The 114773-nt window shown below is 59.9% G+C and carries 108 protein-coding genes, 1 tRNA gene, 1 rRNA gene and 1 pseudogene (1 of these 111 running past the window's edge); 47 read left to right on the top strand and 64 right to left on the bottom strand.

Annotation, left to right across the window (positions count from 1 at the left end; genetic code table 11):
- Together ABH15_RS05325 and ABH15_RS05320 are read right to left on the bottom strand one after the other, a co-directional pair.
- Positions 1–401, bottom strand: the 5' portion of a protein-coding gene (locus ABH15_RS05325) for a VOC family protein (protein ID WP_206633423.1). The gene continues 19 nt to the left of window position 1, outside the view; only the first 401 of its 420 coding nucleotides appear in the window; its start codon is at positions 399–401; its stop codon lies off the left edge, out of view.
- Between the two features lie 126 nt (positions 402–527).
- Positions 528–1082: a YqhA family protein gene (locus ABH15_RS05320; protein WP_128693344.1), complete on the bottom strand. Its 555-nt coding sequence runs from the start codon at positions 1080–1082 to the stop codon at positions 528–530.
- Positions 1083–1305: 223 nt separating this feature from the next.
- Between ABH15_RS05320 and ABH15_RS05315 the strand changes: the two genes are divergently transcribed.
- The gene (locus ABH15_RS05315; RefSeq protein WP_128693343.1) at positions 1306–2253 is read left to right on the top strand and encodes a prenyltransferase; all 948 of its coding nucleotides are present in this window, start codon (positions 1306–1308) and stop codon (positions 2251–2253) included.
- 104 nt (positions 2254–2357) lie between these two features.
- The gene (locus tag ABH15_RS05310) at positions 2358–2840 is read left to right on the top strand and encodes a YkgJ family cysteine cluster protein (protein ID WP_128693342.1); all 483 of its coding nucleotides are present in this window, start codon (positions 2358–2360) and stop codon (positions 2838–2840) included.
- Positions 2841–2870: 30 nt separating this feature from the next.
- Here ABH15_RS05310 and ABH15_RS05305 read toward each other — a convergent pair whose 3' ends face one another.
- Both ABH15_RS05305 and ABH15_RS05300 read right to left on the bottom strand, forming a co-directional pair.
- Complete coding sequence (locus tag ABH15_RS05305) at positions 2871–3335, bottom strand: LEA type 2 family protein (RefSeq protein WP_128693341.1); 465 nt, start codon at positions 3333–3335, stop codon at positions 2871–2873.
- A 108-nt stretch (positions 3336–3443) separates the two neighbouring features.
- On the bottom strand, positions 3444–3995 hold the full coding sequence (locus ABH15_RS05300) for a fasciclin domain-containing protein (protein ID WP_174719416.1): 552 nt from the start codon (positions 3993–3995) through the stop codon (positions 3444–3446).
- A gap of 218 nt (positions 3996–4213) precedes the next feature.
- Between ABH15_RS05300 and ABH15_RS05295 the strand changes: the two genes are divergently transcribed.
- The 3 genes from ABH15_RS05295 to ABH15_RS05285 all read left to right on the top strand — a co-directional run bounded on the left by ABH15_RS05295 (position 4214) and on the right by ABH15_RS05285 (position 7185).
- Entirely contained in the window at positions 4214–4993 is a 780-nt protein-coding gene (locus ABH15_RS05295) for a hypothetical protein (protein WP_174719415.1), read from the top strand.
- Positions 4994–5029: 36 nt separating this feature from the next.
- Positions 5030–6253 (top strand): BaiN/RdsA family NAD(P)/FAD-dependent oxidoreductase, encoded by a 1224-nt coding sequence (locus tag ABH15_RS05290; protein ID WP_128693340.1) that lies wholly within the window; start codon positions 5030–5032, stop codon positions 6251–6253.
- Between the two features lie 395 nt (positions 6254–6648).
- On the top strand, positions 6649–7185 hold the full coding sequence (locus ABH15_RS05285; protein WP_241648026.1) for a transglutaminase-like domain-containing protein: 537 nt from the start codon (positions 6649–6651) through the stop codon (positions 7183–7185).
- Between the two features lie 15 nt (positions 7186–7200).
- Here ABH15_RS05285 and ABH15_RS05280 read toward each other — a convergent pair whose 3' ends face one another.
- Positions 7201–7674, bottom strand: a complete 474-nt coding sequence (locus tag ABH15_RS05280; RefSeq protein WP_128693338.1) for a flavodoxin family protein — start codon at positions 7672–7674, stop codon at positions 7201–7203.
- Positions 7675–7777: 103 nt separating this feature from the next.
- On the bottom strand, positions 7778–8470 hold the full coding sequence (locus ABH15_RS05275; protein ID WP_128693337.1) for an endonuclease III domain-containing protein: 693 nt from the start codon (positions 8468–8470) through the stop codon (positions 7778–7780).
- Positions 8471–8717: 247 nt separating this feature from the next.
- Between ABH15_RS05275 and eif1A the strand changes: the two genes are divergently transcribed.
- Positions 8718–9044 carry a translation initiation factor eIF-1A gene (gene eif1A, locus ABH15_RS05270; protein WP_128694296.1) on the top strand — a complete coding sequence of 109 codons (327 nt, stop codon included), beginning with the start codon at positions 8718–8720 and terminating at the stop codon, positions 9042–9044.
- Between the two features lie 97 nt (positions 9045–9141).
- Here eif1A and ABH15_RS05265 read toward each other — a convergent pair whose 3' ends face one another.
- The 7 genes from ABH15_RS05265 to ABH15_RS05235 form a co-directional block, all read right to left on the bottom strand.
- Positions 9142–9903 carry a DUF7289 family protein gene (locus ABH15_RS05265; protein WP_128693336.1) on the bottom strand — a complete coding sequence of 254 codons (762 nt, stop codon included), beginning with the start codon at positions 9901–9903 and terminating at the stop codon, positions 9142–9144.
- A 21-nt stretch (positions 9904–9924) separates the two neighbouring features.
- Complete coding sequence (locus ABH15_RS05260; protein ID WP_164913644.1) at positions 9925–10362, bottom strand: hypothetical protein; 438 nt, start codon at positions 10360–10362, stop codon at positions 9925–9927.
- Positions 10340–10735, bottom strand: a complete 396-nt coding sequence (locus tag ABH15_RS05255; RefSeq protein ID WP_128693335.1) for a hypothetical protein — start codon at positions 10733–10735, stop codon at positions 10340–10342. The genes ABH15_RS05260 and ABH15_RS05255 overlap by 23 nt, the downstream gene beginning before the upstream one ends.
- Positions 10723–11232 carry a DUF7288 family protein gene (locus ABH15_RS05250; RefSeq protein ID WP_128693334.1) on the bottom strand — a complete coding sequence of 170 codons (510 nt, stop codon included), beginning with the start codon at positions 11230–11232 and terminating at the stop codon, positions 10723–10725. Before ABH15_RS05250 ends, ABH15_RS05255 begins: the two co-directional genes overlap by 13 nt.
- Entirely contained in the window at positions 11226–12242 is a 1017-nt protein-coding gene (locus tag ABH15_RS05245; protein ID WP_241648025.1) for a hypothetical protein, read from the bottom strand. The genes ABH15_RS05250 and ABH15_RS05245 overlap by 7 nt, the downstream gene beginning before the upstream one ends.
- A complete protein-coding gene (locus tag ABH15_RS05240; RefSeq protein ID WP_128693333.1) occupies positions 12239–12823 on the bottom strand; it encodes a hypothetical protein in 585 nt (194 codons plus the stop codon). Before ABH15_RS05240 ends, ABH15_RS05245 begins: the two co-directional genes overlap by 4 nt.
- 265 nt (positions 12824–13088) lie before the next feature.
- Positions 13089–14348: a DUF1015 domain-containing protein gene (locus tag ABH15_RS05235; RefSeq protein ID WP_128693332.1), complete on the bottom strand. Its 1260-nt coding sequence runs from the start codon at positions 14346–14348 to the stop codon at positions 13089–13091.
- Between the two features lie 97 nt (positions 14349–14445).
- On the opposite strand from ABH15_RS05235, the gene rimI reads away from it, so the two are divergent.
- Positions 14446–14910 carry a ribosomal protein S18-alanine N-acetyltransferase gene (gene rimI, locus ABH15_RS05230; RefSeq protein ID WP_128693331.1) on the top strand — a complete coding sequence of 155 codons (465 nt, stop codon included), beginning with the start codon at positions 14446–14448 and terminating at the stop codon, positions 14908–14910.
- Between the two features lie 10 nt (positions 14911–14920).
- Here rimI and hmgA read toward each other — a convergent pair whose 3' ends face one another.
- Positions 14921–16129 (bottom strand): hydroxymethylglutaryl-CoA reductase (NADPH), encoded by a 1209-nt coding sequence (hmgA, locus tag ABH15_RS05225; protein ID WP_128693330.1) that lies wholly within the window; start codon positions 16127–16129, stop codon positions 14921–14923.
- Positions 16130–16199: 70 nt separating this feature from the next.
- Here hmgA and ABH15_RS05220 point away from each other — a divergent pair, with 70 nt between their 5' ends.
- Positions 16200–17093, top strand: a complete 894-nt coding sequence (locus tag ABH15_RS05220; protein ID WP_277749822.1) for a class I SAM-dependent methyltransferase — start codon at positions 16200–16202, stop codon at positions 17091–17093.
- Positions 17094–17097: 4 nt separating this feature from the next.
- On the opposite strand, the gene ABH15_RS05215 is transcribed toward ABH15_RS05220, so the two are convergent.
- Genes ABH15_RS05215 through ABH15_RS05200 form a run of 4 tightly spaced genes read right to left on the bottom strand, consistent with a single transcriptional unit; the run spans position 17098 to position 20408 of the window.
- On the bottom strand, positions 17098–17490 hold the full coding sequence (locus ABH15_RS05215) for a Zn-ribbon domain-containing OB-fold protein (RefSeq protein ID WP_128693329.1): 393 nt from the start codon (positions 17488–17490) through the stop codon (positions 17098–17100).
- A gap of 1 nt (position 17491) precedes the next feature.
- On the bottom strand, positions 17492–18655 hold the full coding sequence (locus tag ABH15_RS05210) for a thiolase domain-containing protein (protein ID WP_128693328.1): 1164 nt from the start codon (positions 18653–18655) through the stop codon (positions 17492–17494).
- Positions 18652–19704, bottom strand: a complete 1053-nt coding sequence (locus tag ABH15_RS05205) for a hydroxymethylglutaryl-CoA synthase (protein ID WP_128693327.1) — start codon at positions 19702–19704, stop codon at positions 18652–18654. Before ABH15_RS05205 ends, ABH15_RS05210 begins: the two co-directional genes overlap by 4 nt.
- A complete protein-coding gene (locus ABH15_RS05200; RefSeq protein WP_128693326.1) occupies positions 19698–20408 on the bottom strand; it encodes a helix-turn-helix domain-containing protein in 711 nt (236 codons plus the stop codon). Before ABH15_RS05200 ends, ABH15_RS05205 begins: the two co-directional genes overlap by 7 nt.
- Before the next feature lie 135 nt (positions 20409–20543).
- Here ABH15_RS05200 and ABH15_RS05195 point away from each other — a divergent pair, with 135 nt between their 5' ends.
- From ABH15_RS05195 to ABH15_RS05185, 3 genes are all read left to right on the top strand, one after another.
- A complete protein-coding gene (locus ABH15_RS05195) occupies positions 20544–21215 on the top strand; it encodes a DUF120 domain-containing protein (RefSeq protein WP_128693325.1) in 672 nt (223 codons plus the stop codon).
- Positions 21205–21870 (top strand): 3,4-dihydroxy-2-butanone-4-phosphate synthase, encoded by a 666-nt coding sequence (gene ribB / locus ABH15_RS05190; protein WP_128693324.1) that lies wholly within the window; start codon positions 21205–21207, stop codon positions 21868–21870. Before ABH15_RS05195 ends, ribB begins: the two co-directional genes overlap by 11 nt.
- A gap of 133 nt (positions 21871–22003) precedes the next feature.
- Complete coding sequence (locus ABH15_RS05185; protein ID WP_128693323.1) at positions 22004–22657, top strand: recombinase family protein; 654 nt, start codon at positions 22004–22006, stop codon at positions 22655–22657.
- A gap of 87 nt (positions 22658–22744) precedes the next feature.
- Here the strand turns inward: ABH15_RS05185 and ABH15_RS05180 are convergent, their stop codons facing one another.
- Together ABH15_RS05180 and ABH15_RS05175 are read right to left on the bottom strand one after the other, a co-directional pair.
- Complete coding sequence (locus ABH15_RS05180; RefSeq protein WP_128693322.1) at positions 22745–23314, bottom strand: RPA family protein; 570 nt, start codon at positions 23312–23314, stop codon at positions 22745–22747.
- On the bottom strand, positions 23311–24537 hold the full coding sequence (locus tag ABH15_RS05175) for a nucleotide-binding protein (protein ID WP_128693321.1): 1227 nt from the start codon (positions 24535–24537) through the stop codon (positions 23311–23313). The genes ABH15_RS05180 and ABH15_RS05175 overlap by 4 nt, the downstream gene beginning before the upstream one ends.
- Before the next feature lie 212 nt (positions 24538–24749).
- On the opposite strand from ABH15_RS05175, the gene ABH15_RS05170 reads away from it, so the two are divergent.
- Positions 24750–24944: a DUF1858 domain-containing protein gene (locus tag ABH15_RS05170; RefSeq protein ID WP_128693320.1), complete on the top strand. Its 195-nt coding sequence runs from the start codon at positions 24750–24752 to the stop codon at positions 24942–24944.
- 6 nt (positions 24945–24950) lie between these two features.
- Here ABH15_RS05170 and ABH15_RS05165 read toward each other — a convergent pair whose 3' ends face one another.
- The 4 genes from ABH15_RS05165 to ABH15_RS05150 all read right to left on the bottom strand — a co-directional run bounded on the left by ABH15_RS05165 (position 24951) and on the right by ABH15_RS05150 (position 27889).
- Positions 24951–25829: an adenosylcobinamide amidohydrolase gene (locus ABH15_RS05165; protein ID WP_128693319.1), complete on the bottom strand. Its 879-nt coding sequence runs from the start codon at positions 25827–25829 to the stop codon at positions 24951–24953.
- Positions 25826–26188, bottom strand: coding sequence for an anaerobic ribonucleoside-triphosphate reductase (gene nrdD / locus ABH15_RS05160; protein WP_128693318.1), 363 nt, complete (start codon positions 26186–26188; stop codon positions 25826–25828). The genes ABH15_RS05165 and nrdD overlap by 4 nt, the downstream gene beginning before the upstream one ends.
- A 130-nt stretch (positions 26189–26318) precedes the next feature.
- Positions 26319–26957, bottom strand: coding sequence for an orotidine-5'-phosphate decarboxylase (gene pyrF, locus ABH15_RS05155; protein ID WP_128693317.1), 639 nt, complete (start codon positions 26955–26957; stop codon positions 26319–26321).
- Positions 26954–27889: a deoxyhypusine synthase gene (locus ABH15_RS05150; protein ID WP_128693316.1), complete on the bottom strand. Its 936-nt coding sequence runs from the start codon at positions 27887–27889 to the stop codon at positions 26954–26956. The genes pyrF and ABH15_RS05150 overlap by 4 nt, the downstream gene beginning before the upstream one ends.
- Before the next feature lie 308 nt (positions 27890–28197).
- On the opposite strand from ABH15_RS05150, the gene ABH15_RS05145 reads away from it, so the two are divergent.
- Positions 28198–28680 (top strand): GNAT family N-acetyltransferase, encoded by a 483-nt coding sequence (locus ABH15_RS05145; RefSeq protein WP_164913643.1) that lies wholly within the window; start codon positions 28198–28200, stop codon positions 28678–28680.
- A 540-nt stretch (positions 28681–29220) separates the two neighbouring features.
- Here ABH15_RS05145 and ABH15_RS05140 read toward each other — a convergent pair.
- Entirely contained in the window at positions 29221–30453 is a 1233-nt protein-coding gene (locus ABH15_RS05140; RefSeq protein ID WP_128693314.1) for a tRNA(Ile)(2)-agmatinylcytidine synthase, read from the bottom strand.
- A 48-nt stretch (positions 30454–30501) separates the two neighbouring features.
- Here ABH15_RS05140 and ABH15_RS05135 point away from each other — a divergent pair, with 48 nt between their 5' ends.
- From ABH15_RS05135 to ABH15_RS05115, 5 genes are all read left to right on the top strand, one after another.
- Complete coding sequence (locus ABH15_RS05135) at positions 30502–31413, top strand: transcriptional regulator (protein WP_128693313.1); 912 nt, start codon at positions 30502–30504, stop codon at positions 31411–31413.
- Positions 31414–31470: 57 nt separating this feature from the next.
- Entirely contained in the window at positions 31471–33135 is a 1665-nt protein-coding gene (gene thsA, locus ABH15_RS05130) for a thermosome subunit alpha (RefSeq protein ID WP_128693312.1), read from the top strand.
- A 279-nt stretch (positions 33136–33414) separates the two neighbouring features.
- Complete coding sequence (locus ABH15_RS05125; RefSeq protein WP_241648024.1) at positions 33415–35337, top strand: sensor histidine kinase; 1923 nt, start codon at positions 33415–33417, stop codon at positions 35335–35337.
- Entirely contained in the window at positions 35334–37226 is a 1893-nt protein-coding gene (locus ABH15_RS05120; protein WP_241648023.1) for a sensor histidine kinase, read from the top strand. Before ABH15_RS05125 ends, ABH15_RS05120 begins: the two co-directional genes overlap by 4 nt.
- 235 nt (positions 37227–37461) lie before the next feature.
- Positions 37462–39351, top strand: coding sequence for a sensor histidine kinase (locus ABH15_RS05115; RefSeq protein WP_128693311.1), 1890 nt, complete (start codon positions 37462–37464; stop codon positions 39349–39351).
- 221 nt (positions 39352–39572) lie between these two features.
- Here ABH15_RS05115 and ABH15_RS05110 read toward each other — a convergent pair whose 3' ends face one another.
- From ABH15_RS05110 to ABH15_RS05100, 3 genes are all read right to left on the bottom strand, one after another.
- Positions 39573–39737: a YwbE family protein gene (locus tag ABH15_RS05110; protein WP_241648022.1), complete on the bottom strand. Its 165-nt coding sequence runs from the start codon at positions 39735–39737 to the stop codon at positions 39573–39575.
- Between the two features lie 16 nt (positions 39738–39753).
- Entirely contained in the window at positions 39754–41310 is a 1557-nt protein-coding gene (gene lysS / locus ABH15_RS05105) for a lysine--tRNA ligase (RefSeq protein WP_128693309.1), read from the bottom strand.
- A 181-nt stretch (positions 41311–41491) separates the two neighbouring features.
- The gene (locus ABH15_RS05100; RefSeq protein ID WP_128694290.1) at positions 41492–42073 is read right to left on the bottom strand and encodes a phosphoribosylanthranilate isomerase; all 582 of its coding nucleotides are present in this window, start codon (positions 42071–42073) and stop codon (positions 41492–41494) included.
- Positions 42074–42174: 101 nt separating this feature from the next.
- Between ABH15_RS05100 and udg the strand changes: the two genes are divergently transcribed.
- Complete coding sequence (gene udg / locus ABH15_RS05095) at positions 42175–42801, top strand: type-4 uracil-DNA glycosylase (protein WP_241648021.1); 627 nt, start codon at positions 42175–42177, stop codon at positions 42799–42801.
- A 12-nt stretch (positions 42802–42813) separates the two neighbouring features.
- Positions 42814–43242: a bis(5'-nucleosyl)-tetraphosphatase gene (locus tag ABH15_RS05090; RefSeq protein WP_128693308.1), complete on the top strand. Its 429-nt coding sequence runs from the start codon at positions 42814–42816 to the stop codon at positions 43240–43242.
- Between the two features lie 6 nt (positions 43243–43248).
- Here the strand turns inward: ABH15_RS05090 and ABH15_RS05085 are convergent, their stop codons facing one another.
- Positions 43249–44508, bottom strand: coding sequence for a cation diffusion facilitator family transporter (locus ABH15_RS05085; RefSeq protein WP_128693307.1), 1260 nt, complete (start codon positions 44506–44508; stop codon positions 43249–43251).
- A 159-nt stretch (positions 44509–44667) separates the two neighbouring features.
- On the opposite strand from ABH15_RS05085, the gene ABH15_RS05080 reads away from it, so the two are divergent.
- The 4 genes from ABH15_RS05080 to ABH15_RS05065 all read left to right on the top strand — a co-directional run bounded on the left by ABH15_RS05080 (position 44668) and on the right by ABH15_RS05065 (position 50111).
- Positions 44668–45000 (top strand): DUF1622 domain-containing protein, encoded by a 333-nt coding sequence (locus ABH15_RS05080; RefSeq protein WP_128693306.1) that lies wholly within the window; start codon positions 44668–44670, stop codon positions 44998–45000.
- A 194-nt stretch (positions 45001–45194) separates the two neighbouring features.
- Positions 45195–46379, top strand: coding sequence for an MFS transporter (locus tag ABH15_RS05075; RefSeq protein ID WP_128693305.1), 1185 nt, complete (start codon positions 45195–45197; stop codon positions 46377–46379).
- Positions 46380–46567: 188 nt separating this feature from the next.
- Positions 46568–48676 (top strand): acetate--CoA ligase family protein, encoded by a 2109-nt coding sequence (locus tag ABH15_RS05070; RefSeq protein ID WP_338323520.1) that lies wholly within the window; start codon positions 46568–46570, stop codon positions 48674–48676.
- Positions 48677–48740: 64 nt separating this feature from the next.
- On the top strand, positions 48741–50111 hold the full coding sequence (locus ABH15_RS05065) for an MBL fold metallo-hydrolase (protein ID WP_128693303.1): 1371 nt from the start codon (positions 48741–48743) through the stop codon (positions 50109–50111).
- A 25-nt stretch (positions 50112–50136) separates the two neighbouring features.
- On the opposite strand, the gene ABH15_RS05060 is transcribed toward ABH15_RS05065, so the two are convergent.
- From ABH15_RS05060 to ABH15_RS05050, 3 genes are all read right to left on the bottom strand, one after another.
- The gene (locus ABH15_RS05060) at positions 50137–50670 is read right to left on the bottom strand and encodes an OsmC family protein (protein ID WP_241648020.1); all 534 of its coding nucleotides are present in this window, start codon (positions 50668–50670) and stop codon (positions 50137–50139) included.
- 74 nt (positions 50671–50744) lie between these two features.
- The gene (locus ABH15_RS05055) at positions 50745–52904 is read right to left on the bottom strand and encodes a thioredoxin domain-containing protein (RefSeq protein ID WP_128694287.1); all 2160 of its coding nucleotides are present in this window, start codon (positions 52902–52904) and stop codon (positions 50745–50747) included.
- 103 nt (positions 52905–53007) lie between these two features.
- Positions 53008–53307, bottom strand: a complete 300-nt coding sequence (locus ABH15_RS05050; RefSeq protein WP_128693302.1) for an Hsp20/alpha crystallin family protein — start codon at positions 53305–53307, stop codon at positions 53008–53010.
- 205 nt (positions 53308–53512) lie between these two features.
- Between ABH15_RS05050 and ABH15_RS05045 the strand changes: the two genes are divergently transcribed.
- Complete coding sequence (locus ABH15_RS05045) at positions 53513–53893, top strand: hypothetical protein (RefSeq protein WP_128693301.1); 381 nt, start codon at positions 53513–53515, stop codon at positions 53891–53893.
- Here ABH15_RS05045 and ABH15_RS05040 read toward each other — a convergent pair.
- The 4 genes from ABH15_RS05040 to ABH15_RS05025 are packed head-to-tail and all read right to left on the bottom strand — an operon-like array spanning position 53890 to position 56639.
- Positions 53890–54135 (bottom strand): 4Fe-4S binding protein, encoded by a 246-nt coding sequence (locus tag ABH15_RS05040; protein WP_128693300.1) that lies wholly within the window; start codon positions 54133–54135, stop codon positions 53890–53892. The two genes, ABH15_RS05045 and ABH15_RS05040, sit on opposite strands and share 4 nt — an antisense overlap.
- Positions 54132–54659, bottom strand: coding sequence for a 2-oxoacid:acceptor oxidoreductase family protein (locus ABH15_RS05035; protein ID WP_128693299.1), 528 nt, complete (start codon positions 54657–54659; stop codon positions 54132–54134). Before ABH15_RS05035 ends, ABH15_RS05040 begins: the two co-directional genes overlap by 4 nt.
- The gene (locus ABH15_RS05030; protein ID WP_128693298.1) at positions 54652–55764 is read right to left on the bottom strand and encodes a transketolase C-terminal domain-containing protein; all 1113 of its coding nucleotides are present in this window, start codon (positions 55762–55764) and stop codon (positions 54652–54654) included. The genes ABH15_RS05035 and ABH15_RS05030 overlap by 8 nt, the downstream gene beginning before the upstream one ends.
- Entirely contained in the window at positions 55758–56639 is an 882-nt protein-coding gene (locus ABH15_RS05025) for a thiamine pyrophosphate-dependent enzyme (RefSeq protein ID WP_128693297.1), read from the bottom strand. Before ABH15_RS05025 ends, ABH15_RS05030 begins: the two co-directional genes overlap by 7 nt.
- A 157-nt stretch (positions 56640–56796) precedes the next feature.
- Between ABH15_RS05025 and ABH15_RS05020 the strand changes: the two genes are divergently transcribed.
- The 3 genes from ABH15_RS05020 to ABH15_RS05010 all read left to right on the top strand — a co-directional run bounded on the left by ABH15_RS05020 (position 56797) and on the right by ABH15_RS05010 (position 59415).
- On the top strand, positions 56797–57465 hold the full coding sequence (locus ABH15_RS05020) for a hypothetical protein (protein WP_128693296.1): 669 nt from the start codon (positions 56797–56799) through the stop codon (positions 57463–57465).
- 124 nt (positions 57466–57589) lie between these two features.
- Positions 57590–57856: a hypothetical protein gene (locus ABH15_RS05015; RefSeq protein WP_128693295.1), complete on the top strand. Its 267-nt coding sequence runs from the start codon at positions 57590–57592 to the stop codon at positions 57854–57856.
- A gap of 191 nt (positions 57857–58047) precedes the next feature.
- Positions 58048–59415 (top strand): nucleotide sugar dehydrogenase, encoded by a 1368-nt coding sequence (locus ABH15_RS05010; protein WP_128693294.1) that lies wholly within the window; start codon positions 58048–58050, stop codon positions 59413–59415.
- 136 nt (positions 59416–59551) lie between these two features.
- Here ABH15_RS05010 and ABH15_RS05005 read toward each other — a convergent pair whose 3' ends face one another.
- The 4 genes from ABH15_RS05005 to ABH15_RS04990 form a co-directional block, all read right to left on the bottom strand.
- Positions 59552–62428: a hypothetical protein gene (locus ABH15_RS05005; protein ID WP_128693293.1), complete on the bottom strand. Its 2877-nt coding sequence runs from the start codon at positions 62426–62428 to the stop codon at positions 59552–59554.
- Positions 62429–62993: 565 nt separating this feature from the next.
- Positions 62994–64493, bottom strand: coding sequence for a right-handed parallel beta-helix repeat-containing protein (locus ABH15_RS05000; RefSeq protein WP_241648078.1), 1500 nt, complete (start codon positions 64491–64493; stop codon positions 62994–62996).
- Positions 64494–64887: 394 nt separating this feature from the next.
- Positions 64888–66330 (bottom strand): right-handed parallel beta-helix repeat-containing protein, encoded by a 1443-nt coding sequence (locus ABH15_RS04995; RefSeq protein ID WP_128693291.1) that lies wholly within the window; start codon positions 66328–66330, stop codon positions 64888–64890.
- Positions 66331–66727: 397 nt separating this feature from the next.
- On the bottom strand, positions 66728–68362 hold the full coding sequence (locus ABH15_RS04990; RefSeq protein WP_164913642.1) for a PGF-CTERM sorting domain-containing protein: 1635 nt from the start codon (positions 68360–68362) through the stop codon (positions 66728–66730).
- Positions 68363–68999: 637 nt separating this feature from the next.
- Between ABH15_RS04990 and ABH15_RS04985 the strand changes: the two genes are divergently transcribed.
- Positions 69000–70241 (top strand): lipopolysaccharide biosynthesis protein, encoded by a 1242-nt coding sequence (locus tag ABH15_RS04985; RefSeq protein ID WP_128693289.1) that lies wholly within the window; start codon positions 69000–69002, stop codon positions 70239–70241.
- A gap of 192 nt (positions 70242–70433) precedes the next feature.
- Here ABH15_RS04985 and ABH15_RS04980 read toward each other — a convergent pair whose 3' ends face one another.
- The 7 genes from ABH15_RS04980 to ABH15_RS04950 all read right to left on the bottom strand — a co-directional run bounded on the left by ABH15_RS04980 (position 70434) and on the right by ABH15_RS04950 (position 79718).
- A complete protein-coding gene (locus ABH15_RS04980; protein ID WP_128693288.1) occupies positions 70434–72269 on the bottom strand; it encodes a hypothetical protein in 1836 nt (611 codons plus the stop codon).
- Complete coding sequence (locus ABH15_RS04975) at positions 72269–73402, bottom strand: glycosyltransferase family 4 protein (RefSeq protein WP_128693287.1); 1134 nt, start codon at positions 73400–73402, stop codon at positions 72269–72271. Before ABH15_RS04975 ends, ABH15_RS04980 begins: the two co-directional genes overlap by 1 nt.
- Positions 73399–74583, bottom strand: a complete 1185-nt coding sequence (locus ABH15_RS04970; RefSeq protein WP_164913641.1) for a glycosyltransferase — start codon at positions 74581–74583, stop codon at positions 73399–73401. Before ABH15_RS04970 ends, ABH15_RS04975 begins: the two co-directional genes overlap by 4 nt.
- Positions 74580–76409, bottom strand: coding sequence for an asparagine synthase-related protein (locus ABH15_RS04965; RefSeq protein WP_164913640.1), 1830 nt, complete (start codon positions 76407–76409; stop codon positions 74580–74582). The genes ABH15_RS04970 and ABH15_RS04965 overlap by 4 nt, the downstream gene beginning before the upstream one ends.
- 527 nt (positions 76410–76936) lie before the next feature.
- A complete protein-coding gene (locus ABH15_RS04960; protein ID WP_128693284.1) occupies positions 76937–78010 on the bottom strand; it encodes a CapA family protein in 1074 nt (357 codons plus the stop codon).
- 8 nt (positions 78011–78018) lie between these two features.
- Complete coding sequence (locus ABH15_RS04955; protein WP_241648019.1) at positions 78019–79383, bottom strand: phenylacetate--CoA ligase family protein; 1365 nt, start codon at positions 79381–79383, stop codon at positions 78019–78021.
- Positions 79384–79532: 149 nt separating this feature from the next.
- Positions 79533–79718: a hypothetical protein gene (locus ABH15_RS04950; protein WP_128693282.1), complete on the bottom strand. Its 186-nt coding sequence runs from the start codon at positions 79716–79718 to the stop codon at positions 79533–79535.
- Positions 79719–80089: 371 nt separating this feature from the next.
- Between ABH15_RS04950 and ABH15_RS04945 the strand changes: the two genes are divergently transcribed.
- Entirely contained in the window at positions 80090–81106 is a 1017-nt protein-coding gene (locus tag ABH15_RS04945; protein ID WP_128693281.1) for a GNAT family N-acetyltransferase, read from the top strand.
- Between the two features lie 278 nt (positions 81107–81384).
- Positions 81385–82416: a GNAT family N-acetyltransferase gene (locus ABH15_RS04940; protein WP_128693280.1), complete on the top strand. Its 1032-nt coding sequence runs from the start codon at positions 81385–81387 to the stop codon at positions 82414–82416.
- Between the two features lie 112 nt (positions 82417–82528).
- Here ABH15_RS04940 and ABH15_RS04935 read toward each other — a convergent pair whose 3' ends face one another.
- A complete protein-coding gene (locus ABH15_RS04935; protein WP_128693279.1) occupies positions 82529–83935 on the bottom strand; it encodes a phenylacetate--CoA ligase family protein in 1407 nt (468 codons plus the stop codon).
- Between the two features lie 766 nt (positions 83936–84701).
- On the opposite strand from ABH15_RS04935, the gene ABH15_RS04930 reads away from it, so the two are divergent.
- Positions 84702–85847: an archaeosine biosynthesis radical SAM protein RaSEA gene (locus ABH15_RS04930; protein ID WP_164913639.1), complete on the top strand. Its 1146-nt coding sequence runs from the start codon at positions 84702–84704 to the stop codon at positions 85845–85847.
- Between the two features lie 66 nt (positions 85848–85913).
- Here ABH15_RS04930 and ABH15_RS04925 read toward each other — a convergent pair whose 3' ends face one another.
- The 8 genes from ABH15_RS04925 to ABH15_RS04890 all read right to left on the bottom strand — a co-directional run bounded on the left by ABH15_RS04925 (position 85914) and on the right by ABH15_RS04890 (position 96152).
- Positions 85914–88067 carry a bi-domain-containing oxidoreductase gene (locus ABH15_RS04925; protein ID WP_128693277.1) on the bottom strand — a complete coding sequence of 718 codons (2154 nt, stop codon included), beginning with the start codon at positions 88065–88067 and terminating at the stop codon, positions 85914–85916.
- Positions 88048–89253 carry a hypothetical protein gene (locus ABH15_RS04920; RefSeq protein ID WP_128693276.1) on the bottom strand — a complete coding sequence of 402 codons (1206 nt, stop codon included), beginning with the start codon at positions 89251–89253 and terminating at the stop codon, positions 88048–88050. Before ABH15_RS04920 ends, ABH15_RS04925 begins: the two co-directional genes overlap by 20 nt.
- Positions 89238–90446, bottom strand: a complete 1209-nt coding sequence (locus tag ABH15_RS04915) for a glycosyltransferase family 4 protein (protein WP_128693275.1) — start codon at positions 90444–90446, stop codon at positions 89238–89240. Before ABH15_RS04915 ends, ABH15_RS04920 begins: the two co-directional genes overlap by 16 nt.
- Before the next feature lie 22 nt (positions 90447–90468).
- Positions 90469–91839 (bottom strand): nucleotide sugar dehydrogenase, encoded by a 1371-nt coding sequence (locus tag ABH15_RS04910; protein ID WP_128693274.1) that lies wholly within the window; start codon positions 91837–91839, stop codon positions 90469–90471.
- 20 nt (positions 91840–91859) lie between these two features.
- Complete coding sequence (gene wecB, locus ABH15_RS04905; RefSeq protein ID WP_128693273.1) at positions 91860–92939, bottom strand: non-hydrolyzing UDP-N-acetylglucosamine 2-epimerase; 1080 nt, start codon at positions 92937–92939, stop codon at positions 91860–91862.
- 40 nt (positions 92940–92979) lie between these two features.
- Complete coding sequence (locus ABH15_RS04900; RefSeq protein WP_128693272.1) at positions 92980–94134, bottom strand: glycosyltransferase family 2 protein; 1155 nt, start codon at positions 94132–94134, stop codon at positions 92980–92982.
- A 558-nt stretch (positions 94135–94692) separates the two neighbouring features.
- The gene (gene truA, locus ABH15_RS04895; RefSeq protein WP_128693271.1) at positions 94693–95490 is read right to left on the bottom strand and encodes a tRNA pseudouridine(38-40) synthase TruA; all 798 of its coding nucleotides are present in this window, start codon (positions 95488–95490) and stop codon (positions 94693–94695) included.
- Positions 95487–96152: a CehA/McbA family metallohydrolase gene (locus tag ABH15_RS04890; protein ID WP_128693270.1), complete on the bottom strand. Its 666-nt coding sequence runs from the start codon at positions 96150–96152 to the stop codon at positions 95487–95489. The genes truA and ABH15_RS04890 overlap by 4 nt, the downstream gene beginning before the upstream one ends.
- A gap of 44 nt (positions 96153–96196) precedes the next feature.
- Here ABH15_RS04890 and ABH15_RS04885 point away from each other — a divergent pair, with 44 nt between their 5' ends.
- The 7 genes from ABH15_RS04885 (at position 96197) to ABH15_RS04855 (ending at position 102293) form a co-directional block, all read left to right on the top strand.
- Positions 96197–97621, top strand: coding sequence for a dihydropteroate synthase-like protein (locus ABH15_RS04885; RefSeq protein WP_128693269.1), 1425 nt, complete (start codon positions 96197–96199; stop codon positions 97619–97621).
- A gap of 62 nt (positions 97622–97683) precedes the next feature.
- Positions 97684–99057, top strand: coding sequence for a PQQ-dependent sugar dehydrogenase (locus ABH15_RS04880; RefSeq protein WP_128694286.1), 1374 nt, complete (start codon positions 97684–97686; stop codon positions 99055–99057).
- A gap of 193 nt (positions 99058–99250) precedes the next feature.
- Positions 99251–100165 (top strand): fasciclin domain-containing protein, encoded by a 915-nt coding sequence (locus ABH15_RS04875; RefSeq protein ID WP_164913638.1) that lies wholly within the window; start codon positions 99251–99253, stop codon positions 100163–100165.
- A gap of 104 nt (positions 100166–100269) precedes the next feature.
- A complete protein-coding gene (locus tag ABH15_RS04870; protein WP_128693267.1) occupies positions 100270–100641 on the top strand; it encodes a Mov34/MPN/PAD-1 family protein in 372 nt (123 codons plus the stop codon).
- Positions 100638–101066, top strand: coding sequence for an adenylyltransferase/cytidyltransferase family protein (locus ABH15_RS04865; protein WP_128693266.1), 429 nt, complete (start codon positions 100638–100640; stop codon positions 101064–101066). Before ABH15_RS04870 ends, ABH15_RS04865 begins: the two co-directional genes overlap by 4 nt.
- Before the next feature lie 25 nt (positions 101067–101091).
- The gene (locus tag ABH15_RS04860) at positions 101092–101781 is read left to right on the top strand and encodes a small multi-drug export protein (protein ID WP_128693265.1); all 690 of its coding nucleotides are present in this window, start codon (positions 101092–101094) and stop codon (positions 101779–101781) included.
- Between the two features lie 56 nt (positions 101782–101837).
- Positions 101838–102293, top strand: a complete 456-nt coding sequence (locus ABH15_RS04855) for a ribonuclease III domain-containing protein (protein ID WP_128693264.1) — start codon at positions 101838–101840, stop codon at positions 102291–102293.
- Here ABH15_RS04855 and ABH15_RS04850 read toward each other — a convergent pair.
- The gene (locus tag ABH15_RS04850; protein ID WP_241648018.1) at positions 102290–102970 is read right to left on the bottom strand and encodes a M48 family metallopeptidase; all 681 of its coding nucleotides are present in this window, start codon (positions 102968–102970) and stop codon (positions 102290–102292) included. The two genes, ABH15_RS04855 and ABH15_RS04850, sit on opposite strands and share 4 nt — an antisense overlap.
- Before the next feature lie 156 nt (positions 102971–103126).
- On the opposite strand from ABH15_RS04850, the gene ABH15_RS04845 reads away from it, so the two are divergent.
- Positions 103127–103705, top strand: a complete 579-nt coding sequence (locus ABH15_RS04845) for a MerR family transcriptional regulator (protein WP_128693262.1) — start codon at positions 103127–103129, stop codon at positions 103703–103705.
- Positions 103706–103736: 31 nt separating this feature from the next.
- On the opposite strand, the gene ABH15_RS13860 is transcribed toward ABH15_RS04845, so the two are convergent.
- Both ABH15_RS13860 and ABH15_RS04840 read right to left on the bottom strand, forming a co-directional pair.
- Positions 103737–103907: a hypothetical protein gene (locus ABH15_RS13860; RefSeq protein ID WP_206633421.1), complete on the bottom strand. Its 171-nt coding sequence runs from the start codon at positions 103905–103907 to the stop codon at positions 103737–103739.
- Between the two features lie 123 nt (positions 103908–104030).
- On the bottom strand, positions 104031–105326 hold the full coding sequence (locus tag ABH15_RS04840; protein ID WP_128693261.1) for a hypothetical protein: 1296 nt from the start codon (positions 105324–105326) through the stop codon (positions 104031–104033).
- A 194-nt stretch (positions 105327–105520) separates the two neighbouring features.
- Between ABH15_RS04840 and ABH15_RS04835 the strand changes: the two genes are divergently transcribed.
- The 6 genes and pseudogenes from ABH15_RS04835 to ABH15_RS04810 all read left to right on the top strand — a co-directional run bounded on the left by ABH15_RS04835 (position 105521) and on the right by ABH15_RS04810 (position 109764).
- Positions 105521–105775, top strand: coding sequence for a hypothetical protein (locus tag ABH15_RS04835; RefSeq protein WP_128693260.1), 255 nt, complete (start codon positions 105521–105523; stop codon positions 105773–105775).
- 95 nt (positions 105776–105870) lie between these two features.
- A complete protein-coding gene (locus ABH15_RS04830) occupies positions 105871–106899 on the top strand; it encodes a M28 family metallopeptidase (RefSeq protein ID WP_128693259.1) in 1029 nt (342 codons plus the stop codon).
- Complete coding sequence (locus tag ABH15_RS04825) at positions 106896–107894, top strand: M28 family metallopeptidase (protein ID WP_128693258.1); 999 nt, start codon at positions 106896–106898, stop codon at positions 107892–107894. The genes ABH15_RS04830 and ABH15_RS04825 overlap by 4 nt, the downstream gene beginning before the upstream one ends.
- A 4-nt stretch (positions 107895–107898) precedes the next feature.
- Positions 107899–108762, top strand: a pseudogene (locus ABH15_RS04820) (SDR family NAD(P)-dependent oxidoreductase).
- A gap of 156 nt (positions 108763–108918) precedes the next feature.
- Positions 108919–109227: a hypothetical protein gene (locus ABH15_RS04815; RefSeq protein ID WP_128693257.1), complete on the top strand. Its 309-nt coding sequence runs from the start codon at positions 108919–108921 to the stop codon at positions 109225–109227.
- A gap of 84 nt (positions 109228–109311) precedes the next feature.
- On the top strand, positions 109312–109764 hold the full coding sequence (locus ABH15_RS04810; protein WP_128693256.1) for a GNAT family N-acetyltransferase: 453 nt from the start codon (positions 109312–109314) through the stop codon (positions 109762–109764).
- A gap of 7 nt (positions 109765–109771) precedes the next feature.
- On the opposite strand, the gene ABH15_RS04805 is transcribed toward ABH15_RS04810, so the two are convergent.
- The 3 genes from ABH15_RS04805 to ABH15_RS04795 all read right to left on the bottom strand — a co-directional run bounded on the left by ABH15_RS04805 (position 109772) and on the right by ABH15_RS04795 (position 113519).
- The gene (locus ABH15_RS04805; RefSeq protein WP_128693255.1) at positions 109772–110911 is read right to left on the bottom strand and encodes a TIGR04083 family peptide-modifying radical SAM enzyme; all 1140 of its coding nucleotides are present in this window, start codon (positions 110909–110911) and stop codon (positions 109772–109774) included.
- Positions 110912–110989: 78 nt separating this feature from the next.
- Positions 110990–111967: a cache domain-containing protein gene (locus ABH15_RS04800; RefSeq protein ID WP_128693254.1), complete on the bottom strand. Its 978-nt coding sequence runs from the start codon at positions 111965–111967 to the stop codon at positions 110990–110992.
- A gap of 85 nt (positions 111968–112052) precedes the next feature.
- The gene (locus ABH15_RS04795; protein ID WP_128693253.1) at positions 112053–113519 is read right to left on the bottom strand and encodes an RNB domain-containing ribonuclease; all 1467 of its coding nucleotides are present in this window, start codon (positions 113517–113519) and stop codon (positions 112053–112055) included.
- Between the two features lie 140 nt (positions 113520–113659).
- Here ABH15_RS04795 and ABH15_RS04790 point away from each other — a divergent pair, with 140 nt between their 5' ends.
- Complete coding sequence (locus ABH15_RS04790; RefSeq protein ID WP_128693252.1) at positions 113660–114349, top strand: lactate utilization protein; 690 nt, start codon at positions 113660–113662, stop codon at positions 114347–114349.
- A gap of 130 nt (positions 114350–114479) precedes the next feature.
- Here the strand turns inward: ABH15_RS04790 and rrf are convergent.
- Positions 114480–114601: ribosomal RNA gene (gene rrf / locus ABH15_RS04785) — 5S ribosomal RNA — on the bottom strand.
- Positions 114602–114606: 5 nt separating this feature from the next.
- A tRNA-Cys gene (locus ABH15_RS04780) sits at positions 114607–114678 on the bottom strand.
- Between the last annotated feature and the right edge of the window lie 95 nt (positions 114679–114773).

The following is a 114773-nucleotide window of genomic DNA, read 5'->3' as shown; positions in this document are numbered from 1 at the left end:
GTCGTCTGCCCGACCTCAATCAGGTGCCCGTCCGGGTCGCGGATGTAGCACCGAATCTCGACACCACGGTCGATAGGCGGCGTTAAGAAGTCGGCGCCCCGCCTCCGCCACTCACCGTAGACTGCGTGAATATCAGCCACCCTGATATTCAACGCACTGGCGGTAAGGTTCGGGTCTCGTGGCGGTGCCATCGTCACCTCCGGCTTATCCTCGGTCGGCCCTCCTCCCACATTGATGATGAGCCAGCTGTTCAGAAAACGCATGACGCACGGGTCACGCTCACGCACCACCGTCGCCCCCAGCACATCCCGGTAAAACGTGCGCGAACGATCGATATCCTCGACGATGAGCAGCACCGTGAGCAGCATACCCTCTTCCGGTGCAGGAAAATCCTCATTCACAAAAGATCCCTCCGTCTCCCGACAGGACTGCATCCATCGTAAAGTTATTGCCTCCCCGCCCTACGCGGTGCCGCCAGGCACGAGCAAAGGGGCGGCTTTGAAGTTGAAAAAGACCTTTAAAAAAGGTTAGACATGGTGGCGCCCCAGGAAATAGACGCCGATACAGATGACGCCGATCGAGATCGCCATGGCCAGCATATCCATCGACGTGGTGAACTGCATGGTGAGAATACGCTGGAAGAAACTGACGATCAGCACCATGATGATCACCTTGATGATCTTGTTCTTCAGGTCGTCGAGACTGGAGACTTCAAGGATGCTCCCGAACGAATCATCCTTCCGTGCGATATCTATCTCCGAGATGAAGAGCTCGTAAATGCCGAAACTGAAGATGAGCAGCACGAGACCGATCAGGTAGAAGTCAACCGCCCCGATGATTGCGATCAGGATATCCTCGTGGGTCAGGTGGCTATCCGTTACGATATACTCCGTGAGTATGTTGAAAACTTCCAGAGAACCGGCAATGAAGAGAACAATTGCACTGAGCGCTCCGAAGATCACGCCGAGCAGAACGATAAACCGTGAATTCCAGAGAATTCGCTCGAAGATGCTCTCTATTACGCTCTGGTTCCGCTGCTGGACGAGAGGTGCCGGACTATCCGGTATCTTGACTTTCTCCATAATCTGTCCCTTGGTATGGGTAGTACATCTGTCGGTGATAGATTAACAACTTTTCAGGATAATCCGGATCGGCATATAAAAATCAGCCATGCTCCTGCCGGTGCAGACAACCGTTCGGAACCGAACCGGTTTTCCGGCCGGAAAGACGGTCATCCGTTCTCCAGAACGGCCAGATCCTGCGTCCGGAAAAAGTATATATTCAGGTTCATCCTGACCTGCTGCCGTGTACAGGCAGGAAGTCGACAGGAGGACGCTTCAGACCTTCGTGCAATTCATCCGGCTCGGGCGATATCCCTTCCTTCTCTCGGGATTTATCCCGTTCCTCGGAGGAGCACTCTTTGCACTGCTCATGGGGGCTGATTTCTCCTTCGCCCAGTTCCTCCTCGGCTACACCGCAATGGCCGCAGCCCATCTCTCGGTACATTACAGCAACGACTACTTTGATGCCGATGCCGACCTGTTCGGCGAACCGACCGGCATCTCCGGCGGGAGCGGGGTTCTTGCAGAGAATCCCGCACTCAGGCCGTACGCGAAGTGGGCGGCCGTTGCACTGATGGGTCTTTCCATCCTGCTCGGGTACGTCTTCCTGACCATCTACGAATTTCCCTCGTACTTCCTCCTATTCGCCATTGGTGGAAATCTCCTCGGCTGGTTCTACACCGCGCCTCCCCTGAGACTCGCATACAACGGCCTCGGAGAGATAACCAATATGATCACCTTCGGCCTCCTCATGCCGGGAGCGGGATACTTTGTGGCGATGGGAACGCTTGATCCTGCCTTTTTTGCATACAGCGTGCCGTTCTTCCTCTACGGACTCGTCTTTATCACCAGTGTCGAGATCCCCGATATGGAAGGGGATATCGCAGGGGGGAAACCGACAATGATCGTCAGAAGAGGGAGAGCGTATGGTTTTCGGATCATCGCTCTCGCGGCAATCTCCGCAACGCTGGTTATCACCCTGTATGCGGCCACGGGTCTCTTCGCACCGATAAACTTCTGGCCGCTCGCCGCGATATCGGCTATTCCGCTCGCTGCCGCCCTCCGGGGGTATGCCGCCCGGTGCACCGAACGATCAACCGCCATACGCTATGCAACCACGAATATCATGGCATATTTTCTCTTCACCGGACTGGTTGCGCTGTATTTCCTCCTGGTTGCAATCGGCATCTGAAGGGCATTCATGCTCCGGTGCGGCACGGAGCAATGCATGTATATCGATCCCGGGAGAGGTACCATGCAGGCAGATACGCTATCGTATCGAGGGAGGAGAAGAACGTGGGTTTCGAATGCATCCAGTGCGGCGAGTGCTGCAGTCACCTCGGGCAGGTGCACGTCATTGCAGAAGAGTACGGCGGGTACCGGTTCCTGATCCGGAACGTGTATACCGGGGAGAAGACGCCGGTCTGCATCGATGCCGATAAAATACACCTCTACCCGGAGAAGGGCATCTTCAAAGAGCGCCCGGAAGCCTGCCCGTTTCTCCGGAAAGATCCCGAAAACCGGAGAGTCTGCTGCATCGTCCACGCCACCCGTCCCGAGATCTGCAGGGACTTTTCGTGCTGGCGCCTGCTGATCGTCGACGGCACCGGAACGCGGGCGGGGAGGATTATGGGTTCGCGGCATCTCGCCGCCGACGACCCCGTCCTCGCAGAAGTCTGGGAGAAGGAAGTTCGGACGATGCACGAGCCTGAAGATGCGGCCTGGGAAGCGGAGATGATCAGGATTGTAAGGCGGGCGGGATACTCGGTGCGCCGGTAGAGAGAGGGGGGTCGTCCCACCTCCGCCGGGCTACAGCCGCACCTCGACGGTGCGGTCGAACGGGACGTCAAACGAGGTGATATAGAAATCGAGCGTGCCCGAACCGCTCACCCGGAAGGTGACCGCGCCGTCCTCGAGGAGCCGGAGGAGAGCCGTCACGAGCCGGATGTTGTCGACGGTCACGGGAACGGCGACGGTTGTGTCGCCATCAGGTCGGATCGTAAAGCCCCCCTGCTCTCCATGCGCGAGGAACCGCTGCCGATCGCCCTCCAGAAAGTAGATATCGAACGAGAGATTCTCAAGCGTAGCGCCTACCGGATTCGGGTTCGTAATGGTGAGCCGGAGCACGAGATTGATACGTGAAAGCGAAACATTTTCGACGGCGATCCCGTCGACTGCAATGTCCGGCTGTTCGTACACGGGTGGCGCCGTGCAGCCTGCCGCAGCAATGGCGGCAATGGAGATGAGAAGAAGAAAAACCGCCCGCCCCATCATGCAGGTCACAGGGATGCGAAACACGAAAAAGATGTCGGAGATACGGAGCGGGTGGTCGCCGGATCGCTCCGCTCCGTCGTACCGGCAGAGACCTGATGCCGGTCTGCTTCAGCACTGCATATCGTCCGGCGTCACCGGCGGGATCAGCACACCGTCGATGACATGGACGACGCCGTTGGACGCATCAATGTTCGCATCAATGACCATTGCATCGTTGATCATAACACCGTCGTCAGTGGTGGAGATCCTGATCTCGTCACCCTGAACCGTCGTGAGGGTGTCGATATCCGCAAGATCCGAGGCGCAGTAGATGCCTTCCACCACATGGTAGGTGAGGACGCCCGCCAGTTCGTCGGGATTAGCAAGGAGGTCCTCTAAAACCCCATCCGGGAGCTCATCAAACGCCTCGTTCGTCGGGGCAAAGACCGTGTACGGCCCTTCGGCACTGAGCGTCTCCACGAGGTCGGCAGCCTGAACCGCCGTCACCAGCGTGGAGAGATCATCCACACCGGAAGCCAGTTCGACGATATTTCCGGTTGTCTGCGCAGGTTCTGCCCCGGCCTGTTCCGGACAGGCGGTGCAGGCGGGTGCTGCCATACAGATGGCCAGAATAGCCACAAGAGCAAGAAGGCACCATCTTGTCGTCTTTAATCGATTCATTACAATCCCTCCGGAGGGCGCCGGGCAATATATTTAATACTATTTAATTATTAGGATGAAATTGCAGGCTGCGCATGTATTGCCGTTGCAGCACGAAACGCACCGGAAAGCCTTCAGGTATAGCGCTCGTCCTGCCGAAGAGGTTAAGTTAAAATAATTAATATAAAAAAAGAGTAAAATGCAAACATTGGTGACGGAGCACTGCCACACTACACAGTATGGCTGATGCATTCATGGTGTACCCGATTGCAGTCAACGATACACTCACGGCGATCAGGGAAGGCCTCGTGCACCGGTACACTGCATGGTATCTGCCCGGATGCCGCCGGACAAAAAGAAGAACGCGAAGGCTGAGACGCATAAAAGCGTGGATCAGAGAGATAGATCACCTGCAGTCACAGATCGAGAACGTAAACCGGAGAATCATCCCTGCTATCGAGACGGATCTTGGGTATACCTTCAAAGATACGAATCCCCTCATACGGATCCTTGTGGATACCACTACGAAACGCCTTTTCCTCGGCATCCTCAATACACTGCCGGAAGCCGACCTGCCGGTGCCTGCACGGGATATCTTCATGCTCGCAAAGATGCCGGGCGATGCAAGTGCGCTCGCCCTCATCGGCGACGTCACGCTGCGGCTCCGGGTGGTGCCGGGAGCGATCAAAGGCGCTTTTACCTCCCCCGGAGAATCCGATACGCGACTCGATGCATCTGCACTGTTTGAAAGCCACCTTGCACTCTGTGACCACTGGAAACTATTCGAGAATGCCATCGGTCTCGGGTACCGCCCTCGTTCGACCGGAGAGGAACGTGCGCGAGAGAGGGCAACCCTCGTCCAGGCAGTCTTCGGTGCCCTCTACCTGGAAGGAGGGCGCGATGCCCTTGAAGCGGCAGTGCCGCTGCTCCGTGACAGGGCGTGGGATACCTCCGGCGGTCGGCCGGAGAGGAGCGTGACGGCTACTGCTATGAGGACCGGGCACGAACGGTTAGTATGAATCACGGCGGGAAACCGGCGGCGTGAGGCGAGCGGCATGACGGGAGATACCACTATTATCATCGGAGGCGGCCCTGCCGGACTCTTTTGCGCCCTGCAGGCAGCAGGAGACGGGCGAAGGGTGATCGTGCTTGAGAAGAAACGCTCCTGCGGCAGAAAACTCCTTCTCGCCGGATCGGGACAGTGCAACCTCACCCACGACGGCGAGATAACCGACTTTTTTTCACATTACGGGGAGCATGGAGCGTTCCTCCGGCCTGCACTCCTGAACTTCACGAACCGGAATCTCATCGCATTCTTCGAAGAGCACGGGCTCGGGATGCGGGCAGAACCCGGCGGGAAAGTCTTCCCGGCATCACGGAGATCCTCGGATATCCTTGCCGTCCTCCAGAGAGAATGCGAGCGGCAGGGAGTCGGGATCCGCTGTAGCGAACCCGTGCACCACGTCGCACGCGAGGACGGGGATTTCATCGTTCAGTCCGATGCGAACACGATGCGTGCGGATACCCTCGTTATCGCAACCGGAGGCGCCTCCTACCCGATCACCGGTTCATCCGGAGATGGGTACACCCTTGCAGGGCAGCTCAGGCATACAATCACGGAGATTGCTCCCGCCCTCGCGGCAGTATATATCAGGGAGTACCCGTTCACCGATCTTGCGGGCATATCGTTCAGCGACCTATCAATAGCACTCTTCAGGGGCGGGAAAAAGATCCGCCAGCATACGGGCGACCTCCTGTTGACGCATACGGGTCTATCAGGTCCCGGTATCCTCGATCTCTCGCGGTACATCCGTCCCGGTGATCAGCTGAAGGTAGCATTTCTCCCGGGGATGAATCAGGACGCGATCAGGAGTACCGTGACCGCAACCATTGCGGCAAACGGTAACCGCCTCGTGAAGACCGCTCTTGCCGAGCTCCCCCTGCCCGAACGGTTCGCAAAAAAACTGGTCGAACTCGCCGAAATCCCGCCTGACCTGAACGGTGCCAACCTCTCGAAGAAGGCACGGAGTACACTCATAACATCAGTCGCGGAATACCCGTTCACCGTGGAGAACCTTGCCGGCTTCGATGAGGCCATGGTCACGCGGGGAGGGGTTTCCCTCGCCGAGATCAATCCAAAGACCATGGAGTCGAGACTGGTACCGCATCTCTACTGCATCGGCGAAGTCCTTGACATCGACGGCGATACGGGGGGCTATAATCTGCAGGCGGCATTCTCCACAGCAGCCCTTGCCGCACGCCGGATATCCGGACGATAGGAGAGACGTCACCCGTACCAGCAGGAGAATACCGCACAGAGGATCCGTCACTCGTCCCACACAACGCGCAGGATTGGAAAAATATGATATCATGCCATTTTTCCCTGCAGAGGCGACTTCCTTTCCGAAATCTCCATTATAAAACATCAGACACTACCTCGCATTACGCCACCAATTTTCACCGCATTTCTGAATTGACCTTCAGAAACCCCCGGAGCACCCTTCAGGCACCGTATCAGTCACGATACAAGAGCCATCCAGATCCAAGAGAGCATAGGGGCAAAATAGGCAGATTTCGAGTAATTATTAAAATATAGCAGGAAATTTCTGAAAAATAAAATAATAACTTTTTAATACATTCATAGATATTAAAATACCTGAGCAGTACCGTGATCGTGAGCCTTCTGTCAGCAATCCTCCTCATCTCACTCATCACTCCGCAGGGAGTGCTCATCTGTCCGAGTATCGGCCTAGAGAATGCAGGCAGCCCCCCCGATGCCACCGTTCCGACAGCCATTGCTGCCGTAGCAACCCCGGGAGCTCCCCCCGACGAGATCATACGGAGGGTCGAGACCGAAACCCGCCGCTACATCGACGGGCGACCGCGACTCTTCCCGGTCGGTATCGATACGACCCTGAAGAACCGGATCGGCGACTGCACGGATCTCGCCCTGCTTCGCGTGGAGATACTTAACGAGAACGGCGTCAAAGCCAGGCCCGTTCACGGGATCATGATCTGGGATACAAAGCGATTCAAGAGCGCCGCTCTCCACCTTGAGTTCCGCGAAACCGCCGTCGCCATTCACGACTGGGTCGAGATCGACGGCGGCCGGACGCTCGGCGCATACGAAGGGAGAGATGAGATCCGGTGCGTGAAGATCGGCGACGGGGTCTGCCTGCAGCCCATATTCCAGCTCATAGGATACCTCTGACAACCGTTGCTTCCATCACTGCAGGATCGCTTTCGCAAACTCCTCGATCTTCCGGCCGTAGGTTCCGGCATCCACCTCATCCTCGAGGGTAACGGCGGAGGAGACAAAACGCATCCCTTTCTTCGTAAGCCGGTCTCTGACCGCACGAATGGCGCTCTCCGCCCCCGAACCCTTCATCTCCACGAGCACCGAGAACGGTTTTCCGGAGCAGTTCACAAGCCCGGCGAGATACTCGTTGACGTAGGGCGGAACTTTCTGCGCCCAGACAGGCGTTGCAACGATGAGATGATCGACATCGCCGAGACTGGCATCGAGCGGCCGTATCGCCGCCCTCATCCCGAGCATGGCTCTCATTGCTTTCCCAAACATGCCCGACTCGGAGACGGCCTCTATCCTCTGCAGTTCCGCACCAAGCAGCTCTGCCAGCGCCGTCGCTACCGTCCTCGTATGCCCCTGCCAGGAGTAGTATACGATCCGTATCCTCACCATGATCTCTCCGTTCGCAGTATGCCCGCTTAGAGGTATAAAGCGCTCCTGCCCGTGAGTAACAATACGCAGCAAAGACAGGAGAGCCGGAAATCCGGGATTTCTGCTACCGGCATGCAAGAAGCGGACAGGCACGGCGATCGGCGCCTTTCCGATAGTAGCGCTTCGCGTGTTCGACGAGGAGGGCGTGGTACTCCTGGTAAACGGGAAGAGCAGGCGGGAGGTTCTCTTCGACGAGATCCCGGATCCGATCGTACCCGACCTTCTCCTCGATGAGCCCGAGATTTCCGAATATGCGCCGGGTGTAGGCATCGACCACGAATATCGGGACGTGAAAGGCATAGAGGAGCATCGAGTCCGCCGTCTCCCGCCCGATCCCACGGATCTCGAGGAGTTCTTCCCGGGCAGGAGCCTTCGTGCCGAGCGAGAGGAAAAAGTCTGCAAACTCCCGCAAGTATCGCGATTTCTGGTTGTAGTATCCCGCCGATCTCACGGCTTCTTTCAGAGTCGCATCATCGAGTCTGACGAGCCGTAGCGGATCGAGAGCGCCGAGGCTCCGGAGATCCAGAAGCGCCCGCTCTACATTCATCCAGTTCGTATTCTGCGTCAGGATTGCCCCGGCACAGACCTCGAAGGTCTGCGTCCGGGTCTCCGGCAGGTCGTAGCGGAGCGGGTGATAGCCCCGCCGGCTTCCGGTCTTCGCAGGCTCTCTCTCCCCCCCATAGTCGAGAAGCGGCCACCATCCCTGCGGTCCGTAGCGCCCGTAGAGTTCGTGATAGATCCACTCAACGCAATGCATGGGAATAACCACGTACACTCTTCTTCTGCAGCCGAAAAACCCATCGTCCGGACGGGTGCCGGCAGGACGTAGCCTCCGGAGCCGAACGATCGGGAGTGGCGGGAAAGAACTGCAGGAGGGCGTGCAAACCAGGTTCCCTGCTCGCCTACCGAACGAATATATATCCATTGAAGACACACGAGTACGTTTGACGAGCCTGAACGCTTGCACAAAATCTGCGGCTCTACACTATCAGGGAGTGGATGTCCTGACCGAGAACGAGAGGAAGAAACCCGCTGCCGGGGCAGGGGGAGAAGGGGAAGAGATCATTCGTGTACGGCTCCCGAACAAGCGAAACAGGGAGACGTTCGGAAGCGCAGAGTTGATGCTCGGTGCGAACCACATCAAAGTGCGCTGCTTCGACGGCGTCACGCGAACGGGGAGGATCAAAGGCAAGATCAAAAAGAAAGTCTGGATTCGGGAAGGAGACGTCCTCATTGTCGTACCCTGGAGTTTTCAGGACGAGAAGTGTGATATCATCTACCGATACACCAAACCGCAGATCGAGTGGCTCCGCAAAAACAGGTATCTCTGACGATACCCAACAAATCCTTCGATTTTAATTCTTTTTTGAAGAGATACACAGCGACACAGCCGGGCAGAGGCCACCGCCGGTAGAAAAAGAGTATCGTCTAGATACCGTACACAGTGACGGCGTAGGATTTCACGATGAGCGTTCTGACATCCGGGAGCGTATAGATGTTCGATCCTGGTGCGGTCTCGGCCATCCCCAGGGTTCCCGTCAGGTAATTCTTCCAGCCGGTCGAGTAATCATCGTCAGGATCGGGCGTGTATACCACGCTGACCGTCGTCGATGCCCCGACACTCGTGTTTACGTCGGTTGCCGGAGACGAAGCGAGACCCATCCTGACGGTGCTCATGCCGCTCGTCGAGATCGCCTCACCTGCATCAAGCTCTATCACGAAGACAACCAGTGTCTTCGTCTGATCGTCGTAGAACCACCTTGGTTCGGCAAGGATGGTCGAACCGGCCTGCCCGTCCTGGCGGGTCAGAACGGCACCATTCTCAAGGACAATCACTTCAGAACCACGATCTGAGTAATACGTAAGCTTCCCGAGAGGCATATCTCCGGTAGAGTAACCATCCAGAGTACTGATACTGAAGGATGACGGCGACGCACCCGCATCCACCACCGATAGTGTCCCGCCGCTCACCTGCAGCGTCGTCTCCTCGTACGGGACGGTCTTGTAGCAGAGGCTCTTGACATCGTTCTGAAGGATAATCATCCCCCGTTCCATGTTCCGGACATCCGTATTGCTCTGCTCTTTGAGGAGCAACGGGTATCCGTAGAGGGTCACCAGGGCGATGCTGCTGACCATCACACCGAGGATCAGGATAAATCCGATCGCCTCGGAGACCGCTCTATCGTTCATTTCCTTCACAGCGTATTCCTCCTAAAACCCTTTCCAGTCATACTCGATGATGTTCCACCCGGCTCCGGTCGTATTCCCGGTCACGCCCATCGTCGCCCCGATACCGGCGACCGAGATGCGGCTCCGGATATCACCGCTGCTCACCAGGATCTGCTGATCGGATCCCGAGAGAGTCGCTTCCACCAGGTAGTCCCGCCCCGCAACATCGTCGGGGATATCGAAACGGGTGGAGATGCTTCCGTTGGCAGGGGCAATGACGTACATGTCCACGATACGGGTACTGATGCCGTTGCCGATATCTACGAAGGCGTGATACTGCAGGGTATCGGCCGGCCCCTCCATGAAGACGGCGTTGACGGTGATCATGACCACCACCAGCAGGATGAGGAGAACACCCGAAAAGGTCAGGTACTCCATCAAATTCGTGACGCCGTCGTCAGAAGTATGCGGTCTCGTCATACGCGGTCACCCCGTTGTTGTAGTGAAATTCTGTCCGGTAGTACAGCACCCCTGCGACATCCTCGGGGCCTGTTAGCGAGAAATCGACGACGGCATTTTTACGAGCGAGAGAAAGGGCGCTAATGTCGTCCCTGACAACATTCAGGACAGTGCTTTGAGTTCCGGAAGAGAGGGGTCTCAATACCCCGACCAGGTCGTCCATCTCGCTGCGCAGGTCGCGGATATCGCTCTTCGGGAACTCAAGGACGCTCTCGGCCGTCGTCTGCCCGACGAGTGCCGACTGGTTGATGATCAACGCGAGGAAGAACATCCCAATGGCAACAAGCAGCCCCATGAGCACGATCCACTGCCCCTCTTCGTTCAGCCCCGCCATACGAGCACCTCCACGAGAAGTACAGGGTACTGGTTGCTCACCGTACCCGGTGCACCAGATGGGCGTGTATTCAGCTGCACCCATCGGCTCACACGGACGGCGGATTCTCTCCCGGTCGCGACGTCGGACAGCCCGAACGAGTAACTCTTGATCTCGTCGTGGGATCGGTCACAATAGAAGATGGTAGCATTCATGTGCAGATTGTCGTCGATGCCTCCTGCCCGCAGCTTACAGCAATCGAGGAACATCGTCCGAAATCCGGCTCCGTCATTCAAACGGACGAACGAATGCAACGGACTCTCGGCACCTTCAGCCTCCGGCGTATCCATCATCGCAAGCGCGTCGCTCGCGAGCTGTTCAAGCTGCATATCGGTGATGTGGGTATCGCCCGGCGTGTAGATGCTCGTCGTGTTCAGGACGAAGTACGCGGTTATGATCATAACAAGCCCTGCCGCGACGCCTTCCATCGTATAGAGTTGTCCAGAATCGTTTACCATACCGCCACCTCCAGGGCGCCTCGGGCGAGCACCGGTCGGGTCGTGTTGTCATAGTCATAGAGGTGTGTGCCCGAAAGCAGTGTCCGCGGAGGCGAATCGTCGAACGTATAGGTGACACCGAGGATGCTGTTCTGATCGAGGGGGAGCGTCGCCAGCCACGCAGGTTCGAGGCGCAGATCGATGCTCCCTGTGACCGGCAGCCCCGGAGTGAGGTTGACCGGAGCTCCATCAACGGAGAGCTGATACTTCGCGGGATCCAGAACCGTGTAATCGGGCAGATTGAGCGTCACGCCGTTCTTGGAGAGGCGCACCTTCCGGAGCGTCGGGTCGGGACTGGTGCCGTTCAGAGAGGCGCCGAAGTTCGTGATACTAACGATAACCGGCTCAGCTCGCGGATCGATCTGGTACGCAGAGCCGATCGTCGGATCGAGCAACTCTGAGTAGTCCAGCTGCACCGTGAAGGTCTGTGTTGCCTCTGAAGGGTTCGCCAGATAATCCGGATTCATACAGTTGACCGTCAGATTGGCTGGCTCCTTGATCATGACGACACGGCGGATGTAGCCGTACCCGGACGGCCGCTCCGCCCCGACGAACTGCGGCACCGACCCATCCGACCTCGTCAGCGAGATGTTGAAGGAGTAGGGATAGTCACCGAAGATGACCCGGCCGTGGTAGTCGTCCGGATAGGAGAAGAGACCGGCGTCGAATAAAGCATTTACTTTTTCGGATAAGAGGATATTCGGCGTCTCACGGGATACCGCAAGCCCGATCCGTTCGATCTTATCCTTATCCGCCGCGCCGTACTGTTCCCATGCCGGATAGAGCGGCCAACCCGGATCTTCGACCAGAATGACGCCCGTCCGGTATGCGACGGCATCGTAGTCGATGCCGCTGCTCTGCAGGCCGACCAGAAGGCCGGGAACAAGGCTGACCACGATGATCAGCGCGAGCATGAAGATGGTAAACCCGGCCAGGAAGTCAAGCGACATCGAGCCGTCATCACCGTTCATACCGATGGTATCGCCTCCCCGGTCGCCGCCCGGAAGACCAGCGTTTCAAACTCCGCACCGGAGCGGATTGTCAGCACGTACTCCCCTGCCGTAAGGGCAAGATCAGCGGTGTCGGTTCCGTGCCGCCTGAGAGTATCATCTATTACCATCCGGTTTTGCTCGTACAGACCTTCGGGCATCACCACATCCGGAAAGGCGATCTCTTCCGCAGGCAGCGGAGCGGATAAGGAGATCTTCTGTATTCCCTCCCGACCGTAGGCGAGCCAGCGCGGTGTATCCCCCTGCCTGACCCCGAGCACCCAGCCGCGCGCCCGGCCGTCGGTCTCGACACCGGCACCCAGAACCTGGTATACGGCGGCGACGGAGTCGCCAGGCGGAAGATCGGCCTGCCATGCATCGAGCGCTGCGAGTGCCTCATCGAGCCTCACCTTCGTATCCGGGCCATCGGAGGTGATATCGGTAACACCCCCCTCAACGCCCGACGGCAGCGATACCGCCGCCTGAGAGTCGGTACACCCGGAGGTGCAGCAAATAATGACGATAACTGCCGTGAGAAACGGGATGGCCCCTCTAACGTTCATCTACAGTCAGTTCATTGTATAGAGGTAATATAAATAACCAGATCATTGGATAGTCGCAGATTAAGGCTCATTGGGAAAAAGAAAGATTATTTACCGATATCGGGGGACGAACCATAGGATATACGGTTTTTCCGGGATGCGCGAAAGATTCAACACTCAGCCCTCCGGCTCGGGCGGTGCCGATCTGATCAAAGCTCTGCCGGGTGAACCGGCGCGTCGTGCGGGACGGCGGTATCGCCGCAGAAAAAAGAGCGATGAGGGTATATCAGTCGAGGGAGTGGATGACGAGCCCGCTCAGGAGCTTCGGCTCAAACCAGGTAGATTTGGGCGGCATTACCCCGTCCCTGTCGGCGATGGCAAGGACGGTCTCGATCTTCACCGGCTGCATGGCGACAGCGAAGGCGAACTGGCCCGAGTCTACCATCTCCGCAAGTGCGGAGAGCGGCTTTGCTCCCCCCATGTAGTGGAGGCGGGAATCGGCGCGCGGGTCGCTGATACCGAGAAGGGCTTCCATGACATCGCTCTGCAGAACGCTCACGTCGAGCGAGCCGATCAGGTCTTCAGGTGCCCTGACCGGGCGTGCGAGCTCGTACCACGTTCCGTCAAGGTACAGGTGCATGACGTGCATCGGCACGTCCGCCGACGTCTTCGGCGGAATCTGGTAGGCCGAGCCGTCGATTGCACCGTAGGGGGTGATCTCCCACGACTCAGCGAGTTTCCCGAGGAACTCTTCCGGAGTATTCCCGGCAAGATCGGTGACGAGGCGGCTGTATCCATGGATGTCGACGCGGTTATGTGCGAAGAGCACGACCATGAACCGCTCCGACTCCTCCGTGAACCGCCCCTCGGCACGACGCCGTTCCACCACGTTCACCGCAGACTTTGCACGGTGGTGGCCGTCGGCGATGTAAAGTTCGGAGATACCGGCGAAGAGATCTTCAAGCCGGGTGAGGGAGGCCTCGTCACTGATCCGGTAGATCTCGTGCAACACCCCCTGATCGGTCATCGTGCTACCGTCGGGTTCGATCTCCGGGATCAGCGACGTGATATAGGGGAATATCTCGCCGGTATCCCGATAGAGCAGAAATACAAGACCCGTGTTCGCGTTGACTGCGTCGATATGCCGGGTACGATCCTCCTCCTTGTCGTACCGCGTCAGTTCATGCCTGCGGATACTCCGGTTCTCGTAATCTGCGGTCGAGACACAGCAGACGAGACCGATGAACTCCTCACCCTCCTGCACGGCCCGGTAGACATAGAGACCCGGCTCCGAATCACGCACGAAAAGCCCGTCCGCATTCATCCGGCCGAAGATCTCGGCCGCCCGCTGGTAGACGCGATCGTCGTTCGCCGGGATGCCGGGGAGCTCGGCATCGGGCCTGCTTACCCGCAGAAAACTCAGTGGGTTCTTCTCAATACACGCTCTTGCCTCTTCCGCCGTCACGACATCGTAGGGCACCGCCGGGATGCTGGCTGAAAATTCCTGTTCCGGATGAACTCCGGCAAATCGATAGATCCTTACCATGAAGACCGCCACTCGTTCCGTGCCTACTATTTTGTTCTCTGACACTATAGTATATCGGATATCCAAAGCAGGAGAGGGGGAGAAGACGCCACCATCCATGCCATCACAAGAACACACCATTCGCAGGGCACGGCCTGCCGACATCGATGAGATCGTAGCGATCGAGCGGGAAGCCTTTCCCGACCCCTGGGATGAACGGACACTGCACGAGGCGCTTGCCATCTATCCCGGGGCGTTCTTCGTCGCAGGGGAAAACGGCCAGGTGACCGGATTCATAGCCGGCGGCCTTGAAGATACCGGCGAGGAACTCTACGGGCATATCATGAACCTTGCCGTCACTCCTGCGTGCAGAGGGCAGGGTATCGGAGCCCTGCTCGTCAGGAGGCTTGAGCAGCAGTTCGCACTCGAAGGCGCGACCGGCGTGCAGCTCGAAGTCAGGGTCTCGAACACCGGCGCACAGCAGTTTTACCGGCGGCTCGGGTACCAGGAGGTCTTTACCGTCGCCAATTACTACGGAAACGGCGAAGATGCCCTGGTCATGATGAAGTGGTTCCGGTTTTAAAAGAGAGAGGTTATCCCCGGCCGAGTTCCTGGTGAGCGCGGGCGAGGTGCTGGGCCGCAAGGGCACCGAGCAGGGAGAGTTCGCCGGCAAGAACTCCTGCCGCCACGATCTCGGCAAACGTCCGTGCGTTGGCGCCTGCCGGGGTGCCGCCGCCGTGGACGCCCAGAAGCTCGAGGCACTCGCGCTGGGTCGCAAGACCCGTCCCGCCGCCGACCGTGCCGACCGGGAGCGACGGCAGGGTCACTGCGACGTACGCTCCCCCGTCCATCTTCTCGACCGTCGTGATGCAGGTACTCCCCTCAACGACGTGCGCGGCGTCCTGCCCGCAGGCGATGAAGACGGCCGCGACGACGTTGGCCGCCTGGGCGTTGAACCCGAGCGAGGCCGCGCGGGCGGAACCGACGAGGTTTTTGCGGTAGTTGACGGCTGCAAGCGTCTCGGCATCGGTCTTGAGGAGAGTTGCGATGAGATCGTCGGAGAGTTTCACCCCCGCAACGACCGTCTTGCCCCGCCCTTTGACCACGTTGATCGCTGCAGGTTTTTTATCGGTGCACATATTGCCGGAGAGGGCGACGAGACGGGCGCCGGTCTCCCGCTCGACGAGCTCGCCGACCTTTGCCGAGGCTATCGTAACCATATTCATCCCCATGGCGTCCTTGGTGTCGAACTCCATCCGGAGAAAGACACTGGTTCCGGCGACGTAGGGGACGATATCGAAGAGTTTGCCGTGCGAGGTCGTGCTCTCGGCCGCCTCCCGTATCTCACTCACATGCTCCTCCACCCAGGTGACGATCTCCCGGGCGTGGATGATGTCGCGAGCGGCAAAGACCGGCGCCCGGGTCATGCCGTCGCGCATGATCCGCACGTCCGCCCCGCCTGCACGGGTGATAAGCGAACATCCCCGGTTCACCGACGCCACGAGCGCTCCCTCGGTCGTCGCCAGGGGAAGGTAGTACGACGACTTTGCATACTCGCCGTGAACGGCGAGCGGCCCTGCGACGCCGACCGGCACCTGCACCGCACCGATCATATTCTCGATATTTTTTCTGACCGCCTGGTCGATCGGGATCGTGAACGAACCGAGCGCCGCGAGGTCTGCCCCGCTCTCGGATTCGATATACTCCCGACGTACCCGGACAGCCTCGTCGGCACCGAGTTCTTTCTCCAGGGCATAGAGTTTCAGGGAACCACTCCTGATGCGCTCGAGATAATCATCCATGAATACCATTAGGTCTCAAAGATAAAGAGGACTGGTGGTTCGTATCGGAAGGACGCAATGGTGTATCGCCGTGGCGAGAGGAGATGCCGAAGCGGCGCGACGCCGCCTGGCCGGAGACGGCATGCTGGATCGGACGCTGAAACCGAGGATGGAAGGGGAACTCCTCCTCCTGCCCGTCGTCGAGCCCTGCGAGGGAGCCCGGGAGTGCGAGTTCGAGGCGTTCCCGGAACGGGTCGAACTCCCGCGGCATGAACTCATCGGCGGTATCGCGATTATGCAGGAGGAAGACCCCGCCGGTGCAGAGCGGCTGCTCGCATCGCGGCCGTCGCTCCACACCGTCCTTCTTCCCGAGAGCGCGGTCGAAGGGGAATACCGGACGCGCCGCTATACCGTTCTTGCAGGCACTCCCACCACGAAGACCCGCTATACGGAGTACGGCCTCCGGTTCGACCTCGATCTCGGCCTCGCCTACTTCTCGGCACGCCTCTCCACCGAGCGGCAGCGGCTGCTCTCGCTTGTGCAGGAGGGCGAGTGCATCCTTGATATGTTCGCCGGCGTCGGGCCGTTTGCGATCACCCTAGCGCGACGGGCGCGGGTCGTCTTCGCCGCCGACTTAAACCCCGATGCCGTCCATCTGATGATCCGAAACCTCGCTCTCAACCGCACCGGGAACGTGATACCCATCCTCGCAGATGCGGGACACCTCGACCGTATCGGCATGCCGCCCCTGGACCGGATCATCATGAACCTGCCCCTCGCAGCACCGCAGTTCCTCACGGCAGCGGCGAACCTCTGCCGGGACGGCGGGTGGATCCATCTCTACGCCCTGCAGGAGCAGCCCGGCGAGTTCCTGCCGCTGATCGATGCTCTGCCGGTCGGTGACGTCCGCGAGCAGGAGGTCAGGACGTATTCGCCCGGGAAATGGCATGCGGTCTACGATATCCGCATCGAAAAAGAAGAATGAGGAGTTATTCTGCCGGGACGAACTTCGTCCCGTAGTGAATGACGCCGCTCTCGCCGTCGGCGGCGATACGGCGGAAGACGCTTTTCACCCGCATCCCGATATGCGCCTCGTCGGGGGTGCATACGATCTGTGCGGTGAGGTTCGGCCCCTCGTCGAGTTTGACAATGGCAAGGACATAGGGGGTGGCGCTGTCGAACTGGTCGCTCGCCGTCCGGATGACCGTGTAGGTGACGACCTCGCCGTCTCCCTTGAACTGGTGGTCGATGATCTTCCCGCCGCGGCGGCAGTCGGGACAGAGCGACCGGGGCGGGTAGAAGTGCCGCCCACAGGTGGTGCAGACCGTTCCGATGAGGTTATACCGCTGCGGAATCTTTCTCCAGAACCGTGATACCGACATTCTAGCACCCTCCGAGGATGTGGACGACAACCGTAGCACCGGTGCCGCCGACGTTATGCGCCATACCGATATTCGCGTCCACCTGCCGTCCTCCGGCTTCACCGCGGATCTGCTGGACAATCTCGTAGATCTGCTTGATCCCGGTCGCCCCGACGGGGTGGCCGCAGGCCTTCAGACCGCCGCTCGTATTCACCGGGAGCGCCCCGCCGAGAGCCGTGACACCCTCTTCGGTGAGTTTCCCGGCCTCGCCCTTGGCGCAGAACCCGAGATCCTCGATGGCGCAGATCTCTGCGATGGTGAAGCAGTCGTGCACCTCGACCAGATCGATGTCGCTGTGTTTCAGCTTCGCCTGCGCAAACGCGCGGCGGCCGGCGGCGACCGTAGCATCGAGCGTCGAGATGTCGCGACGGTCGTGGAGCGCGATCGTATCGCTCGCCTGGGCGCTCGCGAGCACCCGCACCGGGGAGTCGGTGAACTCGCGGGCGCGTTCGAGCGGCACCACGACGACCGCCGCAGCACCGTCCGTGATCGGCGAACAGTCAAAGAGGCGGAGCGGGTCGGCAACGAGCGACGAGTTCAGCACGGTATCAATCGTGATCCGCTGCCGGAACTGGGCAATCGGATTGTGGACGCCGTTGTCGTGGTTCTTCACCGCTACCTGTGCAAGCTGCTCCCGGGTGAGGGAGTAGCGGTGCATGTAGTTGTTCGCGATCATGGCATAGAGGCCGGGGAACGTCGCACCGGCGAACCCTTCCCACTCACGGTCCGCTGCACCGGCGAGCGTATCGACGCTCGCACCCGTCCCGACGTCCGTCATCTTCTCGACGCCGGCCGCGACAACGATATCCTCCATCCCGCTCGCGACAGCGGTAACAGCCTGCCGGAACGCAAGGCCGCCCGAGGCACACGCAGCCTCGACACGTGTCGAAGCGGCATGGTTGCTGGCAAGACCCGCGTAGTCGGCAATGAGTGCTCCGATATGCTCCTGCTCGACGAACCTGCCGGCGCTCATGTTTCCAACGTAGAGCGCGTCAATCTGCTCGCCCGTTACGCCGGCATCCTCAAGCGCCAGCGCTCCGGCCTCCACGAAGAGGTTTCGGAACGATGTGCTCCAGTGTTCGCCGAACTCCGTACATCCGACCCCGATTACTGCTACGTCTCTCATCGCTGCATCACGATCTTTCCTTTGTGCTTGGCATACAGTGCATAGTCGACATACGTGGGATTTGCGAGGAGTTTCTCGACGGAAGGAGCGCAATCCCGGTCGAACGAGTCCGATGCGATGGCGTCGGTCACCTCGATATCAAAAGCGTCGCTCCCGGCACCCGACCCGAACGAGGTCACGAAGATCCGGTCACCCGGTTCTGCGATATCGAGCGTCGCCGCAAGGCCTACCATGGACGCACCGCTGTAGGTGTTGCCGAGCCGCGGGACGACGAGCCCCGGCTTGATCTGCTCTCCGGTAAACCCAAGCATCTTCGCCACGCGCTGCGGGAACTTCGCATTCGGCTGATGGAAAACCGCATAGTCGTAGTCGGAAGGTTCTTTTCCCATCTGCTCGAGCATCAGGCGTGCAGCCCCCTGGACGTGCTTGAAGTATCCGGGATCGCCGGTGAACCGCCCGCCGTGCCGGGGGAAGTTCTGCCCTTCACGCCGCCAGAAGTCCGGCGTATCGGTGGTGAACGAACAGGTGTGGTTGATGACGGCTATTGGGTCGTTCTCTCCGAGCACGAATGCAGCTCCGCCGGCCGCGGCGGTGTACTCGAGCGCGTCGCCGGGTGCCCCCTGGGCAACGTCAGCACCAACGGCCATCCCGAAGGTCACCATCCCGCTCTTGACAAGACCCATACAGGTCTGAATCGCGGCGGTTCCGGCCTTGCAGGCAAACTCGTAGTCGGCAGCGGTCATGTACGGCGTCGCGCCTATCGCCTCGCCGACCGTGCAGGCAGTGGGTTTGACGGCGTACGGGTGCGATTCGCTCCCGACGTAGATCGCACCGATCTTCGCTGGATCAATCTTTCTCCGCCGCATTGCCGCCCGTGACGCCTCGACGGCGATCGTGGCGGTGTCCTCGTCCATATCGGGGACGGACTTTTCAAAGACGCCGAGCCCTTTTGTAATGTCGTCTGCGTTGGCGCCCCACACCCGCGCGATCTCGGGGATCTTAATCCTGAATCGCGGGATGTAGACACCGTATGAATATATGCCTACCATAACTCTCCTCGTAAGGAACTGATGATCGTCTCGACATCCATTCGTGTGCACAGCACGGTAATCCTGTCCTTCTCTGCAAGCCTCGGTATCAGCGGATGCACCAGTTCGGAGGTTATCCCCTGCAGGATGACGCAGCGGGGTTTGAACGGCGTGACCCGGATCGCCACCATCGGAGATTTTCCGTTGGAGACGTCGGTGAATATCAGCGCCCGTTCGGTACTCCATCCATAGATCCGGTTGAACTCGCTTGACGAGAGTTGCAGGATTGCATTCAGGCTGTTGATGATCGTATACCCGAAGATCGTCTGATCCATCGAACCGCAGAGACAGGTGCAGTCGATGGCCTTTGAAAAATCTTCGAGGGCAACGGGTGATGCATACTCGTGGATGTCGTAGATGACGTCTTCGTCAAATTCACTGTACAGAATTTTTGCAAATTTGTTGATGTACTTGCTGCCGTTGTCCTCGTCGATATTCAGGATGGTATCGACGATCTTTCCGACAATGGCCGTTCCGGGACTCTTTCGACGTCCACTTTCATAGTCGCTGATAACTGAAGGAGAGACTCCGAGGCGATCTGCCAGTATTCCCTGAGGAATATTGAAACTCATCCGCCATTTCTTCAAAGCCTTCCCGGGAGAGTCCGAAAGCGTAATCTCACCCGCCATTTTCTCGGCAAGCTGATGACGCAATCCGGATTTCATGCCATCTAGGTTGGCACCGATACTTAAAAAATTAGCGTATGGCATATCGACATTTCACGAAAGGGATCCGCCGGACGTGCCGGGGCAGGCAGAGATGACAACCCATATATAGTATGCATCTCAATTTTGATACATATGGTCGTGGCAGAAGATCTGCAGTGCCTCAAAGCGATCGCCCTGCTTGGCGGATGCAGCGGGCCGATATGGATGTCATCCCAGACATTCGGGAAATCGCTGGATATCAGCCCCCAGACCGCCTCCCGCCGCCTCATCTCACTCGAACGCCAGAATCTGATCACGAGGTCGCTTCGACCGGACGGCCAGTACGTCGCCGTCACGCCGCAAGGTGAGAGCGAGCTCAAGCGGGAGTACACCGAGTATGCACGGATATTCAGCCGGAAGAAAGAACGCCATACTCTTGCGGGCACTGTAATAAGCGGCCTTGGAGAAGGACGCTACTACATGAGCATACCCCATTACCGCGAACAGTTTGCAGAGAAACTCGGGTTCGAACCATACCCCGGCACCCTGAATATACGGCTCAACCCACTCAGCATTCAGGTGCGAAAAGAACTCGACACGCGGCACTGGATAGATATCGACGGTTTTACCGCCGACAACAGAACTTTCGGCGGCGCATATGCCCTACCATGCCGGATAGGAGGGCACCCCTGTGCGATCGTCGTCCCGACACGAACACACTACCCTGAAGATATCATCGAGGTTATCGCCGGATGCGAGCTTAGGAAGGAGCTTTCGCTCACCGATAACGATACCGTCGAGGTGGAGATTACCTATGATGCATGAAGCACTACGAGCACTGGCAAACGGCGAATTCATTCTGCTGTATGATTTTGACGATCGGGAACGGGAGACTGACCTTACGATTCTGGCGGATGCGGTGACTCCCGCCCATGTGCGGCAGATGCGGAAGGATGCAGGCGGCCTGATCTGCACCGCCGTCCACCCCGAGGCAGCGAAGAGACTCGGACTCCCGTTTGCGAGGGAGATCCTCGGGTCAGGCAACCTCGTCGAGAGAGACGGAGATATTCCCTACGATCCGAAGAGTCACTCCTCCTTCTCTCTCTGGGTCAACCACCGGGAGACGTTCACCGGCATAACCGACAACGATCGTTCGCTTACAATACGGGCCGTCGCCGAACAGGTGAAGCGTTCCCTCAACGGCGGCGGCACGAACTTCGGCGCTTCGTTCCGGACGCCCGGGCACGTCCCGCTCCTGCGGGCTGCCGACCGGCTGCTCGATGAGCGGTGCGGGCAGACCGAGCTCTCCATCGCTCTCGCCGAACTTGCCGGAGTAACACCGGCGGTCACGGTCTGCGAGATGCTCGACGACGAGACAGGGTGTGCACTCTCAAAGGAGGACGCGAAGGCATACGCCCGCAAGCACGGCCTTGTCTTCATCGAGGGCAAAGACGTTGTGGAGAAATGGAGTTCCCGGTAATTCAGGAATACATACCTTTTTTCTGCAGAATACCACCCAGGAACGCTCCACCGGCCCCCCGGAGCTCTGTCAGGGGAGAACTGCCGCGCTTCTTCGGAAATCATAAATAGTAGTATACAATACCATTTGGCGAATGAAAAAAGATGCAGTCGTGTATCTAAATACAAAAAGAAAGGGGGATTTAGAGGTTCAGAAAGGTGAAGTCGAGAACTTCTGTAAATATCGATTTAATATCACCAGGATCTACCACGACCACCGGATGAACGCAGTCCCCCCCGAGAAGCGCGAGTCATACCAGGAGATGCTGGATTACTGCTGCGCACAGGGGCAAAACACCATTATTCTCTATAATCTCTGCGACTTTGCGAAGAATCCGGATCACTGTCTCCAGGCACTCAAAGCATTGAATGATGCGGAATATACCGTCTACTGCGCCACAAAAGACTTCTTTGGTGCGACGGATGACCCGGAGCAGCGACAGGAATCCATCGGCAACTTCCTCGAATTTATGGATCAGTACCGGGACACCGTCCAGAAGGTGCCGGCAACCAGCGTGAAGAAGACGCTCCGAAAAGGAAGAAAGACAATCGGAAGGCCGAAGGCACTCAATGAGGGGCAGATCGAGGCGCTGCTCACCATCCGGCAGGCGGGCACGAGCATCAGCCAGATCTGCAGGATGTTCGACGTCAGCAGAAGCACGGTCAGCAAGATTCTCACCGACTATCCCGAGCTCAAAGGCGAGTGGAAAGGAACCAGGGCAGACTCCGAGCTCGAGAGCAGCGATTAACCGCTGAACAGCAGGCATCGCAGCCGGCTTTTCCACCCGGGCGGAGAGGGAGCGGTGCCGAAAAAGGGGAGGGGAAGAATCCTGGATCTAGAGGTGGATCTGGGAGAGTGCGTCGTATACCATCTTCCGGTAGAGCTCAGGCTTTATGCTATACTCTTCCTGCGCTCTCTGTGAATCCTCGGTCGTTCCCATCGCATCGATACGGTCAAGCGTATCCCGGGCGGTATCGAGCACCCAGAGATCGCGAGTTTCCCGGTCGACGACGGATATCGACTCAACACGGATGGAGAGGAGAGACTTCCCATCGGGCGTCTCGAAGATATTGGGTTTGCCGACGACCGCGACGAATGCCGGAGGTTCGATCCTGGCAATCTGCTGCATCGCCTCAGGCTGATACGAACCGGCCATGATGAAGAACGGACCGGTCGGGTCGGCGACCCGGCCGCGGTAGAAGATGTTCTGGTCACCCTGCCGCTGCTTCTCGGTGAGTGTCCCGACGATGAGGATACGATTCGCCCGGACTCCGCTCGGGAGGAGGACATAGGTCGGACTCTTTTCGTCCTCGCCTTCCTTGAACTGGACGCGTGTCTCGCGGAGCTCCGATGCAAAGACCCTGCGTGCGGGCTCACGTTCGTAGGAGATCTGTCGGCGGTTCATGCTGTTTCACCTCCGGCACGGTTCAGCAGTAGAGCAAGTTCCGCCGGGTCGAAGGTCATGGGAGCACACCGGTTCACCAGCAGTCGCCCGTCGAACTCGTTGCCACCGCAGGTATAGTAGCGCCCGAGAACGGCATTCGAGACCCGGATGAACACCTCATCCATCCCGAGAGGGTTATTCTCCGCAACCTCGATCGCCTCCTCCAGAGTGAGGGAGGCAAGCTCCTCGACGATATCACGCTGGATGAGGATATTTCTGGCACGGGTTCCATCGTCGAGCACGGCCTTCAGACGCAGGTCGTAGCGGAAGTTCGGCTGGATCTCGTGCACGGGGCAGTAGTTCTGCCGGGAGAGCGTCCGGTTGCACCCTTCGACGGGGCAGCGCTTGATAAGCCCGGAACCAGGAGCGACGTGGACGATAACGCCCGAAGCTCCGGTATCGTTCCTCCCGACCTCGATATCGCCCTCGTCTGCGATGTACATCGCGGAGTTCAGTGTGAGGGAGAGCCTGCCGTTGTACTCATCGACAACGGCGTAGTAGATGTTATAGACGGTATCGGGTTCGAGTTTCTCTTTGCCGTCTTCTTTCCAGATGACGAACTTGATAGTCCCGGTCTCGTCACCGAGAAGCCCGGTCTGAAGCATCCGGTCGTGGGTAACATCCCAGTCCTGCACCGTCTTCGCCCGGACGCTGCCGACTCCCGGCCTGAGCTCGGCAATCGGGGTGATCGACGGGATGAGCGGCACGTCGCTCTCCACGGTCGAGATGGTCGTCCCGGAATGGATCGTCAGGTTTGGCGCACCCCGGTACTCGTTGATGACGGCGGACTCGATCCGATACCACTGCCCGTACTCCATCTCGGGAGGGTTGCCGCGGCTCCAGGCGACGAACCGGATGGCGCCCGACGAGTCGGCGATGATGCCGTTCTGCGCGATCGACGGGGAGGGGGACGGGCTCAGCGCGACGATCTTGCCCTCGATCGTCACCCATTCTCCGGGCACAAGATCATGGATCCGGTGCATCTCGGTCGAGGTGCCGCCGACGCCGGTCAGTTTATGTTCGCGGGCAAGGTCGCTCATAACCGTCCGCTCGGCTTCGGCGAGATTGACACCGAACTCGTCAACGAGGCGCCGGAGTTTGGATTCGACCTTCTGCCGGTCGACAGAAACACCTTTTGCTTCAATTTTCTGGGAGATTCTTTCAGCTACTTCAGACAATGTCATACTACATCTCCAGTGTGTATATGGGTGTGTGAGAGTATTAACGTACGGCTGCGCGGTGCGAAAATGAATTCGGCGGAGGTTCCGTTTCAGGATGGCCGGACACCGCCGTCACGGGCTGCCGGGAACTAGCAACGGACAATTTGCTCCCGTTTCCCTATGTAGCGAGGATTCACTCGAACGTATAATATACCGGGAACAACAATAAAAATGGCATGGCAGTAACAGCAGACAGCACGATTGCAGAACTCCTGCGTGAAAAACCGGAGTCTGCACAGGTTCTCTTCCGGTTCGGTATGGGTTGCCTCGGGTGTGCCATTGCAAACAACGAAACCGTCAGGGAAGCGGCTCAGGCACACGGGATCCCGCTCGGCGAGATGCTCGAGGCGCTCGGAATACCCGAGAAATAATACATTTCAGAGACTATCCGAAAAGCGCTTCACTTCGGTGAGTGACGCTTCCGGATTTCTTTTTACATACTCCGCTACTTCCGGAATATGCAGGAGCAGGCACTTCGTGCACGCCCAGACCTTTCCGCCGCTGGAACTCTCCACCCATTCACCGAGCGTCTCATCCTTGCACGGATAGTACGGGCAGTAGCAGAAATCACACCGCTGCCCTTCGAAGTGGCAGGGATAGTACGGACACGCTTCGGGCATCCACTCCACCCAGTGCTCTCCGCCGTACCTGCTGAAGATGAAGAACGAAGGGCGACTCCGATGCACCGCACCTTCCTCGCGTTTCAGTGCCTCCTGAACGCCGAAGAGCACCGCCGCGTAGACGCGCCGGCCAACCTCGGTCAGCGTACCGGCAAACTCATGCAGAGGGGCGTCACCCTCACACGCAACCACCACGGCATCGGTCGTCGTGCCGGTGAATGCATGCCCCATAGACCGGAGCGCCTCTGCTTTCGCTTCCGTCACCGTGATGATCGTCTCGAGGAGCGCCGCATCGGCCATACCCTCCCGGGACGAGACGACGACGTTAATTGTATGGGGCGGGTCGGGATTTCTGTTGGTCACCGCGGCAGTGACGAAGACCGTGATAAAGTCATACTGAAGGATACAGAGGTTCCACATCGGGACTGCCGTCAGCAGCCCGAAATATTCGTTTGAAAAACCCTGTTCGGTAACGATCCCGCCCATGTACCGGGAAACATCTGCAGGGTCGAAGTTCTTCGGAACGGCGTGGTTGAAGATTGTCGTGACCCTGGCAAAGCCGCCACCGGGGCCGGTGCTTGCCGCCCGAAAAGCTCCCCGAAGAAAAAGAGTGGTATCCCGAAGAAAGTATCTCATACGGCGGAGTAGTGAACCCGGTCCTTCAGTTCCTGCTGTTTCCCCGCATTCCAGCCAGCAACGTCCTGCATGTAGCCGGTCACTCTGCTTATCTGGACGACGTCGTGACTGCCGCACTCCGGACATACGGCACGGCCGCAGAGCGGACAGTACTCAATCCGCTCGACGATGGTGTGATGGCAGGAGCAGTGATCGAGCGGGCACATGATCTCAAGGTGCGTCTCGCCGCAGTGGGGGCAGGGCATTTCGTCCACAACAAAGTGACAGGTATGGCATTTGTATCTCCGCTCCTCAACGGGGATATCCTCGAGCCTCTGATACTTTTCTACAATTGTTCGCTGCTGTGGGCTCCAGTTCATACTATCACTTATGCAGGACGGTATTTAAAATCTTCAGAAGTCCTCATCTCCGCATCCGCCTCAGGCAACTCATAGGGTTCGTCATCCCCGTCAGTGCGGGTGCACCGACGGGATCGGAACGGAATACTCATCACTGGCGGATACGGGCAGCGTAACGTTCAGCCTCGGCGGCCGGGTCGGGCGCCTCGTAGATACTTCTTCCGACGATCACACCGTCGACCAGCCGTGCCACCACCGCGGGGTCGCCTCCCTGAGCCCCGACACCCGGAGAGTAGATCGTCCGGCTGCCGATGATCCCGCGGAGAACCGCGATCCGTTCCGGCCGGGTTGCCGGTGCGATGATACCGTCCGCACGCGATGTGACCGCGAGCTCGGCAAGCCGTTCGGCGGTGCCCCCGTGGAAGAACTCGGTCGCCCCGGGGTGGCTCATCTCGGCAACGATATAGCACGCCCCGCCGGTCTCGTGCGCCGCTGCAACGCATGCCCGCGCGGCATCGGAACCGGTGAATCCGTGTGCGATGATCGCATCGAATCCTGCCGCGAAGACCTGTTCGCAGATCAGGCGGTTCGTGTTCGGGATATCGGCCACCTTGAAATCGGCGATCAGCGGAAGGCCGAGGCCGCCGAGGTCGCGGGCGATCCCGAGGCCTGCGGCGAGAACCAGCGGATACCCGATCTTAATCGCGTCGACGTGAGGGGCAGAGGCCTCTGCTATTGCAATCGCCGATTTCCGGTCGAGGACATCAAGGGCGAGGATGAGTTCGGTCATGCTTCCAGCCTCTCGAGCACCGCCGCGACGAGCAGCGGCAGATTGATCGTGGCATCGCCGTATACGGTCGCGGCTGTCGCCTCTTCGGTGATCTTTCCCCAGGAGCGGGCTTCGTCGAGTGTCGCCCCGGAGAGGCCGCCGAGGTCGGGCCGGTCACCCGTCAGCTGGACGGCGTACTCAAAGCCTTTCTCGGTCATGAGCATGCTCTGGAGGATGTAGTTCTTCGGTACACCCCCGCCGACGAGCAGCGCACCCGCACGCTCCGCCGTAAAGCAGCGGTCGAGCAGTGCCGGCATATCGGCGAAGGCATCCACAACCACACGGTGCGTCTGGGAAAAGAGCCAGTACTGGAGCCCGATCATCGAGTCCTGAATAGCAGGACAGTATACCGGGATCTCTTTCTCTGCCGCCGCCGCAAGGATGCCGCTCTCCAGGCGCCCGCCGATCGCCCGCAGGAGATCGCTGATCGAGACGACGGAACCCTCCTCGAGCTCGCCGAAGACATCCTGCAGAAACGCTTCGAAACGGATGAACGCTTCGTTCGGGAGGAAGACGTCGTAGATCCGGTTGATCTCCTCTTCGCGGAGCTCAATGTCGGAACAGGCTGCGGTGCCGTGGTAGTGACGGCACCCTATCGCCTCGATGATATCGTGCGTGAGGTTGGCACCGGTGGAGACGAGAACGTCGATATGCCCCCGCCGGATCAGATCCGAGACGATACCCCCCATGCCCGCGGGCACCATAGCGCCGGCAAGCCCGAAGAACCGTGTTGCCTCCTCGTCACGGAGCATCCGTTCGTAAATACCCGCTGCCTTCCAGAGCGACCCGGCATTGTAGGCGCCCGCCCGGCCGAGCTCGTCCATGAGTTCGCCGACCGTCATCCCGGGGCGAATCTCTGCCTGCTCTACCGCATCCCCGCAGTGTATGGTCATGATGAATTGCACCAGTTCACTAGAGGATTGGCGTTCATACCCAATAAACGATAACACCGTCTCCGGGAGGGCGACGAGTATTTATTGCAGGCGCAGAGATTTTCCTTCGGTGATGCCATGGTTGAACCTTCGCTCCCGACCACTGTTGCCCGCATGCGGCCGGAGAAGAGAGGTTCGACGGCTTCTGAACCGTTAAGGAGATCTTCCGCCTCACGAACCGGGTCGCCTCGCTGCGGGCGCACGCCTGCCATACGACTACTGGAAAGTGTTGACCACGTATGAAACCTGTCTGCATACGGACCGAACGAATGGAACTCATACCGGCAACGGTCGAGCTCCTGACCTGTGATCGCTTCGACCGCCAGTCGCTGGGCATTGCACTCGATGCCCGGATTCCGGCATCCTGGCCGCCGGACGAGGTGACACCTGAAGTTCTCGAGGAGTTTATCGAGCGGCTCAGCGAAGCGACCCCCCGCGTCGAGACCTACTACTGGGTGACACGAGAGGGCGAGGCAGTACCGCGAACGCTCGTCGGAAACGGCGGGCTCCTGGTGCACGACGATGGAACTCTCGAGATCGGCTACTCCGTCGCGCGGGAGCACCAGCACCGCGGGTACGCCACGGAAGGTGTTCGAGGCCTCCTTGCCCGGATACGGCACGCGTATCCGGGCAGGCGGATCATCGCTCATACCTACCCCCATCTCACGGCATCGATCCGGGTTCTTGAGAAGAACGGCTTTCAGCTCAGCGGTGACGGAGCGGAAGAGGGGACAAAAGTCTACGAGCTCTAAAGCGAGCGGTAACCGCACCTCTCCTTTTTTTATTCCGCCGGCGATGCCCCGTTCCGGGCAGGACAGGGAGAAGGATCAAACTATCCCCAGAGAGAGGGGGAGAGGCGCAGAACGCGAGTGAATCAAATCGAAAAAAGGGGTGTCAACAGGAGATGTTGGCACCCGGCACGGGGCGATCCCGTCTACACCGCACCGGGAATATTGAGTTTGGAACGAACCATCTCTTGATGGGCAGGTGCAGAGGAGGCCACCGGAAGAGTTTCCGGAGGGCATTCGGCCTTCTCTGCACCCACCCGGGCATCATGCCCCGGAGATCGTCAGTCATCGGCTCCGATCCGTCCCGCGCCGGACGATAGAACGTTCCGACCGTTTCATCACGTACACCCGTTCCGGGATCACCATACTTGATTAGCCAATTCACATTAAAATAAGAATAAGTTAAATAAGTCAGTCTTTTTCACTTGACACCTTCAGGCAAGCCCTCCCGGAGCAACGATGCCGGGACGAGATGCCCCCGGCAGCACGGAACGAAAACACCGGTCAGGCCACGGGATTATCCGGAGCCCCCCGCACCAGCGGTTTTGCAAGGTGGCGCCGTGCCGTCGGGGGCACTTCATACCACCCCGGTTGCACCCCGCGGGGCGGGAAAAACCTTTCGGGTTCATCCGCCCGTGCACTGCAGGTCCTGCACTTGTAGCCTTTCTCCTTCCCTGCACTGGTCATCCGCTTCCCGCAGGTCGCACAGAGAGGCGGTCGGAGGGCAGCCGCATCGGCGAGAGAGCGGATACCGATCTTCTCAAGGTTGATACTGCCGCCCTTGAAACTCCCGGCAACGATCACCTCGTCCCCGGGAAGAAGCTGCCTGACAATACTCCGGAACTGCTTGGTCGGCTCATAGGCCATGCAGCGGACGGCATCCTCCCTATCTTCGAGCAGGACCGAGACGTGACCGCCGATGCCGGTCACCGGTTCGGCGGCGATCCGCCCCCGGGCGAGGTATGAGTGCCCCTCAACCAGATCGCCGATCGATCCCGCGAGAAGATGAGCGTCCGTGCCCTGGTTGGTGACGTAGACAGCCTCACAGGCCGGTTCTTCGGAGACGACATACTCCCGTGCCCGCATAACCCAGGCAGGACTCTCGCCGCGGATGCCGAAGAGCACCGGATCGGGCGTATGCGGAACGCAGACAACCACACCGTTCTCGCGGTCGACCGAGTCCCAGGTATGCGGATACGTCGCCGCCTCCGCACGAAAGAGACTGACCTTCTCCACCTGCCGCGGGGTACCCCACCGGTCCTGCTTTCGGTACGCCAGCAGTTCGTAGGTGCGGTCAGGGAGGTCGCTCGCAACTGCCGCCGTCGCACCAATCAGCCCGCGCCGGTTCTTGTAGCCGCGGTAACGTGCACCGGCATCCTCAAGCACCCTGCAGGCATCGTCGATTGTGCAGAAACTCCGAAGCGCGGCATAGTAGAAATCGGGAGGAGGGATGCATTCTGCGACCACCACCCCGGGATTGGTTCCTTCCGCGGCAAACTCCGCAAGCTCCTCGACACACGCGCAGGCGACGGAGAAAGCGCGCCCGGCATCCCCTTCAGCCTCAAGGCAGATCGCCGCGTTCCCCCGTGTCTTGTAGATCACATTCGGGTTTAAGCGGACGAGCCGTGCCTCCCGGACACGGATGCCGATATCCCCGAGGCGGCGGATCAGCACGGCTCCGAGGTATGTCGTGCACATGCCTGCCGGCGAATCCGTGTCATCGATCCCGATCCGCATAACCTTCTATTTTATATTGTTCTCACACTATATCGATTCTTACGGGAAATGTCACAGGATCGTCTACCACAGATGGTCGTCAGTATCATGCTCCTTGCGGGGTACGATGTATCGGAACGGTGCAACATCCGCCCCCGGAGCTTTGATCTCATCGGAAAACGCGGCGATACGCTCCTCATCATCAAGGTAGTCTCCCATATCGACAGTGTGAGTGCCGATATCGCCTTCGATCTCAACCAGATCGCACGCTACATAGGCGCAACGCCCCTCATCGTCGGTGAGCGGGCACGGGATGCGGAGCTCGAGCGTGGCGTCGTCTACCTCCGGTACGGCCTCTTCGCCATCAGCCCCGAGACGCTGTACGATTATTTTACCGAAGGTATCTCCCCGATGGTCTATGCATCCCCCGGAGGACTCTACGTCAGGATCAAGGGCGACCTGATCCGCCAGATGCGGGAGCGTTCACAGATGTCGCTCGGCGACCTTGCATCGAAACTCGGCGTTTCGCGGCGGACTATCAGCAAATATGAGAGCGGGATGGGCACGACACTCGATATCGCCATCAAACTCGAAGAGCTCTTCAACGCATCCCTCGTCGAATCGATCGACATCGTCGATTACCACACGCCGGCCGAGGATGTACCGGACCAGACCAGGGCCGACGCTCTCACCGATCTCGAGAGGATGGGCATGGAGATTCATGCCATGCGGCAGGCACCGTTCCAGGCGCTCGTGCTCTTTGAAGAGCATACGATCCTGACCGCGTACGGATCGGCGCAGAAGATCGTCAAGCGCGCTTCCCTTATCGGAAACATCTCGCAGATAACGAGAACCCATGCAGTCTGCGTCATAACAGACTATAAAAAACGGAAAAAGATCGGGAAAACGCTTCTCATCGGAGAAGAGCATCTTCACTCCCTTGAAGAGGGCTCGGAACTCATCGATATGATTCAAGACTAGAAAATTTTATATAGAACCACAAACCTACATTTCTATCGCTTAACAACGGTGATAGCAATGTCAAGTTTAGGAGGACAACCAATTTTCATTCTGAAAGAGGGTAGCCAGCGTACCCGCGGTCGTGACGCACAGGGAGCAAACATTTCAGCAGCAAAGGCCGTTGCGAGTGCTGTTCGGACAACGCTCGGTCCGAAGGGCATGGACAAGATGCTCGTCGACACCATCGGTGACGTCGTCATCACCAACGACGGGGTAACCATCCTCAAGGAGATGGATATCGAGCACCCCGCGGCAAAGATGATGGTCGAGATCGCCAAGACTCAGGACGATGAGGTCGGCGACGGTACCACCACCGCAGTTGTCGTTGCAGGCGAACTCCTGAAGCGTGCCGAGGACCTCCTCGAGCAGGACGTGCACCCCACCGTCATCGCCCACGGCTACCGCATGGCAGCAGATAAGGCACAGGAGATCCTCAAGGATATTGCGATCGATGTCAAGCCGACCGAGGTCGAGATGCTCCGCAAGATCGCCGACACCGCCATGACCGGCAAGGGTGCAGAGGCGGCAAAGGAGAAACTCACCGATCTCGTCGTCAAGGCAATCACCATGGTCGCCGATGCAGACGGCACCGTCGACACCGACTTTGTCAAGGTCGAGAAGAAGGTCGGCGGCTCCATCGAGGCTTCCGAGATCATCGAAGGCATGATCGTCGACAAGGAGCGCGTCCACCCCGCCATGCCCCGCAAGGTCGAGAACGCCCGGATTCTGCTCCTCAACGCAGCAGTCGAGTTCAAGAAGACCGAGGTCGACGCCGAGATCAGCATCACGAGCCCCGACCAGCTTCAGATGTTCCTCGATGAGGAAGAGCGGATGATCCGCGGCATCGTCGACAAGGTCGTCGCGAGCAACGCGAACGTCCTCTTCTGCCAGAAGGGTATCGACGACATCGCCCAGCACTACCTCGCAAAGGCAGGCATCTTCGCGGTCCGCCGTGTCAAGAAGAGCGACATGGAGAAACTCGCCCGTGCAACCGGCGCATCCGTCGTCAGCAGCATCGACGCCATCGCCCCCGAGGAACTCGGAAAGGCAGGCGTTGTCGAGGAGAAGAAGGTCTCCGGCGAAGAGATGATCTTCGTCACCGAGTGCGAGAACCCGAAGGCGGTCTCGATCATCATCCGCGGCGGCACCGAGCACGTCGTCGACGAGCTCGACCGCGCCATCGAAGACGCACTCCGTGTGGTCAGCGTTGCCGTCGAGGACAAGAAGTTCGTCGCCGGCGGCGGCGCACCCGAGATCGAGCTCTCGCTCCGGCTCCGGGACTATGCGGCCAGCGTCGGCGGCCGGGCTCAGCTCGCCATCGAGGCGTTCGCAAACGCCCTTGAGATCATCCCGCGCACGCTCGCGGAGAACGCCGGTCTCGACCCGATCGACATGCTCGTCGCACTCCGTGCAGCCCACGAGAAGGGCGGCAAGAACGCCAGGTTCATGGGTCTCAACGTCTTCGAAGGCAAGGCCGACGACATGCTCAAGGCAGGCGTCGTCGAGCCCCTCCGGGTCAAGACCCAGGCGGTCGCGAGCGCAGCCGAAGCAGCCGTCATGATCCTCCGGATCGACGACGTCATCGCTGCCTCCAAGATGGGCGGCGGCGGCGGACCCAGCCCCGAAGAGATGGCCGCAATGGGCGGCATGGGCGGCATGGGCGGCATGCCCGGCATGATGTAAACCCCGCAAGACCACAATACAACCACTATCGGGAGCCGTTCCGAAGGCTCCCCAATCCCTTTTTCAATGGGTTTTCTCACGAGCGCCCGCACTGATCCGATCGACTCCCCTCCGGAAACACCCCGGCATCACCGGGGGCGCGATTCGAGAAGTCTTATACCGCGAAATCCCAATCTCAACAGGCAAACCACACGGCCTAAATAGATAGAAATAAATCTATCATGACTGGAGAATGCGGCCCTCCTGGAGGGGCGTATCCGGGAAGAGATGCCGGGTGAGATGCAGATGAAGGACGACGGGACACCTACAACACGGCCGCTCTCCTTTACTCACTACCTGATCATCGCCATCCTGCTGGTACTGATCCCGGTCGTCGTGCTCATCTCCTACATAGACTATGCCGGAGTCGAGCAGCAGCAGGCAGCGAATGACAGAATGCTCCAGAACCAGACCGAACGGAGCATTCTCCTCTCCATCGCGCTCGTCGACACCGGCCTCCGGCACTTCGACGACAGCCTGACACAGGAAATGCGGGAAGGATTCACGCCAGTCCTCGCCGAGTATGAACGTGCCGGCGGCGACCCTGCCCGGATGGATCTTGAAGCCGTGAAAACAAAGCTCGGCGGGGTTGTGGATCTCTACATCATCAACGAAAGCGGTGTTATCGAGTATACCACATTCAAACCAGATCTCGGATTTGACTTTACAACGATCCCCTACTTCTACGAGTACATCACCGACCTCCGGCAGAACGGCGACTTTGCAGCGGATCGGATCGTCAACGAGATCTCAACCGGGGCACTGCGAAAATACGCGTACATGCCGACGCCCGACCGCCGCTATCTCCTCGAACTCGGGCTTGCAGAATCCGAGTTTCAGAAGTACCGCTCGATGCTGAAGTACAAAGATACCGTCGCACGGGTGATCGAACTCAACCCGAACATCGACAGTCTCCGGATCTTCAACAGCCGCGGAAAACAGGTCACCAAAGAGACGGTGCCCGATGAGGACGCCCGGCATGCCATGGTCATGCAGGCATACGAGCAGAAGCGGGATCTCGAACTTGTCAACGGAACAACGGGAGATGCGGTCCGGTTTATATTTGTCGACCTGACAAGCCCTGATTACGGCGCGGATACGAGCCTGATCGTCGAGCTTGCCTACAACACGAAGCTCGCCGCAGAGCAGCTCGATCGCCTGCTGTTCACGCATGCCCTCATCGCCTTGATAGCGCTCCTCCTCACCGTCGAGCTGACGCTCATCGCAGCCCACCGGATCACCCGGCCAATCCGCGATATGGCGGATGACGTCGATGCGATCGCCCATGGGGATCTCGACCACCCGATCCGGGCGTCGGGCGGGGTGGAGTTCGTCAGGCTCGAGCGGAGCATCACCACGATGGTCACCGCCTTAAAAGCGCATATCGAGCGGCTCAGAGCCTCGGAGCAGAAAGAGCGTGAGCACAGCGAGCACCTCGAGGAGCAGGTCAGGGAGCGGACGGCAGACCTGCAGAGGAGCAGCGAGAAGGTCAACCTGTACCTCGACATCATGACCCACGACATCAGCAACGCCAATAATGTCGCAAGCCTGTACGCAGACCTTCTCCTCTCCGAGGTCGCTGGAGAGCCCGAAGAGGTATACGTCAAGAACGTCAGGAAAGGGCTCGAGAAGAGCGCCCAGATACTGAGAAACGTCAGCACCATACGGAGAATCCGAGAGACCCGTCTCCCCCTGAGGAGTATCGATCTAGACGGGATCATCCGAAGCGAGATCGGCCACTATCCCTGTGCCGCAATCAGTTACACGGGAACGGATGCGTACGTCCTCGCCGACGAACTCCTCCCGGTAATATTCACCAATCTCCTCGGCAATGCCGTCAAGTTCGGTGGAACCGGCATTACGATCGCGATAAGGGTCGAGGAGCAGGAAAAGACCATCCGTGTCTCAGTCGAGGACACCGGCCCAGGTATCCCTGAAGACCTGAAGGAAACAATCTTCAACCGGTTCAGGCGGGGGAACAGCAGAGCGAGCGGCAGCGGTCTTGGCCTTTACATCTGCCGGATGCTCATCGAGCGCTATGGCGGCAGGATATGGACGGGAGAACGGGTGCCGGGCAGACCGGGAGAGGGGGCGGCGTTCCGGTTCACCCTTAACCGGGGAGAGCCACAACCGGATGACGGCGCCGAGGTGAGCAGGGAATGACGAAGAAGAGCATGGAAAGTCGGGAACCGCCCTCCTTCTCCTGGTACCTGCTCTGTGCGATCATCCTGATCACCCTTCCCATCGTCGGTTTCATCTCGGTGATGGACGACCGGGAGGTCGAAAACGAGCTCGTCGCAAATTACCTCCTCCTGCAGGAGCAGACGGAGAAGAGCATCGGCCAGTCGATACACCTGATCGATACCGGGCGCAAGCTCTACGACACCTCTCTTGACCGGAGGGTGGAGCAGGGATTTTCGCCGTTCCTCGAGGAGTACGAACGATCCGGCCGGAACCCGGCGGCGATGAACCTGGCAGCGGTCAGAGCGGAGCTCGGCGGCGATATGGATCTCTACATCATCAACGAGAGCGGGGTTATTGAGTACACGACCTATGAGCCGGATCTCCTGCTCGATTTCAGGGATTATCCGGAGTACTATGCGTCCATTACGGCGCTGCGCCTCGGGGAGACCTTCTCCGCCGAGCGGACGGTACGGGAATCCGATACCGGACGTGTATGGAAGTATGCTTACATGCCGACACCTGATCACCGCTACCTCCTCGAACTCAGCACGACGCTCCCGGAGAACTCGCCGTACTTCAACGAACTCAGGTATACGTCCATCGTCGACGAGACGCTGGCACTGAACCCGAACCTGCTCGGCATCAGGATCTTCAACGAATTCGGACTGCAGGCAACCGTGGAACGCGAGGGAGTATCGACCGATCATTTTGGAGCCCTGCCTATCGTGGCAACCGTGCTCCGGGATAAAAACACCGTCGAGATGATCGATCCGGAGAACGGCACACTCACCCGGTTCATCTACATCGACCGCAGCGACCAGGAATATGCGCTCGCGATGAACGGCGTCGTCGAGATGACCTACACCACCGCACCTCTCGCAGATGCGTTGTTCCAGACACGGATGCACCACCTGCTCCTCGCTCTTGTCGCCATCATGCTGACCGCGGGGGTTGCCTTCCCCGTCGCAAAGCGTATCACCCGGCCAATCCGCGATATAGCGGACGACGTCGATGCGATCGCCCATGGGGATCTCGACCACCCGATCCGGGCGTCGGGCGGGGCGGAGTTCGTCAGGCTCGAGCGGAGCATCACCACGATGGTCGCCGCCTTAAAAGCGCATATTGAGCGGCTCAGAGCCTCCGAACAGAGAATACACAAGCACAGCGAGCACCTCGAGGAGCAGGTCAGGGAACGGAAGGCAGAACTCGAACGCTCCAATCAGGAGGCAAACCTCTACCTCGACATCCTTATCCACGACGTCAATAATGCCAACGCCGTCACCCTCGGCTATGCCGCCCTTCTCACCGAGATGCTGCAGGGAGAACGGCATGCCCATGCGGAGAAACTGCTCCAGAGGCTGCAGGTAAGCAGCGACATCATCGACCGCGTATCGACGATCAGAAAGGCGCAGGAGGAGGGGGTACCGCTCAAGGCAGTCGATCTCGATCGGATCGTCAGGATGGAGATCACCAGTTATCCGGCAGCGGCTATCCGCTACGAACCACGCCCGATCACCGTATACGCCGACGAGCTCCTCGCCGAGGTCTTCGCCAACCTGATCGGGAACGCGGTCAAGTTCGGCGGTGACGCCGTGACCGTCACCATTCGCATCGAAGAGATGGAAGAGACCGTCCTCATCTCGATTGAGGATACCGGTCCCGGAATAGCCGATGATCTGAAAGAAGTGCTCTTCAACCGGTTCAGAAAGGGTGCAGAGGCCGGAAGCAGGAAAGGACTCGGACTGTACATCTCCCGGATGCTCGTCGAGCGCTACGGCGGCAGGATATGGGCTGAGGACCGGGTGCCGGGCAGGCAGGAATGCGGAGCTGCAGTCCGGTTTACCCTGAAAAAGCCGACCGGGGACTAACTCCCCGTCACCAGAGAGCGGCGCTGGATAGGGACATCGGGGGATTGCCCCTTCTCGACGCAGGAAGGGAGCGGCAGGGATCTTCCGCGGGCAGGAAGTGTTAAACCGGTGAGATACTATACCGGGCTATGATAGCAGGGAGCTTCCCTGCCCTGGCGGACTGCTCACACCGGCGATATTCGCTGTAGCGATACCGGATGGCGCCTCCAGACCCCGCCCCCGTCTGTCCCGGCTCATGACAAGAACCACGAATGCTGACCAAAAAGACTGGCCGTTCACCTATATCTTCATCCTGGCCATCCTCCTCATCGTCATCCCCACGATAGGAGCCATCTCTATCCACGATTACTTCCAGGAACAGGAGAGGATGACCTCGGATCTCGCAACCCTGCAGAACGTTACGGAGGAGAGCATACGCGCATCCGTCGTAAACGCCGATGCGGGGTTAAAGCTCTTCGACGACGCTCTCAACGACAGGCTCAAGACCGGTTTTACGCTCTTCCTCCAGGAGTACAACCGGACAGGCGGCGATCCTGCGGAGATGGATCTCGCGGGGATCAAGGAGAAGATGGGTGGGACGATCGATCTCTACGTCATCAACGAGAGCGGCGTTGTCGAGTACACCACCTACCCGCCCGATCAGGGGCTCGACTTCAAGAAGATTCCCGATTTTTATGCCGATATCACGGCGCTGCGCCTAGGAGATTCTTTCACCGCCGACCGGGTCGTCTACAAGCAGTCGACCGGGCAGATCCGGAAATATGCGTACATGCCGACCCCGGATCACCGCTATCTCCTCGAACTCGGTTTTGTCCCCGAAGCGTTTGCCGATGAGCGGAACAGGGTACGATCCATGGAGAATCTGCAGGAACTCGTCGCGCTCAACCCGTACCTCGACTCCATCAGGGTCTACAACATCTTTGCGGACCCAGTCGGAGAACCGGCTTCGACAGCCAGCCCGGAGACAAGGAGGCTTGTGACGGAGGTGATCCTGCCCTCCCGGTCGGACTACGAGGTGCGGGACACCGGTAGCGGCAAATTGATCCGTTACCTCTTCATTGACCTGAAAGACCCCGGGTATCCGTCGGACATGAGCCTCATCATCGAACTGACGTATAATACGGCACTCATCGAGCAACAACTCGATCAGTTGCTTCTCTACCGGACAGCCATAGCACTTCTGGCGATCGTCCTCTGCAGCGCCGCAATCTTCGTCGTAACGCGCAGACTCACACGGCCTATCGCCGAGATCGTCGATGACATCGAGATTATTGCACGCGGAGACCTCGATCACACCATCCGGGTCGCGGCGACCCGGGAGGTCAGGGTGCTCGAACAGAGCATCAACAGGATGGTGGGCACCCTGAAGTCGACCATCCAGCGCATCAGAGAATCGGAGGAGACGATCCGGGAGTACAGCGACGCCCTTGAAGAGCAGGTCCGGGAGCGGACGGCCGATCTGCAGGAGTCTACGGAGCGGGCGAACCTGTACCTGGACGTACTGACGCACGACATTAACAATATGACCAACACCGCCAGCCTCTACGCCGACCTGCTGCTGGAGGAACTCGAGGGTGAACCACGGGAGTATACGGAAAAGGTGCACCGGAGCCTTCAGAAGAGCACCCAGATCATCAGAAACGTCAACACCATCCGGCAGATCCACGAGGAGAGGGCCGCTCTCGCTCCCGTTGTACTGGACGAGGTTATACGGGCAGAGATCGGCCATCACCCCGACACCTCAATCCGGTACGCCGGAACGGACGTACATGTACTCGCCGACGGTCTGCTCTCCGAGATCTTTACGAACCTTATCGGGAATGCCGCAAAATTCGGCGGCCAGGATCTCGAGATCACCATCCGCGTCGAAGAACGCGAAGACGAGGCCCGCGTCACGGTCGAGGATACCGGCCCTGGTATTCCGGACGCTATGAAAGGGCAGCTCTTCAGCCGTTTCACCAGAGGCGGCAGCGAGAAGAGCGGCCGGGGTCTCGGGCTATACATCTGCCGAATGCTCGTCGAGCGTTACGGCGGCAGGATATGGGTCGAAGACCGGGTACCGGGCGAGCCGGAACGCGGGGCTGCGATCCGGTTCACCCTGAGGAAAGCCGCGATGCAGAACTGAACCGGTGACCACGGAGAAGCGGCCCCGGAGGTTCGGCTCATAGCCGCAGGAGGGTTCATGAGATTTTCATTGCCCAAAGCCACTTCGGCATAGCGAAACGCTCCGGAAATAGATGATACGGCTATGCACCGGAACCGAATCTGCACGAGGCACACTTCTTTCCGGGCAGCGTGGGTCAGCGGACGAACAGAAAAGAAAATGAAACGGTTCAGGGGAATGCGCTATTCGGCCGGGAGAATATCCTGCACCCTGCCGACCCGCCCGTCCTGCAGCCGCACCTTGATACCGTGGGGATGCTCCGCCGAGTTCGTCAGGATCGCCGCAACGACACCCCGGGTTCGCTTCCCTGTCCGTTGATCGCACTTCTGGACAATCTCGACCGTCATACCCGGCCGGATCTCCTCACGCCGTCTTCCCTTCATCCTCGCATACGGGCAGGTCACCCTGCCCGATCTCACTTTCGTTTCCCTTTTCACGCGGCTGAAGTGTCTTCATCTGCGGGAAGAGGAGAACTTCCTTGATGGAGTTTTTGTTGGTCAGCAGCATCACCAGCCGGTCGATGCCGATACCGACACCCCCGGTCGGCGGCATCCCGTAGCCGAGCGCATTGATGAAGTCGTAATCGATCATCTGCGCCTCGAGGTCGCCCCGGCGCCGCTTTGCGTCCTGGAGCTCGAGCCGTGCCTTCTGGTCGAGCGGGTCGTTCAGCTCCGAAAAGCCGTTCGCCATCTCCATACCATAGATAAAGAGCTCGAACCGCTCGGTCAGCCCCTCGTGCTCGCGGTGCTTCTTTGCAAGCGGCGAGTTCTCAAGGGGAAAATCGTAGATAAACGTCGGCTGAATGAGCTGCTTTTCGGCGAAATGCTCGAAGAAGAGGACGAGGAACTCTCCCCACGTCGTCGCCTCTTCGTATCCCTCGACGTTATGCTTTCGTCCAAACTCCCTGAGTTCGTCGATAGAGAGATCCCGGACGGAGATTCCCGCATACTCCCGCACCGCCTCGTCCATGCTCATCCGCTTCCACGGCCGCTCGAAGGAGAGGGGCGTCTCCTCGAATAGAATCTCCGTCGAGCCGCAGATCTCGCCGGCGAGCTCTGAGAAGATCGCCTCGGTGAGATCCATCATATCATTATAGTCCCGGTACGCCTCGTAGATCTCGACCATCGAGAACTCGGGGTTATGGTTGGTATCGATATCTTCGTTCCGGAAGTTCTTCGCGATCTCGAAGACCTTGTCGAATCCACCGACAAGGAGGCGCTTTAGGTAGAGTTCCGGCGCAATCCGGAGATAGAGTTTCTGCTCGAGGTAGTTGTGGTAGGTCGTGAACGGCCGTGCGTTCGCGCCGCCGTAGATCGGCTGCAGCGTCGGTGTCTCGAACTCCAGAAAGTCGCGATCCAGCAGGAACGTGCGGAGGCGGGAGATGATCCTGCTCCGCGTCCTGAACGTCTCGCGGCTCTCTTCGTTCATGATGAGGTCGATATACCGCTGCCGGTATCGCGTCTCGACATTCTTGAGGCCGTGGAACTTCTCCGGGAGAGCGCAGACCGACTTTGTAAGGAGCACAATGTCGTCGACCCAGACAGTCAGTTCACCCATCTTCGTCCGGAAGACGTGGCCGGTCACCCCGATGATGTCCCCGTTGTCGAAGTAATCCTTGAAGAGATTGAACTTCTCCTCGCCGAGATCGTTCTTCCGGATGTAGAGCTGGATCTTGCCGGTCGCATCGCCGATATCCGCAAAGATCGTCTTCCCGTGATGGCGGATGATATAGATCCGGCCTGCCGTGGAGACCGCATCCTCGCTCTTTTCATGGGTCGCATCGTCGAAACGGGCTTTGATCGCTTCTATCGTGTCCTTTCGGTCGAACGAATACGGATAGACCGTAACGCCGCGTTCTCTCAGGTCCTGTATTTTATCTATCTTCGATCTCTCAAAACAGAGATTGTCCGTGTCATTCATGGGGTCACCATCTCCCTTCTCACCGTGCAGCCGTGCTCGGGCTCCTTCACGGCAACCCTCTCTCCGGGCAGGGAACGGATCGCAGTCATCTGCGATCGATACCATACATATTCCACGCCATTGCTATTTAATGTGGGCTCCGCGGATAAGACAGCGAAAGCCGAAACCGGATACCGCCACCCTATCCCGGAGGCCTGCTCCGGCACGCCCGCATGAACGAGCGGATCTTCTCCCGGTCTTTGACCCCGGGAGCGGACTCGAGCCCCGAGCAGACGTCCACCGCATACGGGCGGACGGTATCGATCGCGAGGGCGACGTTCTCCGGCGAAAGCCCGCCGGCCAGGACGACCGGGACGGGCGAATCCTCGACCATCCGCCGCGCAAAGGCGGGATCGTAGAGCCGTCCGGTGCCGCGGCTCGCATCCACAATCACCGCATCGCAGTCGCCCCGCGGCAGGTCGGTGGGCATCAGGACCCGGATGAACGCCACGTCCCGGGGATCGGGGAGCGGGAAATCGTGCGAGATTTGCACGGCCGCGGGGCGGAGAGCGAGGATGCGTTCGAGGTCTTCCGCGGAGGTGGTGTGGGTGACGCAGACCGTCCTCGTCCGGGAACCAACGGCGCCGATGATCTCTGCCGCCTGCTGTAGCGTGATCTCGCGGGGCGAGTCGCTGCAGACGATCATGCCGATTGCATCCGCCCCGAGAGATACGATATACTCCGCATCCTCTACCGTCATTACCCCACAGATCTTCACGCGCATACCGATCACAACCCCTCTTCTCCTTTCCGACAGATTGGACGCCATCGGTGATGAATGGCATCGTCGGTAACCGAAACGCAACACATAAGATGGTTTGGCGAATGAGTGTGATTGAAGAGCATATGGATGAGAGCACACACCGGAGAGAGCAGATGGGCGAACTCTCTTCAGTGATACGCGAATGCAGAAAATGCCCCCTCTGGAAGGATACTCATAACGCGGTCCCGGGGGAAGGGAATCCTGCGGCGAAGCTGGTCTTTATCGGTGAGGCTCCGGGGAGGCAGGAAGACCTCACCGGCAGGCCGTTCGTCGGTCGTGCAGGCTCCCTCCTTGAGAGGCTCCTCGCCGGCATCGGGCTTACCCGGTCGGACGTATTCATCGCAAATATCGTCAAACACCGCCCCCCCGAGAACCGCGATCCGCGGGAGAGCGAGATCGAGATCTGCACCCCCTACCTCGATCAGCAGATCCGGCTGATCGAACCCGAGATCATCGTCACACTCGGGAGGCACTCGACCCGGTACATCCTCTCCCGGGTGCCGATCGAGTTTGAAAAGATCACCGATATTCGTGGAAAGGTCTTTCCGGTTACCTTCGCCGGCCGGAAGGTGCGGATCATCCCGACCTTCCACCCGGCGGCAGCCCTCTACAACCCCGCATACAGGGCAGATCTCGAAGAGGATTTCCGGACGATCCGGGACGAACTCACAGTCACGGAGCCACGGTAGGAGATACACGGTATGCCCAAAGAGAAGTCCTGTGGTGCCGTCGTCTTCCGCAAAGACCGGGAGATCGAGTACCTGCTCCTGCAGTACGAGGCCGGCCACTGGGATCTCGTCAAAGGGCACGGGAAGCGGGGGGAGAGAGAGACGGAGACCGTGCTCCGGGAACTCGAAGAAGAGACAGGAATCGTCGATGCGTGGTTCATCCCGGAGTTTCGCGAGGAGATCCACTATTTCTTCCGGCGCCGGGGAAGCACCGTCTACAAGGAGGTCGTCTACTACCTGATGGAGACACGAAAGCGGGAGGTGCTCCTCTCGGACGAGCATATCGGCTACCAATGGCTGCCGTTCGAGCGGGCGATCAGGACAATCACCTTTAAAAATTCACGGGACGTTGTGAAGAAAGCGCAGCGTCACCTGAAAGCGGAGGTTCCCCCCGGCGGGTAACCGTTGTCACGCCTGCGGAAGGTCCGCCGCAGAGGCGGAACCATCCACCTGCGGCCCCTCTTCAGGCCTGAGAGACTGCAGGAAATCCTTGAGCAGCGGGATATCCGTCCGGACGACCTCAACCCCCGCCTCGGCAAAAAGGTATGCCGGCCCTTTTCCCTCCATGCTCTCCCGGGTGACGACGACGTCGGGCTTCTCGGCAAGGAGCCGTCGTGCCGTCTGCATTCCTTTTCCCTTCTCGACCCCGGTATAGGGATTCGCTATGAACCGCATCTCCTCGATCTTCCCGGACGAACGGTCGATCTCGACGACGGCAAACGAAGGGGCCTCACCGAAGTGAGGGCTGATCGTGCCCCCGCCGTCCCCGAGTGCCACGGCATACCGCATATGCGTCGATGATGACGGTTCAAGGTGCAGGACGACCCGGTCGACACGGGGTATGGCATCCCGTATCTTTTCCTTGATCCGCTCGGTGATCCGGTGCGCCTGCTCGAGATCGCCGATCCTGAAGGCGACATCCGCCTCGACAAAGACGTATCTGCCCGAGTTGCGGCCGGTGATGCGCCGGAGATCGGTGACCGCCGGTTCGGCGAGGATGATCCTCGAAACTGCCTCGAGCGTCGTTTGGTCTACCGATGCATCGAGGAGCACCCGCATCCCGGAGATAAGGATGCCCCATCCCGCCCGCAGAATGAAGAGTGCGACGATGACGGCGGCAACCCGGTCGAGAGGGAGGCCGGACGCACTCCCCACCAGGGCAACAAAGACGATCGCTGATGAGAGGACGTCTGCCGTGAACTGATTCCCGTCGGCAACGAGGCTCGGAGAGTTGTACTGGCGGCCGACACGCATCTCGTACCGGCCGAAGAGGAACGGCACGGGAATCAGGAGCGCCACTGCGGCAAGTACCAGCGGATCGTATGTTACCGCCGCCCCTTCACGGAAGAGCGCCTCCCGGACGATCTCGTAAGCAGTCAGGAAGAGGAGCAGTGCGATGATCACCGAGACGACATTCTCAATTTTATAAAGGCCGTAGGGGAACTCGGGGCTCTTCCGCGTCGAGATGACGAGGCCAAGGATCAGGGCGATCGACGCAAAGACGTCGACGAGTGAGTGAACCGCATCGGCCTGCAGCGCCAGACTTCCCGTGACCAGCGAGAGCAGATACTTGATGGAAACCAGCGAGATATTGAGTGCCAGTGAATAGACGGCCATCCGCCGGACGGGTGAACCGAGTATACCGTCCGCTTCAGTATCCCTCTCCATACGATCACCAAGAGAGCTCTTCCGCAGCACCCGGGACTTTTCTCCCGCTATCATTTAGGTCTTTGTACCGTGACATACACAGCCGGATCCGACCGATCTCTGGATATGCAACCATGCACAAACCTTATCCTTCCGCTCCCCGTATGGCTCCCCGGAACCATGGTGCTCGAACAGGCTATCGCGATCATTGAGTCGGTGCTCGGCATCTTCGGTGCGCTCTTTATCATCTACGGAGGGTTCATTGCGATCTACCAGATCCTGAAACGAGAGGCCCGTATACAGTGGCTGAGCTACCACGACATCAGGGCGGTCTTCACCACACGGATCCTGATCGGCCTTGAGTTCTTCGTGGCCGCCGATGTCCTCAAGACCATCCTCGAACCGACGTTTCAGGATCTGGCCGTGCTCGGTGCCCTCGTCACCATCAGAACCGTCGTGAGTTATTTCCTCGGGAAAGAGATGCAGGAGATGCCGGAAGATAAAAAAATGTGAGCAGGCGTCATGCTCCGCCAGCGAGATGACGGAATACCTCTTCTCAGGATCTCCCACCGACACCCTGCCTGCGAGTGCATCGATCCGGGTCGGTCTTTCACCCCGGCTCATTTTCGGCATCCCCAAAAGAAACAAAGTTTCGGGAGATGCAATAGATCTCAGTACGGCGTACTGCCGGTATCCGGAGCAGCACGATGGAGGAGAGGGTAGGGACAGAGTCAGCGGAGAAGATCAGAGAAGCATCACGCGTCTTCAACGTCCTCTTCATATCGGTCTTCTCAGCCATGCTGGGTCTCGGGATCATCGTTCCGCTCCTGCCGTTCTACGCCGAGAGCCTGGGGGCGAGCGGCATCTGGATCGGGATCATCTTCTCCGGTTTCGCCATATCGAGAGCCGTCTTCATGCCGGTCATTGGAAACCTCTCCGACCGGCGAGGACGACGCTCGTTCATTCTCGTCGGTCTACTCATCTATACCCTCCTCTCCCTGGCCTACATCGCCGCAGACTCGGTCTACCTGCTGACGGCCGTCCGGGTGCTCCACGGATTCGCTTCAGCCATGGTAATCCCGATAGCCATGGCGTATATCGCCGACTTCGCACCCCACGGGGAGGAGGGGCGGTACATGGGCACGTTCATGATAGCCCTCTTTCTCGGGATGGGGCTTGGCCCGCTCATCGGTGGTGTCCTGCAGGATCTCGCCGGGATGAATGCCGTATTCCTTGCTATGTCCTTCTTCTCCGGGATCTCCCTTCTGATCTGCCTGCTCCTCCTCCCTGAGTCATGCGGGACGTTCCGGATCAGGACACCGCTCTTCAGGACGTTCCTCAACAGGGCGATGCGGCCGGTGCTCCTCTTCCGGGTCATGAACGCTTTTGCCAACGGGACGTTCATGGTCTTTCTCCCCCTCATCGCCGCAACACTCCTCGACCTCTCTGCAAGCGAGATCGGGATCCTGATCTCGGTCAGTATTCTCTCAACGGCTCTTCTCCAGCGCGCTTTCGGCACACTGGCAGACCGTTACGGACGGGTTTTGCTGATCGTCCTCGGAACGGCGATGGTCTCGGCAAGCCTCATCGCCATCCCGTACCTCTCCGGTTTTCCCGCTCTGCTGGTCGCCTCGGCCATCGTCGGCCTCGGCGGCGGGGTCGCCGTCCCGGCCGCAACAGCGGTCGTCACCGTCGCCGGCAGGGAGATAGGCCAGGGATCGGCGATGGGGGCTTTCAACACGGCAATGAGCGTGGGTATGGTCGCCGCCCCACTCATCTGCGGGGCGGTGATGGATATTGCCGGAGTAGCATGCGTCTTTCTCTTCTCGGGGATCGTCTCGTTTCTCTCCATCGGAGCATTCTGGTGGCTGGCCGCGGATCGGGAGAACTGAGACGGCCGTCATCCTGCCATAACGGATCTCCGCCGCCTGAACCGGGGTGTGAGCGCATCCAGAATCCCGCGCATTCGGAGCCGGAAACTATTATTAGTGGCATCGTTAATGCTCTGCTGGAAGCAACCGTCGACCCTGTGGAAACGCCGCAGAACCATGCTTAAGGGGGATTAGCCATGCCGGAAAGAATGCTGAGTGAAACTGAAGGATACGACCTGCTGGATAAACGCGGTATTCCGGTACCGCCGCACCGCCTTGTGACGAGCGCCGAAGATGCTGCAGAGGCCGCAGAGTCCATCGGCCGTCCGGTCGTCATGAAGGTCATCTCTCCGCAGATCGTTCACAAAAGCGATGTCGGAGGCGTGATCACCGGTATCGAGACGACGGAGAACGCAAAGGCGGCGTTCCGCGACATTATGGAGAAGAGCACCTCCCGGGCACCGGGAGCGGAGATAACCGGCGTCGTCGTCGAGAAACAGATGCCGCCGGGCCTCGAGGTGCTGATCGGCGGCAAGACCGATCCTTCATTCGGGAAGATCATCACCTTCGGTCTCGGCGGCAAACTCGTCGAGCTCCTGCACGACGTCTCGATCCGCGTACTGCCGATCTCCCGCGACGACGCACGGGAGATGATCCGGGAGATCGAAGGCTACCGCCTCATTCAGGGCTACCGGGGCGAAACGGCGAGAGACGAAGAGGCGCTCGTCGATATCATCGACAGCATGTCCCGTATCTTCACGGACAGTCCGGGAATGCACGAGTTCGATTTAAACCCGGTCATCCTCTATGAAAAGGGCGCCCGCGTCGTCGATGCCCGGATCATTATGAACGAGGCTGCACTGCCCACAAGCGGTCGGGCGATAGCCGAGGTGCCTGAAGAGATCTTCTTCCCCCAGTCCATCGCCGTCATCGGAGCGTCATCAAACCCCAAAAAGGTCGGGTACGCCGTATTCAGAAACCTCCTCGGATACCCCGGACAGCTGTATCCCATCAACCCGAACCGCACCGAACTCTTCGGGCGGGACGTCTACCCTTCACTCGATGCCGTCTCGGGCCCGGTAGACTGCGCCATCATCGCCGTACCCGCCCGGTATGTCCCCGCCACCATGGAAGAGTGCGGGAAGAAAGGCGTCAGGCTTGCGGTCATCGTCACAGCAGGTTTCCGCGAGGCCAGCGAGGATGGAAGGAAACTCGAGGAGGAGATCGTCCGTATCGCCGACACCTACGGCATCAGGATCGTCGGCCCGAACTGCCTCGGGATCATGCTCCCCCACCAGGGCATCAATGCGACCTTCGACCCGGTCTCTCCAAAACCCGGGCACATCGCCTTCATCTCCCAGAGCGGTGCGATCATCACCACTATCGTCGACTGGAGCCTGACCGAGGAACTCGGGTTTTCAGCCGTCTTCAGCGTCGGCAACCAGGCCGATCTCGGATTCGAGCAGTACCTCAAATTCGCGGAGAACCATCCCGTGACCCACGCAATAACCCTCTACATCGAAGAGATCAAAAACGGCCGCTCGTTCATGAAGATCATGAAAGAGGTCGCGGGGAAAAAGCCGGTCATCGTCATCAAATCGGGCTCGTCGCAGAAAGGGAAACAGGCGGCTTCCTCGCATACCGGCTCGCTTGCAGGCAGCCACGACGTCTACATGGCGGCGTTTCGGCAGGCGGGAGTGATCCCGGCAAGCGATCTCCGCGAAGCGTTCCAGCTCGCAGAGCTCCTCGCCTCGGAGGGATACCCGAAAGGGAAACGGGCGATCGCGATCACGAGTGCCGGAGGGTTCGGCGTCCTCGCCTCGGACTATGCCGAGAAGTACGGCCTTTCAATGGTCGACCTGCCGGACGAAGTCCGCGACAAACTCAACTCGTTCCTCCCCAAGTGCTGGAACCACGCAAACCCGATGGATCTCCTCGGGGATACCGGTGTCGACCGGTTTGCGGCGGTCTTCGATATCATGATCCGGCACCAGGACTTCTGGGATATCGCGTTCGTCATCGCCGTCCCGACGATGCTCACGAATCCGACGCACCTCGCGAACGAGATCGTCCGGTTTTCGCGCCATACCAATAAGATGGTCGTTGGGTGCGTTCTCGGCGGCGACAGCATGAGGAGCGGCCTTCGTATCCTCCGGAGCTGCAACATCCCGAACTTCTCGGAGCTCGAGGACGCGTTCAAGGCCGTCGGCAGCATCTTCGATGCCCGCGGCGAAAATCCCGACGGTGGCCACGTATACCCGCCCTCCGAGGGGCAGTGCACGTGGCGGGAGCCTGCCGCCCGCCAGCAGACCCGCTGACAGTACGGAAGAACTATATACCATCCCCCGGCACATCGGAGCAGTTCCGGATGAGGTGGAGTCTATGTTATTTGAAAAGGTGGTATCAGAACTCCTCGCCCACAACTCGTACATGATCGGCTCGGGGCGGGAGGCTGCGGTCATCGATCCGCGGCGCGACTGTCGGGTGTACACGAATATCGCAGAGAGCAGGGGCATGGAGATCACCCATATCTTCGAGACGCATAGAAACGAGGATTACGTTATCGGGTCGCGGGAACTCGCACGCCCGACCGGCGCGCTGATTCACCATAGCAGGAAGGCGGGTTTCGGCTACGGGAACGCTATTGCCGAAGGAGACACCTTCTCGATAGGCACCCTCATGCTCAGGGTGCTCGAGACGCCGGGGCATACGCCCGAGAGCCTCTCATTCGTTCTTGCGGACACCTCCGTCTCCGACGACCCGTTCATGGTCTTCACCGGGGATGCACTCTTTGCCGGTGACGTGGGGCGAACCGACCTTGCCGGAGAGGAGTTGCGGGAGGAGATGTCGGGGATGCTCTACGACAGCCTCCACGAGAAGATCCTCCCGCTCGGGGACGATGTGATCGTCTGCCCGGCTCACGGGGCAGGGTCGGTCTGCGGCGGCGATATCAGCGACCGGGAGTACACCACCATCGGGTATGAGAAAGAGCACACCCCGCTCCTCCAGAAGACGAAAGCGGAGTTTGTGGAGTACAAAAAACAGGAGCAACTCTACGTGCCGCCGTATTTTCGGAGGATGGAAGAACTGAACCTGCAGGGGCCGCCGCTTATCTACAACATCCCGCATCTTGCGGCGCTCAAACCGCAGGAGATAGGCGAGGGTCAGAAGCAGGCGACGCAGATCGTCGATATCCGCTCGCCGACGAGTTTTGCCGGCGGCCACATCGCGGGAAGCATCAATATCTGGCGGGAAGGGCTCCCTGCGTTCATGGGCTACCTGCTGAACTACGACGACCCGATCATCCTCATCGACGACTTCAATCTCGACCTCGATCAGGTCACCCGCCACTTCATCCGGCTCGGCTACGACAATCTGACCGGCTACCTTGCACCCGGGTTTGCCGCCTGGTTCCGGCAGGGAAAACCGATCGAGAGAAACGGCACCTGGTCGCCGTACGATCTCAACGACCACCTGGACGACCCATCGATCTACATCCTGGACGTGCGGGATGTCACCCACCGGGAGAGAGACGGCTCCATTCCCGGGTCGCACCACATCTACGTCGGGCACCTCGAGGATAAACTCGACGAAGTCCCGAAGGATAAACGGATCGTCGTGCACTGCGATGTCGGATACAAGGGAAGCATCGGGGCGAGCATTCTCCAGAAGAACGGATTCAAAGACGTCATCAACCTGCTCGGCGGGACGTACGGCTGGGAAGGAGCGGGCTACTCCCTCACCCGGGACTAAAGAGCTCTCTCCACCTTCTGAAACCTCACCGCTTCGCCGGCACCTTCTGCTCAAGCCGCACCGTGACCGGCACCGGATTGACCAGCATATCGGTGACCGGAGAACGCTCCTCTCCTCCCCGCCTGACAATCTCCGCAACCTTCCCGGGCGGCGCATCGGCATCCACCCAGACGGTCACGCGGATGGCCTGGAAGCCCGGCCGGACGTCCGCGTTCAGATCCCGCTTGAAGAACCCTTTCAGATCGATATCTCCCTCAACGTCGAGCTCAATCGAACGGAGCTCGACCCCGTCTTCGGCAGCGCTGTAGGCGATCCCGACCGTGATGCACGCGCCGAGCGCCGCAAGCACGAGTTCGGGCGGATTCGGCCCCCTATTCGTCCCCCCGACATCTTCGGTTTCGTCGGCGGCGATGACGAAATTCCGGAAAAGCCCGGTCGAATGCGCCCCTTCATTCCAGTCAGTAACCCCGGAGAGCGTCAGCAGCCCCTCACCCGGGTTCTTCCGGAGAGCGTTCACCGTCATCCGGACACGCTCCATAGCAACCCCGTTGTCTATCACACAGATCCCCCCACCGGACGGGCATACCCGTGAGAGGTCATAACCGTTGTCCTCATGCCGGGATGAGGGCGTGGTCACCTTCGCGGCAGAGGCGCTTCCCCCTCCACCCTGAGCAGCGAGAGCATCTCATCGGGATCGGTCGTCGGGATGTCGCAGGCGTAGTTCGTGCAGACGTACGCCGTCGCCCGGTCGTCGAGCGGAATGCTATCCTGCGTGAAGGGGGCTACCGAGGCGATGGCAGGCGACTCCTCACCGGCAGGCCGGAAGAGGACGACCGCATTCGGGATGAACTTCCCCCGGAGTGCCCGGATCAGCGCGTCGGTATCGCCGGCGCCGGGACGGCCGGCAATGATCACCTCGTAGTTCGAACCTATCGCAAATTCGAGCCCGATCAGGAGGAACGTATGGGCCGCCGGCATCGAACGGACGACACCGGAGAATGCCCGTCCGGTGCGGCAGGCGATCTCCTCAAACTCGAGATTGGCCGTCATCCTCCCGAGGATGAGAAGGTCGAGCATGGCGACGCTGTTTGCCGACGGCACCGCCCCGTCGTAGACCTCTTTCTGCCTGACCGGCACATCCTCCGCATCCTCCGGCATCGTATAGAAACCGTCCCGGTCACTGTCCCGGTAGTGCGCGACCAGATCGGCCGCGAGCTCGACTGCGGCGGTGAGATAGTCCACCCGGAACGTCGTCTCGTAGAGTTCCCGGAGCCCCCAGATCAGAAAGGCGTAGTCGGCGGCCGTTGCCGTTATCCCGGCATCCCCTTCCCGGTACCGGTGGAGGAGGCGGCCGTCGGGTCCACGCAGGTGGGTGAGCACAAACGTCGCAGCCTTCTCGGCGGCGTCACTATACTCGCCGGAGGAGAAAGCCCGTGCGGCCTTTGCGAGTGCGGCGATCATCAGCCCGTTCCAGTCGGTCAGGATCTTGTCGTCCTTCCCGGGACGGACACGCTGCTTCCGGGCTTCAAAGAGCCTCCGGCGTGCCGACTCGACGAACCGGGAGAGGTCATCCTCCGTCATCCCGAACTCGGCAGCCCAAGCCCGAAGCGGCCGTCGCATATGGAGAATGTTGGTTCCCGTCCTCTCCCCGGTTGCCTCTCCAAAGAAGTTCCCGGCCTGCCGCATATCGAATATCCGCACAAACCGCCCGGCATCCTCCTCCCCGAGCACCTCGCGGACTTCGTCCACGGTCCAGAGGTAAAACTTCCCTTCGACCCCCTCGCTGTCCGCATCCTCGGCAGCGTAAAACCCGCCCGCCGGATCGGCGATATCCCGGAGGACGTAGGTGATCGTCTCCTCCGCCGTCCGACGGAACGCTTCGTCACCGAACGCCAGGTACGCCTCGACATAGGCCATCACGAGCAGCGCCTGGTCGTAGAGCATCTTCTCAAAGTGCGGTACGAACCACTCCGCGTCGATCGAATAGCGGTGGAAGCCAAACCCGATATGGTCGTATATGCCGCCCTGCTGCATGGCGCGGAGAGTCTTTTCCACCATGGCAGCGGCAGGCTCCGCCCCGGTCCGATTTGCGTAGCGCAGGAGGAAGAGCAGATTCTGCGGCGACGGGAACTTCGGGGCGCTCCCGAAACCGCCGTGATCCGCATCGAAACTCCGGAGCAGGGTTGTGTAGGCTTCGTCGAGAACTCCCATGCCGAGTTCCTCCCCGCCCGAAGTACTCGCCACCTTTTCTATAGCCTCGATAACACTGCTTCCGGCCTCTTCGAGGTCGCTCTGCTGCGATATCCAGGCGCGATGGATGCGGGGGATCAGGTCGAGCATACCGGTCATGCCGTACCGACTCTCTTTCGGGATGTAGGTCGCAGCAAAGAACGGCTTTCTCTCCGGAGTCATCAGGATGGTGAGCGGCCAGCCGCCTCTGCCTGCCAGCAGATGTGCGGCGGTCATATAGATCTGATCGAGGTCGGGGCGCTCCTCCCGGTCGACCTTGATGCAGACGAAGACGTCGTTAAGGAGTTTTGCTACCTGGGAGTCTTCAAAGGACTCGTGCGCCATGACGTGGCACCAGTGGCATGTCGAGTAGCCGATAGAGAGGAATATCGGTTTATTCTCCTCCCGGGCTCTTCTAAAAGCCTCTTCACCCCACGGATACCAGTCGACGGGATTGTGTGCATGCTGCAGCAGATACGGGCTTTTCTCCCGGATGAGCCGGTTTTCCGCCGCCTCCGGCTCCTGTACTGCAACGCCTGTAGGATCTCCATAGCCTCCGTTCATACGCTTCACGCACTGACCTGAAGGTACAGCGTAATAAAGGTACCGGCAGAGCCGGCATCTCCGAAAGGGCGGTAGAAAAGAGGAACAAATTGTTCAGAAGATCTCATTCAGAGATTGGAATCTCCATAACTTCTTCCGTGGGCTGCTTATAGGGTACATCCACTGCGAGAAGACCGTTCCTGAAGGTCGCCTTCGCGCGGTCCGGATCGACGGGACAGCAGATGGCGTAGGTTCCGACATACCGGATATCCTCCCGCGACGCATCGACCGTGAAACTGTCCTCCTGCATCTTGAAGGAGATATTCTCCTTGTCCACGCCGGGCAATTCAACCTCAATGTGAAGTTGTTCGCCGTTCTCATCAGCATACGCACAGACACTCGGGGCTACTCTCACTGCTACCATAATCGCACCTCGGACTCGCACCAGAGATCACTCACAGGTACTTAAACATTCCCGAGCGTGCCCGGCAGATACCCGGAAAGATGCAACCCTGCGAAAAAACGAGAGCGTCTCCTTCGAACCGGATTCGGCAGGCCTCCGTTGTCTGCACAGGCCACCGCACCGGGAGGAGAAAGGTATTTCATTGCATGGTTCAGAACTACCCTGTATGAGCGAGCGGTTCATCTTCACGAAGCACCGGACGAAATGCTATGCCTGTGGAGAAGTAGCTGACCAGAATATCAAGGCAGTCTCGGCGCAGGCACAGGTGGTCTGTTCGCACTGCGGTGCCACGCGGATCTTCCTCCCGAGAGTCGAGGAGGTCGGGACGAAGGGCTCATACACCCCTATCGGCTGCTACGACATCTGGGAGATCGAGGCGGATGCTCCCTGCAAGCGGTGCGACGTGACCGGGCCGCACGATCTCATCATCGGGTGCAATCACTTTACGACACGGTGCAGGAACTGCGGCTACACGCACTTCTATAAATTTAACCTCGAATATACCGCCCGGTGCCCGATCGAAGAAGAAGGGGAGGGAGAAGACTAACGGTCTTCTCTCACCATCGTAATTGCTTTTTTCGGGCATTCGGCGGCACAGATACCGCAGCCCTTGCAGAAATCGAGATCGATAACGAGCTCCTGATCGATGACACCGTCCGGGCAGAACTGGGCGCAGAGTCCACACGCGTTGCACTGTTCGCGGTCTACTTCAGGGCGGAACGTCCGCCACGAACCCGTCTTTCCCGACGAAGCTTCAGTCGGCCTGCTGATCGCAAGTCTCTCTCTCATAGTGTCAGCTCCTCGTAGGCCTTCTCCGCGGCCTGCACGTTTCGTTCGTCCGCAAACGTCTCACCGATCACTGCCTTCACCGCGGGAAGCGAGACGATGCCCATCCGAGCAAGGGCGCCGAGCACCGGTGTATTGAGGATGGGGCTCCCTGCGATCACGAGGTCGAGCGAGAGCGCGATCCCCGTCAGATCGACGTGGTGAGTGGTAAGGCCGTTCCCGTCCATATCGTGCGAGCTGTTCAGCAGCACCACACCGCCCTCTTTGATCCCCTGCAGCACGTCCACAACGTCCATGATGCTCGTATCAAGGACGATGACGAGATCGGGTTTCTGGATCTGGGAGTAGACACGGATGGGCTGATCGTCAATCCTGACAAAGGAGACGACCGGCGCACCCCGGCGCTCCGCACCGTAGAACGGGCAGGCAGTTGCATGCCTGCCGTCGCGGAACGCCGCAAGGGCGAGCAGCCGTGCGGCCGTTACGCCTCCCTGACCGCCCCGGGAATGGATCCGGATCTCATACATTGCCGTTCACCCCAAACCAGAACTCCGCGCCAGGCTGTCGTGTTCTCACGAACCCGGCGATATCGCCATAGGTGACTTCCTGGCCGCCGAGCCCCGCAATCACGCTGTAGGGCTCTGCACCGGTCGTCGAACGGATCGAGTGCGCGACGACGCCGCCAAAGCCGAAGGAGTAGTCGCGATCGATGACGACGACGTCCCGGCCGCCGAAGTCGAGCTTCGGGAACGGGCGGAACCAGCGCAGGCGCATGGAGCCCGCGGCGATCCCTTCCTCCCTCAGGAGATCGACGGCGACTTCGGCCTCTTTGCCGAGCGTACCCACCGCAACGATGATGACTTCGGCGTCCTCGCAACGGTAGTCTTCAGTCACGCCGTACTGCCGCCCGAACCGTTCTGCAAACTCGCGTTCGACATCGGCTATGACGCCCACGGCGTCACGCATGGAGCGTTCCATATCCCAGCGGAACTTGTAGTACTCGGTCGGCCCGGTCAGCGGCCCGTAAACACAGGGGTTCTCGACATCGATCGCATGGGGAACCCGTACCGGCGGAATGAAATCACCGGGGTCGACCGCTTCGAGCGACTGCGTGATGTGACTCAGCGTGAACCCGTCGAGGTTGACCATCACCGGCAGGAGGACGTCCTCATGCTCGGCGATCCGGAAGGCCATCAGGGTCGCATCATACGCCTCCTGGACGGTGCTCACGAAGACCTGCAGCCACCCGGTATCCCGCTGGGAGAACGCGTCGGAGTGCTCCGCCCAGACGTTCCACCCGGGTCCGAGGGCACGGTTGACGTTCGCCATCACAATCGGGAGGCGGGCGCCCGCCGCCCAGTGAACCATCTCGTGCATATAGAGAAGCCCGTGGGAGCTCGTCGCGGTAAACGTCCGAACGCCTGCCGCGCTTGCCCCGATGCAGGCGGCCATGGCGGAGTGTTCGCTCTCCACCGGGACGTACTGGGTCGCGAGGTCTCCTGAGGTAACGTACTCCGCGATCTGTTCGACGATCTCTGTCTGGGGCGTGATCGGGTACGCGGCGATGACGCCGGGTTTCGCCGCTTTCACCGCTGCGGCCACCGCCTTGTTTCCTGTTGCTATCGTCAGCATATGCCTTCCGCCTCCCGGGAGAGCCGTGCATTCGTCATCTGAATCTGCCGGCGCATCTCTTCGAGAGCCTCCGGGGTGATACCCTTAAACCGTCCCTGTCCCCTGATGTAGTCCTCAAGCGGGAGGGGTTTCTTCATCGCAGCCTTTGAGGGGCCGTTTATTGTAAGCGCGCCGTTTTCACGCTCGTAGAGAACCCAGCTGCCGGTCTTGACCGCCAGTTTTCCCATCTCGACGGTCTTTTCGGAGGAGTACCGCCACCCGGGAGGACACGGAGCAAGAATATGGATGAACTTCGGCCCTTCGATCGAGAGCGCCTTCTTCACTTTCTTGTAGAGGTCGAGGGGATAGGCACTGCAGGCCGTCGCCATATACGGCGGGTTGTGCGCCTCGACGATTCGGTCGAGATCCTTCTTCGGTGTCGGTTTGCCGCCGGGGGTCGTGGTTGTACGGGCGCCGAGCGGCGTTGCGCCTGACCGCTGCATCCCGGTGTTGCCGTACGCCTCGTTGTCGTAGCAGATATAGAGAAAATCGGTGCCGCGCTCGAACGCTCCGGAGAGAGCCTGGATGCCGATATCAACAGTCCCGCCGTCACCGGCATAAACGATAACGTTCGTATCTCTCTCAAGGGCCCGGAATGCATTGCTCATCCCGGATGCGCAGGCGGCCGCCGCCGCAAAGGCGATATTGTAGACGGGTATGTCCATCGCCGTGTTCGGGTAAATTCCCTGAATGACACTGGTACAGCAGGCCGGGACGACCAGAACCGTATCAGGCCCTGCAGCTTTTGTAACATACCGCAGGCACAGGGAAGAACTGCACCCCGCACAGGCGGATGTACATTTCAACAGGTATTCTTCTTTCGGGATTGCGGTCATTCACATCCTCCTTCACTAATCTGTCATCAATTATAAAGAGGGTTTTGCAGTCACCCGGGTCGCGGAACAGAGAGGTTCCCTGTGAATACTGTAGCATATACCCTCACAATATCGTTAAATAGTTAAAACGTGTTTTTTCTGATAAGGAGAATCTATTATGTCAGAAAATGCCAATAGCGGCGACCGGGCGGGAGAGACTCCCTCTCCACCGCCCGCTACCGGGGCATCCGGGGAGATACTACAGGAGAACTCGGCGGCGGAGGCGGGCGAGATGCAGCAGGAGAGCGCCATCCCGAAGGGTATCCCTCCCGCCCCTCCGGCAGCACCGGAACCGGCGCCGGCCGCTACGGCCGAACGGAAGAGCACGCACAGGGGGCTTAAGATTGCTCTTGCCGTCATTGTTGTCGTCGCCGTTTTCGCGGTCGCCGCAGTCGCCACGCTGAACGTAGAAGAGACGACAGCGAGCACCGCCATGTCGTACCCGTATACCGTCACCTACGACGTCCTCTTCCCGAACTCCGAGGTCGTCAGGCTCGGCAACGTCGAGATCCTCGCGATCCCCCAGGCGGATAAGGTGACGCTCTCCGTCAATAAGCAGCCCGTCGAACTCGCGATCGGTGAGATGCAGGAGATCTCTGCAAAGCACGCCGTCATCCGGACGTTCGGTGTCCAGGTGGTAGCGTTCGACTTCAAGATCGACGGCACCTACCGCGGGATGGTAGGAGACCGCGCCGATTTCTATCTCGCATTCCAGACGTCACAGCAGGTGCCGGCCTTCCTGATCGACCAGCTCCTGCCGCGCAATGTCGAGGCAAGACCCGTCTAGGATACGGGTTCTCCTCCGCTCTCTTTTCAGATATCCTCCAGAACCCCTCTTTGCGGAGCGTCACGCCGACGCCCTCGGCCGGCGGGCGACAGGTATATCAGTAAGGAGCAGGTATTCCCTCACGATGGGACGTTGGTTGACGAGGCTCGGCCTGAGCCTGCTTGCGATCGGGCTCGTGACCGCCCTGCTCTGGCTGCTGTACCTGTACCCGGAGATCGTTCTTGCATACGAGCTTGGCCTTATCGGCCTGGTATGCGGCCTCGAGCTGCTCAACAGCTCGCCGCTCGCAGCACGTCCGTTCGTAGGCTATCTCAGAGTCACGCTGGTTGCGGGCCTCGTCATCTTCGGCCTCATTGCGATAAACAAGTTCCTGGTTCTGCTCGGCGGATAGCGCCCACACAACCTCCTTTTCTCTCCGAAAAACACTCCCGGCCTGTCAGAGAAGAAGACCGGACGGTAACGGCCCTGCCGGTAGTGCCGGAGACCCTCCCGCACCCTCCCAGGGGCAGGATTCAGTATGCAAGAGAGGCAAGGATTTAAATAGGTGAATAGGCCTCATCAGAGTATCCTCACCGAACGGAGATGCCCTGCACCAGAGACGAGTCGACGGGGAACGAGCACCCCGGCGACGAAGATGTACCGCCGGCGGAGGAACCCGCACCGGGATTCCCGGGAACAGGGCTGAAGGGAGACGATAACGTGGTTTTGGAAGATCTCACCAACAAAAAGGTCTGTGTCGCAGGCCTCGGCTACGTCGGCCTTCCGCTTGCCGACAGCTTTTCCGAGCACCTGCCGACAATCGGCTTTGATATCGACCAGAGGAAGATTGCTGCCATCGGAGCACGGGAGGAAAACCGGCTCATCGCCACATCCGACCCTACCCGGATACGCGAGGCGGACTATGTACTACTCTGCGTCCCGACACCCGTCACGCGGTCGAAGGAGCCGGATATGCGCTTTGTCACATCCGTTGCAGAGATCGTCGGGAGAAACCTAAAACCCGGAGCAGTCGTCGTCCTCGAGTCGACCGTCTATCCGGGCGTGACCGAGGAGATCGTCGCACCGATCCTCGAACGCGAATCGGGGCTCCGGTGCGGAACCGACTTTAAGGTCGGCTACTCCCCGGAGCGGATCAACCCGAGCGACGATGCCCACACCCTCGACAAGATCACCAAGATCGTCTCCGGGATGGATGCAGAGACGACGGAGACTCTCGCCGCCCTGTACGGACTTGTCACGACCGTCTACGTCGCACCCGATATCATGACCGCGGAGGCGGCAAAGGTGATCGAGAACGTGCAGCGCGATCTCAACATCGCCCTGATGAACGAACTTGCGATCATCTTCCACCGCATGGGCATCGATACGGCCGCGGTCCTGAAGGCGGCGGGGACGAAATGGAACTTCCACCAGTATACGCCGGGGCTTGTCGGCGGGCACTGTATTCCGGTCGATCCCTACTACCTCGTCTACCGGGCGAAGGAACTCGGGTATCACCCGCAGGTGATCCTCGCCGGACGGGCAATCAACGACTACGTTCCCCGGCACGTCGCCGACATGGTCATCAAGGGACTGAACGAGCAGGGAAAGGTCATCAAAGGGTCGACCGTCCTGATCATGGGGCTGACCTACAAGGAGAACGTACCCGATACCCGGGAAAGCCCGGTCAAAGAGATTGTCGCCCATCTGAAGGAGTTCGGGATCAACGTATACGGCTACGACCCCCTGCTCTCCACGAGCGAGATGGCGACCTTCGATCTTACGCCGCTCGAGAAGATAGACGTCACGGCCGATGCCGTCGTCGTCGCCGTCGCGCACGACCAGTTCCGGGATCTCTCGCTCGATCAGATAGGAGATATCATGAACTCGAGCAGGGTTCTGGTCGATGTCCGGGGAGCATTTGCCGACAGAAACCCTGCGGCAGACGGGTTCTACTATAAGCGGCTGTAATACTCGGAAAAAGCGATCTGCAAAAAATACGGGGATGCGGGGGTGTATCCCGCAGACCCCGTGCGGCAGACCGGTTATCGGTTTGCCGCTGTTCTCTGAGAGGTTAGTAATCAGGCGGGCGTTTTGCCGTCTGCCGTCATGCCGGCACGGCGGCAAGGTCGCTGGTGATGAAGAGTTTGTCGAGTTTCGTTCCGTCCTCTCTCCACATCACTTTCAGGGTGTGCTTGCCTGCAGAAAGACCGTACTGACCCACTGTGTTCCAGGTCCAGGTCTTGCTGACGGCAGGCTCCCACTTGAACGCCGCACCACCGTCGATAGAGACCCAGAACGAGTCCATTGTGCTGTCCGGGGCGAGCGTCCGTCCGTGGACGGCGTACTTGCCGGTCGTAGGCACATCGAAGGCATACGTTGCGGTTCCCGTGGTCGGCGCGGAGGCGCGTGCACCGGTGCCGGTCGGGACGACAATATACTTCCCGCCCGATGCGGCAACATCGTTGAGCGCCTGCATGGGTGCGACGAGCGTGCCGCTCTCCGCCTCAATCACAATATCTTTGTCGACCGGGACGACAATCGGTGTGCCGTCGCCGGTTCCCTCAGGAACAAAGGCGGGGTCACTGGAGACAACGACCCTGTCGATCTTTGTCCCGTCCTCACGCAGCATCACCTTCAGGGTGTGCGTGCCGGCGGAGAGGGGGTACGATCCCACTTTGTTCCAGGCCCACTCTGAACTGATGCCGGGCTCCCACTTGAACGCCGCACCGCCGTCGATGGAGACCCAGAACGAGTCGTCCGCGCTCGACGGGGCGAGCGTCCGTCCGTGGACGGCATAGGTGCCCGCGGCCGGTACCGTGAACGAAACGGTCACCGCTCCGTCAGCGGGGGGCGATGCCCGGTTGCCTGCACCCTGCGGTGCCCAGACGTACTTGCCGCCGGATGCGGATGCATCGGATGCGACAACCATCGGGCTTACCGGGACTGCGGACTCCATCTCAATCCAGACCTGGGGGTCGGCGGGAGTCGGAGTCGGCGTTGGTGTGGGGGTAGGGCTCGGCGTCGGCGTTGGCGTCGGGGTCACGATCGGACCCGCTGCTCCGCCGATGCCGGTCGGCACGAAACCGAGGTCGTTCGTTGCGAGGATCTTGTCGAGTTTCGTTCCGTCTTCGCGCCACATCACCTTCACGGTGTGGTCGCCGGGGGTGAAGGAGTACGTTCCGACCTTCGTCCACTGCCAGTCAGCGCTGCTGACCGGGGCGTACCTGAAGGCGGCGGCTCCGTCGACCGAGACCCAGAATGAATCGCTCGCACTGTCCGGAGCGATGCACCGGCCGTAGACGGCGTAGGTGCCTGCGTCAGCGACGCTGATCCGGTAGGTCGCAGTGCCCGCGGTCGCCGGAGGCTCTACCGAGTGGCCGCTTCCCTGCGGTACCCAGATGTAGTTCCCGCCGGATGCGGATGCATCGGCTGCGGCAACCATCGGTGCGGTCACACTCGCAGACTCGGCCTCGTACCAGAGGGACACCGGGTTTTCGACCGGAGTCGGGGTCGGGGTAGGTGTCGGTGAAACCACACCGGATCCGACGACGACACCGGTCGTGTCGACGGCCGATCCGCCGATGACCCGGATGGGGCTCGTGCTGGTCGTGGCGATCGTTCCGGTCACCTTGACGCGCTGGGCGTTCTCAAAGCAGAGGACGATCGACGACTTGCAGTTCTGAGCGTGGATGTCGATCGTGCTGTCGGTCAGCGGGCCGTTCCACATGCCGTAGGCAAACGGATCGTCGGCCGACATCGTCCCTGCGAATTTAGCCGCCGTGATGGTCGACGAGCCCGCATGGAGCGGGTAGCCTGCAGCGCCGTTTAAGTAAAAGTCCTCGACCTTCATGTTCCAGGCCTTCGAGAGGACGATACCCTGACGGACGGCGTCGTTCGAGATGCAGTTCTTCATGCTGATGTCGTGGCCGTGCCGGACGACAAAGCCGTACCAGGAAGCGTCGTCACGGCAGTCCACGAAGGTGTTGTCAAAGCACTGGCTGACACTGCCGCCGCTGACGAGGAACCCGTGTTTGTTGTTGTACGAGTAGCAGTTCTCGAGGTTGCATCCCTTCGGGACGGTGAACCCGGCGCCGAACATACACTTGTCCTTACCCTTCTGGGCGTTGTTGACGCTGACGCAGTCCTTGAAGTTCACGTTCTTGCTGCTCAGGTAGTAGAATCCTTCGAGGTGGAACCCGCTCTCCTGGTTACCCTCTGCGTAGCAACCGACGATCCAGGCACCGTCGAGGTTGTTCTTCTCGAGGATGTCGAATCCGGTCACCCACGGCCCCGTTGAGACGGAGCTGTACCTGCCGCAGTTGATAGCCTCACAGTTGATGTACCGGACGTTCTTGATCAGGTTCGGCGACCCTTCGCCACTGTTCAGGAACCCGTAGCGGCCACAGTCGATAGCCTTGCAGTTCACGAACTCCACGTCTTCGACAACCTTGTTGGCCGCCCAGACGTAGAACCCGCCGATCCGCGAGTTGTCGACCGTCATCGTCACGTTCCGGACACGGGCGTGGTTCGTCTCGATGAGCATGTCGGCCTTGCCGGTCACCTTGAAGTCGGCGAACGTCACATACTGTGAACGGATGCGAAGGCCGCCGTCACCCGGAAACTTCAGGACGGTGGCATCAGGCCCCTCGCCCTTCAGAGTCTTGTATGCACCGGGCTGCAGGTTGCCGGCAACGTTGTAGGTCCCCGCTTTCAGGAGAACCGTCCCGCCGCTGGCAGGGAGAGCATTGAGAGCAGCCTGGATCTCGACGTGGTCGCCGGACCCGTCGCAGACATACCTGGCCGATGCCTTTGCTGCTGCACTGCTGTCGCTTGCTGCAACGATGATAGTCGTCGTGCTTCCGCCGGACTCAGCCCAGTTCGAGCCGGTGGCGGTGCGCAGCTCCGCTACGGCAGCCGCAACTTCCGCATCGGAATAGCGGAGATCATGGAAATCTGTCGATGTCGCTGCTGATGCACTCATCGGCACAACGGCCGATGCAAAACAGAGCACCAGAAATACTGAGATTACTTGTCTTGCTGATAATCGATCTCCCATTACTCACCTCCATTTATGGAGTTGATGCATTATCTATGGAGAATGCTATAAGAAGTTTCTCAATTTTATCTGGATTTTATTATAAGTCGCATGTGCAAAAAAGTCAGAAATTTTGGTTCTTTTTGCTATATCTCAGCGAATCAGAAAAGCGGGTTTTGAGTTAACTTTTAATACTCAGAGCCGGCCGTGCTACAGTATAATGATACGCCCATGTACCGGAGCGATTCGGGAGTACGGAAGGCAGACCGGGATTCTCCACACGCCGTGCCGAAGCCTGCCCGATGAACATGCCGCCTTCCGGACCGTGGAAAGCACGCATACCAGACCCCGTCCGATAGCAGGAATCACGACCGTGCCGCACCGGCACCACCAGGGCATATAACCGCCGGTGATGACCGACCCGACCCTTCCGAAGGGAGACGGGTTTCAATCGGCGTTATGCCAAAACTATCCCGATAATGGCTGAAAAAAGAGAAGGAGTGTCATGGTCTCAATCGATCAGGGGGATCGCGATCGGTTTCCATTCCAGCGTATCGCCGGCGTTTGAGACCACGACACCGCTCGTGTCGACGTTCGAGCCGCCAATGACCTTCACGGCATCGGGGCTGCTCGACGCGATGCTGCCGGTCACGGTTACCCTTTCTGCGTTCTCGAGGCAGATGACGGTATCCGAAGCGCACCCTTCAGCGTTGATATCGATCGTGCTGTCGGTGACCGGGCCGTGCCACATGCCGCCGGCAAAGGGGTCATCGGCAGTCTTGGTTCCGGCGAACTTTGCGGCCGTAACCGTCGACGAACCTGCATGGAGCGGGTAGCCTCCGGCGTTCTTCATGGTGAAGTTATCCACCGTGAGGTCCCAGGCCTTCGAGAGGACGATTCCCTGACGTTCTGCATCGTTCGAGATGCAGTCGGTGATCGAACTGTCGTAGCCGTGGCGGAACATGAACCCGTACCAGGAGGCGTCGTCACGGCAGTTCTTCATGCTGATATCATAGCACTTGCTGATGCTGCCGCCGCTGACGAGGAACCCGTGTTTGTTGTTGTACGAGTAGCAGTTCTCGAGACTGCACCCCTTGGGGGTTGTGAACCCGGCGCCGAACATGCATGCATCCTTGCCCTTCGCGGCATTGTTGACACTGACGCAGTCCTTGAAGTTCACGTTCTTGATGCTTAAGTACGAGAAGCCCTCAAGGTGGAACCCGCTCTCCTGATTACCTTCCGCGTAGCAGCCGACGATCCAGGCACCGTCGATATCGTTCTTCTCGACGATATCGAATCCGGTCACCCAGGGGCCGGTATTGACATAACTGTCCCGCCCGCAGTTGATCGCCTCGCAGTTGATGAACCGGACGTTCTTGACGAGCTTCGGCGACCCTTCACCGCTGTTGATGAACCCATACCGGCCGCAGTCGATAGCCTTGCAGTTCACGAACTCCACGTCTTCGACGACCTTGTTCGACGCCCAGACATAGAAGGCACCGATCCGCGAGTTGTCCACCGTCATGGTCACATTGTGGACGCGTGCATGGCTCTGTGCGACGAGCAGGTCGGCGGTGCCGAGGATCGTGAAGTCTGCAAAGGTGACGTAGGACGAACGGACCCGCGGCCCGCCCACACCCGGAAACTTCAGGACGGTGACGCCGTCGCCGGAACCCTTCAGCGTGGTGTAGGCACCGGGCTGCAGGTTGCCGGCACAGTTGAACGTACCCTCCGTCAGGAGGACGGTTCCACCGGCGGGCACCGCCTTGAGAGCGGCCTGGATCTCGACGTGATCATTGACCCCGTCACAGGTGTAATCTGCCTGAGCCTTTGACGCTTCACCGGCATCGTATGCCGCCACAATGAGCGTCACCGTGCCTGCTTCCGCGGTAGCCCATTCCGAGCTCGCAGTGCGCAGACTGGTTGTGTATTCCGACACTTGTTCTTCGGTCAGGCGGAGATCTTCGAGTGGCGTGGCACTGGTTCCGGCAGCTGCACCGGCCGGCAGCATCGCCGACACCAGGCACAGCACCAGAACCGTGCTTATCACGTTTTTGATGGTTCGTCTGTTTCTCAGGATTTCACCTCCGAAGGTGACATCACTCCATATAATAATAATTTTATAAAAAACTACTGAAAATAAACAGAGGCATGAACGCCAATATCAAAAGGATTGAGGAAATATAACAGAAAAAGGCACAAAAAAGAGAGATCCAGGCAGAGTTTGAAACATAAGTAGGTATAAATAGAGGCTGCTGCATCAGTGCCGGACGACCGGATGTTGTGAGGGATAACCGGGAAAACGCACCGTCGCTCACGGAGCAGAAGCGAGTGCTAAAAAAGATTGATAGTGGTGCTGCCGTGCGATCTCCCCGCGAGAGGGGCAGACCGCAGCACTATTCCGCTTATGCGGCTGCTACCACAGCAGGTGCGCCTGCATCTCCTGCTACAGTGAACCCGGCAGTATCGACCGCCGTTCCGCCGGCGACCCTTACCGGGTCTGCACTGGCAGTGGTAGCGTCGCCGGTGAGGGTGACTCGCTCGGCATTCTCAAGGTACACGATAGTGTCGCAGAGAACGCCCTCGGCGTGGATGTCAAGGGCGCTGTCGGTGACCTGCCCGTTCCACATGTTGTAGGCAAACTGGTCGTCCGATGCCGTTGTTCCGGCAATCTTCACCGCTGCCGTCTCAGAAGACCCTGCGTGGACATTGTAGCCCGCAGTACCGATCAGCCCGAAATTCTCGGTTTTGATGTTCCAGGCCTTCGAGAGGACGAGCCCCTGCCGTGCCGCATCCTTCGACTCACAGTTCGTCAGGGTGCAGTCGTAGCCGTGGCGGATCGTGAACCCGTAGTCCGAAGCCTCGTCGGTACAGTTCACGAAGGTGTTCCCAAACCCCTTGCTGACACTGCCACCGCTGACGAGGTAACCGTGCTTGTTGTTGACCGATGTGCAGTTCTCGAGTGTGGTACCCTTCGGGACCGTAAATCCGGCGCCGAACATGCATGCATCCTTACCCTTCTGGGCGTTGTTGACGCTTACACAGTCCTGGAACCGGACGTTCTTGATGTTCAGGTACGAGAATCCCTCGAGGTGGAACCCGCTCTCCTGGTTGCCTTCCGCGTAGCATCCGATGATCTCGGCGCCGTCGATATCGTTCTTCTCGACGATATCGAATCCGGTCACCCAGGGGCCGGTTCTGACGGAGCTGTCCCGCCCGCAGTTGATCGCCTCGCAGTTGATGTACTTGATATCCTTCACGAGCCGGGGCGTCCCTTCGCCGCTGTTTAAGAACCCGTAACGGCCGCAGTCAACCGCCTTACAGTTCTCAAAGACGGTGTCCTCGACAACTTTGTTGGCTGCCCAGACGTAGAAGGCGCCGATCCGGGAGTTGTCCACCGTCATCGTCACGTTCCGGACACGGGCGTGGCTGTTCTCGATGATCATGTCGGCCTTGCCGGTCACCTTGAAGTCGGCGAACGTCACCGACGGTGCACGGATCCGAAGACCGCCGTTACCCGGATAGGAGAGAACGGTGGCATTCTCACCGGCGCCCTGCAGGGCTTTTCCTTCCCCGGGCTGGATGTTACCGGCACAGGCGTATGTTCCTTCCGTCAGGAGGACGGTTCCGCCAGCAGGCAGGGCATCGAGCGCCTGCTGAATCTCCACGTGATCACTTGTACCGTCGCAGATGTAGCTGGCCTGAGCTTTTGCTTCTTCGCTGCTGTCATATGCAGCCACGACAAGCGTGGTCGGTTCCGCTGCCGCCACACCCGGTGCAAAAACCGGAATGAGGCAGAAGACCAGGAACACTGCAACCAGTCGTTTCATACTTCGCGTGTCTCTCATGCTGCTCACTCCTCACATGGAGGTAGATCTGCATCTCTGAATCGATGTATAAGTAATTATCCTATAATATTATTTTTATAAAAATCGAGATCCCGGGAATAGGGCATATAATAATGGCCGATTTTTATTTCTAGGTGAAAATAATAATCAAAAGATCGGAAGGACATTTAATATACCAGAACTTCGATCAAAATCGGAGCGTTTAAATAATCGCGCTGATCGGCCCGAGTCACGCCCGGCGAGTTTCGAGAAGAGCAGGGAGAAGCAGGCGTTTCGAGACGGGTGAATCTGCGCAGGCCGCCTCTGAGGTACTACGTCCTTTTGAGAAGCGAATCTTCAATTACCGGTCAGAATCCATCCTGAACTGCCTTTCGGAAGAGAGGAGGGGTTAATAGACCTACTTCCTCCGGCGGAGGAGGAAGAGCACGGCAAGACCCGCCAGGGCAAGACCGATACCAAAGCCGGGCTGTTCTGTCGGCGTCGGAGAGACGACCTCTGCCTCAGCGAGGATATCGCAGTTGACATACGCGGTCTTCGCCCCGGTCACGAGAACGTTGCTGACCTTCACCTTCTCCCCGGCACGATTCTCTATTCCGGCGTTGAAGGTCTTCCCGTCTGCATCGGTCCGGATAGTACTGTCCTTGATCCGGATGGTGCCGGCATCAGAGACATCGTTATTCACAAAGATGCCGTAGACGATATCCTTCTGACCGCGAGAGATCACCGTGGTATCGTGCAGCGTGACCTCCCGGCTCTCAGATCCGGTCACCGTCAGGGCATGCGGCCGGGAGGTTATGATCTCGCCGCTCATGGTGACCCCGTATGAGTCCTGAATCAGCACGTCATGATGATCGTCGGCACCGCTTCCGACCGGTGCAGTTCCGGCTCCTTTCTCCGAGGGTCTGCTCTTAAACGCCTCGACACTGATGTTGTGGGATCGATCGATCGTCAGCGAGCGGAACGCCGATCCGATAGCCTCACACTCCTCAAGCGTGAACCCGGATCCGTGATCGACAGTGAACCCGTAGTCGGAACCGGTGTCGGTGCACCGGATAAAGGAGACGTCGTGCCCCCGGACACTCGCACCGTTGATAAGGAATCCGTGCTTGTTGTTCTCCGAAGTGCAGTTCTCAAAGGTGACACCTTTTGAGACGGTATACCCGGCACCGAACATGGACGCATCCTTGCCCTTCTGGGCGTTGTTGACGCTGACACAGTCCTGGAACCGGACGTTCTTGATGTTTAAGTACGAGAAGCCTTCGAGGTGGAACCCGCTCTCCTGGTTGCCCTCGGCGTAACAGCCGATGATCTCGGCCCCGTCGATATCGTTCTTCTCGACGATATCAAATCCGGTCACCCACGGCCCCGTCGAGACGGAGCTGTACCTGCCGCAGTTGATCGCCTCGCAGTTGATGTACTTGATATTCTTCACGAGACGGGGCTCGCCCTCGCCGCTGTTTAAGAACCCGTAGCGGCCGCAGTTGACTGCCCTGCAGTTCTCAAAGACGGTATCCTCGATGACGGTGTTCGCGGCCCAGACGTAGAAGGCGCCGATCCGCGAGTTGTCCACCGTCATCGTCACGTCGCGTACGCGGGCATGGCTCTCGGCGATGAGGATATCGGCAACCCCGATGACGGTGAACCCTTCGAGCGTAACCGACGGGCGGTATATCCGGATCCCGCCGGTCTTCGGAAAGGCAAGCGTAGTGGCATCGGGCCCGGCTCCTTCGAGCACGGTCTTCGCCCGCGGTTCGATGTTGCCGGCGAGGTTGTACGTCCCCGCCGCGAGACGGACGGTGCCGCCGCCGGCGGGCAGCGCTGTGAGAGCGGCCTGGATCTCCACGTGATCATTGACGCCGTCGCAGATGTAGCTCGCTTTCGCCTTCTCGGCTGCACTGCTGCCGCTCGCGGCCACAATAATGGCGGGGTCATCGGCACCGCCGCCCGGATCTGCCAGAAACGGAGCCAGAATCATGCCAAGGATCAGGAGTACTGTTGCAATCAAGAGGATCACGCTGCTGATTAACTTCACTGTCTCACTCCGCTCATGCGTCACACTGCATCCGGTAAGCTGTATGCGGATACCAACGAGGTAACCACCTGTAACCAGTATAAACCATATAAACCTTTCCTCCAGCGAACAGGCTCCCCATCCTCGGGCAAGGGGCATTCAAACCCCCCGGAAGACCAGAATAGCCGGGAATATCCGAAGATATCAGGGCAGACAGTATGCAAAAAGCGTATATAAGGGAGAACTCATCCCGTCGCAGCAGAGACCGCTACGGCATCGGATAATCAGGCTCTCCGGGAATCGTCTGCCGGTCAGCCCCTATAGCCTGAGCAACCACCGGGGAAGGCGACCGCGACCGGCTGCACAATGTATAAATACACGAACGGAGCTACAACGAGACAACCTGCACGGATGCGGACTCGAGCGACCGGAGACGGAAAGGGAAGAGCCGGCCAGGCAAAATCTTCTCCCATCCTTCCCGGTTATCCACACCGCACCGGTTTCGACCGTGGGCCGCGGCGATGGTGACCTCCGCCGGGCTCTCCTGCATACCTCCGGGTATCTTCGGAGGAAACCGGGATCCGCAGGACGATGTCACCATGCACCAGCGTATATACGAGAACTCCAGCACCGACAGACAGGAAAAGGGCGACTGACCATGAACCTTCCCATACCGAAAAGCATCGATGATGTACGGCAGCTTCTCACCGATCCGCTCTTCAAGAACTCGTTCTTTATCCTGTCCTCCAACGTCATGGGGATCATCTTCAGTTTCCTCTTCTGGCTCGTTGCCGCACGGCTGTATCCGAAAGAGGACGTCGGTGTCGCAACCGCTCTCCTGGCGGCAGCCTCGCTGCTGATCCTCCTCACGCGGTTCGGACTCGATCAGTCCATCATCCGGTTCTTCCCGCACGGGAACAAGGATAGAATCCTGAGTACGTCCATTGCGGTCTCGACGGCCTTCGCGCTGCTGCTCGGCGTGGTCTTTATCATGGGTATCGACACCTGGTCTCCCGATCTCCAGATCGTCAAGCTCTATCCGCTGATCTTCCTCGGCATCCTCGGCATCGAGTCGACCACCCACTACGTCGGCCTCTCGTTCCTCGCCATGCGCAAGTCGGAGTATACCTTCATCAGAAACCTCTTTGCGGGGATGCGGATAGTTTTCCTCTACCCGCTTGTATTCTTCAGCGCGCTCGGGATATTCTCATCCTACGGGCTTGCCATAATGCTTTCATTCCTGGTCTCGCTCATCTTCCTCGCCCGCGTCGGGATCAAACCGGCACGTATCGACAGGCCGTTCCTCCGGGAGTCGTTCCGTTACTCGTCAGGCACCTACGTCGCCGGACTCCTCGCCCTGCTGCCGGCTCAGATCCTGCCGCTCATGGTCCTGAACGTCCTCGGTGCAACGGAGACCGCAGACTACTACATCGCCTTCACCATGACCTCCGTCCTCTTCATCATCCCCCAGTCGGTGACGATGTCGCACTTCGTCGAGGGAAGCCACGGCGAGTCCTTAAAGACCATCACCAAAAAATCGCTTGCCGTCATACTCGCGACCCTGACACCCGCCGTCATCCTCCTCTACGTCTTCGGCGGCTTCTTCCTCTCACTCATCGGGAAGAGTTACGTCGAGGGGCTCGACCTCCTCCGGATTATGATCCTCTCGAGTTTCTTCGTCGCATTTCAGCAGACCTACCTCTCCATCAAGAAGATCCAGAAAGACATCAGAGAACTCATCGCCATCAGCGCTCTCTCGTTCGTCCTCCTCGTGGGCTTAAGTTATATCCTGATGCTCGAGTTCGGGATCGTCGGGATCGGGTATGCATGGGTGCTCGGGTACGGCGTGCTCGCCCTGATCATCGGGATACAGATACGCCGGAGCAACTGGCTGAAGTAATCCCCGCCCAGGCGCCCCGCCTCCCCTCACTTCTTTTTCCGGCAGCATATGCCGGGTAACGGTAAGCGTATCGGAGCACAGTGCCTGCACCGCCCGGATGCCGGTCTCACGGTGGGGTCGCCCGCGGCGATCCGCTTCCCCGCACGGCGGACGGCCGTCCCGGCGATACGATGAAAAAGAGGAAGAGAGACGTCAGGCAGCGTTCAGGTCTTTCGGCACCGGGTAGAGATACCAGGTCTCGAACTCCCCATTCGCATAGGTCTTATCAAGACCCGGGTCCCGGGAGAGGCGGACGAAATCCGGAGCCAGGTACTGGTGCACCTGCGGCCGGACGCTCTCGGGGAACGCGAGGTGCGCGTGCCGATTCGTCTCGGTCGTCATCATGTAGAGTGTCCGATCGGTATCGAGCGATATCGCCAGCGTCCTGTTCGTATCGTACCCGAAATGCGAGGGGATATATCGGTCGAGCTGCGGCCGGTTGAAGTACGTGGGCATTCCATAGCCGAAGTAGTACATCTCGTAGCGCCCGAGCGGGAGATCGGTGGTCAGGAGCGGCGTTTGGACATCGGCGCTGGTGAGAAACCAGGTGACGCCGTCGAGCTCCGCTGCAGTGAGCTGAGCGTTCGCCTTCACGATATTCGGGCTGAAATAGACGTTGAAGACGGCAAAGATACTTGCAAGGACGAGGAGAACCACCACCGCCCCGAAGAAGATCTTCTGCACGGCCGGCCGGTCGATAACCCGGTACTTGTGATAGAAGGTATAGCCGCAGAGGACCGGGATCACGACAACAGCGTACCGGGAGACCCTGAGCGGTTCGAACTCAATGAAGTAGCCGACGACCATCGCAACAGCAAACGCCGTTGCAGCGATGACCTGGACGGCGTAGTACGCTTCAAACCGTCGCGCCTTTCCCTTCAGGAAGAAACCGAACACCAGCGCCAGGGCGGCGTATGCGGCGAGGAAGTAGAGGACGAGCTGTCCGTACTGGGCGAGCGCTATCCGGGCGATCCCGGTGAGCGAAAGGTTCGCCTGTCCGGCAAGCCCGCCGTAGTACGAGGCCATCCCCGAACTCTCCCCAAAAAGCCCTTCCAGTACTGCTTTTAGTTTCCAGTCAAGCCCTTCGAACGGATTTAACCAGGTGAAGAGCCCGAGAACGATAGCAAGGATGAAGTAACGGACATCGGGCTCGGGCGTAAGAGAGCCTCTGTCGGCGAATCTCTGCGCCAGGATACCGGTAAGCCCGAAGACCGTAAAGATGATCAGAGCGATGAGTGCGGTGACCGGATGGAAAAAGACGAGGAGGAGCGTCAGCAGCAGTGCGAGGAATGTGAATGCAACCAGCGAGTTCGAGAGGTTCTTCTTGTGATAACACCCGAGCAGGAGCGGGATGAGGAAGATCGAGAGGATCGAAGGATGAATGGACTCGTGGAAGTATGAAAGAAGCAGCGGAACCGAGAACGCCAGAATGAAGAAGAGCGGTCCCTTGCACGGCGAGACCGTCCTGGCGAGGAAGAGCATGAACATGATGAAGGCAAGCGAGAAAAAGATTGCGAGGAAGAGCACCGCCTGTTCGAGCGATATGCCGATGTAGTCGAGAACCGAGACGAGGATATGGACGACCGGATAAAAGTCGTTCGCAGCGAGGTGGCCGGACTCTACGATCGTTCTGCTCCAGCCGATATGCGAGAGGACGTCGTTGTTGCCCCGCCCGTAGAGGACGTATCCCCGTATCGCGGGCAGGCCGAGAAAGATCACGTAGGTTACGAGCAGCGGAACCAGGCCGAAGAGCCAGTACCAGGTCATCTCATCCGCCCGGGTGCCGGACCAGAGGATGAGCAGAAGGCCGAGGAGAATACTCACGATGAGCGCCGCCCAGAAGTAGACGGGGTAAGCATCGTAGATGGAGAGTTCATACCCGGTTGCAGGGCCGGCTGCGAAAACAGAGCCGAGGAGAACGAAGATGCAGGCCATCTGACCGAGGGCAAGTATCTTTGCAAGTCGGTAGCCGGTCGGGACAGAGACCATCAGAGGTCTGCCTCCTGCCGCCAGAGCGCCGCCCGGTACTTCTTCACCGCCTCTTCGAAAGTGAAGGTTGCCTGTATGAGACGCTGCCCCCTTCCCGCCACCTCCGCAAGATCGTCCCGTCCGAGGCACCCGAGGACGGCGGCGGCGATCCCTTCGGGGCTGTTTTCCTCCATGAGGTATCCGGTCTCACCGTCACGGATGATATCCGGAATGGAACCCACCGCTGTCGCGAGAACCGGCGTTCCGCAGGCCATCGCCTCGAGAACGATATTCGGGAGGCCTTCCGAATACGACGGCACGACAAGCAGTTTCAACTCGCCGAGCACCTCCGGCAGCCGATCGCGGGGCACCCAGCCGGGGAGGCGGACGTGGTCGTGGAGGCGATGCTCCTCGATGAGTTCTCCGACCCGTTCGCGCTGAGGGCCGTCTCCCACGATCAGGAACGAAAGATCGCCCCGTTCCTCGAGCACCCGGGGTATCGCCTCGACGAGGTTGAGGATTCCCTTCACCTCGCTGAGGCGGCCGACGTACCCGATGAGGTTCTGCCGTTCGCTGACGGGCTTTGTGCAGCGAAAGGTGTCGAAGTCGAGATAGTGCTCGTGGGCAACCGCTATCTTCGGGGCGAAGGGTTCAAGCCCCCGCTCCGTGACGATCCGGTCGGAATAGACGATGATCGTATCCGCGAGGCGGAAGTTGATCGACGAGAGGAGCGAGAGCGATCCCGCGAGGTTCTCGCCGCCCGCGGCAGGATCACGGGTCGGGAACCCGGCGAGACCGATCGCGGTGCGTGCTCCGGTGACCTTCGCCGCGAGCATCGGAAGGATGAGCCCCTCTCCACCGATGAAGAAGACCCAGGTCTCCACGCCTCTTCCGGCTTTCAGCACGCCGTAGGAGATCCGGAGCTGAGCTTGGACGTATCGTGCTATCTTCCGCCCGAGATTTTCAGAATACTCGTGATCGACGCCGAATACGCGCACCCGCGGATCGTCCCGGAAGGCCAGGTAGCCTTCGTTTCCCGTGATGAGGTGGAGGTCGCCGCCGAGCAGGGCCATAATAGCCACGAGATGGGAGAGCGGCGTGGTGCCGCTCGTCGAGAGCGGGAACGTAATAATGCCAAGATCCGGCCGCTTCATGACCCCCACTCCTCAAGAACCGTAGTATACAGATTCTCCATCCGTTCCACGACACTCCCCCACCCAAACTCTGAAAAGACCATCTCGCGCCCGTTCTCGCCGAACCTCCGCCGGCCTGCATCATTCTCCAGCATATCGACGATTGCTGAAGAGAGTTCGTCCCGGTCGTACCGGACGACGACACCGCCTCGTCCATCGATCATCTCCGCGATGCCGCAGCGGTCGGTGAGAATAGAAGCCGTGCCACAGGCGTTCGCCTCGAGCACCGTATTCGGGAAAGTCTCGTAGATCGAGGGGAGGACGTAGACGTCGGCATCGATATACGCGCTGAGCTTATCCTTCGTCTCGTAGAGCGGGCCGGTGAAGAGGATCCGATCGGCTATGCCGAGGTCGGCTATCTGCTGCTTCAGTGCAGGGAGCAGCCCCCCGTCGGGGCCGACGATGACAAGCCGTGCAGAGTGCCCCATCCGGAGGATATCCGAAAAAGCATCGACTAAAAGGTCAGTGCCCTTGATCCGGTTGATCCGCCCGAGGAAGAGAATGATCTGCTCATCCTCCGGGATGCCGAACGCCTCCCGGAATCTCCCCGGCTGTGGCAGGTTCCGGAAGAGAGAGAGGTCGACCCCGTTCGGAATAGTGACGATCCGATCGCTCTCGACGCCCATCGCCTGGTACTGCTCCACCTCCCGCGGATTGAGAGCGATGACACGGGATGCGTCCCGGAGCATCCGGCTCCCCCAGATGCTGTCAAAGACCCCTTTCAACCGCTGCACCTGCATGATCTTTGGGAGCGATCCTCGCGCCTGCAGCACGTACGGAACGTCGTACTTGCGGGCGTAGCAGGAGACACCGGCGGTCAGGAGTGCCCGATACTCGTTCATATGGATGATATCAAAGGATTCAATCTCCCGCCGGGCAACGACCGGCGAGTAGTAGGGTGTCGGCGGGAGCAGGGACGGCGCATACCTTCGAAGGTTCTCGAAGTAGTAGACCCGGACACCCTCGACATCGACCGGAGCGTTCGTCGCGAGGTCATAGTCCTGGTATGCCCAGTTGGTGGTGTAGACGGTGACCGCATGGTTCCGCGCCGCAAGGTGCCGGGAGAGCTCGTATGTCGAGCGGGCGACACCGCCCGCCTCCCAGATCGGCTTGTAGAAGTTCGCCACCTGGAGAATCTTCATTGCCGCTGTGCCTCCACGTGAGCAAAGCTCTTCCCACTCACGCCGCCCGAATGCCCGAGACCGATCTCCGGGAGCAGCCCCGGAGCCGATGCCTCCGCGCCTGCCGAAACCTCCCCGGGAATCACAGCTTCGTGCTCCCGGAGCGCGAGGGCAAGAACCAGCATCCGGAAGAGATATTTGGAGTTTAAGTAGGGATACTTCACAACACCGGAACAGACGAGCATGCATTCGAGGCGCGCCGAGATACCGGGGCTCTTATCCGCTATATTGCGGAAGATGCGCAGCAAGTTGTACGATCTGTTCTGCGCCCGTATCCTGCTGCCTTCTTCTGTGAGGATCGAATCGACAAAATCCCGGGTCTTCTCCGGGTCGAGCAGCCTTCGGAGAGATGCCGGCGGGTCCTGTATGAGCGCGTCACGGATCAGAGCCTGAATATACGGGTCGCGGTAGATCCTATCGAAACGGGTGCCTTCCGTCATAAGGGGATTCGGAGCGTTCGGATCCCGGAAGAACTCCGGGAACCGATCGCGGTTCATCTCCATGAAGAGAGATTTATTCGTCCGGAGACTGCTCGGAGTGACGGCTATCGCGTCGAGGGTATGCTCAAAGAGGAACGGGGCGAACTGCGGCAGATACATGCGCCGGAAGTATGCCATCGTCTGCAGAAGGCGGGGGCTCCGGTGCCGCCAGAAGATGTACTCGCGCAGGTCATCCATCTCACGGGCAGATGACGGGCACTCCCGGGCATACCGGTTCTGCTGTCTCCGCAGGTAGTCCGCACCCTCCGCAAATGCTTCGGCGAGAAGAATCCGCTCCGGTTGGGGAAACTCTCTGAGTGTGTAGAGATGACTGTCAAGGAAGACCAGATCGAGGTTTCCCGCGGGCATTCGCCCACCCCAGGCCTCGTCTCCACGCAGGATATAGTCATACCGGCGGGAGAGCTCCTGGTAGAACCGGGTGCCGAGGAACGCATCCTGGCTGGCGACCGTGTCGCATTCTCCACCGGTGGCGGCAATCGCCCGGTGGATATCGTCGATGAGGCGGGTCGTATCGGTCAGGTCGGCGTCGTAGAAGAAGTGATCGGCACCGAGCTTTTTTGCGTAATATTCCCCGACCGAGGCGTCGCTTGCAGTCTGCGCATCCCCGAAATTGTAACTCACGGCACCGAAAGGAACCTTCAGCGCATCGAGAAAGCAGAGGAGCGACCGGGAATCCGCCCCGCCGCTCAGCGTCAGAAGCCCTTTTCCGGGAGGGAGCGTTGCAACATCCCGTTCTATCGCTTCGGCGAGTTTCTCTTTCAGGCGCTCTTCACTCTCGTCCGAGGGGTTATAGGTCGCCTGCCAGTAGAACCGGCAGGCGATACCGGCACCGTTGGCATAGACGTACTGCCCCGGCCCGAGGCGGAAGACTTCGTTCCAGAATGTTCCGTCGCCCCAGAGGTGGCCGCTCGCCAGATACTCATAGATAGCACCTTTCCGGATACCCGGCTGCCATCCGTACTTCGCAAGGGCACAGAACGAGAGCGTTTCCGGAGAGACGGCGACATAACTCCCTCCGTCGGTATAGTATACCGGGTGGGTGCTTATTTTGTCTGCGGCCACAACGAGCTCGTGATCCTTCCGGGAGTATACCACCGCCTGGAAGTGACCGTACCAGTCCCGGAAGAACGATCGTACGTCACCGTCGGCAAGGTTTTCAGCGCAGTCCTTGAGAATATCCTCCGTGACGGAACGCCCCTTATACAGCGGCCACCCGTACCATACGACCAGCCAGTCCCCGGATTCGAAGACCCCGTAGGAGTCCTTCCCGGTGTGAAGTATGATCACCGATACTCCGTCCCACCGTGTTATGAGGCGGCGTGAAAGCCCCGACGACTCATACATCCTGTCTGCAATCCCCTCGGCAATCTCCCGGGATAGTCCGGTAGGTTCTCTCTCAAGAACTGCGATGATTCCTGGCGTAGTGGTTTCCCCCTTGAGAATGTTTTTGGTTCTGCCGCACCGGCCGAGCCGTAGCGGATGCACAAATAGCGTCGCGGAAAGCCGGAGCACCGCACCGACCCCCGGTCTGCGCATACCCGTCAGCTGCCCCCGTCCGTGGCGATGGGCGACGCACGCTAACGGGTGTAATAGCAAAAGAGGTATATATACGTTGCCCAGGGCCGGAAGAGCATCCCGGACAATCCGGTTTTCCCCGAAACATGGTGGCAGAAGGTAAAAACCAGTGAACATCAGGGCAACGGTTCCGGGAGGGAGATACGTATATATACTCGCACCATTCCGAAGTATAAAAATGACGCGATAAATACGAGGAGGAGAGGTTTCACGAAAAAAGAGTAGATTCAAACAGGCGATCAGGTTCCGTTTCTGCCACGCAGCCTTCTCCGGAGCAGACCGCCGTAGCACTGCAGACAGAACGGCGTTGCAAGCCACACACCGCACTCGAGGAGCGGCAGAACGCCATGTTCCCGTATACGAAGTCGGTAACTCTCAAGGTTCATCTTCATGTAGTTCCCGGCGATCTGCTCAAACCACCAGCGGTTCGTGATCCGGTTTTCGGTCACCGCTCCCGAGAGATCCGCTACATAGCCGAGGATTCGTGCGGCATCGTCCGGTTCTGCGGGAGAGGGAATGAAGTTGTCGTCGACGGTAACCGGCGTCACGGAAAAGTCATCTATGCCGTCCTTCCCGAGGTCGACGGAGAGGATGCACGAATCGTGCGAGATGCCGTGCGGCCAGTTCGGGTCGAACTGGAACATCCCGAGCGAGTAGGCGATCAGCCCACCGTGGTAGCGCTCCATCGCCTGGATGGTGTGGGGGTGGTGTCCGAGGATGAGGGTTGCACCGGCATCGACAAGGCTCCTTGCCAGCCGTATCTGACGGGGTGACGGGTGATGGACGAGCTCCACACCCCAGTGCAGCGAAACCGCAACGTGGTCGCACAAACGCTTCAGCGCCCTGATCTCGGAGACCATCCGATCCTCGATCAGCCTGTTTACGGCTATTCCGGCGGGCATGGCACCCCGTCCGATAGTATAGCCGAGAAGACCAATCTGCACACCGTTCCGCTCGAAGACGGCATGCGAGGACGGGTATCGGGACGTCGACCCGCCCACGAACCCAATACCGCTCCCGACCAGAGCATCAAGCGTATTGGAGAACCCAAGGGCGCCCATATCGAGAGTGTGGTTGTTCGCCACACTGACAACATCGAAACCGGCATCCGTGAGGTACGATACCCGGTCGGGCGGGGCAGCGATGACGTGATGCTTCGGCGCCGGTTCCCCCTCCGTCGAGAGAGCGGTCTCGAGGTTGCCGAAGAGAATATCCTTATCCTTGAGGAGGTGGCGAACATGCTTGAAAGGATGGCTGCCGTTTACCGTCTGCAGCCAGATATCGCCGACCGCCATCAATTTGACCGTATCCATCCGATACCTCACAGATCACAGTTCTCAAGCGGAAGCTGCTGTATCAGGAAGCGGTACTTGCCCCGTTCGGTGCGGGGTATCGAGTCGACGAACCGGATGGTTATATGCACATCCTCGCCGAGTTTCTTCTGGGACTCCTGCCGGATAGACTCGGTATCACGGTCGGTGTACCCCGGTTTACGTACAATCCTGAGTATGACCTCACCCTCTTGTTCCTGGTAGAACTGGAATTGAATGACATTGTCAAAGACCGCAGAGTGCATGTTCACGGCGGTCATGGGGATCAGACGGTCGTTTCTCGTGACGATGAACTCCTGCAGCCTCCCCTCCACTTTCTTCAGCAGCGGGTATGCACGCCCGCAGGGGCAATGGTCGGTATCCCTGACCGCGAGGTCCATCGTCCGGTAGCGGATGAGCGGGCAGACGTAGTTCGTAAGGTTTGTCGCGACGACTTCGCCGAGCTCTCCGGGAGCGGTCACCGGGAGGTTATCTTTGCCGATCAGTTCGACGATCCCGTACTCGGGGAAGATGTGGTAACTCGAGCTCTCCTCGCACTCTCCCGCAAGGACGGTCTGCTCGCTGTTGCCGTACCAGCTGTAGATCCGGCACCCGAAGACGTCTTCAACGAGCTCGCGCTGCCAGGGGTAGAGGTTCTCCGACCCGCAGAGGATGGCCTTCAGCGTCGGAAACGGTTCTACCTCGTGCTTCTGCATATACGTCGCGAGGATGCTGATGATGGAAGGATAGGCCTGAATATATTTCGGCCGGAACGACCGGATCCGGTCGATGTAGGCAGGCAGCGTCTCTTCGGTTATGTGGTACGACGACATGATGAGCCAGCGGCCGAAGAGTGCCTTCTTCCAGAAGACCCCCTCGGGGTCGGGGTCGACGACGTGGCCGCGGAGGATGACGCACCGGTCACGGAACCGGTAGCCGACCCGGTCCCACTGCGCTTTCATAAACGCCCACTCTCTCGCCCGCGAGACCCCTTTTTCGTAGTAGAACCCGACCGGAATACCGGTCGACCCACCGGTCGTTACGTACTCAAAGGCATTCTCCGGGTAGTTGGTCGCCCGAAGCTCAGCGAGGTTGTTCTGGATGATCTCCTTCGTAAGAAACGGAAGCAGGCGGAGGTCAGCGAGATTCCGGATATCTTCCGGTTTGAGGCCTCGCTCGTCGAAGATACGCCGGTAGTAGGGGACGTGCTCGTACGCGTGGTCGAGCAGCCGCGCAAGTTCGGCACGCTGATAGGCCTCGAGCTCCTCCCGGCTCCACCACTGCGAACGCCGCAGAAAGGCATACGTTCTTCGGAAGGTGCTGTAGGTAGGGAGTAGGCTGAGAGCCTTAGCCGTAACCGACTCCCGATTGTACACGCAATCCCAGATCTGAAATATTTCAGCTCCCTCCTTCGCACCCTGGTTTCCGTCAGCGACAGTTCATCGCTCTGCCGATCTCCTCACCGGGGTTTTCCATCTCCATCTTCCCCGGAACAGTGATACACGGTCATGCTCGCCCTGCTCCATCAGAAGAAGTTCTCGGATGAAGGCATCGCTTCCCGGTCCTCTCCCCACATCGAGTAAAAGTGCTTCAAGAACTCAGGGAACAGATGTTTCTCTTTAAAAAACACCCAGACGTCGCCACTCGCGTTGCAGCACGTCCAGGAGTGAAAAGAAACATCATCCATGGCCAACAGACGGAGCGTAACCATGCCCCTACCTCATTCATACCAGTATTTAAAAATATCCCAGCCTCCGATGACACACAGGGTGACAAATTCCATTCTGACTCACTATTCTTCGTTCCGGATAAAAAGCAGCCAGAAGAACAGCGTGCCGGAAACCTGCCGGACTGACCTCGGAGATCGCGAGGCTAAACGGCATAGTATCGGCCGTATACCCGGGAGAACCGATCTTCGGGGCCAGGATCTCCCCCTCTTCCGGCAGGGAGATGTCTCGGCAAATCCGCCCGGTAACGAGCGCCGTTTCGGGGAGGAAGCTCCGGAAATTATATATAGAGAGATCGTCTGAATAGACCCGACGGGCGACCTTGAAAGGAGGTACGCACGATGCAGGTGGGCGCATGACAGTGCAGTTACTGAGCGACAAAGAGATCTGGGATACGTTCGTCGACGAGAGCCCTTCAGGGCTCCTCTTCCACAAGTGGGACTATCTCACCATCACCGGGAAGCATACGGGGTATACGTTCCTCCCGTACGGGGTGTATAAAGGAGACGAACTCATCTGCCTGTACCCGTTATTCCAGAAGAGGATTCACGGCGTAAACGCGGTCTTCTCGCCGCCCCCTCTGACCGTCATCCCGCACCTCGGGTGCGTCATGGGCAGGGAGTTTGGCGGACTGAAGCAGAGCAAGAAGGAAACCTTCCTCAAACTTGTCGCCGACGAGATGCGGCAGGAGATTGCAGGTCTCTCCCCAAACTACATCTCGATAACCCTCGTCCCGGACTTTCTCGATATCAGACAGTTCATCTGGGACGGGTTTTCCACGAGTATCCACTACTCCTATGCCGTCAACCTGGAGAAATCCCTCGACGAACTCTGGGGAGACCTCCACTACAAACTCCGGAACAAACTGAAGAAAGCTGCGAAAGCGGATATGCAACTCGTGAAGAGCAATGATCTCTCGGCGTTCTATACGCTGCTCTCCGAGCGCTACAGCGACCCCGCACTCGACATCCCCGTCATCGATCGTGCCTACCTCACCGATCTCATGCAGGCGTACCCGGAGAATATCGGGCTGTACTACCTCTACGATGCAGCGGGCGACGTGGCCGGGTTCGTCACCACCCAGGAGTACAAGAAGTTCCTCCTCTGGATAGGGACGCCGAGGCTTGAGACGCCGCTCGCCGGCAACGAGTACCTCCAGTGGCTCCTGATCGAGAAGGCAAAAGCCGAAGGCTACCGGCAGCTCGAGAATATGGGAGCGAACAATAAGGATCTCGTCTTCTTTAAATCAAAGTTCAATCCCGATCTCCTGATCTATTTTGAGATATCGAAGAAGGACAGGCTCGGTGCGGTCACCGAGTGGGCGTACCTCAATCTCGTCAAGAAGATGATGATGCGGACAGGGCGAGTATAGAGGGCATCCCTGCCCGTCCCGTCCCCGGGACCCCTCACGCCCCTGCCGCGGACAAAATGCGTCCATTCTTTAAATCAGCCGGTAGTCCACGGGAAGAAACGATACACGACGGTACTGCAAGGCCATTCTCCCATCAGCATATAATCCATCGCGTGGAGGGTCTAAGAACCGGTGAGATGCAACTCCGGCCGTTGCACCAAAAGAATCTATATATACCTGAAGAGAAGGGTTAGACTCGTCGAGCATACCGGCAGTCGAAAGGGGGAAGCGATGACGAAATGACGGTTGAGACGATAAAAGACAAAGAGACATGGGATAGATTCATCGACGAGAGCGCCGGGGGGCTGCTCTTTCACAAGTGGGACTTTTTGAAGATCACCGAGGAGCATACCGGATATCGGTTCTTCCCGTACGGCATCTATAAGGGCGAAGAGCTGATCAGCGTCTTTCCCCTCTTCTGCAGGAACGTACACGGCTTAAAGACGGCCTTTTCACCCCCGCCGATGCAGTCGATCATCCCATATCTCGGGTTTGTCATGGGACAGGAGTACGACACTCTCAAGCAGAGCAAGAAAGAGTCTTTCTTAAAGATGGTTTCGGACGATATCCACGCCACGCTCCAGGAGTTCTCGCCGAGTTACCTCTCGATGATGCTGGTGCCGGATCAACTCGATATCAGAAACTTCATCTGGAACCAGTACAGTGCAAAAGTCCATTACACCTACACCGTCGATTTGACGCAGCCTTCCGAGGAGATCTGGAACGGTTTCCACTACAAACTCCGGCATAAATTAAAGAAGGCCGGACAATCGGGGATGGAGCTGCATCGCGAGCACGACATCTCGACGGTCTACCAGGCGGTCTCTGACCGGTTCAGCCAGCCGTCGATGAACATCCCCATGATCAGCAGACGATACTTCGAGGATCTCTTTCGTGCTTACCCCGACCACCTCGCTGCCTACAACCTCTACGACAGAGCGGGAGAACTCGTGGGCACTGTCACCACGCAGGAGTACAAACGGTTTCTCCTCTGGATGGGTACGCCCCGGATGGATACCGCAAGCGCCGGCAACGAGTACCTCCAGTGGCTCCTGATGCTGAAAGCAAAAGAACGCGGATTTCACACGCTTGAGAACATCGGCGCGAACACGAAGAACCTCAACCTCTTCAAATCCAAATTCGGTTTCGAGATCACCGTATACCTCGAACTCTACATGAGAAATATGCTCGGAACGATGGCGGAGTGGGTATACTCGAACATCATCAACCCAAGCAGGCTGAAACGGAGAGTCGTCTCCTACATAGAGTGAAACGGCACCGCACCCGGCCTTGCAGAACCCCTGCCGCCTTCTATTCTCAACACGCAGGCTTCACGGGAGATGCCGATACGTCTCCCGGGCCCGGGCTCCTATCCTTGCGTCCTTATCCGGCCTCTACCCCGGCATGCAGGTCACCCAGTTCGATCGGGAGCTTCTGGATGAGGTAACGATACTTCCCGCCTGCGGTCCGGGGGATGCTGTCGACAAAACAGATCCCGACCCTGATACCGTCGCCGAGCTGCCACTGCAGTTCCTGCCTGAGCCGTTCCGTATCACGGTCGGTGTAACCGGGTTTCTTCACGATCTTGAGAACAAGTTCGCCAACCCTCTCCTGGTACATCTGGAACTGCCTGATATTCTCAAAGGCATCGGACTCGTAGTTGATCGGCGTGACCGAGATCAGGTGGCCGCTCCCGGTGACGATGAACTCCTGCAGCCGTCCCTCTACCTTCTCAAGCAGAGGGTACACCCGTCCGCAGGTGCAGGATCTGCTGGCCGAGACGGCAACATCCTTTGTCCGGTAGCGGATAAGCGGGCAGATGTAATTGGTGAGGCTCGTCGCCACCACCTCCCCCATCGCCCCAGGCTCGGTGAGAGGTTGATCGTCTTTGCCGATCAGTTCAACGATCCCGTACTCGGGGAAGATGTGGTAGCAGGAACTCTCTTCACACTCTCCTGCAAGGACGGTCTGCTCGCTGTTGCCGTACCAGCTGTAGACCCGGCACCCGAGGACGTCTTCAATCAGCTCGCGCTGCCAGGGGTAGAGGTTCTCCGACCCGCAGAGGACGGCCTTCACCGTCGGGAACGGTGCAATACCGTTCTCCCGCATATACCGTACGAGCGTGATGATCATCGAAGGATACGTGTGGATATACTTCGGCCGGAACGACCGGATCCGGTCGATGTAGGCGGGCAGCGTCTCCTCGGTCATCTGGTGGGAAGACATAAGGAGCCAGCGGCCGAAGAGCGCCTTCTTCCAGAAGATGCGGCTCTCGGCCGAGTCGACGACGTGGCCGCGGAGGACGACGCACCGGTCACGGAACCGGTAGCCGACCCGATCCCACTGCGCTTTCATAAACGCCCACTCTCTCGCCCGCGAGACCCCTTTTTCGTAGTAGAACCCCATCGGAATGCCGGTCGACCCGGACGTCCTGACGTACTCGAAGGCGTTCTCCGGGTAGTTGGTCGCCCGGAGATCCGCGAGGTTGTTCTGGATGATCTCTTTCGTGAGAAAGGGGAGCAGGCGGAGGTCAGCGAGATCCCGGATATCTTCCGGTTTGAGGCCTCGCTCGTCGAAGATACGCCGGTAGTAGGGGACGTGCTCGTACGCGTGGTCGAGCAGCCGCGCAAGTTCGGCACGCTGATAGGCCTCGAGCTCCTCCCGGCTCCACCACTGCGAACGCCGCAGAAAGGCATAGGTCTCCCTGAAGGCAAGGTACGACGGAAGAAGACTGAGCGCTTTCAGCGTCAGAGGATTCGCCGCTCCGAACCTTTCAAGCAAACCATTCATGCAACAACCATCCTCCCCGGCTCACGGAGTGCATGCAAAATGCACGCAGATTCCCAGAGAGAGCCGCCTCCCGGAGTGGGGTACGGGAGCCCGCAGACCTGCCGCATCAGCAGTCCACCGCCGGCGGGCTTGCGGGAGCTCCCGAAACGGTGCCGGCATCCGATCTTTCCCATGCACTCCTCTCCCGATCATACATCGCGAACCTCCGGGAAACATATCTCCGGACGGCCATTCCTCTCCGGGGTCGTGGATCCGATCCATCTCCACGCTTTCCAAACTGCGGTCCGAAATACTGCAAGCCACCAATTCCCGATGAGAGAAGATACCCTCACCGAAGAGGAGCATACAGGCGCTCTCGCTCTCTACCTACAAAATACATAATATAAAAACATTGCCTTGAGCGGGCTACCCGCTCCGGGCTCTGATACCTTGAGGCGGGAACCGGATACCGACCATGGGGGGCAGGTAGAGACGATATCCGTCCGTTCGCCCCGGACGTTCCGCCTGGAACAGAGTCGTTTTGTGCTCAGTTTAAGAAGAACTCATCGCTTACCGGGAACAGTACGGTTTTCAGAGGTCGCTGAAGAGCGATCGGCCAGGCAAATATTTAAATAGTGTGAAGTTGTCCATGGGTATGTCTTCGCATCGAGAAGAAGCGACACCTGCGACCGAAGGTGCGCCCGAAACGGGCGTGCGTACGCCGCAGGCAAAGGGGGGAATATTGATTCTACAAAGCAGCGTTACTGATAGCCTTAGCGATGCCCGAATGTCTCCGGAGATACCGCTCGAGGGGATTGTTCAGAAAGAGATCCAGATGCTCGCCGGAGAACTACGACGAAGGAACGGCAATAGTGAGGAGGAACTCGATTTTTCCATACCGATAGGATGGGAGGAGCGGACGGGGCACCTCAACGACGAACCGATAAAGCGCCTGATCATTTTTTTGCGGTCGACAGGATGCGAATGGGTCGATAAGACCGGCGGCTGCACGATGTGCGGGTTCTACTGTGCAACCTCACATGGCCGCGAGGTCTCTGCAGACGACTACATACGCCAGTTCGAACACATTGCGGATACGGTAGACCTCGGGGAGTACCCGGTCATCTCGGTCTACAACGACGGCAATATGTTTAACGAACACGAGATGCCGCTTGAAGCCATCAAGGGGATATGCAGGCAGATCGACGAGTACTCCGGGATCAAAAAGGTCGTCGTGGAGTCACGGATCGACTACTCTCCCGAGGATCGGGTTCTCGCGATGAAGAAACTCCTGAACGGGCGGCAGCTCGAGCTGGCGTTCGGTTTTGAATCGGCGAACCCGCAGGTGATGAATCTCTGCATCAACAAAGGGTTCACGTCGCATAACTTCGACATCTTCTTTGAGCGGATGCAGCGGCTCGGTGTCCTCACAAAACCTCTCCTGCTCGTAAAGCCGCCGTTTTTAACCGAGTCCGAATCCGTGGCCGACATTCTGCAGACGCTCGACTACCTCGCGTCGAGGGGCGTCGACTATGTCGATCTCGAGGTGACGACCGTCGAGAAGAACACGGTCGTGCACGCACTCTGGGAGCACGGCCTCTACCGCCCGCCATGGCTCTGGAGCCTCGTCGATCTGCTGCAGCGGGCTGAAAACCGCTTCGGCGACCGGATGCGGGTTTATGTAAGTCCCTGGACGTACTCGGTCGAATCGCTCGACTGGGCACATAACTGTGGGGAATGCGATCAGGAGCTCGTCAGAGCCGTCGAAGAGTACAACTACCGGTTCGATACCGGCGTCTTTACCGATATCGACTGTTCATGCATCGATACCGGATGGGGGAAGGCCACGAGCGAGCAGGATAGCCGTTCCATACCCGAACGTATCCGCGATCAGCTGGCGCTCCTTCGATCTACGCCGGATATGCGCCGGTAACCCATTTCTTTTCCCGTAAATTCGAGCAGTTCGTTCCAGACCCGGAAAAAATAGTGAGAGCCGTCTTCAGAGTCCGACGGAACCCGTATCGATTGAGAGCGGCCTTCCTGAGTCAATAGACTCCCACGCCCGGATGGTCGCGAGCGTGGTTGCGACGCTGCCGGCGAAGTCGGGTTCTTCGCCCCTCGCGAAAGCCAGCAGCTCTTCGAGGAATCCCTTGTCCTGGGAGAGCCAGCGGCGCTCCTTCTCCGTCTTCCCGCCCTTCATCAGCCGGAGTTCCCGGAAGTCCGTTATCCTGCCAACGGCGCCGCTCGAGAAGACCTCGACCGTCTCTTTCGAGTAGGCGCGGTCGCCGAGCGTCGTATACGTGACCGTCCCGAGCGAACCGTCGTCGAAGTTTAACACCGCCTGGAAGTTGTCGTATTTGCTGACGGTGCCGACCGGCTCGATGCCGCGTGCATAGACCTGGACAGGCTTCGCTCCGGTCATATACTGCATGTAATCGATGAAATGGCAGCACTCGGAGATGAGCATCCCGGCACCCTGCTCCTCGTCGTGAACCCAGTGATCGGCGGGGATCTCTCCCGCATTGACCCGGTAATGGATGACCATCGGAGAACTCCGGTTCGCGAAGAAGGCCTTCATCCTCCGGGAGAGCGGCGAGTAGCGGCGGTTGAACCCGACCGTCACCGATCCGTCGTACTGCTTCACCGCATCGACCACCAGCCGGAGTTCGTCAAGCGTCGTTGCCAGGGGCTTTTCGACGAATACGTTCTTTCCGGCGGCCAGGGCCTCGGCCGTCATAGCGGCGTGCATGTCGTTTCGGGTGGCGATCAGCACCGCCTGGATCTCGGGATCCTCGAGGATCTTTTTGTAGTCCGTCGTGCAGTAGTCAAACCCGTACTTCTTCGCGACCCAATGGGCAGATAGACCCGTCGCCGTCGCGAGCCCCCGGAGAGAGATCGGCAGCACCGGGAGATGGGGGTAGAGTGAGCTCAGCGCATGGACACCCGCACCGATACACCCAAGGTTTTGCCCGGGCACCGCCTTTTTTTCACCCTTCGCCGGGCTCTTCTCCATCACCGCAACATTCCCGGCGGGGCTCTTCCCGTTCCCGTTCGAGCTGTACTTCAGCAGAACGCCGAGGTACTTCTCCTTCCCGCCCGCGATCATCGCGTATGCGCCCGGCGCCTCGACGAGCGCAAACTCGTGCGTGATCAGCCGGTCGAGCGAGATCTTCTTCTCCCGGACGAGCTCGAGGAAGGCCTCCATATTCCGACGCTCCGTCCACCTGACGTAGATCGGGTAGTCTATCCCGCGCTCCTCGTAGTTCCGGTCGTAGCGTCCGAGGCCGTACGAGCGGGAGACGACGACCTCGGCCTCCTTTTCGTAGAAGACGTCCCGCGGGATGTCGAGGCCGACGTTGCCGACGATGACGACCCGGCCTCTGTCGCGGACGAGGTGCCCGGCAGCCTCGATCGGCGCGTTCGACTTCGTCGCCGCCGTGATGATGACGGCGTCGGCACCGAAGGGTGAAAAAACCTGCAGTTTCTCGAGGAGCCCGTCGTAGTTCGAGGTCTGGTCGGCACCGAGCTCCCGCGCCAACGCGAGTTTTTCAGGATCGATATCGATGCCGAAGACCCGTGCTCCGGCGGCTTTCAGTATCTGGACGGTGAGGATGCCGATAAGCCCGAGGCCGATGACGGCAACGGTCTCCCCGAGGCTCACCTCGGCGTTCCGCACCCCCTGCATCGCTATCGCGCCCACCGTCGTGAACGAGGCCTCGTGGAGACTCACGCCCTCCGGGACGGGGACGCAGAGGTTCTTCGGAACGGAGACGTACTCGGCGTGGACGGCATACCCCGCACCCCCGCAGGCGACCCGGTCGCCGACCGCGAAGTCGTCGACTCCCGTCTCGGTAACGATTCCGGCGCAGCTGTATCCGAGCGGTTCGGGCTTTGAGAGGCGGCTCATCGCCTGCTGGTAGGCAGAGAGAACGCCGTCCGTCGTCACCTTCTGGATTACCTTCTTCATGTCGTCGGGCCGATCTTTCGCCTTGCCGACGAGAGACTTCTTCGCAAGGTTGATGAGAGCGGTCTCGGTGCCGGCGCTGATGAGGGAGTAGCGGTTCTCGACGACGAGCCCTCGCCTTGCCAGGGGGACGGGAACGTCCTCAACCTGGATGTCTCCTGACTGTAGATCAAGCAATACCTGTTTCATAATGATTCTCCCATACGAGTGACTGGGTGAGACAGTCCAGCACTTCCGATGTCATAAATAAATCCGGGAAATTCTTCGGCGGCTCTACGGTGGACGTCTGGATCCGGAGCATCCTGCAGAGGATATCGAACGTCCGCGAGTCGACGGCATCGGCATACCTTCTCCGGGCGATCTGGCGGTACATCCCGTAGCCGAGCCTGAACGCCCGGTGCTGCAACGGGAACGTTCCGAGTGCGGCAGTCCGCACCGCGGTGTGCACCGACGGTACGAAGTCGACCCAGGAACCCGGTTCCCAGCGGAGCACGAGCCCGTCGAGGCTCCGGGCAAGCCCCTGCAGCGAGCGATCCGCATACTGCCGGTACGCTTCATCCCGCCGGGCGAGGTAGTCAAGCGAGGCATACGCAAACCCGTAGGCGCCGCTTAAGTAGTAGGCAAACATGAGCCCGCTCCCCGACCAGTCGAACCGACCGTCCCGCCGCTGCTGCCCGATAAGCCACTCCGCCGCCTTCCGGAGACTCGCCTCCACGCGATCGTCCGAAAGGACGGTGTTGATCTTGGCGAGGTAGTACATCGTGACGGCCTGGTAGTGGACGCACGGCACGTCGAAGGCGTACGGGTACGTCCCCTTATCGACGGCATACGGGTATACCCCGCTCGCCCACTGGTTTTTTACGATGTTCTCGGCGGCACGGGCGGCGGCGGCGAGAGCGACACCGTCACCGAAGAGATCGCCGTACCTCGCGAGGAACGCACCGCAGGACGCATCGACGTTCAGGTGGTCGGCCGTGTACTGCGAGGATTTGAGGAAGTACCCGGGGCGCAGCTCCTTTGCGAGGACATAGTCCCGGGCTTTCCGAAGCGGCGTGCCGTGAGGATAATAGTCGTGGGCATCGACGAGCGCCTCCCCGATGAAGGAGGTGATCAGAGCCGACGGCTGATTGTAGTTGACGTGGATCTCGTTCCACGAACCGTCGCCGTTCTGCGCCGCCGCAACGAAGCGGAGGATGGAGCCGACGAGCTTCGTCTCGCCCGTCCGGAGAAGCGCTTTTACGACCTCCGCGTGCACCCGGTTTCGGACGATGCCGAAGACCGGATCGCGGATGTATGCCAGATCGCCGTCGAGAACCACGTTTCGCCTGACTTCATCGAGGATATTCCGGGTAATCTCTGCTACGCGCCCTTCCATGCCATCCTCTCGATCTGCTGTTTGAGCTTCCGGGCTACCGTCTTGCGATCGTAGTTCTTCGCCACGTAGGCTCTCCCCTGCCGCCCCATCTCCTCCATCTTCTCGGGATTGTCGATGAGCGATGCGAGCGCCCGGGCGATCGCTTCAGGGGTGTTGTCGGCGATGATCCCGGCGCCCGATTCACTGGCGAGATGCGCAATCTCGCCGTTGCCGCAGCCCACGAACGGAATGCCGCAGGCCATGTACTCGTACGCCTTGGTCGGAGCCGCATACTCGAGGTTCGCCATCTTCTTGAGCGGAGCGACCCCTATGAGCGACTCCGAGAGGAGCCGCGGGATATCCTCGCGGGGCAGGACACCCGGGAAGAGAACCCAGTCGGCCAGGTCTTCCGCCCGCACGAGCTGCTCGAGCTGTCCCCGGATGTCGCCGTCGCCGACGATGAGGAACTTGAGGTTGTACTTGCCGTTCATCGCCTTTACGGCGAGAGCGACCTTATCGAGGTCCTGGGCGTGCCCGATGTTTCCGGCATAGACGATCTGCCGTTTCTTCTCGCCGATCACCGGCCGGAAGAGGTCGGTGTTGACACCGTTCGGCATGAGTTCCATCGGCGCGGCAACCCGGTACCGCGAGGCGATCCGCCGCCCGAGTTCGGTGGTCGTGACGCCGACGAGATCCGCATTGGCAAGGCAGAGCTGTTCAAACCGCCTGCTCATCCGCTCATAGAGACTCCCTTCCCTGACAAAGCCGAGGCTGACCGAGGCGTCGATCCAGAGATCCCGGATATCGAGGATCCATCGCTTCCGGAAGAGGCGCTTTGCCACAACCCCCGGTATTCCGGTGAAGAGCGGCGGAGTCGATGTGATAATAACGTCGTAGCGCCCCGCGGTAACGAGAAACCGCAGGAGCACGTGCAGGGGGAAGACGAGATAGTAGAGCATTCTACTGACGAATCCCGGATCACGCGTCTTCGGCTGCCAGCCAAAGAGGCGTATCACCTCGACGCCGTCCACCTCGGTCTTTTCCGACGGTCTCCAGACTCTCGGAAATGTTCCGGTCGGAAACGTCGGATGAGGCGCGACGACCGTCACCGGAACACCCATTTTAGCAAGGTGCATGGCCGTATCGTAGATACGCGACGCGTTCCCGGAACGTTCGGGAGGGAAGTGCTGCGAGACGATGAGCACACGTTTCATCTTAACGCCCCACCTCGCGGCATCATGAGATATCCCCCCGCTCCCCGTGCGGGACCGGCGGCAGGGTCGGGGCGATCCCGGACGGGCTGAGCGAGAGCAACGCCGACTCCTGGCCGGAACCGACCTTCGCGACACCGAGGGTTACGAGCGGCGAACTTGCGCCGTCGCCGAGTACCCGGACGTTAAACCCTTCGTCCGCCCATTTATCGTGAGGCAGGATATTCCTCGTATCCACGACGTTCTTCGTCCGCATCGAAGCGCCGGCGGGATCGAGCGTCCTGAAATAATCGTGGTCTGCGAGCACGACGATGCAGTCGCTGTCCCGGACGGCCTCGTCGAGATCGAGGAGCGGGTAGTGGAACTGCTTTGCGTGCGGGTCGAAACACCGGACGGTATACCCCTCGTTCTCGGCAAGTTTGATGAACTTGATCGCAGGGCTCTCCCGGGTATCGTCGACGTTCCCTTTGTAGGCGACGCCGAAGACAGTGACGTTCGCGTCACGGATGCCGTGCACGAGCCCGCGGACGACGTGCAGGACGTAGTTCGGCATGGAGTCGTTGACTTCCCGCGCCATCGAGATCATCTTGCACCGTGTCGAGTTCTCGGTGAGGAACCACGGGTCGATCGCGATGCAGTGCCCGCCGACACCGGGGCCCGGGTTTAAGACGGAGACCCGGGGATGCTTGTTTGCAAGGTTGATCGCCTCCCAGACATTGACGCCGCACTCCTCCGAGAGCTGGGCAAACTCGTTTGCGAGAGCGATACCGACATCGCGGCAGGTATTCTCCATCAGCTTGACGAACTCGGCGGTCTTCGTATCGGTCTGGTAGATGGTGCCCCGGACGAACGCACGGTAGAGTTCTATCGTCCGTTCGGTCGACTCTCGGTCGTATCCGCCGACGACCCTGCAGTTGTTCACCATCTCCGCAAGCGTGCTCCCCGGGATGGCGCGTTCGGGACAGTGTGCGTACAGGAAATCCCCGGCGGAAAACCCGCTCTTCTCGAGCCTCGGGATGATCACCCGCTCGCTCGTTCCGGGCGGCACCGTCGACTCGAGGATGACGTGATTGCCCTTCCGGAGATACGGCGCGATCATCCCCGCCGCCTTCTTGACGAAGGTGAGATCCGAGACTTTCGTCCCGGAGTCGAGCGGTGTCGGAACGGCGATTAAAAAGACGTCCGCCTCCTCAGGCTCGGTCTTCGCGACGAACCGGTCACGCGCCCTCGCAAAGAGCTCGCATATTCCCGGCTCTTCAAACGGCAGTTTTCCCTGATTCAGGGTATCCACAACGCTCTGCTTTACATCGACGCCGACGACGTCCGAACCCGAAGCCGCAAAGAGCAGTGCTGTCGGTAGACCAATGTATCCCAATCCTAGAACGCAGATTTTCATGTTTTCCCCCCAAAATCGCCTCAGTTCGACCGTGCCGCGGCACAGACGAGCACGATCATCTTCCCGGCGATTCCGTCTCCGTACGGATTCTTCCAGTGATTGCTCCGGCATGCTGCCGACCTGACACCTTCGAGGATCTTCGCCGATTCGGTGCCGACCAGTATGTTGGATCCGACGTCCAGCGTCTCCGGCCTCTCCGTATCGTAGCGCATCGTGGCGCAGGGCACACCGAGGACGCACGCCTCCTCCTGCACACCGCCAGAGTCGGTGAGCACGAGCCTCGCCTGTGCCTCGAGCTGCAGGAACTCAAGGAACCCAAAGGGTTTCGTCAGCTGGATGCCGTCCATCCCGATCCCGAGCTCGTCGATCCGTTTCGCTGTCCGGGGATGCACCGGGAAGATCACCGGCATCGAGAACTCTTTCCGAATTGACTCGAGACCATGGATGATATCCTTGAGCCGGGCTCTGTTATCGACGTTCTCCTGCCGGTGAGCGGTGACGAGGAAGTACTCTTTCGGCTTGAGCTCAAGATCCCGCAGGACATTGACCTTCTTCCGCGAGATATCGAGGTTCTGGTATATGGCGTCCACGACGGTGTTGCCGGTCACGCAGACCTTCTTCTCGTCGATACCCTCCCGGAGCAGATTCTCACGGGCTTTTTCAGTGGGGGCAAAGAGATAGTCCGACATATGATCCGTGAGGATACGGTTGATCTCCTCCGGCATCCACCGGTTGAAACTGCGCAGGCCCGCTTCGATATGACCCACCCGCATGTGCAGTTTTGAAGCGGCAAGCGCTCCAGCGACAACGGTGTTGGTATCGCCCTGCACGAGGACGACATCGGGAGCCTCTTTAAGGAGGATGCTCTCGGCACCGGTCATGATCTTCGCCGTCTGTTCGGCGTGGCTTCCCGAACCGACGTCCAGATTGTAGTGCGGTTCCGGGAGATCGAGGTCTTCGAAGAAGACTCTGTCCATCTCGTGCGAGTAGTGCTGGCCGGTATGCAGGACGAAGTAGTCGAGGTTCCTCCGCTCGCACTCCCGGATGACCGGCGACATCTTGATGATTTCAGGGCGTGTACCGAGAATTATTCCTATCATGGCGTCATCTCCGCTATTTCCACACGTGGCAGCGATCCGTTCATGATGCCCTCACCCGTGAGACGATATCGAGCATCACTCCCATCAGGAGCGTTATCACACCGGCAACGAACAGAGCCGAGAGGGTAAACCCGTACTCGAGTGAGAACGCTCCGGATTCATTGAATACCGCGAGGAACTGCATCCAGAGGAGCATGCCGAGGGCGATCGATGCAAAGCCCGGCACTCCGAAGTACAGGAGCGGTTTTTTCTCAACCGAGAGCCAGAAGAGCGACGTGAGCACCTCGAAGCCATGGGTGAACGGGTTCTTCGTCGATGTATCGAAGTCGCCGTACTTGCAGTTGATGGGGCGCTCCCCGACGCGCAAGTTCTCCGCCTGGGCTACCTGGAGCATCTCGGACTCGGTCGAAAAATCGTCTTTTCGCAGTGAATCGAACATGGATTCGATCGACCGCCGGTTCAGAGCCCGAAAGCCGCACTGTGAGTCAGTGATGGTATGGCCAGCGCTGGTGACGACGTCAAGGACGGTTCTGCCGAAGCGCCGGTAGACCGGCATCTGATCGAGTGTCCGGTACCCGATGACGAGGTCGGCGTCACCGTCGGCTATCGGTTCGAGGAGGCTCGGGATCTCTTCCGGGTTGTGCTGACCGTCCCCGTCCATGAAGACCAGAGCATCGAACTCGTTCTCAGCGGCGTACCGGAGCGAGGTCTTTATCGCCCGGCCTTTGCCCTGCTGCGATCCGTGCGAGATCACCGTTGCTCCTGCTTCCCGGGCGATATTCGCCGTTTCATCGCTGCTCCCGTCATCGACGACGAGAACCTCATCGACGTAGCGACGGGCCATAAGAACAAGCGAGCCTATCGCTACCGCCTCATTGAGGCAGGGTATTGCAACAAGCGACTTCTTCCGGGCTTTCTTGAGCGGTTGAGCAGGAGTTTCGATATTCTCGTTTACTGTTCTTCGGTATCCGGGCAGAGTCGGCTGTTTCAGCGGATTAATCGATTCCTGTATCTGACAATGGAGCGTAGGGGTCTCGATGGAGCTCTTCAGCTCGTACTCCCTGCGGATCAGACGGTCTAGTTCTCTACGGTTACCTGTATCTGCAAACTGTGGTCGTGGAACGGTAATCTCCCGGGCGCTATGCCCACCTGCACCTGCAGGCTCCGTTCCGAGACCTGGATCAATGTCGTACATCCACTTTCCCCCCTTGACGTACTGGAACGGGACTGTTCAGACATATATTAATATGTTATTATTAACAGCATTTCGTTAACACTATTTAAATTAGAACGAGATGTAATTACCATCGTGTGTGTTACCCCTTCGAAAGAATATATAAAGGTTCCGGAGAGCCCGCTTATTGAGGAATCGGTACGGATTCGGCCTGGAGCCGATCCCCTGCACCTGTTTTCACGGACGGTCATCTGCAGACGCACCGGATATGCACAAGTATTATATGTGCTCAACGAAAACGGCACCAGCCGGGTGTGATTTTCCCTGCCGCACCTCCTTTGGAGAATTCATCCCGTACGGCACTATTCTTTTTAAACCAAAAGATCATGGCAGCCCCGTTTCCCGATCACCCACATAAAAAGAACTGCAACCCGCTGCAGGTGTCGGGGAGCCCTCCGATACCCGGAGGGCAGGGCGAAAGGATTGATATGCAGGAGATGGCAATACGCGTACCAGAGGCTCCCGTCCCCCTTCCCACCCATTCACGTATCCGGAAAGCCCGGGGATGCAAAGGCGCCGTCACCCGGACCCGGGTTCCGGGAGAACGCCCGATATCCGCTCCATCAGGGCGTGGTGGCGTCGGAGCGTGGTGAGATACTTCCGGCTCTTCGCATCCGTCCGGAGCGGAGTAAAGACCTGTTCATAGTCGACATCCCAGAGAATCAGCCCCTCGGCCGGCGATGCCGGGAGCCGGTCGGAACCGGGCTTTTCGAGGAATGCGCCGAGATCGTCGACGGTGGCAACGCCCCGACCGGCCATATCGATTGCCGTGGCCATGCACCGGACCATATTCCAGAGGAAACTCTCTGCCGTGACCTCAAAGACGCAGAACTGCCCTTCCGGAAATATCCTGGCGTCAAGCACCGTCCGCTCCGGATTTTTGTCACCGATCCGGGCAAACGACGAGAAGTCGTGGCGGCCGACGAACCGCTCCGCCATCTCCTGCATGGCACCGGTGTCGGCCGGGGGATCGGGGAAGTAGTAGCGGTACGTCCGTGAGAGAGCGTCATACCGGGGGTTGAACGACTCCGGGACGACCGCGTAGCCCGTGCACCAGATATCGGGGGGGAGCAGCGCACCGAGCGCCTGCAGGGCGCGATCGGGGAGGGGCGTCGTGAAGGCGGCGACCCACCTCCGGGCGTGCACCCCCCGGTCGGTCCGCCCGGCTGTCTGAAAGGCGGCGCTTCGCCAGTCGTCGAAGAGCCCGAGCCGCATGCACGCCTCGATGATCTCTCCCTCGACCGTCCGGAGATCGGGCTGCATCTGCGAGCCGAAGAAACCACCGCCGAGGTACGCGATCCGGAGCGCGAGCCTCATTGGTGTACCCGTCGTTTGATCCTCCGAAGGGCCCCTTTAAGGGACTGGCGGGTATAGGTGTGCAGCGGCGTCATCCTGCCGCCTGCTATGGTATTCCCCTCCCGGATCGCCTTGAGGATCGAGGCGACGTCCGGTTCCGCCGAGACCAGCGCGTGGCCGAATCCGACGTAACGGGCGTTATGCGCATCGCTGCCACCCACACAGGGTTTGTCGTACTGCCGGGCGATCTTCGCCGCCTTCCGGTTCGCCTGACCCGTAATATACCGGCTGTTAAAGGTCTCGACCGCGTCCACCGACGCTATCCCGACCTTCAGCTTCCGTCCGACACCGTGGCGCCACATGTGATACGGGTGCGGGAGGATCAGCAGCGCTCCGCGTGCACGCGCATAGGCGACGGTCTCGAGGAAGTCGCGACCGGACGGGATCGGGTCGGTTATCCCGAGGGCGATGAGATGCCCGTGTTTCGTCGATATCTCCATCCCCGGAATGACGACAAGCGGTGTCTCGCATGTCAGGGCATAGCGTGCCCCTTCCACGGTGTCGTGATCCGTGATGGCGATCGCGTCGAGACCCACCGCCTCGGCGCGGCGGAGGATATCCTCGACACTGCTCTCGCCGTCCTTTGAGAAGTTTGTGTGGATATGCAGGTCGCACCGCAACATGAGATCACAACTATTTTTCACGTTCTGAATGATAATGGAAACGTATGCGCATCTTACTGCCTACCGGTTCGACGACGGAGGCCACCGTCCGGAAGACCGCGGAGCGCTTTTCCGGAAGATACGATATTACCGTGGCGATAACCGGGGAGATAGCCTCGTTCCTTACTCCCCGGCAGCTCCGCTCGCTGCTTGCCGGTGCAGGGTACGACATGGCGATCGTCTCGGGGATGTGCACCGCATCATTCGCGGAGGTGGAAGATGCAACCGGCGTCCCCGTCTACCGCGGTCCGCGCCACGCCGCAGATCTGGCCCTGGTGCTTTCGGTGCTGGATTCGGTCAGGCTCTCGGGGACGATTCCCGCAGACGACTTTCTGGCTGCGGAACGGCGGGCTGAGGCCTGCAGGAAGGTTGGGGAGCGTGAAGCGGCGGCAGACTGCGACTTTTTGATCCGCGGGCTTAAAGTCGGCGGCGGATCGCGGATCAAGGTGCTTGCCGAGATTATGGATGCGCACAAACAGGACGACCTCCGGGCGGAGGTGGAGCAGTTCTTCGCCTCCGGGGCGGATATCGTCGACCTCGGGTTCGGTTTCGATGCCACGCCGGATGACGTCCGGCGGGTCTTCCGGGAGGTCGCCGATATCGACAGGCCGCTTGCGGTCGACAGCCAGGAGCCACACCTCATCGAAGCGGCGCTCGAACGCGCGGATCTGGTGCTGAGCCTGCACGAAGGGAATATTCCGATGGTCGGCGCGGCGGTCGCGGCATCCGGCGCCGCGGCGGTGGTTGTCCCCCGCGATAAAAGCCTTGATGAGAACCTCGCAACCGCAGAGGCCGCGGGCATCTCCTGCCTCATCGCCGATCCGCTCCTGCAGCCCGTCGGGTCGGGTCTCGTCGCGTCGCTTGCCGGTTTCGAAACGGTGGACTGTCCCCTCTTCTTCGGCGCGGGAAACGTCGTAGAACTCCTCGACGCCGACTCCCCGGGCGCGAACGCGCTCCTCTGCGCCATGGCGCACGAACTCGGCTCCGCCGTCATCTTCACAAGCGAGCACTCCGACAAGACAAAAGGGTCGGTGGCGGAGATGCGGCGGGCGACCGAGATGGCGGTACTCCTCTCGGGCCGCCCCTACCCGAAAGACCTCGGCCTCGACCTCCTTATCCTGAAAGAAAAGCGGCGACGGCGGGAGCCGCCCCTTGAGTACGATACGGAGATTACCGCTCCCCCGATGCCGGAGGAGATCGAGTACGACCCGCTCGGGTGCATCCGGATCGGCATCGAGGGCGACTGCATTGTCGCCGTCCACGACGGCACGGCGATCAGGGGCAGGCGGTGGGAAGACGTCTTTGCCGCGCTCCTCGCCGAAGGCCGCCTCTCCCGGATGGATCACGCCGCATACCTCGGGAAAGAGCTCTACAAAGCCGAACTCGCGATCCGGTTCGGCAGGAGTTTCGAACAGGACGGCACCTTCTGACGAGGGCGCCCGCACATTCTATTTATAGGAGCCACTCCCCTACCCGGGAAGCGTGGGTGACAATGCAGAAAGGATTGATCATTGCCGCGATTATCGCGCTCTTTCTCCTTGGTGCGGCGGCCTTTATCGGAATTCAGCTCCTTGGGGCGCCGTCCGGCACCGCTACGACGGATACCCGGACGTCGGGCACCGTCACGCCTGCCGGAGAGGTCGCCGTCGGGCTTGAAACGGTCGCTACCGGGCTTACCGCTCCGATTGCCCTCGCAGCGCCCGCCAACGGATCGGGACGACTCTTCATCGCCGACCAGACGGGGACGATCCGCATTATCGAGAACGGCACCCTCCAGGACGAACCATTCCTCGATATCCGGGGAAGGATGGTGAACCTGAACCCGGGTTACGACGAACGCGGCCTCCTTGGGATGGCGCTGCACCCGAACTTTACGGAGAACGGGAAGTTCTTCGTCTACTACAGCGCACCGCTCGCAGAAGGGGCGCCGGACGGGTGGGATCACACGAGCCACCTTGCGGAGTTCTCGGCCGCCGAAGGTGACCCGGATACGGCCGATCCCGGTTCGGAACGGATCCTGCTCCGGGTCGACCAGCCCCAGGCGAACCATAACGGCGGGCAGATAACGTTCGGTCCGGACGGCTACCTCTACGTCCCACTCGGAGACGGCGGCGGGGCAGGCGACACCGGACCCGGCCACCCGCCGCCCGGCAACGGCCAGAACACCTCGACCGTGCTTGGGAGCATCCTCCGGATCGACGTCAACGGGGGCGACCCGTATGCCGTCCCGGCGAGCAACCCCTTCGCGGACGGCACCTCCGGCAGACCCGAGATATTTGCCTACGGGTTCCGGAACCCGTTCCGCATCGCCTTTGACGCCGGCGGCGAGCAGAGCCTCTTCGTCGGTGACGTCGGCCAGAATCGCTGGGAGGAGGTGAATATCGCCCGCGCCGGTGAGAACTACGGCTGGAATATCAAGGAAGGAACTCACTGCTTCGACCCGCAGAACCCGGGTGCGCCGGCAGCCGGATGCCCGGAGACCGGGAGCCGAGGAGAGATGCTTACCGGGCCGATCATCGAATACCCGAACGCGGGACAACCGGACGGGATCGGCCAGGCGGTGATCGGCGGGTACGTGTACTGGGGGAGCAGCATTCCCGCTCTTCAAGGGCAATACGTCTTCGGCGACTGGAGCACCGGCGACGGGACGCTCTTTGCTGCCGTGCCCGCAGAAGGCGGTAACGCCACGACCCCGTGGAGTATGAGCGAACTGGCCGTCGCTGGTACCGGAGCGGGAGGAGTCGGGGCGTATATCCTCTCGTTCGGCCAGGATGCGGAGAACGAACTCTACGTCCTGACCTCGGAGAATGCAGGCCCGACCGGCACCACCGGGACTGTCTACCGGCTCGTCCCGACAGGCGGGTGAAAGAGAGACCTTCGCCATCCCGGGGAGCAGCCTCTCCGCAGGGGTCGCTCACAAAATATACCAACAGTTTTATAATAAATCAGAGATTGTTGGCGCCACGGCAACGCTCACCAGCGGATACAGCGTACGGTCGGGTTCGTCCCCGCCAGCACCGGTTGCCGGCCTATCCCACCAGAGAGGAGATGAATTACCCATGAAACTGAAAAGATTGCCAGCAGGGCTTCTCTGCGTTCTGCTCGCGTGCCTCTGCATCTGCACCGTCTCCGGCCAGATGCAGGCTCCCGTGGCCGTCGAACTTCGGAACAGCACGTATCAGCCGCCGACGGTGACCGTCGAACCCGGCACGACGGTGCTCTGGACGAACTACGACACCTTGAGCCACTCCGTCACCAGCATGACCGGAATCTTCGACTCGGGAGAGCTTGAGACGGGGGAGTCGTTTAACTACACCTTCACCGAACCGGGCACGTACACCTACGGCTGCAGGATCAACCAGTCCCTCGAGAGCACCCGCATGCCGGGCCGCGTCGTCGTCTCGGCCGGTGTTGCCGGCAATATGACCGGAACCGAGGCCGATACCGTTGTCCAGACGATCGAAGCGGATCAGAACCTGACCGTCCTTTCGCAGGCGCTGAACGCAACGAACCTGACCGCGAACCTCACCGCCGGAGGGCCGTTCACGGTCTTTGCTCCGACCGACACCGCCTTCGCCGCGCTCGGTAACGAGACAGTGGAGGCGCTCCTGAACGATACCGCGAATGCGACGCCGATCCTGCAGTACCACGTCGTTCCGGGGCTCTACACAGGCCAGCAGCTCATGAACATGACTGCAGGTGGAAACACAACGCTCCCGACGCTCCTTGGCGAGAACGTCACGATCACCCGCGAAGGCGGGGAGCTCCTGATCGGCAACGCCACGATCAACGCTACGGACATCAACGCCGATAACGGGATCGTCCATACCATCGATGCGGTGCTGATGCCGCCGGCGAACGTGACACCGGCACAGGAGCCCGCAGTGAACGCAACACCGGCCGCGGCCGTCACCGAAGAAACCATCGCGGTGACGGTGACGGAGGAGCCCACCGAGCCGCAGGGCCGGTACTGACGGGTCTAAAAGACCCGTTTCTCTTTTACGGCGGGCAGCGGATCGCCCGGTGCCGTTGCCGGACACGAGAACTTATCTTCCTCCTTTTCCAAGTACTCTTCAGAATGAAAGTGCACGGGATCAGCGCCGGGCTCCTCGCCATGCTCCTGCAGCTCGGAAGAGAGCACCACCCCGCCGAGTTCGTCGCGATCTTGCGGGAACGGGACGGCATTATCGACGACCTCGACCTGGTGCCGGGGACGATCACGGGATCGTCGAGCGCCTCCTTCTTCATCGATATGCTCCCGCTCGACACCCACCAGGTCGGGAGCGCTCACAGCCACCCGAACGGAGTCATCTGGCCTTCGGACGCCGATCTCAATCTCTTCCCAAAGGTCGGCAGATACCATATCATCACCGGATTCCCCTATACGGAGGACGACTGGCGATGCTTCTCGGCAGGCGGCGACCCGGTGGATCTGAAGGTGATCGGATGAAACGGGTCGTCGCCACCGGCACCTTCGATATCCTCCACCCGGGACACCTCTACTACCTCGAGGAGTCGCGCAAACTCGGCGACGAACTGCACGTGATCGTCGCACGCGACGGCAACGTCAGGCACAAACCAAAACCGATCGTCCCGGAGGAGCAGCGCCTGCAGATGATCGCCGCGTTAAAACCCGTCGATCACGCCCGGCTCGGTGATCCGCACGATATGTTCCTCCCGATCGAGGAGATCGATCCCGCGATCATCACCCTCGGTTTCAACCAGCACTTCAGCGAAGAGAAACTCGCCGAGGCGCTCCGCGCACGGGGGCTCAATGCGGAGGTGGTACGGATCCCGGGCTACCGCAACGCCCTTGCAAGCTCCTCGCAGATCGTCGACCGTATTCTGAAGACCCGGCCGATTCCCGACCGGTAGGCTCTCTCCCAGAGACGCGGAGTCCATGCAGCAGATGGCAGGGTGGATCGAGGATGACGAGATCAGGGATCATCCCCGCTCGCTCGCCCTGCGGCTCGGGATTCCCTTCGGCCTCTGCGGGATCTACATCCTGATCACCTGGCTCGCCCTCCCCCTCGAGGAGTTCCTGTACCTCTTCGGACTGATGGTCGCCTACGTCGTTCCTCCTGCGGGCAGGGAAGTGGTCATCCCCGTCGGCATCGTCCTCGGCATCCCCTGGTGGCTGATCGCCTTCACGCTCGCATTCCTGGACTTCGCCGGCGGACTCTTCATGGCGTGGAACTTCCCGCTCGCCCTGAAGATCCCCATCGTCGGACCCTGGATAGAGCGGTTCTCGGCGGCAGGCGAAGAGTACCTCAAACGCCGGCCGTGGCTCGAGCGGCTCTACTTCATCGGCCTCATCCTCTTCGTCACCCTCCCCTTCGAAGGCTCGGGGAGCATCACCGGGACGATCATCGGCCGGATGCTCGGCATGGGGAAGACCGAGGTGCTTGCCTGCATCACCATCGGCGGCGTCATCGGAAGTTTCGGCCTCGCACTCGGCGCCGAGTACCTCACCGGGCTCATCCTGCTTGACATCACCCTTGCAGCCTCCGTCGCCGTCTTCATCCTGATCGGCGTAGCCATCGCCGTCATGTACCGGAGTTACGTCCGCCGCAGGAAGGCGGAGCGATGAACCGCCGCAAAGAGCAACCGATATAGCACGAACGATACATACACGAGGTGATACCGATGGAGAAAGACCCGACAGAACTCGAGACGCTGCTCGGCTACACGTTCGCCGACAGAACGCTTCTTGAACGTGCACTGACACGCCCGGCCTACGCCCGCGAGCAGGGGCTCAGCGAGGACCGCCACCAGGAGGCGCTCGCCACGCTCGGCGATGCGGTGATCAGCGTTATCGTCATCCAGTCGATCATCGAGAAGGGACTTCACAAAAAAGGAGAGATCACCACCGAGAAGATGAAGATCGTCAGCATGCTGCCGCTGAACGAAGTCGGCCGGACGATGCACCTCGAGGAGTATATCCGGTTCGGGAAGGGAGAGGCAAAACAGGAGATCTGGCGGTACAGCGACGCGCTCACCGAGACGCTCGAGGCTGTCGTCGGGGCGGTCTTCCAGGACTCGGGGATGACCGCGGCGGCCGAACGGGTCCTCCGCTCGGTGCAGTGTATCCGCCCCTGCTAGGCCGCCTGCAGGCCGTCCCAGACCCGGTTCCGCTCGAGGAGGACCCAGTAGCGCTTCAGTTCCTCTTCGGCACGCCGGTACCCGGGGTAGTGGCGCCGGACGAGGTCCCAGTACGCCCGGGAGTGGTTGTGCTCCCGGAGGTGCGCGAGCTCGTGGACGACGATATACTCCCGGAGCGTCTCCGGGAGGGCGATCACTCTGAGATTGTAGTTTAAGTTCCCGCTCGACGAACAGCTCCCCCACTTCGTCCGCTGCATCCGCACCGTCACCCGACCTATCGCCCCTTCGGCGAGGGCGGTATGCCGGGCGGCATCCGCAGTGACCGCGCTCTTCAGCATCTCCGTAAGGTTTCTCTTCAGGCTCCGGGGAGATGAGCAGGCGATCGTTTCCTGCTCTTCGTCGATACGGAACCGCGACCCTTCGATGAGGCGGTAGTATTTTCCGTTCAGGAGCAGGCGGTCCTCGTTCCCCCGCCCCGTCTCGGCCTGTCGATCGAGATCGCGCCGCCGCTCTCCGATCCACCCGGCATACCGCATAAGAAACGGTTCAACGTCGAAAGATCGCGGGGCGACGATGCGGATCGTCCCGTCCGGCCTAACCTGCAGGCGGGCGGCCTTCACCGGTTTTCGAACGACGGTCACCTCCACCGGCACCCCGGCCGGGTCAATCCACTTCACCCTCGCACTCCTCCGTACCATACAGGAGGACGGACGGGGAGAAAACCGTCACGATCCGAGACCGGACACGAGGGCAAAAGATGCAGGTATTTAACCTCCGGGGAACGTACACTGATTATTCCCGGCCGCTCGCGGCAGAACGGGAAGAGAGGGCGCATGAAGGAAAAAGGACTGAAGGTCGACGAACTTGCACAGCTCACCGGATTGTCGATCGACGAGATCAGACGGCTCACGCGGGAGTACGACGATCTCTTCTCCTACCGGACGATCGGGAAGGTGAAAATCTTCACCGAGCGGGCCGTGAAGACGGTGCAGGAACTCCGGGAGTTCGCCGGAAAAGGGCTTCTTCCCGACGAGATCAGGGAGGAGATCCATGCCGGGAAGCGGCCGGAGACCGGCGGGACGGCAGAGCCCGAAGAGCTGCGGGAGGCCGTCGGCATCCAGCTCCCCCCTGAGATAGTCATCGATCTCCGGACGATGCAGGATGCTCTCGCGCACCAGCAGCGGCAGATTACACGCCTTACGGATCACCTGGAACGGGAGCGGGCGGCAAGAGAGACCGATAGTGCGGGACTGCTCACGGTGATCGACCGGATGGGCGACCGGCTCGACCGGCAGGAACAGAAACTCGCAGTCATCGCCGAGTGGGTGGAGTACTTCGAGGCCAGGGTCGATGCGACCGACGCGCTTGTCAGCAGGACGCTCCTCGACCGGATACGGGGAGCACTCCGGTAAGATCCCCATCCGCCACCGGCGGATCGAACACTCAAAACTCTTCCTGCTTGCAGTGCCCGCAGACCCGGGAATCCTGCCAGCCACACCCGGAACAGCGCCTGGTCTTCACGATCCGGTATTCGTTCAGCCTCTCCTGCTCAAGCTTTTCGGAGACGGTGAGCAGAAGACCGCATTCAGGACACTTTCCGGTAACTCTCCCCATAAATCTGTCAAAGAACGTAGCTAACCCCTCTGAATGGACTTCTAGCGGAGAATATAATCTCCGACTATAAGAGGCTATCGAAGACGGTAGCAGAGGCGATTTGGGGGGTGGAAAACCCACCTTTCACTCTTTGCTCCCGCTGTGCCAGTTCTCCATATGCCGGGCGTGAGTCGGGAGGTATGCCCCCGGGAGGTAGAAGCGATCGTAGAACGTGGTATCGATATGCTGCGCCTGGAGGTAGGTGAGGACGAAGATGCTCGGGACAGTACCCGGGAACTTCCCGAACCGGTCGTAGATGTACTGCGCCTGGAGTGCCACGCAGTCCAGAAACTCCTCGTCGAACTTTCGGGCAGACCCCCGGACGTGTGCGGTCATTTTGTACGGTCCCCCCGTCTCCGGATGGAACGGGCCGCCCGGTCCGAACTTCCGTTGCACGAGGGCGTCGAGAGCAGACCGCATGTCCCGGTAATGAGGCGGGGTGTACCCTTCAAAGATGCCGGGTAGACCCGTCGGGTTCGGAAGCGACCAGCGTTCGTCGGTGTCGTACCGGAACCCAAGCCCCGGCACCGCCGGGTTGCCGCTGGCGCCGAGGATGCTATATGGATCGATCCCGTCGTACATCCAGCCGCCAAGGCCGGTCGCCTGCAGCATGAGCATCCCGGCGTAGCAGGCGGTCGAGAGTTCCGCGGTCAGTTCGGCAAGGGAAGTTTGCTCGAGGAACGTCAGCGGGAGCGGGTTATCCACGTCGCAGAGGTGCCTGTACTGCTCCATGCCGCCTATTTGCTCCCCGTTTCGGTCATCGTAGATGCACTGGCCGTTCTGGAGGTAGTAGCAGAGGGCGGCGAGCGTGTGCTGGGCAAGGTCGCCGACAGGGATGATCAGGGTGCTCCCCGGGTGGTTGGCGACCCACGTGTTATGCCCTTCCACGTACGGCACCTCCGCCGGGAGTTTGAGCCGTCCGTCGGCTATCTTCGTAATCCGGGAACGGTGTGCTGCAAGGAGTTCTTCGGGCTCGATCCGGCCGTCGCCGGAGGTTCCGGCGAGTGCAGGCGCGTCGCGGGTTTCAAGGAAGTACACGCCGTCGTCGTCGGTGTAGAAGATCTCGCTCGTATGAAAACCCGCCGCCGACGGGAAGGTCCTGCCACCCGCCGAACAGGCATAGTTTGCGAGGTGCGGGGCGTACCGGGCGTTCCGCATGATGAGGTTCTGCCACCCGCTGTTGCCTGCCGCCGCCGTCAGCACCAGCATCTGTTCGAGCGGAGAGAGCGGCATCGCCTCGTGCCCCGACGAGTAGCGGAAGTACCCGTCGGGGATCGCCCCGCCCCGTGGAAAACGCCGTGCCCGCCGGCCGAAGAGCGCCTGCACCAGCGGGAACGAGAGTGCATCGTCAAAGCCGGGGGGATAATTCTGATCGTCCATCTCTGTCACCTACCCATGCGGGTCACCCGGGGTTCATGCGCTCAAGGGCAATTGAGGTTTCGCCCCCCGGTGTCGGACCGACACCATCCCGGGAGCCCCAATAGACATTCCATGAGTTATATATTAACAAATAGATTCAAACGGCAAGGCATAAGTACGAAGGATGCCCTCTGCACGTCCGGTGGTTCCACCGTATGCAGTCGCAAAAAATTGCCATCGTGGCTGCCATTCTGATCCAGGGGCTGGCCGTCGCCGGTCTCCTGGTCGGTGTGGCTGCAGGAGCGCACGGAGTATCCGCAGGTGCGGACGCCCCGTGGTCGACAATCAGGCATCCGGGAGAGTCACCCGAGGTCTCGGCATCGTTCTACCCGATACTCGGCGACGATGTGGGTCAGTCCGCGACCGGGATGGGGATACATTCCTCCCGGCTTTTCCGCGAGTACCTCTGAAAGACATCACCCAACTCCTCTTTTCCGGAACCTCCTGGCCGGACAAAACACTAAATACCAGCACCCCAGCTACAGCAGTTCGTGCGTGATGCTCAATGGTAGATCGAAAAAACCCGGATTACGACCTGAAAAAACGCAGCGCCCACGTTCCGGGGAGAACCTGGCTCAGCCTCCTTTCAGGGCTGATCGTCGTCTGCAGTATCTCGTCGCTGATAATCGCAGCCTCCTGCAACCCTATTCTGCAGGAACCTGATCCGGAGGCCATCTTCGCCGAGAGCGGCATTGAGTTCGATCCCGACATCGCCGGGATGCTCGAGGCCGTCAAAGAATCGGAGCTCGAAACAACGGTCGCCGACCTCCAGTCCTTCGAAACCCGGGTGGTCGGGACGGACGGCAACCAGGAAGCGGCGGCGTACCTCTACGACCGGCTGAGTGACATCCCGGGGCTCGACGTCTCCTACCAGGGGGGCGATCTCCGGAACGTCGTCGCGACTCTCCCCGGAACCGATCCGGCATCCGATAGCGTGGTCGTCGTCGGCGCCCACTACGACAGCACCTCTTCCGACCCGGGAGATGCCCCGGGCGCGACCGATAACGGGGCGGGGGTCGCCATCGTCCTCGAACTGGCGCGGATCATGAGCCAGTACCGGTTCGACGAAACCGTCGTGTTCGCGTTCTGGAACGCCGAGGAGACCGACCGGGGCGGGAGCAGGGCGTATGCCGACCGTGCAGCGGAGGAGAACGTTTCGATCCCGCTCTACCTGAACTTCGACTCCGCGGGCTACGACCCGGAAGGGCGGTTTATACTCGACATCATGCACGACGAACGCGGTGCGCCTGTTGCAGACCGTATGATCCTGCATAACGCCCTGTACGGGATCAACCTGACCCTGACGGAGAATGTCTATACCTGCACCTCGGATCACCTCCCCTTCCGCGACCGGGGATACGTCGCCGTGATGACGCACCAGGACGGGCACGGGCCTGCCCACACTCCGGAGGATACCGCCGATCAGGTCTCGCTGCCGTACGCGAAGAGGAACGCACAGCTCGGCCTGTCGGTGCTGGCGGAAGTCGCCGGAGTGCAGGATAACGTGACCGCAGCATCGGGTGAGCGTCGATGAACGGAGCGCTCCGCACAGTCCTTCTGATCGCTCTCGCTTCGGTGCTGGCCGCCTCCGCGGCGGGCAGTGCACCGGAGCAGACGCCTGCCGACCTGCCGGAGTACAATCCGGCCATCGCCGGACTCCTTGCAGAGGTCAACGAGTCCGAACTCTTCATCACGGTCGCCGACCTCCAGTCCTTCGAGACCCGGGTGGTCGGGACGGACGGCAACCGGGAAGCGGCGGCGTACCTCTACGACCGGCTGAGCGACACCGCGGGGCTCGACGTCTCCTACCAGGGGGGCGACCTTGCGAACGTCGTCGCGACCCTCCCCGGGACCGATCCGGCATCCGATAGCGTGGTCGTCATCGGCGCCCACTACGACAGCATCTCGTCCGACCCGGAGCATGCCCCGGGCGCGACCGATAACGGGGTTGGGGTCGCGGTCGTCCTCGAACTGGCACGAATCATGAGCCAGTACCGGTTCGACGAGACCGTCGAGTTCGCCTTCTGGAACGCCGAAGAGGTCGGCCTCAACGGGAGCAGGAGCTACACCCGCCATGCGGCTGAAGGGAACGTTTCGATCCCGCTCTACCTGAACTATGACGCTGCGGGCTACGACCCGGAGAACCGCTCACAGCTGAACATCCTGTACAACGCAGAGGCAGAAGACCTGGTGGATCTGGTAGTCCACGACCTTGCCCTCTACAATATCAGCCTCACGCCGATCCGCGACCCGAGCACCTACAGGTCGGATCACATCTCGTTCTGGGAACAGGGCTATCCGGCTCTCATGACCCATGCACCGTGGCCGCACGGGCCGGTGCATACCCCGGCGGATACCGTTGATGCGGTCTCCTTCCCCTACGCAGCAAAGAACGCGAGACTCGGCCTTGCGGTGCTGGCGGAGGTCGCCGGCCTGAACGGAGCCCCCGGGAAAGCCTTCTCGTGGGAGGGCGTCTTCCCGATTTTCGGGAGAACGCCACCGGCCATCTTCGGGCACCGCCAGGTATAACGGCATGGACATGCCACCCGGTGGCCGCATGACCGAAGCTACCATCCTCGTCACGGGGTCGACAGACGGGATCGGCAGGGCGACCGCAGACGCTCTCGCCGGGCGGGGCTACCGGGTTCTCGTTCACGGCCGAAACGCGGCGAAAGGGCGCCGCGTCCTCGAGGAGATCCGGGACCGGGCGGGCTCGGAGCGGCTCGACCTCTTCATCGCCGATCTTGCCGACCAGGAACAGGTCAGGGGGCTTGCCGCCGCCGTCGCCGACCGGTACGACCGGCTCGACGTGCTGATCAACAACGCCGGGGTCTTTCAGCCCGAACGGGAGACGGCACCCGGCGGGATAGAGATGACCTTCGCCGTCAACTTCCTCGCAGAGTTCCTGCTCGCTCACGAACTGCTGCCGCTTCTCGAAGCAGGTGCTCCGGCACGGATCGTCAACGTCGCGTCCATCGCTCACCGGAGCGTGCATAGCGTCCGCTGGGAGAACCTCCCGGAAGTGCACGACTACGATCCCTAAACCGCCTATGCCGTCTCGAAACTCGGTGTCGTCGCGTTCACCCTGCAGCTCGCCCCGATCCTCGCAGGGACGGGCGTCACGGTAAACTGCCTCCATCCGGGGGTGATCGATACCAAACTCCTGCGGGCGTACACCGGCGATGGCGGCGGTGGTGCCCCGCCCGGACAGGGGGCGGCAGTCGAGGTCTACGTCGCCACATCTCCCGACACCGCCGGCGCCAACGGAGCATACTTCGAGAAGAAGGAGCGGACGCGGCCGTCACCGCTCGCGCTCGACCCCGTGGTGCAGGAGCGGTTCCGGGATATCGCAACGGAGCTAACCGGGATCGAGGGGTGGCAGCCCGGGCAGGGATAGTATTTATACGTGGAGTAGCCCAGAAAGCCCCCTCTGACGGGGGCAGCCGGAGGGTCGGAGGAGACCGAACCCCGTACCCATCTCCGGAATACTCGTCGGAGCGATCTCCGAAGAGAGCGCGGCACCGTGACCGGACAGAGTATGGAGGCAATTCATATGGCGAACGTACAGGAACAGATGAAGGAAGGAGAGATGGGACCCGTTTCGTTCTCCTGCTACCGGGTCAACCCGGGGGAGAGGGGGATTCCCGAAGAGGATATGAACACCTACAGCGTCGTGGTGCTGCTGCCCGACGGCAAATTCGTACACCAGATCGTCTGGGCGAGGCACCCGGAGGATGTCGCGGATTCGATCCGGGTGCCGGAGGGGACGCGGGTGATCATGACGCGGATGGCAGACCTCTTCGTCTGGGACAGCGGTCAGGTCGGGGTTGAACGGGAGCAGGAGGCGGCAGCGGCACCCTGATCGGATCGGGGAGCGCCCGGAAAGACCGATCCGTCCACCTTTTTTTCTCCCGGCGCCCACCCAAAAGGCAGGACGGGTTCCCGGATGATAGAGATACGTATTGAAAGGCTTAACGAGCGGAATTTTGACGAGTTCACCGCTCTCGTAGAAGCGCTTGCGGAGTACGAGCACCTTGCGCCGCCCGACGATGCCGCCCGGGAACGGCTTTTGGCCGACGCCCTTGGCGAGCATCCGCGGTACGAGGCTTTTATCGCACGGACGGACGGCAGAGCGGTCGGCTACGCCACCATTCTCTTCACCTACTCAACCTTCCTCGCCCGCCCGACCCTGTATCTCGAAGATATCTTCGTCCTCGAAGCGTACCGCGGAAAGGGCATCGGAAAAGCGCTCTTCGACCTCTGCCGCAGTCTCGCGGAGGAGCGCGGGTGCGGTCGGATCGAATGGATGGTGCTGACCTGGAACGATCCGGCGATCCGATTTTATGAAAAGTGCGGCGGGGAGAGGCTCGACTGGTACACCTACCGGCTCACAGTCTGAAGCGGCCTTACTGCATCACGATCTTTCGCATCAACGCCATGATCCCGGGCGGTGCATCCTTGAAACCGCCCATACCCATCATGGGCTGGAGCATCTCGGCGTTCAGCCGTTCGCCGATCTCGTCGAAGATCCGCTTATACGCGACGCAGTGGGGATCGACGCCCGCAACCTCCCCTCCCGTGGGAGCGATGGCGTTGTAGGGGCAGCCGCCCCGGCAGTATTTGATATGGGCGCAGTCCCTGCATGCCTGGTCGACATACTCCTTGAACCGGTGCATCTGCTTCCAGGCATCGGACGCGGCGAGGTCGTCGACGCCGGGTCGGTCGCGGACGTTGCCCATCACGTACTCCGGCATGCCGACGAAGCGGTAGCAGGGGTAGATGCTCCCGTCCGGCCCGACCGCAAACGTGCTCCCCATGCAGTCCGCAAACGTGCAGACCGTGCCTCTCCGGGTGAAGACGCACCGGCAGAGGTCGTTGATGTTCATGATCTCCACATCGTCGATATGCTCGAGAGCCTTATCGAGGAGGTAGACGAGCAGTTCGCCGTACTTCTCCGGAGGAAGAGCCCATTTTTCAGGGTTGGTATCGCGAAGCGACGGGAGCGCGGGGTGCAGTTTCAGGGTAAACCCGTTCTCACGGAAGAACTCGAAGATGTCGCCCTTGAACGCCACGGAGTAGGAGGTGAAGGTGCAGATGAACCGCACCGAGAGGCCGTGCGCCTTCGCAATCTCGTAGCCCCGCATGGTCTTCTCATAGTACCCGCTCCCCCGCTGCAGGTCGTTTAGGTCCTGCGGGCCGTCGATGCTGGAGCCGATGGGGATATGATATGCAGCCAGGATCTCCGCAATCTCCGGGGTCATCCGCCAGAGGTTGGTCTGCATGGCAAAATCGGGCGTCAGGTGCCCAAGCTCCCCCGCGAGGAGCGGCAGCGCCTGCCGGTAGAATTCCGGACCGGCGAGAAGAGGCTCGCCGCCGTGGAAAGTGAAGGTCACCCGGTCGTCCCGGAAGTCTTTGAGCCATGCGACGACGTCTTTGACGGTATCGATGCTCATGATGGGAGAACCTTCTTCGGAGCTCCAGCAGTAGCTGCACTTCGACGGACAGCCCAGCGTCGGAACGAGCATTACGTGAAAGGCGTTCTTCATAAACTACTGAATTTTCCCTTCCCGAACCATTAATAGTTTTCTTATATGCCCCGGAAAGGGTGCCGGAAAAAGAGGGGGTTACCGGACGGTCGGGAGCGATGCATCCGTCCCGGTTATCTCGCTTAGGTAGACGCCCGATCCGACCCACCAGGTCTCGTCTACGGGGAGGACGTAGCCGATCTTCAGTTCTTCGCGGTTCTCTTGTGCGGGGTTCGGCCAGACGAAGACGATAAAGCCGCCGCCGTCCCTGGCGGTCTCGGTGAGCGAGCGGATATTCTCCATCCCGAAGGGTCCGCGCCGCTCGATCAGCGAGGAACCGATCTTCTCCTGCAGGTAGGGGTGCGCGAGGAGCGTGCCGTTGTAGTCGTAGGCGTAGATGTAGTGCCCTTCCGCATCGACGAAAGCACCTGAACGGTTCGATATCTCGGCAAATGCGGTTTCAGATCCTTTCTCGCGCCCATATTCCGCACCACGCTCGACCAGATCGATCATCGCCGATACTGCCTCCGGATACCGGCCGGGGTTGTTCGATGCCATATCCGTGAAGTACATCCCCGAGCCGATCCACCAGGTCTCGCCGACCGGGGCGACATAGCCGATCTTTGGTACGTAGGTATCCGGTGCCTTCTCGTCTATCGTTCCGCCCTCCGGTGCCGGATACAGGTAGGCGACGAAACCGCCGCCGTTCGAGGCGGTATACGCACCGATCCGGATGACCGGCAGGCCGCGGACGTCGATCCAGTTCATCCGGTCCGTCCCGACCAGGCCTTCCTCATACGGGTGTGCAAGGAGCGTGCCATTGAAGTCATAGGCGTAGAGATAGATGTCCCCGTGCGTGAACTGCCCATCCTCTTTCGAGAACTCGGCGAGAGCCGCCTCTTCTCCGGTCGAAGCCGCGTATGCCGAAGCGTTCCGGACAAAACCGGCCAGACCATCCATCGTCATATTCTCCTGCGGTACCGCCGCCTGAACCTGCTCTGTGCCGGTACAGCCGGCCATCAGAACAGCCGAGACCACGAGGAGGCAGAGTGCGCCGTAAGAGTACCATCGCTGCATATCGTTCAGATTGGCCGGCGGATGTCAAAAATACACCGAAACGCTCGTCAGGGGAAGGAAGGAGCCGTGAGCGGGACGCCGTCCTTCATCCGGCACGCGCAAAGTCGACGAACCCGTGTACAGGGTCGGTCGCGAGCAGACGGACGCGGACTTTCTGACCTACCCGAAGGCCGGACTCGCCCTGCATGACCCGGCCTTCCGCCGGCGGGGAGAGGAGGCGGACATAGGTTCCCTTCTCCGAGGCGCCGGTGACGAACGCATCGAAGAACTCGCCGATGCTGGTCCGGAGCAGGACTGCGGCCGCAGCTTTCCGGACAAACCGCTCGACCTTCTGCGACGCCATCTCCCGATCTGTCAGCCAGGCGGCGAGCTCGTCGAGCTCCACAGGTGTGTACGGGCAGTCCTCCCCGGCGAGCGCCGACTTTACCAGCCGCTGGATAACGAGGTCGACGTACCGCCGGTTCGGGGCGGTTCCGTGCGTGTAGTCGGTGACGGCAAGCGCGAAGTGGCCGACCGGCTCGCCACCGGGCCTGAAGGCCACGTATTCGCCGGGTCCCATCAGTTTCACCACCGTCAGGGAGAGGTCGGGGAAGTGATCCGGATCGGCGACCTTCTGCCGGAGGAGGAAACGGGTGAGCGCCTGTGCGTCCGGCCTCGCCGGCAGCACCTCGCTGCGTTCCGCCGCCTCGGCGACGATTCCCTCCCAGTTCTTCGGCGTTCTGACGATCCGCTGGATCATGAGGAGATCGGCATCGCCGAGGAACGCGACGATGCTCCGGTTCGCCGCGACCATGAACTCCTCTATCAGGCAGCGCGCCAGGTTCTGCCGCTGGACGACGAGGCCCGCCACCCGGCCGTCCACCATGACCGGCTCGGGTTCGATCGTCTCGAGGGCGAGCGCTCCCTGCTCCGTCCGGCGTTTCTTCATGGCCTGCGCGGCCTCGTTCTGCAGGAGGATCTGCTCTTTGAGCCCGGAAACGGCCGTGACCGTCTCCGGAACCTGCCCTGTCCCCTCGAGCCAGTCGCCGACCTCCTCGTAGACGAGTTTTGCCCTGTTCGTGACGAAGGCGCGCGAGACGCCGCCCGGCCGGATGCTGCCGTCGGGGAGAACCGCGTACTCAACGACGATAGCGAGGTGCTCCTTCCCCGGCAGCAGGGAGGTGATGTCCTTGGAGAGGCGATCCGGCAGCATCGGGAAGGTCGTAACGCCGGTGTAGACCGAGGTTCCGTTCCGGCGGGCGTACCGGTCGGCCCTGGAACCTTGCGGGACGAAGGCGTCGACATCAGCGACGGCGACCTTTACCCGTATCTCGCCATTCGCCCCGCGCTCACATACCTCCAGCTGGTCGAGATCCATCGAGTCGTGGTTGTCGATCGACGACCAGAGGAGCGACCGGAGATCGCGGATCGCCTCCCCACTGTCCGTGAAGACGCCTGTGTGCAGCGTGTTCACTTCCCGGATGACCGACGGGGGGATTTTGGGGACAAAGCCGTACTTCTCCATCGCGGCCCAGGCGATAGCTCCGAGGTCGATAGTCTGCCGGTTGTTCATCGTTGGGGGAGAGGTTCGCTTCAGGCTATAAATATCTCTGGAAATGAGTTCTCACCGGGGCTCGCCCGGATCACATGAACACGGCGGGCGTGCAGTAATCATTATGTACGATCTCGTCCTTCCGTGGCCGGGGTGGTCAGATGCAACAGGTAACCCGGACATCGCACAGAACGCAGTACAGCGCAGGCAACCTCCTGGCGGATGCCGGTGTCGACCAGGAGCGGTGGAGCAGAATACCTGACGAGGCGACGATCGAGCGGACGGTGCGGGCAATCGAGTCGCGCAACGTCGGGGTGATCCTGGTAGAGACGGGGGAGGAGGCACTCCGGGCGCTCGTCGACCTGATACCGGGGGGGGCCGAGATCATGAACGGCTATTCGACGACCCTGCTGGAGATCGGGTATCCCCGGGCACTCGAAGAGAACCGAAAGGGCTGGCGGGACTATCATACGGTTATCACCGCCGAGGACGATGCAGAGAAGCGGCACGCCCTCCGCCGGAAAAGCGTCGCCGCCGGGTACTATCTCTCCGGCGTGCAGGCAATCGCCGAATCGGGGGAACTTGTCGGGTGCGACAGGACGGGAAGCCGGGTCGGGGCATGGCCGCACGCGGCAGCCCGTCTCATCCTTGTCACCGGCGTCAACAAGATCGTGCCGACGCTTGACGAGGCGCTCAGGCGGTGCCGGGAGTACGCCCTGCCGCTCGAGAATCAGCGGGCTCTGCGTGCCTACGGCGTTCCGAGCGAGATCGGGAAGACCGTGATCCTCGCAGACGAGACCGCGGATGACCGGGTCACCCTGATCCTGATCCGCGAGCGGCTTGGCTACTGACGAAGTAAATAGATGCAGAAGAGAGAGCGATGTTTTTTTAACGTGCGTCCGGTCTGGACGAAGAAGAAAGCCGGTCGCTGCCGAGTGTCATGGTGTGAGAAGAAGCAGTTCGTTTCAGTGTAAAGGAAGGTAATAGCAGCGTATCCAGGTTCCCGAGGACTCGCGTACCTCAGTACAACGGGTTACGTGAGTGGGCTTCACTGCTGGGTTCGGAATGGGTCCAGGTGTTTCCCCACTGCTATGGCCGCTATTACCAAAGCCAAGGCCCGGACTTGAACCGGGGTGTAGTTGATCTGCAGTCAACCGCGTAGCCGCTCCGCCACCTTGGCAAGCCGTGTGTATAGGTTGGTGCGTTCATCGGGTATAAACCCTATGTTCGCTGAACCGTTTGGTGTGCACTCTGGATTTCGTCTGAGTTCGGCGG

Source organism: Methanoculleus taiwanensis (assembly GCF_004102725.1).
GTDB classification, from domain to species: Archaea; Halobacteriota; Methanomicrobia; order Methanomicrobiales; family Methanoculleaceae; genus Methanoculleus_A; species Methanoculleus_A taiwanensis.
Note: the sequence above shows the minus strand (reverse complement) of the source record. Positions and strands in the feature narration are given on the sequence as shown.

Coding starts and splice junctions, on each gene's coding strand:
- ABH15_RS05320 (WP_128693344.1), bottom strand. CDS start 1,082: ATGGAGAAAGTCAAGATACCGGATAGTCCGGCACCTCTCGTCCAGCAG.
- ABH15_RS05305 (WP_128693341.1), bottom strand. CDS start 3,335: ATGATGGGGCGGGCGGTTTTTCTTCTTCTCATCTCCATTGCCGCCATT.
- ABH15_RS05300 (WP_174719416.1), bottom strand. CDS start 3,995: ATGAATCGATTAAAGACGACAAGATGGTGCCTTCTTGCTCTTGTGGCT.
- ABH15_RS05295 (WP_174719415.1), top strand. CDS start 4,214: ATGGCTGATGCATTCATGGTGTACCCGATTGCAGTCAACGATACACTC.
- ABH15_RS05290 (WP_128693340.1), top strand. CDS start 5,030: ATGACGGGAGATACCACTATTATCATCGGAGGCGGCCCTGCCGGACTC.
- ABH15_RS05280 (WP_128693338.1), bottom strand. CDS start 7,674: ATGGTGAGGATACGGATCGTATACTACTCCTGGCAGGGGCATACGAGG.
- ABH15_RS05275 (WP_128693337.1), bottom strand. CDS start 8,470: ATGCATTGCGTTGAGTGGATCTATCACGAACTCTACGGGCGCTACGGA.
- ABH15_RS05265 (WP_128693336.1), bottom strand. CDS start 9,903: ATGAACGATAGAGCGGTCTCCGAGGCGATCGGATTTATCCTGATCCTC.
- ABH15_RS05260 (WP_164913644.1), bottom strand. CDS start 10,362: ATGACGAGACCGCATACTTCTGACGACGGCGTCACGAATTTGATGGAG.
- ABH15_RS05255 (WP_128693335.1), bottom strand. CDS start 10,735: ATGGCGGGGCTGAACGAAGAGGGGCAGTGGATCGTGCTCATGGGGCTG.
- ABH15_RS05250 (WP_128693334.1), bottom strand. CDS start 11,232: ATGGTAAACGATTCTGGACAACTCTATACGATGGAAGGCGTCGCGGCA.
- ABH15_RS05245 (WP_241648025.1), bottom strand. CDS start 12,242: ATGAACGGTGATGACGGCTCGATGTCGCTTGACTTCCTGGCCGGGTTT.
- ABH15_RS05240 (WP_128693333.1), bottom strand. CDS start 12,823: ATGAACGTTAGAGGGGCCATCCCGTTTCTCACGGCAGTTATCGTCATT.
- ABH15_RS05235 (WP_128693332.1), bottom strand. CDS start 14,348: ATGGTAAGGATCTATCGATTTGCCGGAGTTCATCCGGAACAGGAATTT.
- rimI (WP_128693331.1), top strand. CDS start 14,446: ATGCCATCACAAGAACACACCATTCGCAGGGCACGGCCTGCCGACATC.
- hmgA (WP_128693330.1), bottom strand. CDS start 16,129: ATGGATGATTATCTCGAGCGCATCAGGAGTGGTTCCCTGAAACTCTAT.
- ABH15_RS05215 (WP_128693329.1), bottom strand. CDS start 17,490: ATGTCGGTATCACGGTTCTGGAGAAAGATTCCGCAGCGGTATAACCTC.
- ABH15_RS05210 (WP_128693328.1), bottom strand. CDS start 18,655: ATGAGAGACGTAGCAGTAATCGGGGTCGGATGTACGGAGTTCGGCGAA.
- ABH15_RS05205 (WP_128693327.1), bottom strand. CDS start 19,704: ATGGTAGGCATATATTCATACGGTGTCTACATCCCGCGATTCAGGATT.
- ABH15_RS05200 (WP_128693326.1), bottom strand. CDS start 20,408: ATGAAATCCGGATTGCGTCATCAGCTTGCCGAGAAAATGGCGGGTGAG.
- ABH15_RS05195 (WP_128693325.1), top strand. CDS start 20,544: ATGGTCGTGGCAGAAGATCTGCAGTGCCTCAAAGCGATCGCCCTGCTT.
- ribB (WP_128693324.1), top strand. CDS start 21,205: ATGATGCATGAAGCACTACGAGCACTGGCAAACGGCGAATTCATTCTG.
- ABH15_RS05185 (WP_128693323.1), top strand. CDS start 22,004: ATGAAAAAAGATGCAGTCGTGTATCTAAATACAAAAAGAAAGGGGGAT.
- ABH15_RS05180 (WP_128693322.1), bottom strand. CDS start 23,314: ATGAACCGCCGACAGATCTCCTACGAACGTGAGCCCGCACGCAGGGTC.
- ABH15_RS05175 (WP_128693321.1), bottom strand. CDS start 24,537: ATGACATTGTCTGAAGTAGCTGAAAGAATCTCCCAGAAAATTGAAGCA.
- ABH15_RS05170 (WP_128693320.1), top strand. CDS start 24,750: ATGGCAGTAACAGCAGACAGCACGATTGCAGAACTCCTGCGTGAAAAA.
- ABH15_RS05165 (WP_128693319.1), bottom strand. CDS start 25,829: ATGAGATACTTTCTTCGGGATACCACTCTTTTTCTTCGGGGAGCTTTT.
- nrdD (WP_128693318.1), bottom strand. CDS start 26,188: ATGAACTGGAGCCCACAGCAGCGAACAATTGTAGAAAAGTATCAGAGG.
- pyrF (WP_128693317.1), bottom strand. CDS start 26,957: ATGACCGAACTCATCCTCGCCCTTGATGTCCTCGACCGGAAATCGGCG.
- ABH15_RS05150 (WP_128693316.1), bottom strand. CDS start 27,889: ATGACCATACACTGCGGGGATGCGGTAGAGCAGGCAGAGATTCGCCCC.
- ABH15_RS05145 (WP_164913643.1), top strand. CDS start 28,198: ATGGAACTCATACCGGCAACGGTCGAGCTCCTGACCTGTGATCGCTTC.
- ABH15_RS05140 (WP_128693314.1), bottom strand. CDS start 30,453: ATGCGGATCGGGATCGATGACACGGATTCGCCGGCAGGCATGTGCACG.
- ABH15_RS05135 (WP_128693313.1), top strand. CDS start 30,502: ATGTCACAGGATCGTCTACCACAGATGGTCGTCAGTATCATGCTCCTT.
- thsA (WP_128693312.1), top strand. CDS start 31,471: ATGTCAAGTTTAGGAGGACAACCAATTTTCATTCTGAAAGAGGGTAGC.
- ABH15_RS05125 (WP_241648024.1), top strand. CDS start 33,415: ATGCAGATGAAGGACGACGGGACACCTACAACACGGCCGCTCTCCTTT.
- ABH15_RS05120 (WP_241648023.1), top strand. CDS start 35,334: ATGACGAAGAAGAGCATGGAAAGTCGGGAACCGCCCTCCTTCTCCTGG.
- ABH15_RS05115 (WP_128693311.1), top strand. CDS start 37,462: ATGACAAGAACCACGAATGCTGACCAAAAAGACTGGCCGTTCACCTAT.
- ABH15_RS05110 (WP_241648022.1), bottom strand. CDS start 39,737: ATGACGGTCGAGATTGTCCAGAAGTGCGATCAACGGACAGGGAAGCGA.
- lysS (WP_128693309.1), bottom strand. CDS start 41,310: ATGAATGACACGGACAATCTCTGTTTTGAGAGATCGAAGATAGATAAA.
- ABH15_RS05100 (WP_128694290.1), bottom strand. CDS start 42,073: ATGCGCGTGAAGATCTGTGGGGTAATGACGGTAGAGGATGCGGAGTAT.
- udg (WP_241648021.1), top strand. CDS start 42,175: ATGAGTGTGATTGAAGAGCATATGGATGAGAGCACACACCGGAGAGAG.
- ABH15_RS05090 (WP_128693308.1), top strand. CDS start 42,814: ATGCCCAAAGAGAAGTCCTGTGGTGCCGTCGTCTTCCGCAAAGACCGG.
- ABH15_RS05085 (WP_128693307.1), bottom strand. CDS start 44,508: ATGGAGAGGGATACTGAAGCGGACGGTATACTCGGTTCACCCGTCCGG.
- ABH15_RS05080 (WP_128693306.1), top strand. CDS start 44,668: ATGGTGCTCGAACAGGCTATCGCGATCATTGAGTCGGTGCTCGGCATC.
- ABH15_RS05075 (WP_128693305.1), top strand. CDS start 45,195: ATGGAGGAGAGGGTAGGGACAGAGTCAGCGGAGAAGATCAGAGAAGCA.
- ABH15_RS05070 (WP_338323520.1), top strand. CDS start 46,568: ATGCTGAGTGAAACTGAAGGATACGACCTGCTGGATAAACGCGGTATT.
- ABH15_RS05065 (WP_128693303.1), top strand. CDS start 48,741: ATGTTATTTGAAAAGGTGGTATCAGAACTCCTCGCCCACAACTCGTAC.
- ABH15_RS05055 (WP_128694287.1), bottom strand. CDS start 52,904: ATGAACGGAGGCTATGGAGATCCTACAGGCGTTGCAGTACAGGAGCCG.
- ABH15_RS05050 (WP_128693302.1), bottom strand. CDS start 53,307: ATGGTAGCAGTGAGAGTAGCCCCGAGTGTCTGTGCGTATGCTGATGAG.
- ABH15_RS05045 (WP_128693301.1), top strand. CDS start 53,513: ATGAGCGAGCGGTTCATCTTCACGAAGCACCGGACGAAATGCTATGCC.
- ABH15_RS05040 (WP_128693300.1), bottom strand. CDS start 54,135: ATGAGAGAGAGACTTGCGATCAGCAGGCCGACTGAAGCTTCGTCGGGA.
- ABH15_RS05035 (WP_128693299.1), bottom strand. CDS start 54,659: ATGTATGAGATCCGGATCCATTCCCGGGGCGGTCAGGGAGGCGTAACG.
- ABH15_RS05030 (WP_128693298.1), bottom strand. CDS start 55,764: ATGCTGACGATAGCAACAGGAAACAAGGCGGTGGCCGCAGCGGTGAAA.
- ABH15_RS05025 (WP_128693297.1), bottom strand. CDS start 56,639: ATGACCGCAATCCCGAAAGAAGAATACCTGTTGAAATGTACATCCGCC.
- ABH15_RS05020 (WP_128693296.1), top strand. CDS start 56,797: ATGTCAGAAAATGCCAATAGCGGCGACCGGGCGGGAGAGACTCCCTCT.
- ABH15_RS05015 (WP_128693295.1), top strand. CDS start 57,590: ATGGGACGTTGGTTGACGAGGCTCGGCCTGAGCCTGCTTGCGATCGGG.
- ABH15_RS05010 (WP_128693294.1), top strand. CDS start 58,048: ATGCCCTGCACCAGAGACGAGTCGACGGGGAACGAGCACCCCGGCGAC.
- ABH15_RS05005 (WP_128693293.1), bottom strand. CDS start 62,428: ATGAGTGCATCAGCAGCGACATCGACAGATTTCCATGATCTCCGCTAT.
- ABH15_RS05000 (WP_241648078.1), bottom strand. CDS start 64,493: ATGCTGCCGGCCGGTGCAGCTGCCGGAACCAGTGCCACGCCACTCGAA.
- ABH15_RS04995 (WP_128693291.1), bottom strand. CDS start 66,330: ATGAGAGACACGCGAAGTATGAAACGACTGGTTGCAGTGTTCCTGGTC.
- ABH15_RS04985 (WP_128693289.1), top strand. CDS start 69,000: ATGAACCTTCCCATACCGAAAAGCATCGATGATGTACGGCAGCTTCTC.
- ABH15_RS04980 (WP_128693288.1), bottom strand. CDS start 72,269: ATGGTCTCTGTCCCGACCGGCTACCGACTTGCAAAGATACTTGCCCTC.
- ABH15_RS04975 (WP_128693287.1), bottom strand. CDS start 73,402: ATGAAGCGGCCGGATCTTGGCATTATTACGTTCCCGCTCTCGACGAGC.
- ABH15_RS04970 (WP_164913641.1), bottom strand. CDS start 74,583: ATGAAGATTCTCCAGGTGGCGAACTTCTACAAGCCGATCTGGGAGGCG.
- ABH15_RS04960 (WP_128693284.1), bottom strand. CDS start 78,010: ATGGATACGGTCAAATTGATGGCGGTCGGCGATATCTGGCTGCAGACG.
- ABH15_RS04950 (WP_128693282.1), bottom strand. CDS start 79,718: ATGGTTACGCTCCGTCTGTTGGCCATGGATGATGTTTCTTTTCACTCC.
- ABH15_RS04945 (WP_128693281.1), top strand. CDS start 80,090: ATGACAGTGCAGTTACTGAGCGACAAAGAGATCTGGGATACGTTCGTC.
- ABH15_RS04940 (WP_128693280.1), top strand. CDS start 81,385: ATGACGGTTGAGACGATAAAAGACAAAGAGACATGGGATAGATTCATC.
- ABH15_RS04935 (WP_128693279.1), bottom strand. CDS start 83,935: ATGAATGGTTTGCTTGAAAGGTTCGGAGCGGCGAATCCTCTGACGCTG.
- ABH15_RS04930 (WP_164913639.1), top strand. CDS start 84,702: ATGTCTCCGGAGATACCGCTCGAGGGGATTGTTCAGAAAGAGATCCAG.
- ABH15_RS04925 (WP_128693277.1), bottom strand. CDS start 88,067: ATGAAACAGGTATTGCTTGATCTACAGTCAGGAGACATCCAGGTTGAG.
- ABH15_RS04920 (WP_128693276.1), bottom strand. CDS start 89,253: ATGGAAGGGCGCGTAGCAGAGATTACCCGGAATATCCTCGATGAAGTC.
- ABH15_RS04915 (WP_128693275.1), bottom strand. CDS start 90,446: ATGAAACGTGTGCTCATCGTCTCGCAGCACTTCCCTCCCGAACGTTCC.
- ABH15_RS04910 (WP_128693274.1), bottom strand. CDS start 91,839: ATGAAAATCTGCGTTCTAGGATTGGGATACATTGGTCTACCGACAGCA.
- wecB (WP_128693273.1), bottom strand. CDS start 92,939: ATGATAGGAATAATTCTCGGTACACGCCCTGAAATCATCAAGATGTCG.
- ABH15_RS04900 (WP_128693272.1), bottom strand. CDS start 94,134: ATGTACGACATTGATCCAGGTCTCGGAACGGAGCCTGCAGGTGCAGGT.
- truA (WP_128693271.1), bottom strand. CDS start 95,490: ATGAGGCTCGCGCTCCGGATCGCGTACCTCGGCGGTGGTTTCTTCGGC.
- ABH15_RS04890 (WP_128693270.1), bottom strand. CDS start 96,152: ATGTTGCGGTGCGACCTGCATATCCACACAAACTTCTCAAAGGACGGC.
- ABH15_RS04885 (WP_128693269.1), top strand. CDS start 96,197: ATGCGCATCTTACTGCCTACCGGTTCGACGACGGAGGCCACCGTCCGG.
- ABH15_RS04880 (WP_128694286.1), top strand. CDS start 97,684: ATGCAGAAAGGATTGATCATTGCCGCGATTATCGCGCTCTTTCTCCTT.
- ABH15_RS04875 (WP_164913638.1), top strand. CDS start 99,251: ATGAAACTGAAAAGATTGCCAGCAGGGCTTCTCTGCGTTCTGCTCGCG.
- ABH15_RS04870 (WP_128693267.1), top strand. CDS start 100,270: ATGAAAGTGCACGGGATCAGCGCCGGGCTCCTCGCCATGCTCCTGCAG.
- ABH15_RS04865 (WP_128693266.1), top strand. CDS start 100,638: ATGAAACGGGTCGTCGCCACCGGCACCTTCGATATCCTCCACCCGGGA.
- ABH15_RS04860 (WP_128693265.1), top strand. CDS start 101,092: ATGCAGCAGATGGCAGGGTGGATCGAGGATGACGAGATCAGGGATCAT.
- ABH15_RS04855 (WP_128693264.1), top strand. CDS start 101,838: ATGGAGAAAGACCCGACAGAACTCGAGACGCTGCTCGGCTACACGTTC.
- ABH15_RS04845 (WP_128693262.1), top strand. CDS start 103,127: ATGAAGGAAAAAGGACTGAAGGTCGACGAACTTGCACAGCTCACCGGA.
- ABH15_RS13860 (WP_206633421.1), bottom strand. CDS start 103,907: ATGGGGAGAGTTACCGGAAAGTGTCCTGAATGCGGTCTTCTGCTCACC.
- ABH15_RS04840 (WP_128693261.1), bottom strand. CDS start 105,326: ATGGACGATCAGAATTATCCCCCCGGCTTTGACGATGCACTCTCGTTC.
- ABH15_RS04835 (WP_128693260.1), top strand. CDS start 105,521: ATGCAGTCGCAAAAAATTGCCATCGTGGCTGCCATTCTGATCCAGGGG.
- ABH15_RS04830 (WP_128693259.1), top strand. CDS start 105,871: ATGGTAGATCGAAAAAACCCGGATTACGACCTGAAAAAACGCAGCGCC.
- ABH15_RS04825 (WP_128693258.1), top strand. CDS start 106,896: ATGAACGGAGCGCTCCGCACAGTCCTTCTGATCGCTCTCGCTTCGGTG.
- ABH15_RS04815 (WP_128693257.1), top strand. CDS start 108,919: ATGGCGAACGTACAGGAACAGATGAAGGAAGGAGAGATGGGACCCGTT.
- ABH15_RS04810 (WP_128693256.1), top strand. CDS start 109,312: ATGATAGAGATACGTATTGAAAGGCTTAACGAGCGGAATTTTGACGAG.
- ABH15_RS04805 (WP_128693255.1), bottom strand. CDS start 110,911: ATGAAGAACGCCTTTCACGTAATGCTCGTTCCGACGCTGGGCTGTCCG.
- ABH15_RS04800 (WP_128693254.1), bottom strand. CDS start 111,967: ATGCAGCGATGGTACTCTTACGGCGCACTCTGCCTCCTCGTGGTCTCG.
- ABH15_RS04795 (WP_128693253.1), bottom strand. CDS start 113,519: ATGAACAACCGGCAGACTATCGACCTCGGAGCTATCGCCTGGGCCGCG.
- ABH15_RS04790 (WP_128693252.1), top strand. CDS start 113,660: ATGCAACAGGTAACCCGGACATCGCACAGAACGCAGTACAGCGCAGGC.